Origin of the sequence: Hymenobacter ginkgonis, from assembly GCF_009755225.1 — a bacterium.
Classification (GTDB): domain Bacteria; phylum Bacteroidota; class Bacteroidia; order Cytophagales; family Hymenobacteraceae; genus Hymenobacter; species Hymenobacter ginkgonis.
The window spans coordinates 1,204,790-1,320,132 of the sequence record NZ_WQKZ01000002.1 but is presented as its reverse complement, the minus strand read 5'-3'; the positions used below and the strand labels follow the sequence as shown (position 1 = coordinate 1,320,132).

The 115,343-nt window shown below is 60.2% G+C and carries 99 protein-coding genes and 1 riboswitch (2 of these 100 running past the window's edge); of the genes, 38 read left to right on the top strand and 61 right to left on the bottom strand.

From position 1 onward, the window contains the following. The 23 genes from GO988_RS11415 to GO988_RS11300 form a co-directional block, all read right to left on the bottom strand. Positions 1–882 carry the 5' portion of a hypothetical protein gene (locus GO988_RS11415; protein WP_157565322.1) on the bottom strand. Its footprint begins 105 nt before the window's first position, so only the first 882 of its 987 coding nucleotides appear in the window; it begins with the start codon at positions 880–882; the stop codon falls past the left edge of the window. Further along, on the bottom strand, positions 882–1,418 hold the full coding sequence (locus GO988_RS11410; RefSeq protein WP_157565319.1) for a hypothetical protein: 537 nt from the start codon (positions 1,416–1,418) through the stop codon (positions 882–884). Before GO988_RS11410 ends, GO988_RS11415 begins: the two co-directional genes overlap by 1 nt. Positions 1,419–1,425: 7 nt before the next feature. Continuing rightward, a complete protein-coding gene (locus GO988_RS11405) occupies positions 1,426–1,827 on the bottom strand; it encodes a DUF5675 family protein (protein WP_157565317.1) in 402 nt (133 codons plus the stop codon). A 258-nt stretch (positions 1,828–2,085) separates the two neighbouring features. Then, entirely contained in the window at positions 2,086–3,921 is a 1,836-nt protein-coding gene (locus tag GO988_RS11400) for a hypothetical protein (protein WP_157565314.1), read from the bottom strand. Beyond that, the gene (locus GO988_RS11395; protein ID WP_157565311.1) at positions 3,914–5,647 is read right to left on the bottom strand and encodes a hypothetical protein; all 1,734 of its coding nucleotides are present in this window, start codon (positions 5,645–5,647) and stop codon (positions 3,914–3,916) included. Before GO988_RS11395 ends, GO988_RS11400 begins: the two co-directional genes overlap by 8 nt. Beyond that, positions 5,644–6,123 (bottom strand): hypothetical protein, encoded by a 480-nt coding sequence (locus tag GO988_RS11390; RefSeq protein WP_157565308.1) that lies wholly within the window; start codon positions 6,121–6,123, stop codon positions 5,644–5,646. Before GO988_RS11390 ends, GO988_RS11395 begins: the two co-directional genes overlap by 4 nt. A 32-nt stretch (positions 6,124–6,155) precedes the next feature. Then, on the bottom strand, positions 6,156–6,674 hold the full coding sequence (locus GO988_RS11385) for a hypothetical protein (protein WP_157565306.1): 519 nt from the start codon (positions 6,672–6,674) through the stop codon (positions 6,156–6,158). Between the two features lie 52 nt (positions 6,675–6,726). After that, positions 6,727–7,392, bottom strand: a complete 666-nt coding sequence (locus GO988_RS11380) for a recombinase family protein (protein ID WP_157565303.1) — start codon at positions 7,390–7,392, stop codon at positions 6,727–6,729. An 86-nt stretch (positions 7,393–7,478) separates the two neighbouring features. Then, entirely contained in the window at positions 7,479–7,775 is a 297-nt protein-coding gene (locus GO988_RS11375) for a hypothetical protein (protein ID WP_157565301.1), read from the bottom strand. Positions 7,776–7,782: 7 nt separating this feature from the next. Further along, positions 7,783–8,157: a hypothetical protein gene (locus GO988_RS11370; protein ID WP_157565298.1), complete on the bottom strand. Its 375-nt coding sequence runs from the start codon at positions 8,155–8,157 to the stop codon at positions 7,783–7,785. 9 nt (positions 8,158–8,166) lie between these two features. After that, positions 8,167–8,577, bottom strand: a complete 411-nt coding sequence (locus tag GO988_RS11365) for a hypothetical protein (RefSeq protein ID WP_157565296.1) — start codon at positions 8,575–8,577, stop codon at positions 8,167–8,169. Between the two features lie 553 nt (positions 8,578–9,130). Further along, positions 9,131–9,400: a hypothetical protein gene (locus GO988_RS11355; protein WP_157565291.1), complete on the bottom strand. Its 270-nt coding sequence runs from the start codon at positions 9,398–9,400 to the stop codon at positions 9,131–9,133. A gap of 547 nt (positions 9,401–9,947) precedes the next feature. Further along, positions 9,948–11,231: a toprim domain-containing protein gene (locus GO988_RS11350; protein ID WP_157565289.1), complete on the bottom strand. Its 1,284-nt coding sequence runs from the start codon at positions 11,229–11,231 to the stop codon at positions 9,948–9,950. 237 nt (positions 11,232–11,468) lie between these two features. Further along, positions 11,469–12,029, bottom strand: a complete 561-nt coding sequence (locus GO988_RS11345) for a hypothetical protein (RefSeq protein WP_157565287.1) — start codon at positions 12,027–12,029, stop codon at positions 11,469–11,471. A gap of 549 nt (positions 12,030–12,578) precedes the next feature. Then, positions 12,579–12,845, bottom strand: a complete 267-nt coding sequence (locus GO988_RS11340) for a hypothetical protein (RefSeq protein ID WP_157565285.1) — start codon at positions 12,843–12,845, stop codon at positions 12,579–12,581. 187 nt (positions 12,846–13,032) lie between these two features. Continuing rightward, on the bottom strand, positions 13,033–13,269 hold the full coding sequence (locus GO988_RS11335) for a hypothetical protein (protein WP_157565283.1): 237 nt from the start codon (positions 13,267–13,269) through the stop codon (positions 13,033–13,035). Continuing rightward, positions 13,262–13,657 carry a hypothetical protein gene (locus GO988_RS11330; RefSeq protein WP_157565281.1) on the bottom strand — a complete coding sequence of 132 codons (396 nt, stop codon included), beginning with the start codon at positions 13,655–13,657 and terminating at the stop codon, positions 13,262–13,264. Before GO988_RS11330 ends, GO988_RS11335 begins: the two co-directional genes overlap by 8 nt. Continuing rightward, the gene (locus GO988_RS11325; protein WP_157565279.1) at positions 13,650–13,997 is read right to left on the bottom strand and encodes a hypothetical protein; all 348 of its coding nucleotides are present in this window, start codon (positions 13,995–13,997) and stop codon (positions 13,650–13,652) included. The genes GO988_RS11330 and GO988_RS11325 overlap by 8 nt, the downstream gene beginning before the upstream one ends. Further along, positions 13,998–14,270: a hypothetical protein gene (locus tag GO988_RS11320; protein ID WP_157565276.1), complete on the bottom strand. Its 273-nt coding sequence runs from the start codon at positions 14,268–14,270 to the stop codon at positions 13,998–14,000. Positions 14,271–14,296: 26 nt separating this feature from the next. Then, a complete protein-coding gene (locus GO988_RS11315; protein WP_157565274.1) occupies positions 14,297–14,704 on the bottom strand; it encodes a helix-turn-helix domain-containing protein in 408 nt (135 codons plus the stop codon). Between the two features lie 37 nt (positions 14,705–14,741). Beyond that, positions 14,742–15,056, bottom strand: a complete 315-nt coding sequence (locus GO988_RS11310; RefSeq protein ID WP_157565272.1) for a hypothetical protein — start codon at positions 15,054–15,056, stop codon at positions 14,742–14,744. A gap of 4 nt (positions 15,057–15,060) precedes the next feature. Continuing rightward, positions 15,061–15,321: a hypothetical protein gene (locus GO988_RS11305; protein ID WP_157565270.1), complete on the bottom strand. Its 261-nt coding sequence runs from the start codon at positions 15,319–15,321 to the stop codon at positions 15,061–15,063. Positions 15,322–15,365: 44 nt separating this feature from the next. Further along, complete coding sequence (locus GO988_RS11300; RefSeq protein ID WP_157565267.1) at positions 15,366–15,656, bottom strand: hypothetical protein; 291 nt, start codon at positions 15,654–15,656, stop codon at positions 15,366–15,368. Between the two features lie 78 nt (positions 15,657–15,734). On the opposite strand from GO988_RS11300, the gene GO988_RS11295 reads away from it, so the two are divergent. The 6 genes from GO988_RS11295 to GO988_RS11270 all read left to right on the top strand — a co-directional run bounded on the left by GO988_RS11295 (position 15,735) and on the right by GO988_RS11270 (position 20,480). Then, positions 15,735–16,271, top strand: a complete 537-nt coding sequence (locus tag GO988_RS11295; RefSeq protein WP_157565265.1) for a helix-turn-helix domain-containing protein — start codon at positions 15,735–15,737, stop codon at positions 16,269–16,271. A gap of 30 nt (positions 16,272–16,301) precedes the next feature. After that, positions 16,302–16,628, top strand: a complete 327-nt coding sequence (locus GO988_RS11290; RefSeq protein ID WP_157565262.1) for a hypothetical protein — start codon at positions 16,302–16,304, stop codon at positions 16,626–16,628. A 34-nt stretch (positions 16,629–16,662) separates the two neighbouring features. Continuing rightward, a complete protein-coding gene (locus tag GO988_RS11285; RefSeq protein WP_157565260.1) occupies positions 16,663–17,205 on the top strand; it encodes a hypothetical protein in 543 nt (180 codons plus the stop codon). Positions 17,206–17,236: 31 nt separating this feature from the next. Then, positions 17,237–17,788, top strand: a complete 552-nt coding sequence (locus GO988_RS11280) for a DUF4468 domain-containing protein (protein WP_157565258.1) — start codon at positions 17,237–17,239, stop codon at positions 17,786–17,788. 105 nt (positions 17,789–17,893) lie between these two features. After that, the gene (locus tag GO988_RS11275; protein ID WP_157565256.1) at positions 17,894–19,120 is read left to right on the top strand and encodes a tetratricopeptide repeat protein; all 1,227 of its coding nucleotides are present in this window, start codon (positions 17,894–17,896) and stop codon (positions 19,118–19,120) included. 25 nt (positions 19,121–19,145) lie between these two features. After that, positions 19,146–20,480, top strand: a complete 1,335-nt coding sequence (locus tag GO988_RS11270; protein WP_157565254.1) for a phage integrase SAM-like domain-containing protein — start codon at positions 19,146–19,148, stop codon at positions 20,478–20,480. 287 nt (positions 20,481–20,767) lie between these two features. Here GO988_RS11270 and GO988_RS11265 read toward each other — a convergent pair whose 3' ends face one another. Then, positions 20,768–22,111: a voltage-gated chloride channel family protein gene (locus GO988_RS11265; protein ID WP_394351221.1), complete on the bottom strand. Its 1,344-nt coding sequence runs from the start codon at positions 22,109–22,111 to the stop codon at positions 20,768–20,770. Between the two features lie 60 nt (positions 22,112–22,171). Beyond that, positions 22,172–22,244: riboswitch (Fluoride riboswitch) on the bottom strand. A 462-nt stretch (positions 22,245–22,706) separates the two neighbouring features. Here GO988_RS11265 and GO988_RS11260 point away from each other — a divergent pair. The 3 genes from GO988_RS11260 to GO988_RS11250 all read left to right on the top strand — a co-directional run bounded on the left by GO988_RS11260 (position 22,707) and on the right by GO988_RS11250 (position 24,894). Then, positions 22,707–23,216, top strand: a complete 510-nt coding sequence (locus GO988_RS11260; protein ID WP_157565252.1) for a hypothetical protein — start codon at positions 22,707–22,709, stop codon at positions 23,214–23,216. 262 nt (positions 23,217–23,478) lie between these two features. Next, a complete protein-coding gene (locus GO988_RS11255) occupies positions 23,479–24,495 on the top strand; it encodes an NAD(P)/FAD-dependent oxidoreductase (protein WP_157565250.1) in 1,017 nt (338 codons plus the stop codon). Between the two features lie 81 nt (positions 24,496–24,576). Next, positions 24,577–24,894, top strand: a complete 318-nt coding sequence (locus tag GO988_RS11250; RefSeq protein ID WP_157565248.1) for a 2Fe-2S iron-sulfur cluster-binding protein — start codon at positions 24,577–24,579, stop codon at positions 24,892–24,894. Between the two features lie 260 nt (positions 24,895–25,154). Here the strand turns inward: GO988_RS11250 and GO988_RS11245 are convergent, their stop codons facing one another. The 6 genes from GO988_RS11245 to purH all read right to left on the bottom strand — a co-directional run bounded on the left by GO988_RS11245 (position 25,155) and on the right by purH (position 36,787). Continuing rightward, on the bottom strand, positions 25,155–25,793 hold the full coding sequence (locus GO988_RS11245; protein ID WP_157565246.1) for a hypothetical protein: 639 nt from the start codon (positions 25,791–25,793) through the stop codon (positions 25,155–25,157). Between the two features lie 176 nt (positions 25,794–25,969). After that, positions 25,970–32,122: an alpha-2-macroglobulin family protein gene (locus GO988_RS11240; RefSeq protein ID WP_157565244.1), complete on the bottom strand. Its 6,153-nt coding sequence runs from the start codon at positions 32,120–32,122 to the stop codon at positions 25,970–25,972. 137 nt (positions 32,123–32,259) lie between these two features. Further along, positions 32,260–32,787 carry a hypothetical protein gene (locus GO988_RS11235; RefSeq protein WP_157565242.1) on the bottom strand — a complete coding sequence of 176 codons (528 nt, stop codon included), beginning with the start codon at positions 32,785–32,787 and terminating at the stop codon, positions 32,260–32,262. Next, a complete protein-coding gene (mreC, locus tag GO988_RS11230; RefSeq protein ID WP_157565240.1) occupies positions 32,784–33,800 on the bottom strand; it encodes a rod shape-determining protein MreC in 1,017 nt (338 codons plus the stop codon). Before mreC ends, GO988_RS11235 begins: the two co-directional genes overlap by 4 nt. Positions 33,801–33,966: 166 nt before the next feature. Continuing rightward, positions 33,967–34,992: a rod shape-determining protein gene (locus GO988_RS11225; RefSeq protein WP_157565238.1), complete on the bottom strand. Its 1,026-nt coding sequence runs from the start codon at positions 34,990–34,992 to the stop codon at positions 33,967–33,969. A 256-nt stretch (positions 34,993–35,248) separates the two neighbouring features. Next, complete coding sequence (gene purH / locus GO988_RS11220; RefSeq protein ID WP_157565236.1) at positions 35,249–36,787, bottom strand: bifunctional phosphoribosylaminoimidazolecarboxamide formyltransferase/IMP cyclohydrolase; 1,539 nt, start codon at positions 36,785–36,787, stop codon at positions 35,249–35,251. A 203-nt stretch (positions 36,788–36,990) separates the two neighbouring features. Here purH and GO988_RS11215 point away from each other — a divergent pair, with 203 nt between their 5' ends. From GO988_RS11215 to GO988_RS11195, 4 genes are all read left to right on the top strand, one after another. Then, positions 36,991–37,608 (top strand): thioredoxin family protein, encoded by a 618-nt coding sequence (locus tag GO988_RS11215; protein WP_157565234.1) that lies wholly within the window; start codon positions 36,991–36,993, stop codon positions 37,606–37,608. 91 nt (positions 37,609–37,699) lie between these two features. Beyond that, complete coding sequence (locus GO988_RS24165; RefSeq protein WP_232341461.1) at positions 37,700–39,127, top strand: acyl-CoA dehydrogenase family protein; 1,428 nt, start codon at positions 37,700–37,702, stop codon at positions 39,125–39,127. A 97-nt stretch (positions 39,128–39,224) separates the two neighbouring features. Continuing rightward, positions 39,225–39,962, top strand: coding sequence for a PIG-L deacetylase family protein (locus GO988_RS11200; protein WP_157565232.1), 738 nt, complete (start codon positions 39,225–39,227; stop codon positions 39,960–39,962). A gap of 39 nt (positions 39,963–40,001) precedes the next feature. Next, entirely contained in the window at positions 40,002–40,598 is a 597-nt protein-coding gene (locus GO988_RS11195; RefSeq protein ID WP_157565230.1) for a class I SAM-dependent DNA methyltransferase, read from the top strand. Positions 40,599–40,685: 87 nt separating this feature from the next. Here the strand turns inward: GO988_RS11195 and GO988_RS11190 are convergent, their stop codons facing one another. The 7 genes from GO988_RS11190 to GO988_RS11160 form a co-directional block, all read right to left on the bottom strand. After that, positions 40,686–41,921: a glycosyltransferase gene (locus GO988_RS11190; RefSeq protein ID WP_157565228.1), complete on the bottom strand. Its 1,236-nt coding sequence runs from the start codon at positions 41,919–41,921 to the stop codon at positions 40,686–40,688. A 243-nt stretch (positions 41,922–42,164) separates the two neighbouring features. Further along, the gene (locus GO988_RS11185; protein ID WP_157565226.1) at positions 42,165–43,415 is read right to left on the bottom strand and encodes a BamA/TamA family outer membrane protein; all 1,251 of its coding nucleotides are present in this window, start codon (positions 43,413–43,415) and stop codon (positions 42,165–42,167) included. 184 nt (positions 43,416–43,599) lie between these two features. Next, positions 43,600–44,547, bottom strand: coding sequence for a geranylgeranylglycerol-phosphate geranylgeranyltransferase (locus GO988_RS11180; RefSeq protein ID WP_198172641.1), 948 nt, complete (start codon positions 44,545–44,547; stop codon positions 43,600–43,602). Positions 44,548–44,667: 120 nt separating this feature from the next. Then, a complete protein-coding gene (locus tag GO988_RS11175; protein ID WP_157565221.1) occupies positions 44,668–44,862 on the bottom strand; it encodes a cold-shock protein in 195 nt (64 codons plus the stop codon). 128 nt (positions 44,863–44,990) lie between these two features. Next, a complete protein-coding gene (iscX, locus tag GO988_RS11170; RefSeq protein ID WP_157565219.1) occupies positions 44,991–45,227 on the bottom strand; it encodes a Fe-S cluster assembly protein IscX in 237 nt (78 codons plus the stop codon). 134 nt (positions 45,228–45,361) lie between these two features. Beyond that, a complete protein-coding gene (locus tag GO988_RS11165) occupies positions 45,362–45,694 on the bottom strand; it encodes a 2Fe-2S iron-sulfur cluster-binding protein (protein WP_157565217.1) in 333 nt (110 codons plus the stop codon). 40 nt (positions 45,695–45,734) lie between these two features. Then, the gene (locus GO988_RS11160) at positions 45,735–46,550 is read right to left on the bottom strand and encodes a Rossmann-like and DUF2520 domain-containing protein (protein WP_157565215.1); all 816 of its coding nucleotides are present in this window, start codon (positions 46,548–46,550) and stop codon (positions 45,735–45,737) included. 213 nt (positions 46,551–46,763) lie between these two features. Between GO988_RS11160 and GO988_RS11155 the strand changes: the two genes are divergently transcribed. Next, entirely contained in the window at positions 46,764–49,496 is a 2,733-nt protein-coding gene (locus tag GO988_RS11155; protein ID WP_157565214.1) for a T9SS type A sorting domain-containing protein, read from the top strand. Positions 49,497–49,856: 360 nt separating this feature from the next. Here the strand turns inward: GO988_RS11155 and ccsA (GO988_RS11150) are convergent, their stop codons facing one another. The 8 genes from ccsA (GO988_RS11150) to GO988_RS11115 form a co-directional block, all read right to left on the bottom strand. Beyond that, positions 49,857–52,454: a cytochrome c biogenesis protein CcsA gene (gene ccsA, locus GO988_RS11150; RefSeq protein WP_317164842.1), complete on the bottom strand. Its 2,598-nt coding sequence runs from the start codon at positions 52,452–52,454 to the stop codon at positions 49,857–49,859. A 186-nt stretch (positions 52,455–52,640) separates the two neighbouring features. Continuing rightward, the gene (locus GO988_RS11145; RefSeq protein WP_157565212.1) at positions 52,641–53,096 is read right to left on the bottom strand and encodes a cytochrome c maturation protein CcmE domain-containing protein; all 456 of its coding nucleotides are present in this window, start codon (positions 53,094–53,096) and stop codon (positions 52,641–52,643) included. A gap of 42 nt (positions 53,097–53,138) precedes the next feature. Then, positions 53,139–53,384, bottom strand: a complete 246-nt coding sequence (locus GO988_RS11140; protein WP_157565210.1) for a CcmD family protein — start codon at positions 53,382–53,384, stop codon at positions 53,139–53,141. Next, on the bottom strand, positions 53,365–54,045 hold the full coding sequence (ccsA, locus tag GO988_RS11135) for a cytochrome c biogenesis protein CcsA (protein ID WP_157565208.1): 681 nt from the start codon (positions 54,043–54,045) through the stop codon (positions 53,365–53,367). Before ccsA (GO988_RS11135) ends, GO988_RS11140 begins: the two co-directional genes overlap by 20 nt. A 12-nt stretch (positions 54,046–54,057) precedes the next feature. Further along, complete coding sequence (locus tag GO988_RS11130; RefSeq protein ID WP_157565207.1) at positions 54,058–54,714, bottom strand: class I SAM-dependent methyltransferase; 657 nt, start codon at positions 54,712–54,714, stop codon at positions 54,058–54,060. A gap of 22 nt (positions 54,715–54,736) precedes the next feature. Beyond that, a complete protein-coding gene (locus GO988_RS11125) occupies positions 54,737–55,414 on the bottom strand; it encodes a heme exporter protein CcmB (protein WP_317164841.1) in 678 nt (225 codons plus the stop codon). 141 nt (positions 55,415–55,555) lie between these two features. Continuing rightward, positions 55,556–58,885: a TolB-like translocation protein gene (locus GO988_RS11120; RefSeq protein WP_157565205.1), complete on the bottom strand. Its 3,330-nt coding sequence runs from the start codon at positions 58,883–58,885 to the stop codon at positions 55,556–55,558. Positions 58,886–59,023: 138 nt separating this feature from the next. Further along, complete coding sequence (locus GO988_RS11115; protein ID WP_198172639.1) at positions 59,024–60,121, bottom strand: NAD(P)/FAD-dependent oxidoreductase; 1,098 nt, start codon at positions 60,119–60,121, stop codon at positions 59,024–59,026. A gap of 139 nt (positions 60,122–60,260) precedes the next feature. On the opposite strand from GO988_RS11115, the gene GO988_RS11110 reads away from it, so the two are divergent. The 6 genes from GO988_RS11110 to GO988_RS11085 all read left to right on the top strand — a co-directional run bounded on the left by GO988_RS11110 (position 60,261) and on the right by GO988_RS11085 (position 70,613). Beyond that, on the top strand, positions 60,261–60,905 hold the full coding sequence (locus tag GO988_RS11110; protein WP_157565202.1) for an MBL fold metallo-hydrolase: 645 nt from the start codon (positions 60,261–60,263) through the stop codon (positions 60,903–60,905). A 218-nt stretch (positions 60,906–61,123) separates the two neighbouring features. Further along, on the top strand, positions 61,124–61,855 hold the full coding sequence (locus GO988_RS11105) for a CDP-alcohol phosphatidyltransferase family protein (protein ID WP_157565201.1): 732 nt from the start codon (positions 61,124–61,126) through the stop codon (positions 61,853–61,855). Between the two features lie 120 nt (positions 61,856–61,975). Continuing rightward, positions 61,976–66,100, top strand: a complete 4,125-nt coding sequence (gene porU / locus GO988_RS11100; RefSeq protein ID WP_157565199.1) for a type IX secretion system sortase PorU — start codon at positions 61,976–61,978, stop codon at positions 66,098–66,100. Between the two features lie 134 nt (positions 66,101–66,234). After that, entirely contained in the window at positions 66,235–67,452 is a 1,218-nt protein-coding gene (gene porV, locus GO988_RS11095; protein ID WP_157565197.1) for a type IX secretion system outer membrane channel protein PorV, read from the top strand. A gap of 193 nt (positions 67,453–67,645) precedes the next feature. After that, positions 67,646–68,944, top strand: a complete 1,299-nt coding sequence (locus GO988_RS11090) for a M16 family metallopeptidase (RefSeq protein WP_157565195.1) — start codon at positions 67,646–67,648, stop codon at positions 68,942–68,944. Positions 68,945–69,227: 283 nt separating this feature from the next. Then, positions 69,228–70,613, top strand: a complete 1,386-nt coding sequence (locus GO988_RS11085; RefSeq protein ID WP_157565193.1) for a DUF3500 domain-containing protein — start codon at positions 69,228–69,230, stop codon at positions 70,611–70,613. 107 nt (positions 70,614–70,720) lie between these two features. On the opposite strand, the gene GO988_RS11080 is transcribed toward GO988_RS11085, so the two are convergent. Further along, entirely contained in the window at positions 70,721–71,677 is a 957-nt protein-coding gene (locus GO988_RS11080) for a hypothetical protein (RefSeq protein WP_157565191.1), read from the bottom strand. Between the two features lie 194 nt (positions 71,678–71,871). Between GO988_RS11080 and GO988_RS11075 the strand changes: the two genes are divergently transcribed. The 4 genes from GO988_RS11075 (at position 71,872) to GO988_RS11060 (ending at position 75,421) form a co-directional block, all read left to right on the top strand. Beyond that, complete coding sequence (locus tag GO988_RS11075; protein ID WP_157565189.1) at positions 71,872–72,933, top strand: glycosyltransferase family protein; 1,062 nt, start codon at positions 71,872–71,874, stop codon at positions 72,931–72,933. A gap of 104 nt (positions 72,934–73,037) precedes the next feature. Then, entirely contained in the window at positions 73,038–74,309 is a 1,272-nt protein-coding gene (gene eno / locus GO988_RS11070; protein WP_157565187.1) for a phosphopyruvate hydratase, read from the top strand. Between the two features lie 153 nt (positions 74,310–74,462). Continuing rightward, complete coding sequence (locus GO988_RS11065) at positions 74,463–74,780, top strand: FtsB family cell division protein (RefSeq protein ID WP_157565185.1); 318 nt, start codon at positions 74,463–74,465, stop codon at positions 74,778–74,780. Between the two features lie 251 nt (positions 74,781–75,031). After that, on the top strand, positions 75,032–75,421 hold the full coding sequence (locus GO988_RS11060; protein ID WP_198172637.1) for a hypothetical protein: 390 nt from the start codon (positions 75,032–75,034) through the stop codon (positions 75,419–75,421). 13 nt (positions 75,422–75,434) lie between these two features. On the opposite strand, the gene GO988_RS11055 is transcribed toward GO988_RS11060, so the two are convergent. The 7 genes from GO988_RS11055 to GO988_RS11025 form a co-directional block, all read right to left on the bottom strand. Then, the gene (locus tag GO988_RS11055; RefSeq protein ID WP_157565181.1) at positions 75,435–76,241 is read right to left on the bottom strand and encodes a DUF2490 domain-containing protein; all 807 of its coding nucleotides are present in this window, start codon (positions 76,239–76,241) and stop codon (positions 75,435–75,437) included. 30 nt (positions 76,242–76,271) lie between these two features. Next, positions 76,272–77,435 carry an anhydro-N-acetylmuramic acid kinase gene (locus tag GO988_RS11050; RefSeq protein WP_157565179.1) on the bottom strand — a complete coding sequence of 388 codons (1,164 nt, stop codon included), beginning with the start codon at positions 77,433–77,435 and terminating at the stop codon, positions 76,272–76,274. Continuing rightward, on the bottom strand, positions 77,432–77,788 hold the full coding sequence (locus GO988_RS11045) for a nucleotide pyrophosphohydrolase (protein ID WP_157565177.1): 357 nt from the start codon (positions 77,786–77,788) through the stop codon (positions 77,432–77,434). The genes GO988_RS11050 and GO988_RS11045 overlap by 4 nt, the downstream gene beginning before the upstream one ends. A 17-nt stretch (positions 77,789–77,805) precedes the next feature. After that, positions 77,806–78,252: a D-aminoacyl-tRNA deacylase gene (dtd, locus tag GO988_RS11040; RefSeq protein ID WP_157565175.1), complete on the bottom strand. Its 447-nt coding sequence runs from the start codon at positions 78,250–78,252 to the stop codon at positions 77,806–77,808. Positions 78,253–78,299: 47 nt separating this feature from the next. Further along, complete coding sequence (mltG, locus tag GO988_RS11035) at positions 78,300–79,415, bottom strand: endolytic transglycosylase MltG (protein WP_157565172.1); 1,116 nt, start codon at positions 79,413–79,415, stop codon at positions 78,300–78,302. 61 nt (positions 79,416–79,476) lie between these two features. Next, positions 79,477–81,414: a carboxypeptidase-like regulatory domain-containing protein gene (locus GO988_RS11030; RefSeq protein ID WP_198172636.1), complete on the bottom strand. Its 1,938-nt coding sequence runs from the start codon at positions 81,412–81,414 to the stop codon at positions 79,477–79,479. A gap of 165 nt (positions 81,415–81,579) precedes the next feature. Continuing rightward, on the bottom strand, positions 81,580–82,758 hold the full coding sequence (locus GO988_RS11025; RefSeq protein WP_157565168.1) for a ribonuclease D: 1,179 nt from the start codon (positions 82,756–82,758) through the stop codon (positions 81,580–81,582). A 289-nt stretch (positions 82,759–83,047) separates the two neighbouring features. Here GO988_RS11025 and GO988_RS11020 point away from each other — a divergent pair, with 289 nt between their 5' ends. From GO988_RS11020 to GO988_RS24590, 3 genes are all read left to right on the top strand, one after another. Beyond that, positions 83,048–86,119: a SusC/RagA family TonB-linked outer membrane protein gene (locus GO988_RS11020; protein WP_157565167.1), complete on the top strand. Its 3,072-nt coding sequence runs from the start codon at positions 83,048–83,050 to the stop codon at positions 86,117–86,119. A gap of 41 nt (positions 86,120–86,160) precedes the next feature. Further along, positions 86,161–87,573, top strand: coding sequence for a RagB/SusD family nutrient uptake outer membrane protein (locus tag GO988_RS11015; RefSeq protein WP_157565164.1), 1,413 nt, complete (start codon positions 86,161–86,163; stop codon positions 87,571–87,573). Between the two features lie 770 nt (positions 87,574–88,343). Beyond that, on the top strand, positions 88,344–90,686 hold the full coding sequence (locus tag GO988_RS24590) for a T9SS type A sorting domain-containing protein (RefSeq protein ID WP_198172634.1): 2,343 nt from the start codon (positions 88,344–88,346) through the stop codon (positions 90,684–90,686). A gap of 254 nt (positions 90,687–90,940) precedes the next feature. Here the strand turns inward: GO988_RS24590 and GO988_RS11005 are convergent, their stop codons facing one another. The 3 genes from GO988_RS11005 to GO988_RS10995 all read right to left on the bottom strand — a co-directional run bounded on the left by GO988_RS11005 (position 90,941) and on the right by GO988_RS10995 (position 94,015). Next, positions 90,941–91,417 carry a hypothetical protein gene (locus GO988_RS11005; RefSeq protein ID WP_157565160.1) on the bottom strand — a complete coding sequence of 159 codons (477 nt, stop codon included), beginning with the start codon at positions 91,415–91,417 and terminating at the stop codon, positions 90,941–90,943. Between the two features lie 130 nt (positions 91,418–91,547). Beyond that, a complete protein-coding gene (gene feoB, locus GO988_RS11000) occupies positions 91,548–93,722 on the bottom strand; it encodes a ferrous iron transport protein B (RefSeq protein WP_157565158.1) in 2,175 nt (724 codons plus the stop codon). An 8-nt stretch (positions 93,723–93,730) separates the two neighbouring features. Continuing rightward, positions 93,731–94,015 (bottom strand): FeoA family protein, encoded by a 285-nt coding sequence (locus tag GO988_RS10995; protein ID WP_232341460.1) that lies wholly within the window; start codon positions 94,013–94,015, stop codon positions 93,731–93,733. A gap of 239 nt (positions 94,016–94,254) precedes the next feature. Between GO988_RS10995 and GO988_RS10990 the strand changes: the two genes are divergently transcribed. Then, a complete protein-coding gene (locus GO988_RS10990) occupies positions 94,255–95,175 on the top strand; it encodes a carboxypeptidase-like regulatory domain-containing protein (RefSeq protein ID WP_157565156.1) in 921 nt (306 codons plus the stop codon). A gap of 79 nt (positions 95,176–95,254) precedes the next feature. On the opposite strand, the gene GO988_RS10985 is transcribed toward GO988_RS10990, so the two are convergent. Next, entirely contained in the window at positions 95,255–96,709 is a 1,455-nt protein-coding gene (locus tag GO988_RS10985) for a serine aminopeptidase domain-containing protein (protein WP_157565154.1), read from the bottom strand. A gap of 311 nt (positions 96,710–97,020) precedes the next feature. On the opposite strand from GO988_RS10985, the gene GO988_RS10980 reads away from it, so the two are divergent. Next, a complete protein-coding gene (locus GO988_RS10980; RefSeq protein WP_157565152.1) occupies positions 97,021–97,917 on the top strand; it encodes a carboxypeptidase-like regulatory domain-containing protein in 897 nt (298 codons plus the stop codon). Positions 97,918–98,101: 184 nt separating this feature from the next. Here the strand turns inward: GO988_RS10980 and GO988_RS10975 are convergent, their stop codons facing one another. From GO988_RS10975 to GO988_RS10965, 3 genes are all read right to left on the bottom strand, one after another. Continuing rightward, positions 98,102–98,761, bottom strand: a complete 660-nt coding sequence (locus GO988_RS10975) for an OmpA family protein (protein WP_198172632.1) — start codon at positions 98,759–98,761, stop codon at positions 98,102–98,104. 124 nt (positions 98,762–98,885) lie between these two features. Further along, positions 98,886–101,528, bottom strand: a complete 2,643-nt coding sequence (locus tag GO988_RS10970; RefSeq protein ID WP_157565148.1) for a bifunctional UDP-N-acetylmuramoyl-tripeptide:D-alanyl-D-alanine ligase/alanine racemase — start codon at positions 101,526–101,528, stop codon at positions 98,886–98,888. Between the two features lie 90 nt (positions 101,529–101,618). Then, on the bottom strand, positions 101,619–102,455 hold the full coding sequence (locus GO988_RS10965) for an oxidoreductase (protein WP_157565145.1): 837 nt from the start codon (positions 102,453–102,455) through the stop codon (positions 101,619–101,621). 292 nt (positions 102,456–102,747) lie between these two features. On the opposite strand from GO988_RS10965, the gene GO988_RS10960 reads away from it, so the two are divergent. From GO988_RS10960 to GO988_RS10935, 6 genes are all read left to right on the top strand, one after another. Beyond that, the gene (locus GO988_RS10960) at positions 102,748–103,590 is read left to right on the top strand and encodes an endonuclease/exonuclease/phosphatase family protein (RefSeq protein ID WP_157565143.1); all 843 of its coding nucleotides are present in this window, start codon (positions 102,748–102,750) and stop codon (positions 103,588–103,590) included. Positions 103,591–103,692: 102 nt separating this feature from the next. Continuing rightward, positions 103,693–106,275, top strand: a complete 2,583-nt coding sequence (locus GO988_RS10955) for a glycosyltransferase family protein (RefSeq protein WP_157565141.1) — start codon at positions 103,693–103,695, stop codon at positions 106,273–106,275. Between the two features lie 22 nt (positions 106,276–106,297). Next, complete coding sequence (locus tag GO988_RS10950) at positions 106,298–107,221, top strand: 1-aminocyclopropane-1-carboxylate deaminase/D-cysteine desulfhydrase (protein ID WP_157565139.1); 924 nt, start codon at positions 106,298–106,300, stop codon at positions 107,219–107,221. Between the two features lie 186 nt (positions 107,222–107,407). Beyond that, positions 107,408–108,589, top strand: coding sequence for a hypothetical protein (locus GO988_RS10945; RefSeq protein WP_157565130.1), 1,182 nt, complete (start codon positions 107,408–107,410; stop codon positions 108,587–108,589). Between the two features lie 86 nt (positions 108,590–108,675). After that, entirely contained in the window at positions 108,676–109,311 is a 636-nt protein-coding gene (locus GO988_RS10940; RefSeq protein ID WP_232341459.1) for a DUF4230 domain-containing protein, read from the top strand. Positions 109,312–109,552: 241 nt separating this feature from the next. Beyond that, complete coding sequence (locus GO988_RS10935) at positions 109,553–110,656, top strand: acyltransferase family protein (RefSeq protein ID WP_157565128.1); 1,104 nt, start codon at positions 109,553–109,555, stop codon at positions 110,654–110,656. Between the two features lie 237 nt (positions 110,657–110,893). On the opposite strand, the gene GO988_RS10930 is transcribed toward GO988_RS10935, so the two are convergent. Beyond that, entirely contained in the window at positions 110,894–111,391 is a 498-nt protein-coding gene (locus GO988_RS10930; protein WP_157565126.1) for a regulatory protein RecX, read from the bottom strand. Positions 111,392–111,535: 144 nt separating this feature from the next. On the opposite strand from GO988_RS10930, the gene GO988_RS10925 reads away from it, so the two are divergent. From GO988_RS10925 to GO988_RS10915, 3 genes are all read left to right on the top strand, one after another. Further along, positions 111,536–112,390: a DMT family transporter gene (locus tag GO988_RS10925; RefSeq protein ID WP_157565124.1), complete on the top strand. Its 855-nt coding sequence runs from the start codon at positions 111,536–111,538 to the stop codon at positions 112,388–112,390. A gap of 114 nt (positions 112,391–112,504) precedes the next feature. Then, positions 112,505–115,171 carry a DUF5686 and carboxypeptidase regulatory-like domain-containing protein gene (locus tag GO988_RS10920; RefSeq protein WP_157565122.1) on the top strand — a complete coding sequence of 889 codons (2,667 nt, stop codon included), beginning with the start codon at positions 112,505–112,507 and terminating at the stop codon, positions 115,169–115,171. Between the two features lie 112 nt (positions 115,172–115,283). Continuing rightward, positions 115,284–115,343, top strand: partial view of a hypothetical protein gene (locus GO988_RS10915; protein ID WP_157565120.1) — the beginning only. The gene runs 423 nt beyond the window's last position; the window shows 60 of its 483 coding nt (coding positions 1–60); its start codon is at positions 115,284–115,286; the stop codon falls past the right edge of the window.

Sequence of the window (115,343 nt, the reverse complement as noted above, 5' to 3'; positions counted from 1 at the left end):
AGGCACATTGCCCGAGCCGGCCACGTAGACAGCCAGGCCGCCTTTATTGACAGGGCCTACCACCTTGATATATATGCGATTGCCGCTCACGTAGCTATTCGTGGCATCCAGCACTACTGCGCCGGTTACGCCCGGCAAGCCGGCCACCTTGTACTGGGCGAAGCTGGGGTAGTCGGGATTTGGCAGGTAGCTGAAGGTGTCGGCCGTGTCATCGACCTGGCCGGCCGTGGGGGCAGCCGGGGCCTTCACACCCTGCACGGCCAGAATCGATTTAATTACCCACTGCCATAGCCCCTGCGGCCCATCCTCACTCGTCCAGCCGGGGTGAACCCCGTATTGGTTCGGGGCGATGTGCGGGTTGTTGAGCAAGGCCCGCTGCGCGTCCGCGCTGGCGGCCGTGAGCATACGCCGGCCGGCATCGCTGGCGTCGGTAATGGCGGCGGCGGTAATCGTCGAGGCTTGGCCCGCGAAGCCAGCTTTTAGCAGCCAGTTCGCCCCATTAACTGGGTCAGCCGACGCGCTGAAGTTGCGGCGCGCTTCCCAGATGCCGCTGGCAGTTAAGTACCAGTGGCCGGCCAGCACGCTTTGCGGCAGCACCAGCGCGCTTAGGCCCTGGCCATTGCTGGCCAGGGTAGCCAGCACGAACGCCGTGCTGGCCACCTGGTCGGTATTCGTGCCCGGGGCGGCGGTGGGTACGGTAGGCGCGCCGGTGAACACGGGGCTGGCCAGCTGGGCGAATGCGCTCAGCTGGTCTTGGTTGACCTTGGCCTGCACCAGGGCCACGAGCACGTCACGCAGCATGGCCGGCGTAATATCCTCGCTCGTATTGTCGGGCAGGTACTGCGCAATCAAGCTCAGCAGTTGCGAATCGGGAGTAGGCATTAGTGGAAACCGAAGCTGAAGCCGGGCGAGAAGGCCCTGCGAGTGGGAATGGTGGGCACGAGCTGCGCCTGGTAGAAGGGGGCCCGCTGGGGCGTTTCGCCGGCGAAGGAGAAGGTGTAGCCGTTGCGGTCGGGGCCGCGCTTGCCCGTTTCCAGCAGGGCCGAGAAGCGCAGCGGGTTCTCCGGGGTGCCCACGAGCTTGCTCAGCCCGTTGGCGTCGGTGTAGCCAGCCACCACGTAGCGCACGGCGGTGAGCCGGGCCACCGCCTCCGACACGTCGGGGGCGTCCTTGGGCACTACTAGCTGAATAAGGGGCTTGTAGAGGTCGCCCTGCACGTTGTCGTCCTGGGGCTCGCTGAAGCCGGCCGAGTCGGGCAGGTACCAGATGTCGGCGTAGTTGCCGGCATCGAGCAGCTGCAAGGGCTGGGTCAGCTGCTGCCCCTGGTAGGCAGGAATGCGCACGTTGCTAGCCGGCCACACGCGCAGGCCGCGCACGCCCCCGGTGTTGGGGCAGTCATTCGGGGGAAGGGGCAGCAAGACCATCCTAGCGAATCGTCAAGTCGATGGTTGTCGCGTCGAGCAGCTGGCCCATCAGGGCCTGGAAGGCTTCCTGCGACTGGTAAATCTTGATGTTGCTCGGCAGCTTGGCGAAGCCCACCAGGATGCAGCCGCGCGTATCCTTGGGGCCGTTGCCCGGGTGAATCAAGATGCCGCGGCTGGCCACGGCCCCACCCAGGCGGGGGGTAAGCAGGCGGAAGCTGGGGCTGCGCTCGATGGTGACGGGGTAGCGGCCAGCCGGGATGGCCGTTTCGCCGGCAACCACCTGGCCGGCCGGCCGCACGACGTCTTCCAGCGTGTAGCAAAAGAATTTCCCGTTCAGCGACAACTCGCCCAGGGTGCAGCCATTCGCGGACGGGTGCCGCGCTAGGAGTAGGTGTAGGTTCATGCCGGCCAAGAAGCACCTTTCGCCGACGGGGTAGTAGGCCGCTTACCGGCCGGGCCAAACCTGGCAATTGCCAGCTGACCGGCCGGGCCAGCCAGGGGGGTAGGCAGGCAACCGCTTGACCCCTCCCCTACCCCTACCGCTAGGGGTTGGGCCGGAACTGGCAAAAGCTGGGCCGGAACTGGCAACTTTATTTTTTTCAGAACCGGCCCGTTTTTCGGCCCTAAACTGGCAATTTCCCGTACCCGGTAGCCCCCTTTTTTAGAGGCGCACTAGCTCCAGCGTGGCCGGCTTTTGGAGCGGCACCGTGGCCTGCACTTTGCGCACCAGGTAGGGTACCCCGTCGAGGCGCAGCGGCTGGGTCAAATCGAGCCGGGCCAGGTCGAGGGGCGTGAGCAGCAGGGGCACCTTGTAGCTGACCGGGCGCAGCTTCACGGCCAGCCAGGCGCTCAGCAGCTGGGCGTAGGTGCCGGCCGTGCCGCCCACATACAACGTCCTGGCCCCACTGGCGCTGACCGCCGAGAGCTGCGGGTAAGGACTCACCCCGTCGGGAGCCAGCTGGAGCCCGTTGTAAAAGAGCAGCCGCAGGTTGTTGTTACGCTCAACCTCCTTTTGGCTGGCCAGGTAGGGCGGCTGCGAGATGGCCGGCAGCGGCACCCCGTAATCGGCGTTGGGGCCCTGGTAGAGCAGTGTGTTGCGCGTGGCCGTGTAGCAGAGCACTCGTTCCTGCTCGTCGCCGCCCCCATTGACCAGCAGTGGGGCCAGGCTCAGCACCAGGGGCGTCCAGGTGAGCGTCACGCGCACGCCATCCAAATACGAGAGCGCGCAGACGTAGTACGTATCGAGGGCCTGCACCAGGCGCACCTGCCCGTTCTGCGGGTTGTCGGCCGCTATATCGGCTAAGCCGGGCAGGTCGGCCAGCGTGGCCACCGCCGGCAGCAGCAGGGTCAGGTCGGGCTGCTTATCCACCAGGTCTTTGGTCAGCTCATCCTCGCTGTCCACCTTATAGGTGAGCGTCAGGCCCGCCGCCTCGTCAATCGTGGCCTCCGGATCGCCGGCCAGCCGCGTGGTCAGGTCTACGTAGGCGGCACTGGCGGCCACGCGCTCCACCAGGTACGCCGTGCGCACGTAGCGGGTCGCGGGGTCTACGTACACGACGACGCCCAAATCCTGCCGAATAGCGGCCAGCAATTCCGCCACGCTCATCGCCGGCAGCACGTCAGCCAGGCTGAAGCGCAGCGTGGTCAAATCGCCTCGATCCACTAGCTGCGCGTTGCCTACTATTACCAGGTCGCCCAGCTCGCCGGGCAGCAGTTGGGCCACGTCCACCCGCAGCCCGCTTTCCTCGAAGATGGCCTGGAGCACGTAGCGCAGCTTGGGAAAGGGGCAGTAGGCCGGCAGCAGACTGTACGTGCCCAGCTGCACGCCGCCCGGCACCGCAAAGCTGATGCTATAGGTAAAGCTGCCCCCGGCCGGCATTCCGAAGATGGGCCCGGGGTACACCACCCACTTATTAACCGTCGCGGGTGGGTAGTCCGTGGGGTTGAGCACGGTGCCACTGCTACTCAGTAGCTTCTTTTCGTCGTCGGTCAGGTACTCGTTGCGCAGGGGCGCGAACACGTAGCCGTAGGCATCGGGATTGGCTACCACCTGGTTGGCGTGCTGCACCAGGCCAGGTATAAATACGGGATTGCCGCCCCCGTCCAACCCGCCCGGTACCTGGCGCGGCACGTCGCGCAGCCCGCCGTATTCGAACGAGCTCAGGGCGCGCTCGCTCAGGTTGGCCCCCGAAAGGCCCGCCTGCACGCTCACGCTGTACTTGCTGGTGCTGGCCGTTTTGATGCGCTGCTGGCCCACGAGCAGCGGCAGCCCGTCGTCACTTAGCTCCGCCGGCAGCAGCGCGCCCGGGGCCCCGTCCCCATCGGGGCGCTCGGGAAAGCCGTAGAGCGGCCCGTTGGGGCCGGCCGGTACGGGAAACGAGTACGAGAATTGCCCTTTTATTACGTCCTCGTCGAACAGGGGCGAGTTTAGCTCCAGCTGGGTGCTGGTACCAGGGCTCAGGTGCACCGGCCGGCCGGCGCTGGTTAGCTCAAGCATAACGAGTGGGGGCGTAAGCGGTGGGGGCAAAAGCGTAGTCGAATTCGAGCAGCAGCCCGCGCAGGCCCTTCTCGTCGGAATAGGGCGCCAGGCTGCGCTTGGCCACGTCGAGCGGCAGCAGCTGCGGGCCCCGTTGTTGCCAGGCCTCGCGGGTTAGCAGCAGTTCCTGCACCCAGGCTAGCTCAGCCGGGCTGAGCCAGCCAGAAGCCAGCTTAAGCTTGCGCAGGCCCGTCACGTCGCTCACCTGCCGGTCGGGCGCCGCGCCGGCATCGCCGTAGGCGGCGGGGCGCTCCACCTTCTCGGCCGTGACTTCCAGGGTGCCTTCCAGGCGGCCCTCACAGCGCAAGGTATCTACGCCACTGAGCGAGTTGGTAAACAGCACGTAACGGGTCTGGGGCGTTGCCTCCACCAACGTATACCACGCGGGCGGGCTCAGCACCTGGCCATCGGCCGACTCCACCCGCACGGCCATTCGTTGGTAGCCGGCCTGGGCCCGCAGCGGAATGGCCAGCAGCTGGTGCTGCCAGCCGCGGGCGGGGACGGGGGCCAGGGGCTCGACCTCCACCACTGGCACCACGGCCGAGTGCGGCCCTTGGTCGTAGCTGCGGCTGATGCGCAGGCCGGCCACGTCCACCGGGCAGAGCCAGAACAGCCATTCGGGCTGGTCGAGCGTGACGCGCTTCAGGGCGTCGCCAGCGTAGGCGCCGGGGCCGGCCGGCTGCCAGCTCAGGAAGGGGGGTAGGGCAAAGGCTTGGGTGCGGAAACGGAAATAATCCGTATCGCGCCACTCGGCCGGCAGGCTCCCGCGCACGGCCGTGCGCAGCGGGCCAGTGGCGTAGACCGGGGGCCGGCCCGGGGCCAGCACGCTGGTACGCACGTAATAGTTGACTAGGTTGGTGCGGCAGCGCGTGGTGGCGGTGGCCACTGTCGGCACGAAGGGGCTGAGCAGCGGCCAGAGCAGCGTATCGAGGCGAAACTGAATGGCCCCTAATTTATCGGCCCGCTTGCGTAGGGTGAACACCAGGCTAAAATCTTCGGCCCCATGGGCGCTCTCGGCCCACAGCTCCAGCGCCACATCGGCGTTAGCCGCCACGGGCGCGGTGCGGTACCAGACGGGCTGGCCCACGAAGTCGAGGCCCACCGGCGCACCCAGGGGAACGGGGGGCGGGGGCGGCGGGGCCACGACAAAGCGCACGGTGCGCTCGCAGCCGGCCAGCCCATCGTCGCGCAGGCTCAGCACGTGGGCGCCGGGCAGTACGTTATAATAGAAGCGGCTGGCCTGCTCGGTGCCGGCGTCGAGGCGGTAGCGCAGGCGGCCGTTGACGGTGCCGGTGATTTTAGCCTCCAGCGTGGCCCCGCCCGGGGTGGGCGTTTGGCTTACGCTGGCCGAGGCTAGGTCGCAGGTAAGCGCGGCCGGGGGCACAAAGCCGCAGCTGAGGCTATTCTCTTCCTCCTCCACCGTGAAGCTGCCGTACCCGTCGTGCACGTAGCCCCGGCGCGTGGTGCCGGCGCAGTAGGCATAGAACTCCCCGTCGAACTTGAACTCGTCCAGGTCGCTGGCATCCTGAAAGTTGTCGTAGATGCCCGCCACCTGCGTCAGGACCGCGAGCGAGTCCGTATCGAAATACCAGCTCGTCGTATCGTAGGTAGTACCGTAGAACTGGCTCGTGCGGTCGCCGTAGGGCGTGCCGTTCTCGTAGCTGGTGCGCAGTAGAATCAGGCTCATGCGTGCTTGCCCTCCCAGCGCGTGGCGTCATATTTTAGGCCCACGTAATCGCCCAGGCTGAACTCGTAGCGCCAGCCGATTTCATTATCCACCGTCATCGTGGCCACCGCCTCGAGCTGCCCCCCGTTCAAGTCGAAGGTGTGCCGGCGCGCTTTCTTATCGTGGCGCAGCCGGCTGAGCACTTCCAGAGCCAAGGCTTCGGTGCTGGCCCACTTCGCATCCTGGTCAACGTAGCTGTCGCCCTCGGTGCTGTGCAGCACCACAAAGGCGCTGGCACGCTGGCCGAAGGGGGCCGTGCCATCCTTATCGGTCAGCCCCATCGAGGGCGTTTCGAGCCAGAGCACGGGATAGGTAAACCCGCTGCGCGTGCCGGCAATAATGCGGCCGGCCGCCCCGTGCACGAAGGTTTGCAAGTCGGCATGCTCAACCACCAGCTGCCGGAAGTAGTCGATGAAGTCGGGAAGGGTATTATCCATGTTCCAAAGGAACAGGCCCCTGCTACCCCCTTTTAGGACGCAACCGCAAAATCAGAAAACAGCTCCTCGCGGCCCCCCGTGCCGTAGAGCAGCTGGTAGTGCCCGTTTTCGCGCAGCACCTTATCCTTATAGTCGCGGTAGATTTTACGCAGCATTTCGAGGTCGGCCTCTGAGGGGTCGATGTCGTAGAGCTTGCAGAAGCTGCGCAGGGCGGCCCGCTCGTTGCCAGTAGCCGCGACCTGGGCTTTGACCCACATCACCAGCTGCTGCTGGAAGAGCTTGTCGAGCATCTCCCCTATCTGCTTGGCCGAGTCGGGCGTGAGCGTGTAGTGGCGCAGGGCCGTGGGCAGGGTCAGGTGCACACTCGGCCCCTCGCAGGGCTCCGAGCGGCGCAGCTGCCGAAACGGGTGCTTCTCCAACTTCATCCGCACCACCCGCCCCATAAACGTATTTTGGTGAATCGCCCACGGCTGCTCGGCCCCAAACTCATGCAGGAGGAACTGGCGCACGTGCGAGCGCACGGGAATAGCGAAAATGGGGGTATTCTTCACAAAAGGGGGTAGATATTTCCGCAACAAAGATTCCGCTACCCGAGGCAGCTTTTTAGGACGAAAGTGTGATGGCCGGGGACGTGACCAAGGCGGCCTTGACTTTAAGCACTGTATTGGTGGAACAGGCGCACAGCCCAGCAATTTCGCGCACAGTTAGGCCATTATGCAAATATTTGACCACTTTCGGATACTTTAGTACCAGCTTACTTTCGGCCTGGGTAGTGCCCACCGGCCGGCCCTTCTGCCGGCCCGCCGCATAGGCTTTTTCCTGACCCGAGCGAATCCGCTGCCCCAGGCGCTCGGTCTCCATTTCGTCCACTTCCATGAGCACCGTCATAATCAGTCGGGCAATGGGGTTGGGCTGGCCACTGGGCAGCAGCGAGCCGAGCTGAATGTTGAGGGCGTAAACCGACACTTTGAGGTCGGCCAGCTCCTCGACCACCTGGCGCGTCTCGCGGGCGCGCCGGCCGAGGCGACTGAGTTCGGTGACAAGCACCTGGCGCACCTTGCCCGACTTGGCCAGGCTTAGCAGCTGGTCGAGGTCGGGGCGCTTGGCCCGGCTGCGGCGGGAGCCCGAGAGCTTTTCGGCAATCGTGGCCACCACCTGGCAGCCGGCGCGCTCGGCGTGGCGCTGCAAGTCGCGCAGCTGCCGGCCGAAGTCCTGGGCCTCGCTGCTGACACGGGCGAAGAGCACGACGGGAATGGGTTCTTGTGTCATGTTAACCAGGTGGTTTTCGTGCGACAGTTTTTGGGCGTGAAAAACGGCACCAGGAGTGCCGTTTTCGGGGTGTTTTTTCGCAACACTTATTTTGAGACAAAATCGGCCGCATCGAGCGGTAGCAGGTCGGCTTTCCAGAAGCTCTCTGCATTTTCTGGCCTGAGGTAAACCGGCCCTCGCTTTCGAAGCCACTGCTCCCGATGCACGACCCGCAGCAGCTCGTAGATGTCTTCGTAGACCCAGCCCCTATCAGCAGCCTGACTCGTGACCAGGTAAACGCGGCCATTTCCCTGAACTAGTAGCACCGCATCAGGTGGCGGCGGCCCCGCAGCTAAGTCGAGCCGCACCGGCAGCACGTCGAGCAGTACGCAAGTGACACCCATCTATTTATTAGAGGCCGGCCAACCCGTATTTTTTGAGCACCTCGCCGTTGAGGATTCCCTCCAGCAGCTGGGCCCCCGCCACTAACTCCTCATCACTCGCCGTTTTCTGCATTTGCTCATCGAATAGAATCCAGACGTGGCGAGCATGCTGCTCATCAAAGCATTCCAGGGCATTAAGTAGGCGGCGTTGGTTTTCCATCTCTAACGCCAGGCGTAGATTAAGCCACCCTTCCCCTTCCGGAGTGGTCGTATCGATGACTAGTTTATACTCTACCTGGTATCTGGGTTGGGTGGGATAGGCGAGCGCCGCCACATTAGCGGCCCGCACTAGAAATTGCCGACCATCTACCTCGATGGTTTTGCAAAAGCGAAAGTTTGACATTGGATTAGATTAGGGTTTAGGGCGTTTTCCGTGAGCAGCAAATAGGCCGGCCAGGGTGGCGATGGCATCCTGGGCGGTAGAGCAGGTTAGCACCAGCTCCTCAGGTCCGGCACCGTGATCGCGGAGGAAGAAGTTCATCACGTCCACCATCTCAGCCTCGGTGGTACTGTCTTCCTTGGCCACGCTGAAGAGGTCGGGCAGGAGCCAGTCATCCCCGACCGGCAGGATGGGGTGGCGCAGCTGCGCGGTGAAGTCGTTGAACTGTGGCCCGGTCAGGTAATACACGTGCTCGCTCACGCGCACGCATTGACTAATCACCCGCTTCGGGCTTTTCGGGTCGTACATCACGATGTCCTTGCCTGGCTTAAGCTCCACGAGCAACTGACGGGCTGTTTTGGTATTGGGGTTGGGAGGAAGCATAATTCAGGAAATCGGGGTAAAATCAATGAATCGTTCGAGGTTGAGGCTCACGCGCTGGATTTCGCCCCAGGCCAGGCCCGCAGCTGGCGCAATAGGCTGAACGAGCATGAGCGAGGCCACTTCATCGTAGCGAAGGGTCAGCTTGCGGGACCTGCGCAGTAGTGGCCCCATGTGCTCATGCTCCTGGCGAGCCCGGGCGAGTAGTCGGCTGCGAACCCGAGTTAGCGGCACGAAGCAGAGCACCATGAGCACTGTGGGTCGAGCGGGGGGCTCAAGATGGCTGCATATCACCCACTCAATGGCAGAAGCCAACTGTTCAGCCTCGCCCCAGTGCACATTGATGCGCTGGTCAAGGTGCGGCAGTCTCATTTTGCTAAGTGCCTTAACTCATTGCTCATACGGTCGCAGGCTTCACGAATAATCTTGATCCGCTGCCTGTTTTGGTAGTTTATATACATGGCGTACCCTGAGATGGCAACAGCTAAGATGTTGCAAACGAGAGTAAATACCCGCAAGCGAGCTTGCACTTTGGAGGTCAGGAATTTGGGCGGTTTCATGCTACTTTTTCGCCGCAATGCGGGCAGAATGAATGAATAAATGGAATCCGGCGCTTCTTGGAATTGCCCACTGAGCCATCCTTTTTAATAGGCATCACCCACACCTCGTATTCATCGAAGCCTACCGCCACCAGCACATTATCAACTTTCAGTGCTGCTTCATTTACTAGAGAGGCGGCCAGACTCGATACTCTGAGTGTACCGCCGAAATTCTCTTCGATGTATTTGACAGCCGCTATTTGGTTCTTCTTTTTACACTCGCACATAGTTAGTTAGCTTAGAGGTTAGAGGTAATGGAAGCCCAGCCCGTTTCAGAATTTTGCATTCGCGGCCGAGGGTGCGTTGGCGCAGCTGCTCAAACTCCTCCGGCGTGGTGCGCCTATGCATTAATCGCTTGAACTCGCCACCGATACAGCTCTTTTTCAGTCGGTTAAGCCAGGTGCGCACTTGAATCTGCACTGCGAGGGGCCGCAACTCGCTGAGCCGGGCGCGTTGTGCCTTGCCCCGGTTCTTTAGAATAGTGCGTCCGATTTGCTCGACTGATTTTCCTGGAAATACCAGATGTGGGGTGAAGCCATGCTCCCAGTTCCGGCCAGCTGCACGATAGTGTTGCCGCTTACTCATGTATTATTTGGCTTGACTACTTGGCTGTGTTTACAAACGGGACACACTATAGTGAAATAGATAAAGCGGCCTCGTTCGCTGTCTCCTTTTCTTTCGTTTACATCGCCCTCCTCTATTTCCAAATCCGAGTTGCATTCGAGACAAGCAAAGGGAAATGGGAACTTGAATTGGGCAATAGGGCGATTATCCTTAATGACTTTCATTTACAGTAGCTTGAGAGGTAATAGGTTGAGTTTGATAGAGGCCAGCCCATTCCAGAATCTTGTACTGGCGGCCGTGGGTGCGCTCACAGAGGCGGAAGTAGGCCAGCTGGTTGCCGAGCCGGTTGCGCAGCACGCGCAGGTATTCCAGCCCGGCCGCGTCGTTGGTGTAGGTGTAGAAAGTGCACTTGCGCTTTTTACCGGCTGCCTCAGGCGTACCAGGGGCGCGCTCGTTGAATACCACCCACAGCCAGTAGGCGGCGGTTTGGCTGAGCTTGCTGGGCTCGGCCCGCTTGGGAGGTAGCGGCTTACTGGGCGGGGTTTTGGTTAGGAAGTCGTTGAGATCCTTGTAGCCGCGGTATTCTTCATTGTGGGCCTGCACTTTGCCCTGCATTACCTGCCGCAACAGGTGCAGGGCGCGCTCGCCGGCGACGTCGTTGTCTCCGTACCAGTGCACCATTTTGGCTTCCTTCAGCTGGGGCAAGGCCTCCACGAGCATGCTCACCGAGTTTAGGATGAGCACGGTTTGGGCGAAATAGCTCTGCCCGTAGCACGTCAGGGCCGAGAGGTAATCTATAAAGCCCTCAAACACGAGCACTTCGTCGCGCTGGCGGCCCAGCAACCAGGTAAGACCTTTGCCGCCGATGGTGCCCTGGAACCCCTTGCTGCGCACTTCCCAGCCGGCATCCGTTTTCCAGCCCAGCCCGAAGTAGGGCTTTTCGCGCACGCTGGTCGAGGTGCGGTAGAAGATCTGCTGCAAGTGGGCCAGGGTCCGCTGACTCTGCTGCACCAGGCTCCAGTTGATGCCCCGGCTCTCCAGATACTGCACCAAGGGCTTCCAGCTGAGCGGCTCCACGCGTACGTCGCTGAAGGTGACTTTGCCCGTGACGTAGGTTTCGCCGGCCGGCGCGGGGGGCAAGGCCAGCTCAGCTGGGGTAGCCAGGTCGCTGGCCCAGGCCCGCAGTACCAGGCGCGCCTTGGGTAGGTCGAAATCCGTGAGCTTCATGATGAGTTTGAGCACGTCGCCCCCGGCTGCTTTCTGGCCCGGCTCGGGAGCTTCGCCAAAGTCTACCCACACGTTTTTGGGGGCGCACACGACGAAGGAGGGAGTTTTCTCCTCCCGAAAGGGCGAGAGGTAGTAGTAGTTCTCGCCGGCCGCGATGCCGACGGGCGTGCGGCCGAGCTTGGCCATGATGCTGACCAGTGGAATCTGCTTATCGGCAGCTCGGGCTGCCTTCGCGCTCAGCGAGTGGGTGGGTGAGGTAGTGGCCATGAGGCGGTTTTTTCAAAATTTTGGCAAAAGCGGCCCCTACCCACGCGCCGGGGACGGTGGTGTGGTGGCCTGCGGCCCGCTCGGCGCGGCCCGCCCCTCCTTTTTTTTTCAGCTAGCCCCGGCTTATTGACACCTGGGCCGTGGATAAGTCGTCCGAAAACCGACGTTCCTATGCTTCATAGCATTTATGAAAGCTCCAATCCTATAGAGAGGGGATAAATGCCCGCATTGAGTTTTTTAAGAAGGTTTTCCTCGTTTTTGCGTCGATTTTGAGGCAAAAGCCAGCAGGCTCGCCAGGCCCTCAGCGGGGCTCACAGTGGGCATGGCGGGGGCTTGTGGATAACTTGGAGCCAGCGCTGCTGCGGCTTCGGCAGGGGAGGCGTCAAACACCAAGCAGGCAGGATTGATGAGCAGCTGGAGGCCACCTTTGATCTGCACCTTGCCGCGCAGAAACCCGTATTCGATGAGGGCCAGAATGTGGCGGTAGGCGGTCTTAGGGTCGTGGTTACTACCACGTTTCATAAGCCCCCGCCGCGTGGTCTTAATAGCCAGGTTGATGGTGCCCGAGGCCTTTTTGTAGTTTGCGATGAAAATATTTACTATTTCCTTCATCGTGTGTACAACATTCCCCTTTATCTTTGGGAGCTTAAACTTCTGAGAGGCAAGGGCCTCCTCTAAATGTTCCGGTCGTTGGGCCGGCTTAATGAGGCCGGGCTGCTTGAACAGGCGCGTCAACGTCTGCCAGGTCTTTTCGTAGTTGAGGCGCAGTTTGGAGGGCGCAAATGCTGGACGGTACATAAGTAGTTAAGAGGTAGTTAACGAAGGAAATTGCTCAGGTTGCAGCTGAGCAATAGTTCCCCGGCCAGCAACGAAGCCAGCTGTGCGCGCAAGAGGTCCCACCCGGGCGCGCACATCTCCGAGAGACGGGGTATGTTTTTATCTAGGTGCAGCCGTAGCTTGAGGCCAATCGTGAGGCATTCCAGCTGGCCCAGGTATCGAGCAGGCTTGCGAGCCAGCTTGCAGCTTGCTAGTGAAGGGGGGCTGGTATTCCTCGACTAGCCGAATGAAATCTGCGACTTCTGTCATTAGCCTACCATTGGATGGGCTTCGCATTAAGGTGACCAGCTGGTTCGCCGCATCGCCAGCCTGGCTAAGCAGGACGTCCATGCGGCCTCGCAATTCAACCGCAGCACTCGTGTTGATCTGACGCTCATCTATCGTGCGCCCAAATACTGCTTCGTAAGTGCAGTGATTGAGTTTGTGCTGGAGCGTTTTTAGCTCGGCAGCCAGGGGGGCTAAAGGATGGTCCATTTTGGAAAAGGATAGAGATAACAATCAGAATTATAATTACTTGCCGAATATGCCCACGGCGTCACGCGTCGCCTTGGCCAATGCTTCGAACTCCTTGGCGGAGCACTCTGTGTAAATAGTTTGGCCGCTTAAGCTGGTGAGCACCAGTATCACGGAAGTGTTCCCACTCACGGCGCCGCTTTCCAGGATAGCGAAGTCGAGTGTGGTAGCTCTTTGGGCCTTGGTCACGTCGAAGTCAGTAATAGCTGGCTTCTTATTATCCAGGTCAGCCAGACTCTGGACGTGCACTTTGATGGTACTCATGGATGGGAAGGGGAAGAATGAAGGTTAGGGTTTAGGCGATCGCTTAGCCAGCTGGCTTCGTATTGAGGCGGCGAGCGCATTCTGGGTGTCGGTGACACCATCGTTGTAGCCGTGCCGATAACCGGAGCGCAGCAGCAAGTAGCCACCGACTACCATCAGGAGAAAATAGGCGATATGAGGCAGGTAGCTAGCCACTTGAACGCCCTCCTTTCTGCTTCTCCAAGATGCTGGCCCATGCCCCACCCAGGTAGAAGTAATTGATGCTGTTGCCTAAGCCAGCATCCAGGGTGAAATGGTACACCGGCGCACCACGCGTAGTAATCGGCCCTTCCTCTCTCACCACATCCACTAAGTCGTGGGTTTCGAGCAGTTCTTTGAACGCCGGCACATCCTGCTTTTCGATGGCTACTACTATGCTACCCATGCTGCGGCCCTCCTTCCTGCTGCGCAGCTGCTTCCATAGCCACCTTGACTACTTCCGCGATGTTGCGCACAAACAGCATGGCAATGGCGGGGGTAGTAGCCAAAAAATTGATTGTCACCAAACGCGACTCCTTATCCTGCACCGCATGGAAGAGGTTCGTTTCTGACTGCTCCAGCTGCTCAGCCGTGAAGCCGGCTCTAGTGGCGCGCATCAACTCGGTCTGGGCTTCCAGCGCAGCTGCGATGCGCACCATCGCGCTGGCCTGCACCTGGTCAGTGTTGAAGATATCCTTGCCGCTGAGGTCGGTGAAATACCTAGTACCTAAGTCTATACTGCTTAGGATCAGCGGCTGGCGCGATAGCTCCTCGATAGTCAGACGCTTATCCATTGGCCAGCCCCCCTTTCTGAACTGCGGCCAAGGTGGCTACCACGGCACGGAGGCGGCCTTGCTTGGCCTCGCGGTCGGCCAGCAACCCGTTTTCGTGGCAGGCGTCGGGTAGGCTGAGGCCGCTGGCGTATTGCTCCAGGTGCCAGCCGATGACAGCTAGCTCTTGGCACAGCTCGTCGCGCTCGAGGCGCAGCGGAGCCAGGCGCTCTGGCAGTGGCTTCGGCATTTCAGACAGTGGCAGTACCAGCACCGGATGCTCCAGCGTCGCGGCCAGGTACTCCGCAAAAACGCGCGAGTTGTAGCTGGCCGGCTGAGAGGTGTAGATAGTGAGAACCGACATCTAGGCAGCAGCTAAGGCAGACTGAGAAACTCCCATCGCCGGCTGTTCAGCCTGCTCAGCCTCCAACTCCTCGATGCGCAGCTTAAAGACTTTGCGCAACGTGAGCAGGTGGTCGAGGTCGGTCAGCACCTGCTCGTCTTTACGGGCCTCCGGCGTCTCCGCCAAGAAGGCCAGCGTACCGTCGAGTTCTTTCTGAAACATGCCCAGGGCATATTTCAGGGTTTTGGGATCCAGCTGCATGAGTTGGTCAATGGTGATGAGGTGAAGGGACATGGTGTGAGAATTTGGAAATGAATTGATTAAGCTACTTTCAGCGCCTGCCGAGAATCGACAGGCGCACTTTTTTTGCGGGTTGATTTGGCCGCTGGGGCCTTAGTTGGTTGAGGTGCTTCGCCGGCGACGGAAGGCGTCAGCACACCCACGCCGAGCCCGAATTGCTCCACGTCGGCGCGCTTGAAGCGCAGCCGGCCGCTATACCGAGCAGCGTGTAGGTAGATTTTCTTACCCCCTAGCCCGTATTCGCCATCTGCTACCCACTTTTCGACGGTGCGCCGCTCAAACCGGGTGTACTCGGCCACCTCTTCGATGCTCATAAGCGGCTCGTTAGTGACGGGTGCCTTGCGCAGGTCGCGCAGTTCGGCACGCATCTCCAGCATCAGCTGCTTGAGGTCGTTGACTTGTTCGGAGGTAGATAGGTCGAGCAGCATAGCTAGATGGGCGGCTGGGCAGGAAGCAGAGTGAGGGTTAGGCGGCTTTCAGGAGGCTGAATTCGCGCCGGCAGTCGGTAAGGTCGATTTCCTTAATACCCGCAGGCAGTTCGTCCACCAGCCAGGCTTCCTGGTCGGTGCAGCCCTGCTCTTGAGCCGAGCGCATATCGAGCGGCATGGTGCCGCTCACATACACCGTCAGGTGTCCGGCCTGGTAGCAGTAGCCCAGGATGGGTTCGGGCTGCGGAACGGGCACTAAGGCCGCACCAGGTGCGAAACCCGACACACGCAATCGCTTGCCGGTCGTGGCGTCAGTGAGTGACACGCGGGGGAAAGTCAGTTGCTTGGGCATAGGACTAGGCGACCTGCATCTGGTTAGCGGATACTTCCAGAAAGCGACTGTAGCGGCTGCGGCGCTTGATTTCGCCGGCCAGCACCAAGGGCGTTTCTTCCCGAAAGCGCGGATGCTGGGCCGCGATTTCGTGCAGGCGGCGCTCCAGCTCCTGCAAGGGGGTAAGCATCACGAGTTGCGGGGGCAAGTGGTCGCGCAGCAGTTCGTGCATATCGCGGATGCAGGGTTTGCCAGCCGGCGGTGCGGGGGTCGTGTTCAGGTGCATGGGCGTGAGAAGTGAGAGAAGTGAGAGAGGTAAAAGGATAGATTTTATAAGCTGGCTTCTTGGAATAAGCTCGCGTCAACGACAGCCGGCGCCGTAGGCGCTGGCAGCAGATTATCAGGAATGGAGTAGGTGGGCAGGATGACGCGCACTAGGTCAATGAGCCAGGTTAAGTGCACATTTCGCCCAAAGCGCACGGCCATCAATTGCGACGACGTGGCCTCATGACCACCGCGCACCATCGCGTCGATGGCCTTAGTATTGGCGGTAAGGTCTTCGCACACCAGCGCCATTAGCTGGTAGTACTTCATCCTATCGGTACTGAGCGGTGTGGTCATGGTGTGATTGACACTGTTCGCCCTGCCTGGCCTTTCTTGCAGGTGCGTTGACTTGTCTTGTCACAAACATACGCCGCCATGTTCAATCTGGATACTCCATTGAACATATTAATCAGCTTTGAGAAACCAGAAATGGAGCAAGTGCCTATTGGTCAGCGCCTAAAAATTTTGATATCCGCTCTAGACTTGAAGGTCAGGACGTTCGCTCAAACCCTTGGTGTGAGTGAAACCACTGTGCGCAATTATCTAGAACGTGGATCTAAGCCTAGTTCTGACTTTCTGGAGAATATTCTAACCCACTTTGAACATACCAATCCTGTTTTTCTACTCACCGGCAAGGGTGAGCCTCTTTTCCCACCCACGAACGAAAACAAACTTGAATCTGCCCCAAACCAAAAATTTTTTCGCAGTCCAGTAATTGGCAATAACCAAGGAACTGCGAATCAGCAGCAACATATTTATAGTGCTGAGCTTGACAGCTTGAAAAACCAGTTATTACTAGCTGAGAAAGATGTGGAAAGTCTGCGTGCTCAGCTCCAGATGAAGGATGCGCTTCTTGCTTCCAAAGACGAAACAATCACTCTATTAAGAGTGGCATTTAATCGCCCTACCTAACCCCACGAATAGACATCTCCTATGTATTTCATGACTCGCGTTGTGCTGCACCGAATTGATGACAGCGAAGATTATACTGACCTGCATTCTCAAATGGAAAGCCGCGGGTTCAGCAGAATAATAGTTGGTTCTGATGGTAGACGTTATCGATTGCCACCAGCCGAGTATGTACTGGTTAGCGATACGCTTAATCGTGAAAATGTTAAAAAGCTTGCAGAAGCTGCGGTAGCAGAAGTGATGAAGGATGAGACTACTTACATCAAAAAAGCCAATAAGGAACCTAGCATAATGGTGACCAGCGGCGATGGCGTTTCATGGAGTGGATTAGTTCAGGTTTTCGCCTCTTCGAAGAGGTGAAAATCACGCGCCAGCCACAATTGCCCTAACTGTTATGCCAGCTGCACAAATACGTGTTTCAATGGAAGAGAAGTATGCTTGGGCACGTCAGGCTAATGACGTTGTACAGGAGCAAACTCGTCTTTATCATTCGGTCAATGCCAAAGAGGATGATCCCAACGACCTATCTGAGGCTAAGCAGGCCTTTTGGTCTTTTCTACAAGCATACCAGCAGATTAGATTCTACCACGGAGTTTGGATGAAGCAAATAAATAAGCCAGGCAAAGCCACTGCTGAGCTTGACAAATGGAAAGCCTTATTTCTGACTCCTGAACAGATTCAAGCTTGGGATTTACTAAACCAACTACGTAATCAAGATACCCACGACAGCCCAGTTCTACCTGATATAAAGGCCATTCCGCAAGTACTAAGTGTAAATGGAAGCGCAATTCTCATAAACGGTCACTTGGTAGGCATGGGGCATAGCAAAAACCTAGTAATAAGCATTGCTAATGACGACCATAGGCTAGCTCACCTTACTGCTACAAATCTGCTCCTTTTGCGGCAGTTCATAGACACATTCGATCAAGTTCCTTAAGCTCAGCTGAAAAGCCATCCCACCCAAACTAATGTTCAAACCTTTACTAATAAGCAGTCTACTGGCCCTATCCTTTAGCGCCAGCGCCCAAACTGCCCCCGCAGGCCCCCTTCCACTCAGCGCCGAAACCCATCGCATTACCTATACCGACGTAGTAGATGTGCCTGGTGCTACCAAAGATGAGCTATACACCCGCGCCAGCGAGTGGTTTGCCAAAACTTACAACAGTGCCAACAATGTGCTGCAAATGCAAGACCGCACGGCTGGCCAGCTAGTGGGCAAGCCAGTACTCGCAACCACCGTGCGCAGCCTCGGGGCAAACTATCCTGCCGGCATCGTGAAATACACTATCTCGGTTTACCTAAAAGACGGTAAATACAAGTATGAAATCACTGACTTGGTTCACGATGCAGTTGGTAGCAAACTGTGCAGCGTAGGACCGCTGGAAAATGAAAAAACTGGCTGTATGTCAATGACTAAAGGACAGTGGAATGAGATTAAGGCTCAGACCGACCGCTCTATGCAATCGTTGGTAGCTAGCCTCACTACCGCTCTTTCCAAAAAAGCAGCTAGCGATTTTTAATATGTTGCCGTCGACTCACATTCATCTTTGAAGTCAATAGCATTGCATAATGTATAGTGGCAGATAGAACCTTATAAGATTTATTACTAAAATGCACTAAGCATTATGGAACATCTAAAAACTACTAAAGAATTACAGAACTCCCTTTTTGAGCAACTTGAATTTCTTAGAAGCTCATGCCAGCTTTACGATGCGGGCAATTCTTCCGAAGCAATCCGTATGGCTGTAATTCTACGAGTGTTATTATCTGACCCTGAATCAGGTAGCAGAAGCAGAAGTCAGAGCTTACTTACTCAACTAGGATTAAAAGATAATATTAATTACTATTCTATTTCACCCATTCCAGATAAAAGAAGTATAATATTTAGTTCTTTAATAATGGCTTTTACAAATGGAGCATCTTCATTTATGCCTAATTTATCAATTCCAACCATAGAGTTAAACTTCAAAGATTGGTGGAATTCATTTGTATCAATTACTGATGCAGCAAAGTTAACAAGGTCTTTATTGATAAAATCACTAGCTGACAAAGATGGCGGTGCTCACGTAGACCCTTCTATAAAAGACGATTATGCAGAGGCCACACAAAATAAAGGTTTCGCATTTCAAATAAAAACTGCTAAATCAGGTGAACCAATCGATGTATCTGGCGATGAATTTGTAGATTTTGATGAAATAAGGCATTTCATTTATCTGAGACAATTCGCGCATGAAGTACTTTGCACATTTGACTTGAAAATCGGATTAGTAAAAGTATTCGATTACGTCTCTACAATTACTAAAATTAGCATTCAAGATAGAGCACAGGAAATCATAAAAATACAAGACGAAGACGAGCGAGAAATAGCAATACAAGAACTTAATTCTACATATCCCAATCACACTAGTTTATCAATTATAAAGTCTAATATTTATTACGCCACAAAAAAATATAATAAAGCGAAAATCATTTTAGAGGCGTTAATAAAAGCAGAACCGAATAATTTATATGCGCACAATAATTATGCTATACTACATAATTTTCACTTTAATGACCCTCAAAAAGCAATTCATCATTATGAAATCGCATTGAGGGACGACAAGCATAATATAGATAGTCACCGAAATTATGCCATATTACTTGCCCAGTCAGGGCAATATTATAAATCAAAAACACAATTTGAGTACACACTAAAACTTCATCCAAATTATGCACCGACTCACTACGGCTACGCTATATTATTAAAGGATTATTTGAATAACCCAGAAAAAGGCAAGCACCATTACTTAAGAGCATGCGAATTGGATGCTCAGCACAAAACCCCACAAAACGATATGGCCTTTGGAGTATAAGTGGCTTACTAAGAAATAATTATCCATGAAAATCACCCGTCAGTTGCGCACTGACCGCATAGCGGCCGACGGAACCGCGCAGATTCAACTTATTATCTGGTGGGAGGGCAATCGGGTTAAATTAGGCACTGGCACGGTAGTGCGCCCAGAACACTGGGACGCTGACAACCACCAGGTGCGGGCCGTGCGCGGCACTCCGCATGCCAGCATCAATCCACGCCTCAACCGGGCCCACGAGGCAGCGGAGAGCGCGTTGGAAACTGCTCGTAAAGAGGGCCGCAAACTGCCTGTGCTGGAACTGAAGGCCGCCGTGCAGGCATCCCTCAGCCTCACGCCCGTAGTCGAGCCAGTGCCGGCAGCGCAGGCGCAGGCCACCGACTTCGAAAGCTTGCAGCACGAGTGGATGAAGGAGCACATCAACCGGCCCCGCGGTCGCAGTGGCAAACCACTGAGTAAAACGGCTCAAGCCGGGTTCAAGGCTACATTGGAGCGGTTTCTAGCGTACCAGAAAGCGCGCCAAATTGCCCTACGCATCGAGGAGCTGGACCTGGCTTTTTACCAGGACTTTCGCACCTACATGCTCGATGAGCTAGGCCAGGGCGTCAACACCTTTGGCAAGCACATCAGCAGGCTCAAAACCTTCCTCAGCTGGGTCGAGCTGGAGAAAGACCTGCCGGTGCACCGGCACTACCGGAAGTTTGTAGCCTCGACCCAGAAAGGCCAAGTAGATGCGCTTAGCGAAAAGGAGCTGCATCAAATTGCCGACCTCGACTTCAGCGACGCGGCCACTCGAGAGCAGCTAGGCCTGCTGCGCGTAGAGCTAGGCCGCAGCACGGGTCACCATCAGGACGCCGACTCCTGGGAAGCCTGGATTGGCCACGTGGAGCTAGCCCGTGATAAATTCCTTCAGTGTTGCTACACCGGCCTGCGCATTAGCGACGCGAACCGGGCCGCCTGGCAGCACGTGCGCGGCAACCTCATCGTGCTCGACAACATCGCCAAGAGCGACGTGACGGTGTACATCCCGTTTTATGACGACTCGCTGTTTAGGCCCGTCGAGCTGGCCGAGCGGTATGAGCACCGCACCCTATTCGACCTGCTCGTGCCGGAATGCTACAGAGCGAATGAGTTTTTAAAAGTGGTGCAGCGCTTGGTGAATTTGACCAGGCTAAACCTTACGACCAAGATTGGCCGCAAAACATTCGTGACCCTCAAGCTCTACCAGGGCGTGCCAGCGCGCTCAATTATGCAGGCTACCGGCCACCAAACTGAGGAAGCCTTTAACGCCTATGTGGGCGTGGACGAGTTGGAATTGGTGCAGCAGTTTATGCGCAAGTCGCCCCGCAAGCGAGCGGCCTAGTGGGGGCGATTTTGGGGTCGGTTTTTATGCCACCTCACGCTATGCCATGCTAAGCCACGCAGCAGGAATTTACTCTCTCGCCAAAAACGGCTGCGTGGCTTAGCATGGCTTAGCATGGCTTAGCATAAACATGGACCTTATACGACCACAGAAAAGGCCCTCACAGCAATGTGAGGGCCTTTTTTTGCTTTAGGAGGCTAGCTTACCGAACAGGCCTTGCCTTTGGCGCGGCAGTGCCTACCCCCTTCTAAAACGTCGAGGCCCACCAAGTATAAGGGCCCGGCGCCTCAGGTCTGGGCTTTGCGGCCCGTGGCGGCCGGCCGCCGCTGGCGATGGGCTGCAATATTGCTCAGCAACTGGCCCTGCTCGCGGCCGAAGCGCAGGTGCTTAGCCTGGCCCACTACCTGCGCCGAGTAGATGCCCGCGTGCCCCGAAAACAAGTAGGCCACCACGCAGGCCAGCCCTAGGTAGGCCCCCGCCTGCGCGCCAAACAGTTCTAGCCCCATCAGCGTGCAGGCCAAGGGCGTATTGGCCGCGCCCGCAAACACGGCCACGAAGCCCATGGCCGCCAGTAGCGCCACCGGCAGCGGCAGAACCAGCGCCAGCGCCGAGCCCAGCGTGGCCCCGATAAAAAACAACGGCGTGACTTCGCCCCCCTTGAAGCCGCAGCCCAGCGTGAGGGCCGTGAGCACTAGCTTGATAAGAAAATCCTGCGGGGGTAGCGGTGCTTGAAATGCCGCCACGATGGTAGGCACACCTAGCCCAATGTACTTGGTGGTGCCCAGCGCCCACACGGCCAGCGCTACCAGCGTGCCTCCCACTACCGGCCGCCATGGGGGGTAGGCAATGCGCCGAAACAGGTGCGCCAGCAGGTGCGTGAGCGAGGCAAAACCGCGCGCCACCAGGCCAAACGCCAGCCCGGCCCCCACCGTGAGTAGCAGGCCCACCACCGTGATACCGGGCACTGCCAATTGCGGGTAATGCGTGTGCCCAACGCCCCAGGCCTTAGTCACGAGGTCGGCGCCGATGGCAGCCAAAAAGCTGGGTACCAACGCGTCGTAGCGAATGCGGCCAATCAAAAATACTTCGAGCCCAAACACGGCCCCGGCCAGCGGGGTGCCAAACACCGACGCAAACCCCGCGCTAATGCCCGCGATGAGCAGCAGCTTGCGGTCGCGTGGGCGCACCCCTAGCCAGCGCGTGAGTTGGTCGGCTAGCGTGCCGCCGAGTTGCACGGCCGTGCCCTCGCGCCCCGCCGAGCCGCCAAACAGGTGCGTAGCCAGCGTACCAAAAAGCACGAGCGGCGCCATGCGCAGCGGAATGGTAGCCCGCGGCTGGTGAATTTCGTCTAGCAGCAGGTTGTTGCCCCGCACCACGCTTTCGCCCCAGTAATGGTAGCTGGCCCCCACCAGAAAGCCGCCCACTGGTAGCAGCCAGATAACCCAGGCATGGGCCTCGCGCCAGGCCGTAACCCAGTCGAGCGCCCGCAGAAACCCGGCCGACGCCGAACCTACCAGCACGGCCACAGCCGCACAAATCAGCAGCCAGCGGCCCAAAAACAGCACGTAGGGGGTTTGCTCGAAGCCGAGTAGCGGCCGAAGAAACCGGAAGCGGGTAGCACGAAAAGCCACGGGCAAGGAGCGTTAAAAGCCAACAAAAAAACCTACGCGCCGCAGGCTAGGTAGCCCGTAGGTGGCGTAGGAATCATTAGCTCAAAGCCGGGGCCTTGGCGGTTCACGGTGGAAATCCATCACCGAAGGTAAGGGAGTTTTAACGCGGCACGCAGTAAATTGTTTAGCTCAGCTTTCTGACTGAATGGGGGTAGGGCTGCCGCCCAGCGGTGCGTACTGGTTGGTTGCTACTAATGGGCCGGCCTAGGAAATAGGTGGCGCAGTTCTTTAACGGAAGCAGACGGAAAGCTCCTTACCCCCAAAACCCGCGTTGAGCGGGGCCGAAAAGCAGGAACGCGCGCTATTTGGCTCGCCACCATCCGGCAGCTACTCGCACGGTTCTTGCTTTCCAAGTAGAAAGCTCAACCTCTGCTTCACCGGTCAAAGCTGCGGTAGCCAGGGCAACAAAGATTTCTTACTCCTGCTTGCTGCTTTGCTGGGCTACTGCCTTAGCCCCTACCCCCTTGCTTGGCCAGTGGCTTGGCCTTGGCGGCATCCGAGCGAGCAGGTTCTCCGTTTAATCTCCACTGTATTATCTGTTCTTTTACTTACTGTCATGAAAAAACCCTTACTCCTTGTGATAGCTCTGGCGGCTTTGGCCTCGTGTCGCGAATCGAATATGGCCACTCAGAGCTCGCCTACTACGGGCGCGGCGGCCCGCATTATGCGCTACGATACCACTTTTATTAAAATTGCCCAGCGCACCCGCGCCTTCCGCTACGTGGCCGACCTGCGGGTGGGCAACAAGTCGCAGGTGACGATTCCGGTTGAAATCGACTGGACGTCTACTGTGGGTGGGGGCTGCCCACAGGTGGCGTCCATCCAAGTGTATCAACTGAACGGGGGCGACCGCCGTACTGGCCTCAGGGCCAGTGTAGTGCGCGATGCTACTTGCCGGCCCGGCCTGCAGCCCGATGGCACTATGGGTACTGCCACGGGCGCGGCCATGCTCAGCATCACGGGCGAGTCGAAGGAAACCAAGTTTTTCACTACCACCAAGTGCCTGCTCACCGGCCTCGGCTACCACGATTCGCTGAGCTACGACAACGTATCGGCCCGCCGCTAGCACCTAGCCCTACCCCCCTTACTCGCCCCGGCCTATTGCAGGCCGGGGCTTTTTGGTGCAGCCTAGTGGCCCCGATTGGTTGGCAATCAGCACCGGAAAGGTTGGGAAAACCCGAATCATCCTAGGTTATCGGGTGTTGTAAATAAGCTGGTTGAGTAGCTTTTGCGCGCCAGCAGGGGTAGTACTTGCGAGTGGGCGTGCCGGGCGCGGGCGGGTCTACCGTATCTTTGTAATCATTCTAAAGAATCAAGCTTTTTCCTGAATGTCTGCTGTCATTTCCACCGATATCTGTATTGTCGGCGCCGGCCCGGTGGGCCTTTTCGCCGTGTTTGAAGCTGGTTTGCTAAAGTTGCGCTGCCACGTGGTGGATGCCCTGCCCCAGCCCGGCGGCCAGCTCACCGAAATTTACCCGAAGAAGCCGATTTACGACATTCCTGGTTTTCCGGAAGTGCTGGCCGGCGACTTGGTGGATAATCTGATGAAGCAGATTGAGCCCTTCCACCCCACCTTCACGCTGGGCGAGCGCGTCGAGCGCTTTGCGAAGCTCGACGACGGCTCGTTTCAGCTCTATACTACCGATGGCACCGAAATTCAGTGCAAGGCGGTGGCTATTGCGGGCGGCCTGGGCTCGTTTGAGCCGCGCAAGCCGGCTGTAGAAAACCTCGAGCGCTTTGAGGGGGGTAAGGGCGTGCACTACATGGTACGCGACCCCGAGCACTTCCGCGATAAGAAAATCGTGATTGCCGGCGGCGGCGATTCGGCCCTCGACTGGACGAATTTCCTGGCCAACGTAGCGTCGGATGTGACGCTCGTGCACCGCGGCACCACGTTCCGCGGCGCCGCCGACTCGGCCGAGAAAGTGCAGAAGCTGCACGAAGCCGGCAAAATCAAGCTCGTGCTCAGCAGCAACGTTACGCACCTGCACGGCAACGGCCACTTGGAGCAAGTAACCATCACGGCCAACTCTGGCGACGCCGAAACCGTGCCGCTCGACCACTTCATCCCGCTGTTTGGCCTCACGCCCAAGCTTGGGCCCATCGGCGATTGGGGCCTGGAACTGGACAACGACGCGGTAGTGGTAAACACGTTGGACTACAGCACGTCGCTGCCCGGCGTGTACGCCATCGGCGACATCAACACCTACCCGGGCAAGCTGAAGCTTATTTTGTGCGGCTTCCACGAAGCGGCGCTGATGTGCCAGGGCGCGTTTAAGTACATCTACCCCGACAAAAAATACACGCTCAAGTACACAACGGTGAACGGGGTGCCAACCTTATAGCCCAAGTACAGTAGACAGTGCGCGGAAGGCAGAATTATCGAGCCGATAATTCTGCCTTCTTTTTTAACCCTTATTTACCCTATGTCCGACGATATCCGCATCTACGTGGAGGAAGCCCCCGGCCAGCGGCGCGAGCTGGAAGCGCCTACCGACATGGGCCTGAGCCTGATGGAGCTGCTCAAGGCCAACGACTACCCCATTCAGGCTACCTGCGGCGGTATGGCGCTGTGCGCCACTTGCCACGTGGAAGTACTGGCCGGCCCGGCCATTCCTGAGCCCAGCGACGACGAGTGGGCGATGCTCGATACGCTGCCCGTGCTGCACGAAACCAGTCGCCTCAGCTGCCAGATTCGCCTCGCTCCCCGCCTCGATGGGCTGGTGGTGCGCGTGGCTGGCTAGCTAGCTTCCTACCCCCCTGTTTTACTTGAGCACTCAACTGAATGTGTAGGTCAACTCAGCTGAAACCCGCTAAAACGTCCTGCTGAGCCTGCCGAAGCATCTCTACCGCACCACGCCCCCCCCAATAGCGCGGTAGAGATGCTTCGGCAAGCTCAGCAGGACGTTTAGGTTCATTTCTTCGTTTTCTCCTACCCCGCTTTCACCAAAAAGGCCCGGCATTGCTGCCGGGCCTTTTTGGTGACTTATAATTTTAATAATACTTAGCGGCGGTGCTTGTGTTTGGTAGTAGCTGTTTTGGTTTTAGTCTTGGTTTTGGCCTTAGCGGCCGCCGTGTGGTGCACGGTTTTCTTGGTGGTTTCCTTCTTGGTTTTGTGGGTAGTGGCTTTTTTGCTGCTGTGGTGCGCGCTGGCTTTTTCGGCGGTGTGGCGCTTGGCCTTGCTGCTGTGAGCGGCTTCTTTGGTGCGGCTGGCTTTGCTCGACTTGCTGCTGCGGCGGGCTTCGGCACGGCGCTCAGCGCGGGCTTCTTCGGCGCGCTCTTCGCGCAGCTTGGCGCGGCGGGCGGCTACCCAGGCGGCGTGGCGTGAGGCCTTCGAGCGGCCAGCTTCGTGGGCGACGGCTACCGTCTCTTCGGTGCGCGGGTCGGGAGCGGCCTCGTTGTAATGCGCTTCGGCGTCGGTTTCGGGCGCCGAGGTATTCAACTGCTCGGCCGAGGCGGTGGGCTTGGGCATTTCGGCGGCCTTCTTGCGGCGCACCGGCATTAGGAAGTCACGCTCGGCCCGCTCGCGAATGCTCAGGCTTTCTTCGCCCGGCAGCTTGGTAACGGAAGGGTTTTTATCAGCTTGGGCCCAGGCGGCGGAAGTGGTCAGCGACAGGGCAAATAATACTACTAGCTTCCTCATTTATAACTTACTGAATAATTTAGAAAAACAAAAATAGGGGCCAGCCCCCACCCGCACAAGCTGAGCCAGTGCCCCGCTTAAGGCGCTACCCCCCTCGGCCACAGCCAGCTGGCGCTCACCAAACAGTGCCAGTGATTGTTGCGGCCAAGGGGGCCAACGTGCCTGTTGCCACCGGGTTATTGTGGCGCGACCGTGAGTCGCTGCCCCGCCGAATTGGCCCCAAACTCGGGAGCATACAGGCACTGCACCTGGCTGAGACCACCCGAAAAATTACCCGCTTGGCTGGCGCGCAAGCGGTACTCGAATACGTGGGTGCCGCGCGGCACGGTGCTCAGAAAGAAGTTGGTAGCCGCATCGCGGGGGCTCTCGTAATAGCCCAGGCCGTTTTGGTAGCGGTAGCCGCTCGTCTGGCTTAGGGGTTCGAGGCCGGCGGCGCGCTGGTCTTTAAGGTGCACGTATTCGAGCTCGCGGTCGGTGCGCAGCACCAGGCGTACTACCAGCGCCTCGCCTACATGGAGGGGGGTAGCAGCCGTGATGCGCGTAAGCTGCGGGCCCGCCGCCGAGGGCGTTTCGCGGTACAGTTCACGCTCAAGGCTGAGGGGGGTAGCGGCGGGCGTCACCTTATCCAGGTCCTCAAAATACTGCCAGTAGAGGGTGCCCCAGGCCACGCCCGCATCAGCTTTCGTAACAGTTACCCGGCCCTGAGCAGGCTTGATATCGGCTGCCAGCCAGCTGGTTTTGAAGTAGCCGGTGCCGGCTTGGCTAGTCTCGGGCTTAACTTTTTCGCCGCCCACGCTACTTTGTATCGGCTGCGGGGTGGCCAGCCAGTCGGTGCCGCGCAGCAGCAGGGCGTAGCAGGCATCGGCGGTGGCGCGGGTGCTTTCCCAGTTGTGGGTTTGCTTATGGGCCAGCAGCCAGAGCTTCATCTCGTCCACCGACTTTTGGTCGTTTTTGACCTCGTCGAAGGCTTCGATGAGCGTGGCCTGCGTTTCGGTGGGCGCCTCGCGCCAATAGTAGCCGCCGCGCACGTCCTTCCAATACATGCCCAGCTCGGGCGAGTGGAGGGCGTTTTCAGCCAGCGCACGCAGGATTGCCTGAGGTGCAGCGGCCGTCTTATTTTCCCGGAATAAGGCCAGCGCTACTTGCGCTTGTAGGTAGCGCGTTTGGGCAAGCCAGTAGGTGGCCGCCTGGCCGCGGTAGTAGGCGTAGGCGGCTTTGGCGCTGGCCAGCATGGCCGGCTGCGGCCAGAAGCTGCGCGCATATAGCGCCTGAATTTGCAAGTCGCCGAGGTGGTTGTCGGCCAGCTTCACGTTGTTTTGCTGGCGCAGCAAGGTGTAGTCGCGGGCCGTGGTGGCGTCGAGGTAGCCGAGCGCATTTTGCAGAATAGTGCGGGCGGTAGCGTCCTGGCTGGCGTCGAAGGCATTGAGCTTCTTCAGCTTGCCAAAACCCGCCACAATAAGCTGCGTGATGTAGCGGTCATCGGGCATTTTCTCGAACCACGGGAAGGCCCCGCTCCCCCCCTGCATCTGCTGGAGCTTGGCCAGAGCGCGGGCCGTTTCGCCTTGCAGGCGCGTTTCGTCAAACAGCGTGCTGAGGCGGGCCAGGCGCTCGGTTTCGCCCTGGGCATCGCGCACCCACGGCGTTTCCTGCAAGAGCAGGTTTTTGAGTTCCTGGTTTTGCGCTAGCTTGCTGGCGAGGGCATTTTTCTGGGTGGCGGTACCGCTCTGGGCTTGGCGCGTCCACTCGGCCAGTACGGCTTTAAAGCGCGGATTGGACTTCAAAATCTGCGCTGCCAACAAGTTGGCATACAAGCGGCTGAATACCTGTTCGGCGCCCTCATACGGGTATTCCATCAGGTAGGGCAGGCTCTGCACGGCGTACCAGGCGGGGTTGGCCGTCATTTCTAGCGTCAGCGAGTAGTTGCGGCGGGTCGGGCTGCTGGTGCTGGTCAGTTTTTTCAACTCAAACTCCTTGGTGCCGGGGCCAACGATGGGCAGCGGTAGGCTTTCGGTGATGAGTAGGCGGTTGAGCAGCACAGGGAGCGTGTTTTCCTCGCCGTCGGAATAGGTAGCCCCTACCCCTGCTTTTTGAATTGAGGTGCCCTGACGCTTGCTTCTGCGGCCCTTATCAGTTGGCTGCCCGCTGCCCACGGCGGCTTGGCTTTGCGCCACAACCCGGTAGGTAACGGCGGTCGGTGCAAAATCGGGGGGTAGGCTCAAGCTCCAGCCCAAAGCAACGCTCCGGTGCGGCGCGGCGGCCACCGCTTGCTGAGCATCGCCTTTAAGCAGCTGGCTGGTAATATCTTGACCCGTAGCCGCGTCGAGCAAAAACAGTTGGGCCGTACCGCTGACGGGCTTATCGGTGAGGTTTGAGAATTTGGCCGGGAACGTGAACGTGTCGCCGGGCCGGAGGAAGCGCGGCGCGTTGGGCGAAATCTGGATTTCTTTCTGCGTCACAAGCTGGCGGGCGAGCTGGCCAGCGTGCAGGTTTTTGTCGTGGGCCAGGGCCAGCAGCTGCCAGCGCGTCACGGCCTCGGGCAGTTGAAATTCGAGCACGAGGTCGCCGTTTTTATCCGTGCGTAGGGCCGGCTGCCAGAAGGCCGTTTCGCGGAAATCGGACCGGGTAGGCACGGTGCTGAGGTCGGGCGCGGGCGCTTTGGGCGTGCCGTAGCCAACGGCTACGACTTCGTTCAGTTGCTTGGCGTCAGCACCGATGGCGCGGGCGCCCCGAATCATTACGCGCGGGCTAGCGCTGGGCGCGGCCATTGACACAGCACCCGTCACGTCCGTTCTGACTTTGTACTCTACCACTTCCTGCACTACCTGCTCCTTATCCGACAGGCTAAGCTTGAGCGATGGATACCGCACCGCCGCTTGCTCCGCAACCGCCAAGCCAGCAGCCATTTCCTGCGAATACAGCGACCCAAAACTCCCTTGCCAGCCAAAACGCGCCGGGTAATAATCACCACCAAAGTTGAGCTCACTAAAGCTGTGCCGCCGGAAAATATCCAGGCTCTGGTCGTAGAGCGTGGCCACCAGCTCGGCGTCGGCCGCGCGGCCATTGGCCTGGCGGATGGTAACGCGCCAAGTCTCCTTTTGGCCGGGTTGCAGCCGGTCGCGGAAAGTGCTGATGGCGAGCTGCAATGACTGCGGCTTTTCGGCTACTTGCACCGTGGCATCGTGGCGGTAGAGGTGGTTGTCGCGCACCTGCGTAGTGTGGATGTAGAGCGGGCCTGAGGATGCAGCCGGGCCACTTTCGATAGTGAGGCGGCGCTGCTCGTTGGCGCTCAGCGTCAGCCACTCGTGGCGCAGGAGTTGGCCACCGCGCTCCACTTCGAGCAGAATGCGGGCACCGGCATCGCTGCTCCCCAGCAGCACCGTGGCGGGCTGGCTGGGCGCCACACTGTCGGCGGGTGCCACAAACCAGTCGGGCGTGGCGAAGGGGATAGCCGTGGCCCGCGAATCATAGAAGGTGAAGTCGAGGTGCGCCCGCGCCGAGTCGGCGCCAGTGGCCTGGGCTTCGAGGCGGTAGCGGCCGGTGGGGGCGTCGGCCAGCAGGCCGGTTAGGTCGAGCGCGGGGCCGTTTTTGGTATCAAATAATTGCGTTTTGACCAGAGTCGGCGCCAATTCATTGTCTTCCGCTTCGGATACGGGGCCGGGCACCCCAGCCGGATTGGGACGAAAATGGCGAGCCAGCAGGCGCAGCACCCCCGCGGCAGGCAGTGGCTCGCCGGTGGCATTGGTGCCTAGCAACGTGAAGGGGGGTAGGGCCTGGCGGTCGGCCGTGGCGGGGCCCGTAATAGCCAGGCTCAGCGGGTTGCGGCCAATGGGGAAGCTCCGGCTGGCGCTGCGCGTTTCGCCGGCCGCGTCGGTTATATCGGCCGTTATTTCAAACAGGTAGCCCGGCTCCCAGCCCCGGCGCGCACCCGGCACGCGGGGCACCACGGGCGGCGTAAAGGTGAGGCTGAAGCGGCCCTCAGCATCGGTGGTGGCGGTGCCGTGAGCGATTTCCTGGCTGCCGCGGCCTGGCCCCGGCCGCGAGATACCGCGCCCGCCGAAGCCGTAGTCGAGCAGCCACAGCTCGCGCCGCGTGACGCGGTACTGCACCGTGGCGCCGTCGGTGGGCTGGCCGGCGTAGGCGCGGGCCCTACCCCCCACCGTAAGCGGCTGGCCCAGTTGTGGCCGGCCAGGCACCGAGTCGAGCGTTACCAAAAAAGTCGGCCGCTTGTAGTCCTCCACCGCAAAGCTGAGGCTACCGTCGTCGGTTTGCAGGCTCATTTCGCCGTTGAGCAAGCCCGCTGGCAGCACCACTGAACCGTGAAAAGAACCAAAATCAGAAGTGGTGAAGGGCAGCGTTTGCACGGTCTGGCCATTCACATCGACCAGTCGCACGCTCACCGGCTGGCCGGTAAGCAAGCTGTTTTTGCCGCTCAGCGTTTGGGTTACGATTCCCTTGAAATACAGCGTTTGCCCCGGCCGGTAAATGGCGCGGTCGCTGAATAAAAACGCGTGGCGCTGGGCGGGAGCATCGGCACTAGGCCGGGGCTGGTAGTAGCCGTTCACATTGCGGAGCAGCAGCGTATCGGGGCCGCGCCACACGCGCACGCTGCTCAGAATTTCAGTAATCGAGATGCTCCCGGCAGTTCTTATTTCCGTGGGCGTTAGCAGGGGCGCTTCGCCTGCGGCATTCGTTTGCACCACCGACCCCAGGCGGTCTACCTGCTTGTTCAGCTGGCGGTCGTAGTGGGTATAAATAGCTTGGGCGCGCACATCGGCTAGCAGCGCGCCGGTTTGGCGCTGCAACACCAGCAGCTGCGTGGCACCGGTATCGACGTCGCGCCGGTTGAGGGCGCTCAGCTCGCTGGCGCCCACCACGGCATAAGCGGCCACGTCGCCGGGCTGCTGCCGGGTAGGGCTGGCCGCTTGGTTGCTGAGCACCACCAGGTAGTAGCCGATGGGCAGCGGCGCGCCGGCAGCGGCCAGCTTTTGCTCCTTATAATCCAAGGGCGACGCTGGCACGGGCACTCCCCAAGTAGCAGCGGGCGCGGCTTTGAGGGCGCGGGCAAAGCGCTGGGGTAAGGTCCGATTGCGCTCGTCGTACTGGCTAAAGTTGCGCCACTCTTGCAGCGTAATACGGTAAGCCCAAGCCTGTAGGGCGGTCACGTTGCGCGCTGTGATATCGAAGCGCCAGGGCTGGCCGGGTACAACTACATCGGCGGCCACAAAGGCTAGCTCGGGGCGCTCTACCTGCTGGCGCAGCGTGCGGGCTTGTGCCGCGCCGCGCGATTTGGGAAACCGCGCTTCGGCTTCGCGAGCGAGCTGCACGGCGGCCACGTTGTGGCCGGCTTCGCGCTGGGCCTCGGCGTGGCGAGCGATAAATTCCGTGCTGAGGGGTAGGGCTTTATACGTTTCGGCCAGGCGTACCAGCATCGGCTCATACAGGCTGGCCAGGTCGGTGCCCACTGTGAGGCCGCGCAGGTAGTCGAGGCGCTGCAAGTCCACATCGGCCAGAGCGGCGGGGTTGGTGGCGGCCAGCGGCAAGCGCGCGGCCGTGAGGCGCTGCAACAGGCGCAGCACGTGCAGCTGGCCACTCAGCGAGTCGGCGGCTGGGCCCGTCAGCTTCAGCGCCGCAAATTCTTGGGCACTGCCAAACAGCTTGGGGTCAGTCGCTTGAAACTGCTGCTCAGGCTTCGTGATGTACAGTTCTTGGTTTTGCAAGCCCGCGATGGCGCGCTGAGCCAGCAAATCGTAGAGCGTGGGCCGCAGCTGGCGGCCTTCGGCGTCGCCGCCAGCCGCCAGGTCGCCGAGGTCGGCCAGAGTAGTTTTCAATTGCCGCTGGGGTTCATCTTCCACCGACAACTCGTAGTGCTGCACAATGGCCGCCCCCAGCCGGCGGGCGTCCCAGGCGGCGAGGGTAGTGCCGCCGTCGGCGCCGCTGGGCTGGGCGCTGGCGGTGGGGGTAGCGCCCGCCGTGCGCTGGTAAAGCTGGTAGCGGTGCTGGTTGTAGTAGTTGGCGTATAGCTCGGCCAGCAGCGAGTGTATAATAGGCCGGGCCGGAAACTGCGCCGTTTTTACATCGCTTTCGAGTAGGGCAATGGCTTTCTCGTCGGCGTCGTCCTGCTTGGCTTGCAGCAGCCGTATTTTGTAGAGCAATGCCCGCACATAAGCCGGAGAGTTGTGGGTCTTTTTGGCTTGCTGGTAAATTTTTTCGACCAGCGGCGCGGCACTGGCCGTGAGGCCTTTTTTCAGCAAGCCGTCAATCTTTGTCCACTGCGCCGCGAAGGGGGTAGGCGGCCCCGGCGCGGCCGAATCGGCGAGCAAGACAGTCATCAGCAACAAGCAACAAAGCAGGACGATACGCATATCTAGTGGGCCAACCGGCCTTATTTTCCTGTTAAAGATGCCAGAACCGGGCCAACTGCACACGCTTTTGCATAGTGCAGGCCCGCAAAGCCCGCGCTGTATCCCTACCCCCTGCCCCGCCGCACGGGGAAAAATAGTAGCTGCACTATCAGCATGGCCACGCTGGTGAAGGCGATGCTAGCCAGAATGCGCGTGAGCGTGAGCCCAAAGTGGCGGAACGAGCCCAGTTCAAGCAGGAAATACGCCAGGTGGTGCAGGCCTACGAGCAGCAGCAGGTACACCATAAACCACTGCCAACCCATCTGGTGCACATTCACGCTGTCCTGGGCGTCGTAGCCGTCGCGCGGCGTGAGCAGGCGCAGCACCCAGGGGCGCAAGTAGGCCAGCAGCACGGCCGCTGCGGCGTGCAGCCCGCCGGTATCATAGGTAATGTCCATGGTCAGGCCCATGGCGAAGCCCAGCAGTAGCTGCACCGCTACCGGCGTGCCGAGCGGCAGAAAGAGCAAAAAGCCCAGGTAGAAAAAGCACCAGCCCCGGTCGAACAACGACAACTGGCTGATGAGCAAGATATAAGCCCCGGCATAGAGGCCATAGCGCAGCAGCTGCCGCACCAGCATTCCAACTACACTCATCGCGGGGGGTGTTTAGGGACAACTAATTTGGGCGTAGGCGGCTCGGGCGCTACCACGCTGGCTTCGAGCGAATCGCGCTCGGCGCGGGGGCGGTTGTGCACCACGTACACGTAGGTAAGGCGGCTGAAATCGGTCCCCAACCGCAAGGTTACAGTCCAGAAGTTCTTGTCCGGCTCCTTCACAAACGACTCGACGGTGCCAATAAACACGCCTTCTGGAAACACCGCGTTGTAGCCCGACGTCACCACCGTATCGCCGCGCACCAGCCGGTTTTGGCGCGGAATGTAGTCGAGCAGCATGTGGCTGAAATCATCGCCCGGCCACTTCACGCTCCCAAAGGTGCCGTCGCGCTTAATCTTGGCGGCCACCGCCGACTTCGAGTGCAGCACCGACGTGACGGTGGCGTAGTGCGCGCTCACGGCCTTCACGCGGCCCACAATGCCGGCGGCGCTTAGCACCCCCAGGCCCGGCTCTATGCCATCGGCGGCGCCTACATTCAGTGTCAAGTAGTTATCCACACTGCGCAGTGAATTGTTGATAACTCGCGCCGGCACGAGGGGGTAGGCAACATCCTGAGCGGCCAGGCGGGCGCCGCCCAGCAGCAGCGTATCAGGGCGGGGCGCCGCTGGTTTTGGCTTAGCGTTTTGGGCCAGTAGCCCTACCCCCGGCACTGCCCCCAACGGCCGCAAGTGCCGGTAGATGACGTGCCCTAGCGTGTCGCGGCCCACGGGCAGCGAGTCGGCTTCGCGGTGCGCAAAGTCGGGCGGAAACAATTGCTGGCGCAGGCGGGCATTCTCGGTCAGCAGCTGCTTGTTAAGGTCAGTGAGCCGGAAGTAGTCCGATATTTCCTTGCGGCGGGCCAGTACCACGCCCAGGTAAGCATTGGAGGAGTTGAAAAACGCCGCTCGCTGGTAGGTGCTGTTCGTAACAAACAAAAACAAACTCACAACTTCCAGCAGCACAAAGAGCATAACTCCCTGGTAGCGCAGTAAGAAAGCAATGAGGTTACGCATGAAAACTAGGCGAGCTACTTAAACTCGTTTGTCATTGCGAGGAGGAACGACGAAGCAATCTTTCCTTTCGCCCGCGCCGTTTAGCTAGTGCGAGCGTTAAGGAAGGATTGCTTCGTCGTTCCTCCTCGCAATGACAAACGAATTGGTTGGTAAGCGAATAGGTTGATTACGTTAGCAGTACGCCGCGGTAGGCTTGGATGTCTTTGATGGCCTTGCCGGTGCCGCGCACCACGGCGCGCAGCGGGTCTTCGGCAATGTGGATGGCCAGCTTGGTTTTGGCGGCCAGGCGCTTGTCGAGGCCGCGCAGCAGGGCGCCGCCGCCAGTGAGATGAATGCCGTTTTCGTAGATGTCGGCCGACAACTCGGGCGGGCTGATTTCCAACGCCTTGAGCACAGCTTCCTCGATTTTGGCCACCGACTTGTCGAGCGCAATCGCAATTTCCGACGACGTCACCTTAATCACCTTCGGAATGCCCGTCATCAAATCGCGGCCGCGCACCTCGTAGTCGGGCGGCGTAATGTCGAGCTCAGTAAGGGCCGCGCCCACTTCGATTTTGATGCGCTCGGCCGAGCGCTCGCCAATCAGCAGGTTGTGCTGGCGGCGCATGTAGTCGAGAATATCCTGGTTGAACACGTCGCCGGCCGTCTTGATAGACTGGTCGCAGACGATGCCCGAGAGGGCAATAACGGCGATTTCGGTCGTGCCGCCCCCGATGTCGATTATCATCGAGCCGATGGGCTGCTCCACGTCGATGCCGATGCCGATGGCGGCGGCCATCGGCTCCTGAATCATCCACACTTCTTTGGCGCCGGCGTGCTCGGCCGAGTCACGCACGGCGCGCTTTTCTACTTCCGTAATGCCGCTCGGAATGCAAATAACCATGCGGTGCGAGGGCTGAAACAGCCGCTTGCGGGTGTCGATGAGCCGGATAAGGCCCTTTATCATCTCCTCGGCGGCGTGGAAGTCGGCAATAACCCCGTCCTTGAGCGGCCGGATGGTCTTGATGTTATCGTGCGTCTTCTCGTGCATCTGCTGGGCTTTGCTGCCCACCGCAATTACCTTATTAGTAGTACGGTCTTTGGCGATGATGCTCGGCTCATCCACCACAATCTTGTCATTATGAATGATTAGCGTATTGGCAGTGCCCAGGTCAATGGCAATGTCGCTGGTCAAAAAATTGAAGAACCCCATTTAGATAGCGCAGCGCGAAATAGTAGGCTGGTAGTAATAAGCAAAGGTACGATAGAACGCAGCCGTAATAAGTACAGTACTCGGCCCTACCCCCACTTTGCAGCCGAGCCGCCCACGGCAGCACGCGTCAGGCACGAAAAAGAACGGCCTGCTGAGCTTGTGGAAGCATCTCTATCGCTTCGTTGAGTGAAGCGAAGCGTAGAGATGCTTCCACAAGCTCAGCAGGCCGTTCTGGCAAATCTGAAACGGCTTTAGCTTAGTGTTTGAAGTGGCGCACGCCGGTCAGCACCATCGCTAGGCCTAGGCGGTTGCAGGCATCAATGCTATCCTGGTCTTTGATGGAGCCGCCGGGCTGCACCACGGCGCGCACGCCGGCCGCCGCCGCAATCTCGACGCAGTCGGGGAAGGGAAAAAACGCGTCCGACGCCATCACGGCGCCGTGCAAGTCGAAACCGAAGCTGGCCGCCTTCTCGATGGCCTGGCGCAGGGCATCGACGCGCGAGGTTTGCCCTACCCCCGACGCCAGCAGCTGGCCCGGCCGAGCCAGCACAATGGTGTTGCTCTTGGTGTGCTTGCAGATTTTGTTGGCAAACTCCAGGGCCGCTACCTCGTCGGGGGTAGGGGCCGACTCCGTGACGGTGCGGAAGTCGGGGGCCGTCTCGATTTGCAGGTCGGCATCCTGCTCGATGAGGCCGTTGAGCAAGGTCTTCACCAGCTTAGCAGGGAACTCGACGGGCTTCTGGCGTAGCAAGATGCGGTTCTTCTTGCTTTGCAGCAGGGGTAGGGAATCGGCGGCGAAGCTGGGCGCAATAAGTACTTCAAAAAAGAGCTTGTTTAGCTCCTGCGCGGTGGCCGCGTCCACTTCCTGGTTCACGATGATGACACCACCGAATGCCGAAACCGGGTCGCAAGCCAAGGCATTTACGTACGCATCGTGCAGATTTTCAGCTTGAGCCACGCCGCAAGCGTTGGTGTGCTTGAGAATGGCCACGGCGGGCGGACCGCCCGCAAACTCGCGCATGAGCTGCACGGCGGCGTCCACGTCCACGAGGTTGTTGTAGCTCAGCTGCTTGCCGTGCAGCTGGTCAAACAGCGCCGTGAGGTCGCCGTAGAACGTGCCGGCCTGGTGGGGGTTCTCGCCGTAGCGAAGGGGGGTAGCCAGACCCGCAGTGCTGGCCGGCTGGCCAGCCGCAGCCAAGCTAGTGCCCTGGCTCACGTACTTGAAAATCTCGGTGTCGTAGTGGCTGGTAGTGGCAAAAGCGGCGGCGGCGTAGTGGCGGCGGTCTTCCAGGCTGGGGCTGCCGTTGTTGTCTTCCAGCAACTTAGCAATGGCTTCGTACTGGTCGCGCGAGCTGACCACGAGCACGTCGCGGTAGTTTTTAGCGGCGGCGCGCAGCAGCGCAATGCCGCCGATGTCGATTTTCTCGATTACGTCGGCCTCAGGGGCACCGCTAGCCACGGTTTCCTCAAAGGGATACAAATCGACCACTACCAAGTCGATCGGTGGAATGCCGTGCTGCTCGGCCTGGGCCAGGTCGCCGGCTTCGTGGCGGCGGTGCAGAATGCCGCCGAATACCTTAGGATGCAGCGTTTTGACGCGGCCGCCAAATACTTCGGGAAAGCCAGTGAGGTCTTCTACGGCGGTTACTTCAGCGCCTTGCTCTTCCAAAAACTGCTGGGTGCCGCCAGTCGAGTAGAGCGTGACGCCCAGGCGGCGCAACACGGCAACAAGGGGGGCCAGCCGGTCTTTGTGATACACGGAAAGCAGGGCGGCGCGAATGGGGCGAGCGGGCATAGCAACGGGGGTTTGGGGGGTAGAAAACTGGGCAGCAAGCACCGCTTGCCACCACCCCGCCCGGCCAACCGCCGGCGAGGGTTTGGCCCGGCAAAGGTAGCCCGCCCAGCGGGGGGTAGGGCGGCTTCTAAAAAAATAGCCTGGCATTTGGGCTTACTGTGGCAGTTGGCTGTTAGTAGCCAACTGCTTTCCTTTTCCTGCTTATGCGGCCCGCCCCTACCCCCGTACTTTCGCCCGAGCGCCTGGCCTCGGCCTATACCTATCCTGCTTACCGGCAGCTCATTGACGATTTATTGCTGCTTGATAAAACCACCGGCCTCACGCAGTCGGCCGAGCTGCTGCACTTTGCCCGCCTCAATGTGCAGCGCATGAGCCGCCTCGACAAAACGGTGTACGTGCTGCCCGAGCTGGCCGACGCGGTGCGGCAGTTGCCGGAGCACTTTATTTGGCTGGTTATCACGGAAGGTTGGTGCGGCGACGCCGCGCAAATTGTGCCCGTGCTCGAAGCAGTGGCCCAGGCCAGCCAGGGCCAGGTGCAAACCCGCTACTTGCTGCGCGATGAAAACCCCGACCTTATGGCCCGCTACCTTACCAACGGTGCCCAGGCCATTCCGCAGGTAATCGTGCTGCACGCCGCTACCCTCGCCGAGGCGGCGCATTGGGGGCCCCGCCCGGCGCCGGCCCAGGCCCTGGTGCAGCAGCTAAAAGCGGAAGGCATGGCGCACGACGACTTTATTACGGCGCTGCATACGTGGTACGCCCACGACAAAACTCAAACTACCCAGCACGAACTATTAGCCTTGGTGCAGCACCTGCGTTAAAATTGGCCGGCACTAGTTATGGCCGAGGCAACTACTAGTGTCGATTTGGAGTTAGAATAATTCACATTATCCTCACTCCTCAAAGCCTGCGATGACAGACTTCACCCCAACCGCCGACTTTGCTGCTGCCCCCATTTCGCTTACTACTCCTGCCGAAGCGGTGGTTGCTACGCCGGCTGGGGCTGTAGCTGCCGCCGCCCGGCTGGCCCCGCGCCTGCTGGCCCAAGCCCCTCTCACCGATGAAATAGGCGGTTTTCCGACTCAAGAAATACAGTGGCTGCGCGAGGCGGGCCTGCTCACGGCGGTGCTGCCCGTGGCGCTGGGCGGCGCCGGCCTGGGCGAGCCGACCGCGGCCCTGGCACTTTTGCAGGTGCTTTACCACATTGGGCGCGGCAACCTGGCCGTTGGGCGCCTCTTCGAAGGCCACGTAAATGCGCTGCTGCTGCTGCGCTGTTTTGGCAGCCCGGCGCAACTAGCCCGCTACGCGGCCGATGCCCGCGCCGGCCACTTATTCGGGGTTTGGAACACAGAAAACCCCGCTGAAGGCGTGCACCTGGTTCCCAACGAAGGAGGCGAAGGCTTCCGTTTGCGCGGGGCCAAGACGTTTGCCTCGGGAGCAGGCCACGTCACGCGCCCGCTGCTCACGGGCGCCTTACTAGGTAAGCTGACTACGCCCAGCGTAGCCTTGCCGCTGGCGGGCGTAGCTGCCACTGCTGTACCTACCAAGCTGGCGCCGGTTGTGCTTAGCGCGGCGGCATTAGCTACCTCGGCTGCTACCATAGCAGCAACTCCTTTGGCCAAGTCAGCCGCACCGGCGCTGCCCGTGCCGGCCCCTACCCCCTCCGCAGTGGCAGCGCCGGCTAAGCTGGGCTGGCAGATGCTGGTGCTCTCGGCCGATGTGCAGCCGCCGGTGCTTGACCGCAGCTTTTGGCGGCCGCTGGGTATGCGCGCCACCGCCAGCTTCCGGGCCGATTTTACGGGGCTGTCTGTGTCGGCGAGCGACCTAATAGGCCGGCCCGATGACTACTACCGCCAGCCCTGGTTTGGGGGCGGCGCCGTGCGCTTCGCGGCGGTGCAGCTGGGCGGCGCGGCAGCGGTGCTCGACGAAACCCGCCGCTTTTTGCGGCGCCTGGGCCGCACCGATGACCCCTACCAGCGCCAGCGCCTAGGCGAAATGCTGGCCTTGCACGAAACTGGCCAGCGCTGGCTGCGCGGCGCGGCCGTTCAGGCAGCCCTACCCTCCTCAACTACCGAGCCGCTGCCCGCAGCCAAGCTGGCTGCCATCGGGGCGTATGCCAACTTGGTACGCGCCACCACCGAAGATATTTGCCTGGAAACGCTGCGTTTGGCCGAGCGCAGTGTGGGCGCCCGTGGCCTGCTTCAGCCCGAACCCTTCGAGCGTCTACACCGCGACTTGACGCACTACCTGCGCCAGCCCGCTCCCGATGCTACCCTGGCCGACGCCGGCCGCTTTGCACTCGCCTCCGACCGCCCCGCCTACGAGCTGTGGGGCGATTAATAGCCGCGAATCAGCAACCAAAAAGCAGCGAATAAGTAGTGCATACTTATTCGCTGCTTTTTTGCTAGTACGCGCTGCTCACTGTTTAGTGGTTTAAATGTCTGATTCTCCTTTCGCTGCCTACCCCCTACGCCCGGCCAGCTACGCTGCTACGCTGGGGCCAACCGTAATTGTAGTGCCGCACCCCGACGATGAAGCCCTGGGTTGTGGGGGGTTGCTGGCACTGCTGCGCCAAGCCAATGTGCCCGTAGCGGCCGTGCTCGTGAGCGACGGCAGCATGTCGCACCCACACTCGCGGGACTTTTCGGCCGTGGCGCGGCGCGAGCTGCGCTACGCCGAGTTTCGCCACGCGCTGGCCGTGCTGGGTATCGAGGAAGACGACGACAACGTTCTCTACCTCAACCTACCCGATAGCCAAGTGCCTACCCCCGGCCAGCCCGGCTTCGCCGAAGCTACCACGCACCTAGCCGATTTTATTGCGGCTAAGCAGGCGGCGACCGTACTGGTGCCTTGGCGGCGCGACCCGCACCCCGACCACCGTGCCACTAGCCAGCTCACGGCCGCGGCGCTAAGCAGCCTGCCGCAGCCCCCGCGCCGGCTCGAATACGTGGTGTGGGCTTGGGAGCGTGCTACCCCCGCCGATTTGCCGCAGCCCGGCGAAGGCACTGGCTTTCGGCTGGATATAGCGGCAGTGCTGCCACGCAAGCAGCGGGCTCTGGCGGCGCACCGCTCGCAGCTAGCGCCTGGCACCATCGCAGATGACCCCAGCGGGTTCTTACTTTCGGAGGAAATGTTGGCGCATTTTGCCCAGCCTTTTGAGTCTTTTATTGAGTAGCGGCCCTGCTCGTATTTGCTTTTACCTGACTTGCCCGTTATGAACCAACAGCAACCCAACACCCTACCTCCCAATTACTTCGACGACGTATACCGCGCCAGTGAGGACCCTTGGGCTTTTACAAGCAGCCCCTACGAGCGTGAAAAATACGCCGCCACCCTGGCCGCCCTGCCCCGCCCGCACTACGCCAGGGCGTTTGAGATTGGGTGCTCTATTGGCGTACTTACGGCACAATTGGCAAATCGCTGCGGCCACCTGCTGAGCGTGGATGTGAGCGAAGCGGCGCTGGCCCAAGCGCGGCAGCGCTGCGCGGCCTTGCCGCAGGTAGAGTTGCGCAAGCTGCAAGTACCCAGCGAATTTCCAACAGGACAGTTTGACCTGATTATGGTTTCGGAGGTGGGCTACTATTGGTCGCCGGCCGACTTGGCTCGCGCCGCCGACCAAATGCTGGCCGCCCTACCCCCCACCGGCCAGTTACTGCTGGTGCACTGGACGCCCGTGGTGCCAGATTATCCCCAAACCGGCGACGAGGTGCACGATTTTTTCCTGCAAAAAACCCAGCCCGGCGGTGCCTTGCGCCACTTGCATGGGCACCGGGCCGACAAATACCGCCTCGATTTATTCGAGAAAGCATAGTCTGCTAAGGTTTACAAACGGAAAGCCCGCCCGGCGCTCGACTCGCATAAGTTGAGCGCCGGGCGGGCCTTTTTGCGATAGCTTCACTTAGTGAATATCCTGCCGCAGGTAGGCACGCAAATCGCGTAGCGCCCCACTCAGTGGCACGGGTAGCACGGCTCCGCGGGTTTTCTCAACCCAACTCCAGAGACGGCCGAAAGTGGTGGCCTCATGCGCTTGTTTCAACAAGTCTTTGACGGGCACTTCCACGGCTTTGGCTAGGCGCGCTAGCTCGGCGCCTACGGGGCGGGTAGGGCCCAGCTGCCACCAGGCCCGCAGGCGGCGGCGGGCACGCCACACGCGGGCTAGCTCGTGGGGGCAAGGCACTTGCGGCTCTTGGCGGTGCTCGTCGAGATTGGCCCACTCGCGCAACTGCCACGACAGGCCCACTTCTACGCGCCCGCAGCGCCGAGCCGAAGTATATACCTGCACGTGCGGGCTATGGCGCACCGGCAGGTCGTGTTGCAGCAGGAGCTGCCACAGCGATTCATCCTCTAAGTAAGGCACGGCGGGCAGCCCACCCACTTGGCGGTAAGCCTGCACCGTGAGGGCCAGGCTGGCGCCGTAGTGCTGGTGGTGGCAGGGCCAACGGTCGGTGGGGGTAGGGTCGAGGTGGTCTTCGAGGTGGCGCAACAGCACCCGGTAGGCCGCATCGCGCAATTGAATGCGCCGCACCGAGCAGGGCTCGGTAGTGGCAGCGGCTTGGGTTAAGATGCGGCCCCCCACGGCAGCGGCGCCCGCTTCTATCTCTTGAAGCGTGGCGGCCAGCCAGGTAGAAGCCACCAGTGTATCGGCATCGGTACTTAGCAGCACCCCGGTGGCACCGGCTGTGCGCTCTAGGCGCAGGGCAGCCTCGTCGAGCAGCAGGCGGCGGGCGCGCCCCACATGGGCCTGCGATGGCGGCAAGAAAACCTCAGCCACGTACACTACCAGGTTGGGGTGGCGGCAGGCGGCTTGGCGCACCACGGCTGCGGTGCGGTCGAGGCAATTGTTGGCCAGCACAATTACCTCCATCATCCCCCTAGAAAGGGCTTCGCCGCTGAGCGTAGTCTGGGCCGCCAAAGCGGCCAAGGTAGCTGGCAGCGAAGCGGCCTCATCCTTGGCTGGGATGATGACGCAAGCTTGCAGCACATCGGCCGGGGGCGGCAACTGGCGATGCAGCGCTCGCTCGGCCTGGTGCAGCAGCTGCTCATCGCTGGGGGGGTAGGAAAGCAGGGCCGATGGGGCGGTATCCGTGGCTTCGCGCGTAGCGTGGAAGCGGGCCGGCGTGGCTAGTTGGTCCATAAGAAAGCGTATGTACGCCCCCTTGCGTCGAAGGATGGGGATATTTACCTTAAAGAAGCTATTTTTTTATTGCTTTACTAACAATTCGCTTGCTAATTTTCACTATTTACCTTTTAATCAGTATTTTCCTAAATAAATACTGCAGCTAATTAGTTTGGCCTAAAGCAACAAGCCGCACCACCTTTGTCGGGTTGCGCGGCTTGTGCAAGGTGCCCAACCAGTGGGCGAAGGCTCGAAAAGGCCTTAAAAAGCTTCGCCAATAGCGAAGTATAAGCCCGTGGAGCCATCAGGACCCCAAGCGTAGTCGAGGCGCAGGTTTACGCGGTCACGGCGAATGAAATTGAAGCGGGCGCCTAAGCCACCAGCCGCCTTAATGCCGTTGAAAGAGTAATCGCTAAAGTTGTTGCCAACCTGGCCCACGCTGCCAAAAGCGGCCCCGTCGATGCGCCAAAACAGCTTCTGGCGCAACTCGGCCTGGAACACGGCCATTTGGCGGTCGCGATAGCGCTGCTCGTACACGCCGCGCATCAGGTTGGCGTTGTTGTAAAGCGTGCCGCCTAAGTTGGCGCCCAAGCCAGCCAACTCGCGCCAAGGCACATTGCCCGAGTGGAATTGCCCCAAAAACTGGAGCGCCAAGATGGTTTTGGTAGAAAAAATGGGCTGAAAGTGGCGCGCATCTATCTGGTAGCGCACAAAGTTGTAATCCGAACCCAAATACTTGCCATTAAAAGTGGCGCTGATATCGAGCAGGTCGCCGTGGAAGGCGGCCAGGGCCACGTCGCGGGTATCGAGCGTAAACACGGGGCCGACGCCCGAGATGCTGGTGGCTTCGCGCTGCCGCTGGTCGAGGCGGCCGTTGTCCGAGTCGAAGAAGTAGTTGGGCTTCGAGCCATCGGTGGTATTGTTATCGGGCTGAATCTGGCTGGTGCGCGTGAAGCGGTACAGCACGCCAGCAAACATCTTGGGCGCAATGCGTTTTTCAATGCGCTGGTTCACAATAAAGAGCTTGTTGGCCACCGCCGACTCGTTGGCTTTCAGCGTGTTGTTGCCGATGCCGTAGTAGTAGAGCAGGTTGTCGTAGTAGCTGATTTCGCCGTTGAGGTAAAATTTCTCATCCGGCGAGTAAATGGTGTGCACAAACTGTAGCAGCGACTGGCTTTTCTGGGTCGTCCAGTACTGCACGCGGGCATTGGAGGCACGCGTGGCAGTGTCTTGGCCCAAGCGGCCGCTTAGCAAGCCGCCCAGCCCGTAGCCCAGGCCGGTTTCATCCTGGTAAAAGAGCACTGGGATGGGCAGAATCGTTATTTTGTTGGGGCCCGACGCTTGGCTTTTAGCCAACATCGTGCGCGATAGCCCAATGGGCGGGGGGCCGGCTACTGGCTGGCGGGCACTGCTTACCCCCACCGAATCGGACGGGGCCAGGGCTAACGTTTGGGCCTGAGCTGCCTGAGCCAAACCTAGTGATGCAACTAAGGCTAGCGGAAAAAAGCGCATATAAACTGAAAATAAAGGAGGGATTACCGGCCTCAACGGATTTTACCCTAGCACGGTTGGATAAATAAGTGAAGCAGCGGTGAAGGCAAAAGGTTATTCTTACCCCGCAGCTACGGCAGCGCTTATTCGATACCCTCGGCAGCGGCTTAAGCCCTGCTACCCCGAAACAGATTTTTAATGGCTTCTAGGCCAAGAGCATACTCAAAACCCCGGCTAGCATAATGCCCTTGCACCAGGTGCTTAGCTGCCGAAAGTGGCGACGGCGGTCGGCGCCCACCAGCAGGTGAGCTAGCCAGCCCAGCGGCCCTAGCACCAGCACCAGCAGCCACACTACCAGCGCCCCGCGCCCGGTAGCTAGCAGCGGCTCTACTACCCCCAGCACTAGCGCCGCTAGGCTGACTAAGAATACACCGGCTACCCACTTACTGCGCACCATGCCCCACACGAGCGGCAGTGTGTGGCAGCCGTGCTGGGCATCGCCGCGCATGTCCTCAATATCTTTCACGATTTCGCGCACCACCGTGAGCAGAAAGGCAGCCAGCGCATACGCCCACACGGCTCGGCGGCCCGTGAGCAATTGCAACTCGGGCAGCAGCACTAGCGCCGCCGTGAGCACGCCAATGCTCATATTGCCCACCAGCGGCAGCCGCTTGAAGCGCGCCGAATAGCCCCACAGCAGCAGCGCCGCGCCCAGCGTAACCAGCCCCAGCAGCGGCGACAGCACTGCCGCCAGCCCCACCCCTACCCCACTCAGCACGAGGTGGGCTAGCATGGCGTGGCGGCGGCGCACTAGGCGCCCCACTACCAGTCGGTCGGGCCGGTTGATGGCGTCTATTTTAACGTCGTAATAGTCGTTGATAATGTAGCCGGCCGCGGCCACCAGCAGCGCGGCCAGTACCAACAGGCCAAACCGTAGCGACAGCAACGACTGGCTCAGGGGCAGCAAGGGCTGCAACAGCGGCCCCCGCACCAGCACCAAGCTCAGGAGCATAATGGCTAGGTTGGGCCAGCGCACCAGCTTCGGAATGGCCCGCGCCAACTGCTGGCCCCGGCCCGGCCCGGCCAGCACCGAGTGCTCACCATCCTCGTCGGGGGTAAGGGGGGTAGGCATGGGCGGCACGGTAGTAGGCATGGCAAAAGCAGTCGCTTCGCCGAAGGTACGGGCTGCCGCGCCCATACCGCTCCAACGCAAACGTCCCTCCCGGTGGCCGGAAGGGACGCTAGATACTAATCAGGTCGATTGAAAGCGTACTTATACGCGCTTCACATTCACGGCATTAACGCCTTTGCGGCCTTCTTCGGTGTCAAACTCTACCCGGTCGTTCTGCTGAATCTGCCCACCATTAAGGCCGGTGATGTGCACAAAGAAGTCCTGCTGCGTAGCGTCGTCGGTAATAAAGCCGAAGCCCTTGGCTTCGTTAAAGAATTTTACGGTCCCCGTTTTCATGTCTTGGCAAAAAAAAATTAGCAACGATTGGTGCAGCCACTTCCTATAAAGTTTAAAAAGCAACTCCGCCGGCTTTGTTCATACGGAGCAGGTCGCCCCGAGGTTGAGCCGGCCCGCAAAGTAAGCACTTATTGGTGGTCGCGCCACTCATACACCCACTTAGCTTGGATTTGCTCTAAGTGGCCTTCGGTAGATTGCTCGCGGGTGCCCGCAAAGTTGGGCAGCGTCAGCACCCATTCCAGCAGTTCCGTAAAGCGAATGCGGTAGATTTTGGCTTCCGTGAAGTCATCGCCAAATTTTTCGTAGAGCGCAATGGCAACGTCCTCGTGGTCGGCCCACTCAATAGGCGGCTCGTAGTGGTTCATCTTTTTTAAATTATGAAGTATGCAGTAGAAATCATGAATCGAAACCTGTCATGCTGAGTGGCAGCTCTAACAACAGCCTAGCTGCTCTTTGCTACCGACCTCCTAAGGCATGATTTCTAATTCACAATTCTGTATTAGTGGCCCAAGAAGTGTTGGGGGGGTAGGGTCACGACTACTTCGAGGGAGGCATTGGGCAGCACGCACTGACAAGCCAAGCGCGAGTTGATGCGCGGGTTGATGGCCCGGTCGATGAAGTCTTCTTCCTTATCCGAAATCTCGGGTAGCTCGTTGCCACCGCGGTCGATGTAGACGTGGCACGTGCTGCAGCCGCACACCCCGCCGCAGTTGTGCTGCAGCTGAATGCCATTGTTGAGGGCCACGTCGAGTACGGATTCGCCGCTGGCCCCGACGTGCGTCTGGGCGGGCTGGCCATCCTGAAACTGAAAAATGATAGTAGAGGGCAACAAAATAAAGGGGGCCGCTGGGGCCGAATTGAAGAGCACAAAGTTAGGCAGCGCGCGGCAGCCCGGCTTGGGCCTGGATGCTGGCCGTTAGCTGCGCATACAACGCCTGCCAGGCCGGGTGCGCCGCCAAGGCCGCCGCGTGGGCTGCCAGGGTAGGCGCATCGTGGCGCACGGCTGGGCCAGTTTGCACAGCAAAAGCTGAGGGCTGCGCCGCCAGGGCCTTATCTATTGTTTCGCGCACGAGGGGGTGTAGCAACTCAAACGATAAGCCGGCTTCGGCCACTATTGTTTGGGCCAGGCCCAGCAGGTGGTTGGTAAAGTTGCTGGCTAGCACCGCCGCCAAGTGCAGGTGCAGCCGCTGCACCGAGTCTAGCATCGCCGCCTTGGGGCTGAGGCTGCGGGCCAGGCCCAGTAGCAGCGCCTCGGTGCCAAGGTCGGCGGCTTCTATAAAAAGCGGCACCGTGGCCCAGTCGATAACCCGGCCGGGGCTAAAAGTTTGGAGGGGGTAGAGCACACCGCCGCGCACGCTGGGCTGGGTGGCAAATACTGCCAGCGGCAAGGCCCCAGCCAAGTGCACTACCACGGCCCCCACTGGCCAGGGCGTGGCAGCTAGCAGGCTGGGCACGGCCGCATCGGGCACGGCCAGCAGGTACACAGCGGCGGGAAGCGGGGCAGCAGCAGGGGGTAGGGCCACGCAGCCTGGCAAGCGCGCAGCCAGCGCGGCCGCGGGGCCGGGCGTGCGGCTGGCTACAAAGACCACCTGGTGCCCGGCCGCCGCCAGCGCGGGCCCTACTGCCGAGGCTACCCGGCCGGCCCCAAACAGGCCAATGCGCAAGGCCGAAAAGTTGGACTGAGACATAAGTTGACTGCCAGCAGCAGGGCAAAGACGGGCCAAAGCTCCCACTAAATCCCGTAGCTCGACTTTACTAACACAAAAGTTTATCGAAAATGTAGCATCTTGTAAGCCGAAATGAATTTATCCTTTCCTCATTAATCCCGAGGGAAGCCTTAAACAACTGGTTATCTTCCTTTCATTTTCAACCATTTTTCCTCCTCTCTTTACCTCTTCTACATGATGCAATCTTACACTCGGGGTAGTACACTAAGCCGGCAGTTGCGCCAACTCGGCCTGACGGCTTTGCTGGTCGGTGGGGCTACGGTAGCAGCTCAGGCGCAAACCCTGAACTATACAGCTTTCGCGGCGCAGAATGTGGCCGGCACCTTTACCGACCTGGCTGCTACGGGCACCGTTATCACGACTACTAGCACGGACGATGCTAACTCGGCGGCCCAGCCAATTGGCTTTAATTTTTCGTACAACGGCGCTACATTTTCGCAATTTGTTCTGAACACGAATGGCCTTATTCGCCTGGGAGCTGATGCGCCTTCGGCAGCTAATTTGTTTGCGCAGTACGAAAACGGGCAGGCTACGGGGGTTGACCCAGTATCGAGCACCGCAGCGGCCGATGTGAATTTGCTGATGCCGTTCAACTTCGACCTAGAGTCGGGTACGGGTACGGGCGGCGCCGAATACCGCGTTACAACCACCGGTACCGCCCCTAACCAGGTGTGCACTATTCAGTGGAAAAACGTGCGCGACAAAACGGGCGGCAGCTCGGCGCAGTACGACAACTTTACGTTTCAAGTAAAGCTGTACCAGACGACCAACTATATTGAGTTTGTGTACGGTACGGCTACTCCGGCCACTACGGGCACCGATATTGCCCGTTACCCGACGGTTGGTATCAAAGGTTCGGGTAGCGCAAGCGGCCAGGATGTGCTGGCGAATAAAACGTCGTCGGCGGCGGCTTGGTCTACTACCACGTTCATCACGGGCCAGTACGGCACCAGCACGCACAACTACCGCCGCACCGCTGGCCCCGACCCTGGGCGCACGTACCGTTTCCGCACGGCTCTGCCGAACGATGCTTCGGTGGCTGCGATTTATACCTACGGTGAAATTGCTACCCCTGCCGCACTGCCCCATGCCGTGCGCACGGTTATCACCAACGTGGGCACCACGGCGCGCACCAACCTGGTGGCAACCCTGAACGTGACAGGCGCTAACACCTTTACCGACACTAAAACGATTGCTACCCTGGCTGCCGGGGCTTCGACCACCGTCACGTTTGCCAGCTACCCCGCTACGCTAGCGGTAGGCACCAACACGGTGACGGTGAGCCTGCCCGCCGATGACAACACGGCTAACAACACGGCCAGCTACGGCCAGGTAGTAACTACCAACCGCATTTCGTATACAGACCCGAACGGCACCTTTGACGGTTCGGTGGGGGTAGGCCAGCCTGGCGGTGCCCTGGCAGCTAAGTACACGCTGTCGGCCGCCACGACTATTTCGGATGTAGTGCTCAATTTCTCGGCTAGCACGTTTGCTAGCACCAACTACCAAGTAGTGCTGTACGATGCTACCGGCACCGGCGGCATCCCCGGCAACATCCTGTACACCTCGCCCACGCAGAACCGGACAGCAGCGGCCAGCACGCCCACTATTGCTATTCCAAACGTGCAAGTGCCCGCGGCATTCTACATCGGTGTGAAAGAGTTGGACAACAACCCTAGCCTGAATTATCAGACGGAAGACCCGCTGCGTACCGCTACCTACTACTATTCGCTGGACGGCGCCACGGCTTGGACTTCGGTAAACAATACCTCGCTGCGTACGCGCTTAGCCATTGAGTTTGGCACCATTACGCCGGGCTGCACCGCGCCTACTGCCGTGGCAGTTAGCAACCTCACCACTACTACTGCTACCATCACCTTCACGCCCGCTGCCAGCGGCAGCACGAGCTACCAGATTGTGTACGGCCCTATTGGCTTTAACCCCGCCACGAGCGGCACGACGGTAACGGCCACTACGTCGCCGGTCACGCTGACTGGCCTCGCCTCCTCGAGCGCTTACCAGGTGTATGTGCGCAGCACCTGCACCACCAGCGGCTTTAGCTTGTTTACGGCGGCCGTTGGCTTCACCACGGCCTGCGACCCCACGGTGGCAGTTACAGGCTTCCCCTACAGCCTGAACTTCGACACGCTGCCCACGGGCCAGCTCCTACCCTGCGGCGTAACGGTGCTTGATGCGAATGCCGACGGCGCTACCTGGGCCATTTCGAAAGCGGCGCCCAACTCGGGCGTGAACAGCATGCGCTACACCAGCTCGTTCCCCACTAGCCCGGTGGCCAACGATTGGTTTTTCACCCCGCCGCTGGCTACCACGGCTGGCACGCGCTACCAGCTGGCTTTCCGCTACCGCGGCGAGGGTATCGCCAACAGCCCTTCGACCTACATCGAAAAGCTGGAGGTGAAGTCGGGTACTGCTGCTACGGCGGCAGGCATGACTAACACGCTCTACACCAACAACAACATCACCAACACGTCGTACCAGTTGGCCAATGGTGCTTCTACCCCAGCCGTAGCAGTATTGCAGCCTGCCGCTGGCAACCAGTTCATTGGTTTCCACGCCATCAGCGATGCTAACCAGGGCAACCTCTACGTAGATGACTTGAGCATCAGCACCGTGCTGGCTACTTCGGAAGTTCTGATGCGTGCCATCACCGTGTTCCCGAACCCTTCGACCACGGGCGTATTCGACCTCGAAATCCACGGCGCTAACGCCAAAGGTGCCCTCGACGTAACGGTGACTAACACCCTCGGCCAGCGCGTGTACACGGGCTCGGCCCGCGACAACTACACCAATACCCTAGACTTGAGCACCCTGGCAGCCGGCATCTACCACCTCCAGGTGCGTACGGGCGACCAGTACCTCACCCGCCAGGTAAGCATCGTGAAATAAGCTTTTCGGCTTGTCTTTCTGCTCAAAAGGCCACCCCGCTGGGGTGGCCTTTTTTGTTGGGGGTAAATAAGCTGCTGGGCGCTCATAGGCGAGTCCCTACCCCCTCACTCAAGGTACGGGACCCTTAATAGAAGTTATTTAGGTCACCAAAAAAGCGTGCTGCGGAGTTGGTCAAAGCATCTCTATCACGTCGTTAGGGTTAAGTACCCAGCGGCGTGGTAGAGGTGCTTCGACCAACTCCGCAGCACGCTTTTTTTCAGCAAGTGTGGTTAATTATCCAGCCCCTACCCCTCACAAAAAGGCCGACTGGCTGCCCGCAGCAAGCGGGCAACCAGTCGGCCGTTAGCTTAAAAACGAACCCTACGCTACCTGCGGGCGAGCAGCCCCGGCGCGCCCGGCGTTCGAAGCAGGGGTAGGCGCGGTTGCGGTGCGCCCAGCGGCCCGCCGCTGGCGCATACTCAGCAAGAGGCCGAAGCCCATGAGCAGCGTGCCGCCCCACAGTAGGTTGATGAAAGGCTTTTCAGTGGCTTTCAAGATGATGTAGTCCTTGGCCGTGGTGCTAATGGCAAAAGTGAATTTGCCTTTCACGGGGTCAATCTGGTCGAGGGTGATGCGCAGGCCCAGGTCTTCCACTTCTTCGGGCACGTGGCCCACCTGGCGGTCACGCAGCAAGAAAACCGGATGGGCATGGTATTCGCGGCCCTTCTCGCCGGTGATAATCATGTCGGCTTGCAGGGCAATGTCACCTTCTTGCAACTTCACGCCGGGCACGTCGTGCGCTTGCTCGATGGCGCGGAACACGGCGAAGTAGTCATTCAAAAACAGCGTATCGCCCACTGCCAGCTCGTGCGGGATGGCCGGGCTCCAGGGCGTTTCCTTACGCGGGTCGGGCACCGACGAAATGTGCGAATAGATGTCGTGGTCCCAGAAGCGCTGCAAAGCGGGCGAGGCCAGCAGGCCACCCATCTCCTCATTCACCTGGGCGCGGGGGTAGAGCGTGAACTTCTGCCCTGATTTCTTATCCTCGTAATTAACGCGGTAATAGGTGTTCTCAGGGCGAATTTCAAGGGTGTCACCGGTGTGGAAATACACTTTATCGCCGCCTTTAATATCAGCTCGTGCCACGGCGCGGTACTCGTCGTCGGTGCGGTAGAGTAGCTGGGTATTTACGTAGTCGGGCACGCCGGGCACATCGAGGTACTGGCCGGTATAAGTAACATCGTAGCCGTTCATGGCACCGGTTTCATTGCGCCACAGCAGTACGTTGTTTTCATTATCAGTGTCCGACATCTCGCGCGAAATGAGTTTGCCGCTCACATTGCGCGAAATGGTATTGGAATAGCCCGCCGACGCCAAGATGCCGAGCAACATGAGCGCAATGCCCAAGTGCGATACCGCCCCGCCCGAAAGCGTGACGCCTCGCCGCCATAAGCCAAGCAGCGTCGTCACGTTGGCCAAGATGCCAAACAACCCAGCTAGCAGCAGCACCACAAACGGCGGCGTAATGCTGTGCCCAAAATAGCGCACCAGCAGTACCGTGAGGGCCGTACCCAGCAGGGCCAGCATGGTGGGCACGGCCAGCGCATTCAGCACCGAATCTTTGTCTTTCTTGCCCTGCCACCACAGCACTTGCGCTACCCCCGACAAAATGCCGATGAGCACGCCCGCCCACAGCTGAATGCGCGTGTAGTGCTGAATCTGGTCGGCGGGCAGCGCCATGTTCGACTTCACGCCGACAAAGCCCAGGAAGGCATTATACACCGGAATACTGGTAGTAGCTACTACTTGAAAAGCCGCCAGGCACAGCACCGTAGCGCCCATAAATACCCATAGCTCGGGGCTGTAAGCCGTCAATTCTTTTTCCGAAATCGGAATGGATTTCCAGCGGTAAGCGAGCAGCGCAATGGCGCCCACTGAGAAGAAAGCCAGGTAAATAATCAGCTGGCCCGAGAGGCCTAAGTCCGTAAACGAGTGTACCGAAGCGTTGCCTAGCACGCCGCTGCGGGTGAGGAAGGTAGCGTATAGAATGAGCACAAACGTGGCCACTACCAGCGTAAACGCGGTGCGCAAGCCCGTGCGCCGCCGCTGCCACAGCACCATGCCATGCAGCGCCGCAATGAGTACCAACCACGGAATGTACACGGCGTTTTCCACCGGGTCCCAGTTCCAGAAGCCGCCAAAGTTGAGGGTTTCGTAGGCCCAGTAAGCGCCCATCATGATGCCCACGCCCAGCACCGCGCCGCCAAAGGCGGTCCAGGGTAGAGCGGGTTTCACCCAGCTCGTCAGCTCTTTTTTCCAAAGGCCGGCGATGGCAAAAGCAAACGGTACCAGCGTGAGCGCAAAGCCCAAGAATAACGTGGGTGGGTGAATCACCATCCAGTAGTTCTGGAGCAGCGGGTTGAGGCCGGTGCCATCTTTAGGCACGAAGTTGGGGTTGGTTTTCCACACTGGCAGGTCGGTGAGGAAGTCGCGCACCAGGATGAAAGGCGACGAGCCAATCTTCGTACCGGCCACTACCACGCCCAATATCATGCTCACCAAGAAGGCCTGCACGGTGGCAAACACAGCCAGCACGGGCGCTTCCCACTGCTTATTAAACTTCATAATGCCCAGGCCCAGCACCACGTGCCAGAATATCCAGAGCAGAAAGCTCCCCTCCTGCCCTTCCCAGAAGCAGGAAATCATGAAGTGGATGGGCAGGTGGTTTGACGAGTGCGACCAAGCGTAGTAGTACTCGTAGCGGTGCATGTAGATGATGTTGAACAAACACCCTACCACCGCCAGCACCGCCGCGCCGTGCACGAAAAACGCGCCGCGCGCCAGCCGCAGCCAGCTCGCATCGGCCTCGCCCAGCGCCCGGCCTCGTGCGGCCTGAAAATAGCCGTAGGCAGCTACCGCCGCCGCCACGAATGCCAGGATTACGCTGGCCTGACCCAGATTTCCGATAAGTAAATTCACAGGCTACTAATTATTTTTTGGCAAAGGTACCGCCTGGCGGGCGGGGGGTAGGCGGGCAAGGGAAAGCAGAACGTCATGCTGAGCCTGCCGAAGCATCTGGCTCGAATCGTTTGGTTAGTAATCCCAACGGCGCGAGCGAGATGCTTCGGCAGGCTCAGCATGACGTTCTGCTTTCGTTGTATTACCTTATTTGCGAGTAGAACGGCTGGTCATGGCCGTGGCGGGCGGGCCGGTGTTGCCCAGGTCTTTCTCCACGTATTTGCTGGGGCACTTGGTCAGAATCTGGTCGGCTTCGAACACGCCATCCTTCATCGCGCCCACTATCACCACTTGCTCCGACTTGTCGAGGTCCTGGGGTTTGGGGTTGCGATACACCACGCGCTGGGCTACGTGCAGCGTATCTACTAGCGTGAAGGCAAAGTAATTGGGGTTCGTCATGGGGTCGTACTCCAGGCCAACCGGATGCTTTTCGGCGTCGCGGGGCAGGGTGCCTACCACGTGCACTTTAGCGGAGTTGCCAGCTGCCGCCTGCTGACGCGCAATGCTGAACGTAGAGTAGGTGCTGGCATCCGACATCGTACTGATGATGATGCCCACCGCCGCTGCGATGACAACCAAAACGAAAATATGTGACTTCTTCATAGGGACTATACTAACAGTTTTTCGCGGGAAGTGGTGCCAAAATTACCGGCCTTCTATCTCACGTTCAAGGCGGCTCACCTTGCGGTCGAGGCGCACCAAATACAGCAATAAACCACTCAGAATGATGACAATAACTAACACCACCACGTAAATTTTGCCGCTCTGGCGCAGGGCGTCAGCCATTTCGGGCTGGTCGGCGGCGGCAGTCGCTTGCGCAAAGGCAGTGCTCACCAATAAAAGCAGGGGTAGCAGCAAGGCCACGGCCCGGCTAAGCAAGTTGTTTTTCATCGAGTTTAGTATAAATCTTTTCCTTCACAAAAGCCAGGCGGCAAGCCACTTCCGTAATCCAAACGCCCAGCAACGTCCACCCGATAACAGCGGGGTAAAACACGAGGCGCATGGCGCTATCAAGGTCGTATTTGCTGAAGCCAGGGTTGCCACCCATGCCGGGGTGCAGCGAGGCTGACGCAATGCGCGGCATGATAAACAATAGCGGAATGGCCGCCGAAAAGGCGAAAATGTTATAAATCGCTGATAGGCGCGCACGTTGTTGCTCATCGGCCACGGCGCCGCGCAACACCAAGTAAGCCAAGTAGATGAGCATGGTAACGGCCGCGCCGTTGAGCTTTACGTCAGTGGTCCACCAAGTGCCCCAAGTGTAGCGTGCCCAGAGGCTACCCGTCATCAAACCCAAGACGCCCAGCAGGATACCGGTTTTGGCCGACTCGTGGGCCAAGATGTCTAGGCGCGGGCTAGGGTTGCGCAGGTAGCGCACCGAGTTCACGACCGATGCGCCCAGGATAATCGTCATCCCAAACCACATTGGCACGTGGAAGTACAGGTTGCGCTCCGTTTCGTTGAGGATAGCGAGGCGCGGCACGTGGCCAAGCAGGCCCGCGATAGCCGTGTAGAGGAGCAGCACAATGGCCAGGTATTTCCACCACTTCATAGTCAGTATGAATTAGGAGTTGGGAATGAAGAGTTGAGGGCGCTTGCCTACAACCCCCAAAAGCGGGTCGCCACCCTTGGGGCGATGGGCGTACACCTCGGTGGGCGCGAAGCCAGCAGCGGCGAAATAGTGCTGCACCAGCCCCACGTGGCCGCCATCGTCGAGGGCTTGCCAGGCATACACCGCCTTATCGGGAAAGCAGCGGTTGGAAAACGTAACGACCAGCGGCGCGCCCGGCCGCAGCACCCGCGCCAGCTCCGTGAACACGGCCACCGGCTGCGTGAGGTACTGCACCGACACGCAGATACCCGCCGCGTCGAACTCCGCATCGCCGTACGGGAGGTAGGGCTGCTTGTTGAGGTCGCGCACCAGGGTTTCGGTGAGGCGAGGATTGTGCGCCAGCTCGTTGGCATTCATCCCCAGGCCCGCCACGCGGGAGTAGGCTACTTCGGCCGGCAAGTGGCTAACCCAGCTGCTCATAAGGTCGAGGATGGTGCCGCCAGCAGGAAAGTGCTGGCGATACAGCTGCGTAACGGCGGCCACAGCGCCGGCGTCGATGTGCGTCACGAGGCGCTCGAAGCGGTAGAATTCGCTGTCGGGCGTTTCGTCGTGGCGGGCAAAAGCCTGCGGGGGCAATACTAAAGAGTTATCGGGCAAGGGCGTAGTCATCCTAAAATCACCGGGCGGCAGGCTAGCTGCGCCACAAAAACGGGAATAATAAATAGGACACCGCCGCCACAATAAAGTTCAGTGCCACCAGTGTAATTACCGAGCTTTGGCTGGCCTCCCAGGGCAGGCCGTCGAGGGCATTTTTGCTCACCTTCACCAGCAGCAGCAGCACCGGCACTAGCACCGGTAGGCCCAGCACCGCCAGCAGCGTGCCACCGCCCGCCTGCCCCGCCCGCGCCGCAATGCCGGCCACCAGCGTTAAGGACGATGCCAGGCTGATGGCCCCGAGCCCCACGCTAGCCGCATACAAAGGCCAGTCCTGCACGGGGTTGCCGAGCAGCAGCGTGTAGAGCAGCAGCCCCGGCAGCGCCAGCGCCAGCAGCAGCAGCGCGTTGTAGATAATCTTGGCCAGGATAACCGCCTCGGGCCGGGCCACCGTGTAGTAGTACAGCCGCAGGCCCGCCGACTCTTGGGCCAACCCGCGCCCGGCCGCGCCCAGCGCCGCAAATAGCAGAATTACCCAAAACAACGCGTTCCAGGCCGGGGCGGGCGGGGCCCCACCTCGTAGGCTAAAGCTGAGGTAGCACACGTACACGGTGCCCGCCACGTACAGCAGCAGCCCGCCCAGGGCGGTGCGCTGCCGCCATTCGAGGCGCAGGTCTTTCAGCAACAACAACCAAATTTCGGCGGGTAGCGACACGCCCGCAAAGATACGGCCGCGGGCGGGGGGTAAGGCGCCTCTACCCCACCCTGCCCAAAAAAGCCCCGGCCAGGGTGGCTGGGGCTTTAGGTTTAGCAGCTACGCAGCTCGCTAGCGGGGGGTAGGCCGAAGTGGGAGAACTTAAAAATCGTGGCCCAGGGTGAAGTAGTGTTTCGGCCCATTGGTCACGTAGTTTTCCTGGCTCCAGGCAATGTCGTATTTCAGGTAAAAGCCCAGCACCGTGCTGCGGATGCCCGCGCCGTAGCCCACTAAAATGGGGTTGCTGAAATTAGTGACCGTGCCCGAAAAGATGTTGCCGTTGCCGCCAAAGCGCACCGTGTTGTTCGAGTTATCCTCGCCAAAAGGGTTGGAGCCTGAGTAAGCAGTGCCTGCATCCACGAAGCCAATCAGTTGCAGGTTGCGGAAGAAGCCCGAGTAAATGGGCCGATGCGCCAGGTACTGCACGATGGGCAGGCGCAATTCGCTGTTGAGCAGCACGTAGCTCGAACCTGTGCGCTTGCTTAGGTCGAAGCCCCGCAGGTTGGTCACAAACTGCTGGTAGAACACCGAGGTAGGGTCGGCCGAAGCCTGGCCGGTGGGCACCAGCAGGCGCTGGTCGGTGTAGTTTTGGCCAATCCAGTTGTCCATGCCGCCGATGCGGAACGTCTGCTGGCTATTGCCAAAGAAATGCCCGTAGCTCACGCGGTTAGCCCACACCAGTTGGCGATGGATTTTTTGGTAGTGGCGCAAGTCCACGTACAGCTTGCCGAAATTGCCAGCGCTGTTATTGAGCTGGTTCATTTGCAAGATGCCCGCCTTCATGCGCGTACCCAGTAGCATGTTAATGCCCGTGGCGCGCGAGTTATCAAACACCAGCTCGGCGTTGTAGCCCAAGTAGTTGAGGTTCGTGTCTTGCTCGGTTGATGGGCTGCCAGTGAGCGTACGCGAGATATTATCATAGCGAGGGCCACCGCGCAGGCTAATATTATGGGTGAGGGGGTAGGCGATGGTAGGAGCCACGGCATGGCGGCCATAGCGCGTCAGCTGCCCCGAGCCATCAATGTCGAAGAAGTACGCTTGCTTTTGGTAAGCAATACTCCAGTCGAAACGCTGGGTGAGGTTGGTGTACGAAATGTTGATGTTGCTAGTGCGCAAGTCGAGCTGCCCAAAAATACCCGCCTGAATGCGGTGATTTTCAAAGGCATCCGATAAGTTAGCTTGCAACGACACCCCAAAGCCCAGCAGCGGGTCCACGGCAATACCCGTCACCAAGTTGTCGGCCATAAAGCGCGTGTCGTAGCGGTATGGGCCGGCCACATTCGTTATGCCTGGGCGGGCGGGGGTAGTAGCGGCCGTAGTGGGGCGGGCATTGCGCCGGGGCCGCACCGGAGCCACGTCCTCATCCTCATCAAATTGGTAGTTGCCCGTATTAACCGGCGCATTGGCGGCGCGGCGCGTAGGGCCCACCGGCGCAGCAGTAGCCGCCGGGGTAGCGGCGGGGGTAGTAGTGGCCGGAACTGTGGCCGCAGGCGCTGTGCCATCGGGCGCAGTGGTGCCGGCAGTTGAGGCAGTTGGGGCAGGAGCGGGCCGCACGGGCGCCGGAGCCGGTTGCGAGCGCGACTCCAAGATGCGCTGACGGGCCGTTTTACCTACCGTCAGGTTAGTGGGCAGCTCGAACTTGGGGTAGAGGTAGAGCAGGTCGCGGGCTTGCACCTGTGGCACGAAGGCCAGGGAGCCCGAAGCCGGGTAAAAGTCAAAGTCCTGAATGTTCGTATTGAAATTGCTCACCGCCTGGTGCTGGCCGGTTTGGCGCGAGTAGCGGTAGAGGCTACGTACGCCGCTCTCCTCGCCCAGGTACAGAATCTCGTCGTCGGAAATCGGCCGGGGCCGGGTTTCATTCGAGATGGTGCTCACCAGCATCTGCACTGGCTGCGCCCGACCATCGAGATGGTAGAGGAATAAGTCGTAGTTATTGACCACGTTGGGGAACGTAGCCGGCCGCGTTTGCCCCAGCGAGTCGAGGTAGCGGTTCGAGCTAAATACGATGCCCTGGCCACCGGGCAAAAACACCGCCTGCTGGTCGTCGAACAAGTCGTTGGTCAGCTTTTCGGGCTGGCGGCTACCAGCTCGCAATAGGTACAAATCGTTCTGGCCATTTTGCACCGCCGTGAACACCAACGATTTGCCATCGGCCGAGTAGTTCATGTCGAGCACCTGGTCGTAGGGGGCGAAGATGGTGGGTGGCTGGCGCAGGTGCAGCGTGCGGCGCAGGCGGCCCGCCAAGTCGAGGCTGGTGGCGTCGCGTAGGCGCAGCGCCATTTTACCCTGCACCTGCTCGGCCACGGCCAGCTGTGAGTTGCCGCGCCACGCCAGCACGGGCAGGCGGGTTTCGAGCTGCTGGTCGGGGCTGCGGTAGCCGCCGTGCAAAATGGTGCGGCGGTGCCCACCGGCGCGGTCGGTCACCACCACGCGGTAGCGGCCTTGGTCATTTACGGCGTAGGCCAGGTGCTGGCCGTCGGGGCTGAATACGGGCTGCGAAAACAGGTCGAGCCCGCGCCGGTTGCGGCTGCTCAGGCGGGCGTTGTCGGCGGGGGTAGTGAGCGCAGCCAGCGACGAGCCCGTATTGATGGTGCGGTAATAATTAACCCAGTCGCGCAGAAAAACCTTGAACGGCACGTTCAGCGACGACGATATGCCCACCTCCACATCGCGGGTGATGCGCGTGAGGTTCAACACGTTCTGTACCGTGCCGTAGCCGTAGCGCTCGGCAATGTAGTTCCAGATGCTGTGGCCCGCCAGCCGCGAGTTGCGCACAAAGAATTGCGACGTTTTATTGCCAGTTGGGTACTGCCGCGTCATGTCGCGCATGTAGGCATCCATGTCCACGCTCCAGCCCTCGGCCGCATACGCCGACGCGCCACTGATAAACCAGTCGGGCAGTTGCAGCAGGTAGTTGCTTTGCAGCACCTCGCGCAGCGAGCCGCCGTACATCATATCATTGAGCAGCACCTGGGTTATCTGGTAGCTCAGCTCGCGCTTAAAGTCGGTTTGGCGGCCCGTATACGCCACCTCCACTTTGGTTTGGCGCGAAAGCTGGGCCTCGCCGCCCGTCATAGCATTGGCCGAGGGTAGGCCAATGTTGCTCTGCCGCAAGTCGCCCACCGAATTGTAGAGCATGAGCGTGGTTTTGGAGTAGGGGAAGTACCCCACCAGCGCCGTGATGCGCTGCAACTCCTGCTCGGCGTATTCGGCCGTGCGGCGGGCACTGGCCTGGCCCCCAGCGTAGAAGTACACGTTGAAATTCTGGGTCGAATATTCTTCCCAGTTAAATTTCTTGTACTGCGTGCGGACCCGCCCGAAGGGCTCCTGTGCGGTTTGGGCGTGCGCACCAGCTGCCAAACCAAGCAGCACCAGTAGTAGCAGCATCCGAGGGCCCGCAGCAGCCCGGCAGTTCATGGGAAGAAAATTCACGGCAAATAGCTCAGGGTAAAATCAGGAAGGATAAAGTTAGAAGCAGGGCCGTGAATATGTGAGGAATAATCGAGCAAAAAGTTGAAATATCGCTAGGCTAACCAGCCCATCAGCGGCATTTTTGATGGATTATTTTCTTCAGACACTTACTTTTTCACTTTCAACATACAGCTTGTAATAGCGGGCTACGTCGGCCTCGGGCCACAGCGAGGTGCCGTGGTCGAGGTAGTCGGCCAGCAGCGCCGCTAGGCGCGGGGCCAGGCTCACGCCCTTCGAGCCGTAGCCACCGCAGATGCTCAGCCACGGCAGCGCCGGGTGGCGGCCCAGCAGCGGGCGGCGGTCGCGCACGGCAGGCCGCACCCCACGCTGCTCACCCAGCACCTCGAAGGGCAAACTGGTGAGCGCCGCCAAGCGCTCGGCCAGCTCGCGCCGGTCGGTGTCGCCGGGGTTGGGCGCGAAGGGCGGCCACCGGTAGGTAGCCCCCACTCGAAACTGCCCTACCCCCCCCGGCACCACGTAGGCTCCCCGATTGAGAACCTGTGCCGCGCTGAGGCCGGGCACCGCCACATCGAGCACCGCGCCCTGATTAGGGGTGAGCGGCAACCATGCAAAATAGGGGCAATCAAGCGCTTGCGCACCTTGGCAGCACACCACCTGCCGGGCCTGCACGTGCCCCGGCGCATAGCTAACGCCGGTAGCGTCGCTAACGAGGTGCTCCCAGCTAAAAGTTTCTTCGCGCAGCCAGCCTTCGGCCCTACCCTGCTGGGCCAGGGCGGCCAGCAACGGGGCCACGCGCAGGTGCCCGCCGCCGCGCAGCCAGGCGCCGCCGTGCGGGGCCAGCAGCCCCGGCCGCTCGACGGGGGTAGGGTCAATGCGTTCGACGAAGCCTTCCCAGGGCTGGGCTTCGGCGCGCGCCAGCATTTGCTGCTGCTCCTGCTCCGAGCCAAAAACCTTGAGAATGGGTGCCTCCTGCAAAAAAATTTCGCCCAGCTCCTGGCCCAGCGCGCGGTAGTAGGCCACGGCGGGGTGTAGGGTTTCGTGGGCCCGCCAGGTGAGGGCGAAACGCTTGCCGGCCACGGGGTTCATGAGGCCGGCCGCCACGCGCGAGGCGCTATCGGGCCGCGGCTCGTCGTAGACCAGCACGCGGTGGCCGCGCTGGCGCAGCTCGCGGGCCAAGGTGGCCCCGGCTATGCCGTGGCCGAGGAGCAGGTAGTCGTAATCGGAGTAAGTGCTCATTGCAGGCTGGCAAAGTACGGACCGCGGGCGAAGTATGGGGGTAGGGCCGCCGTGGTGGCACGTTATAAAGTGCGCGTACCCGAGTATGGCCGAGCTAGCAGGCCGGCTCATTACCTGTTCATCCTAATACCTTTGTCCTATGCTTCGCATTGTCAGCTTCACTTTCAACGGCTTCGCCGAAAATACCTACCTGCTCATCGACGAGGCAACTCGCGCCACGGCCATTGTAGACCCCGGCGCCTACTCGCGGGCCGAGCAGCAGACGCTGCGCGACTATATTGAACTTGAGCAGTTGTCCGTCAAGTATTTACTTAATACCCATGCCCACATCGACCACGTGCTGGGCAATGCCTTCGTACTGAAAACTTACCCGGGCATTCCGTTCTTGCTGCACGCCCTCGACCTACCCACGCTGCGGGCCGTGCCCACCTACGCGGGCCCTTACGGCTTTGCGGCCTACGAGCCAGCTGAGCCCACGGGCGAGCTAGCCGCGGGCCAGGTTATCGCCTTGGGTGAAAGCAAGTTGGAAGTGCGCTTTGCGCCGGGCCACGCGCCGGGCCACGTGGTGCTCTACGACGCTGCTGGCGGCCAACTCATTGGCGGCGACGTCCTGTTTAAGGGCAGCGTGGGGCGCACCGATTTGCCGGGCGGCGACCACCCTACCCTCCTCAAAAGCATCGAAACCGAATTATTGACCTTGCCCGATGCTACGGTGGTGCATCCTGGCCACGGCCCTGCCACCACCATTGGCGCCGAGCGGCGCTCGAACCCGTTTTTGCACTAGAGCCCGCCACTTTCTGACCAACCTAGCCGGTGCCGCTTAGATTATACCCAAGTTGCAACGTGGCGGCCCGCGGGCAAAAAGCCGACTACCCCATTTTCTGGCGCGATAATTTCGGTGGTGAAGCGCCCGCCTTTCCGGAAGCAGTTTTTCGGTCGCCTAAAAACCAGAAAGCTTTTGGCCGGCTGCGCGCGACGTGATAAATTCCTTTTTTTAAGCCCTTGAAACGACACCTTCCCAACGCCCTTACCTGCCTCAACCTGCTGTGCGGCTGCCTGGCCCTGACGTTTATTTTTCAGGGCCAACTAGTTACGGCGGCCTACTTGGTGGGCGTGGCGGCCGTGGCCGATTTTTTTGACGGGCTGCTGGCGCGGGCCCTGCGTGTGTCCTCGCCCATCGGCAAAGACCTGGATTCGCTGGCCGATATGGTGTCGTTTGGGGTAGTGCCGGGGGCCATCATCAGCAAGCTGCTGACGGAGGCCTTGACTACCCACAGCTGGCCGCCGCAGCTCGCGTACGCCGCGTTTGTGATAAGTATTTTTTCGGCGCTGCGGTTGGCCAAGTTCAACAACGACACGCGCCAAACGACTTCTTTCATTGGCTTGCCTACGCCGGCCTGTACACTGGTAGTGGCCTCCCTACCCCTCATTTTGGCAGATGACCGCCTGGGGCTGAGTTCGCTCATTTTGCAGCCGTGGCTGCTGCTGGGGCTGGCGCTCCTGCTCTCGGGGCTGCTGGTGGCCGAGCTGCCGCTTTTTGCCTTAAAATTCAAGAACCTGCGGTGGCCGGGCAACCGGCGGCGGTTTGTTTTTGTGGCATTGGCGCTGGCACTGGTAGGCTGGCTGCACGCGGCCGGCATTCCGCTGGCGGTGCTGCTCTACGTGCTGCTGTCGGTGCCGGGCCGGGTGCGCAGCCGCGATGCGCTGGAAGCTAACCCTACTAGCCCGCAATAAGTAGGCCGCCCGCACAGTTAGGAAAACAGCTGCGCTGGTGAACCCGCAGCGGCCGGCCGGGTGTTGGGGCGGCGAAGCGGAGGTAGGCCACAGGCTTAGACGTTTATTTACGGATATTCTATGCGAAACTTCTTCCCGACGCTGTTTTTACTGGCTACTTTGGTGGCGGGCTGGCGCCACTCGGCCCAGGCTCAAACCAGCCCCGGCGAAACGGTGGTGCCCGTAACCCTTAGCTGGACCACTTACGCGGCCCTGCGCGGCCCCAACCCCGACGAGCCGCGCCGCGTGCCTACCTTCCGCGGAGCCACCCACGGGCCCGATGAGGTGCTGGGCACCTACACGCTACGCGTCTTGGGCACCATCGCTACCGGCGCCTTGCGCGATGGTGTGTACGAGCCCTTCCCGGCCGCCGACGCCAAGCTGTTGGGGGCCGCTACATTGCCTGCTACCCCCCCCGTGCGGCTGCGCTTTGGCACCGAGGCCCGCCGCGCCTATAGCTACGTGCTGGTGCAGCCCGTGCGCCGCAACCCGCAAACTGGCCAAGCCGAGCGGCTGGTGTCGTTCAGCTATGCGTACCAAACGGGGGGGGTAGCCCCTACCGCCCGCGGCGCTAATCTATCCAGCACCAACAGCTTACTAAGTACCAACGCCGGCCGCCCACACTTGCAAAACTCGATACTGCGCAGTGGTGACTGGTACAAAATTGGCGTGCCCGCCAGTGGCGTGTATAAGCTCGACCGGGCCACGCTCCAGAGCTTGGGCTTGCCGGTGAGCACCCTCGACCCGCGTAAAATTCAGCTTTACGGCAACGCTACTGGCCTGCTGCCGCAGGCCAACGCTACCCCCCGCCCCGATGACTTAGCCGAGAATAATATCTACTTCAGTGGCAACAACGACGCGGTGTTTGACGCGGGCGAGTACTTCCTATTTTATGCGAAAGGACCGCATACTTGGCGGGCCAGCCAGCCGGCTTCGGCGCCGTTGTTTGGGCAGGGTGGGCTGAGCGGCTTTCTAGGAGAAGGTGGTCGCTTTAAGCATATTAATAATATTTATTCTGACACCGCTTACTATTTCGTGACGGTGAGTGGTGGCAACGGGCGGCGCATTCCGGCGGCCGCGGCGCCGACGGTGGCGCCCAGTGGGCCCGCCATTACCACGTTTCTGGACCGCCGCTTCTACGAGCACGACCTCGTGAACGTGCTGCACTCGGGCCGCCGCTGGCTGGGCGAATCCTTCTCGGGCAGCACGGCCAAAAACTTTAAATTCAGCGGCGATGGCAACCAGCCGTTGGCCGACCTCGTGACCGGCGACACCCTACGCCTGACGTCGGCCGTGGCCACTACGGCGCTGCAAGCCAGCTCCTTTAGCGTGGCACTGAATGGCACGACGCTCGGTACCCAGTTGCTATCGGGCATTCCGAATGGTTCGTTTACGACGGTAGCTACCAACGACTTTCGCACCTTCACCAGCCTTATTCCGGCCAATTTTGGAACCGACCCGGAGGTGACGTTCACTTTCGCTTCCGGCGACCCTATTGGCACCGGCTACCTCGACTACCTGGAACTGGTAGTGAAGCGCCAACTGCGCCTGAGCGGGGCTTTTCTAGAATTTAACTCGCTCAACTACAAGCGCGGCGCCGGCACGGCGGGCACCTTCACGCTGGCCAACGCCAGCGGTGCGCAGGTGTGGGAAGTGACCAACCCGCGCCGCCCGCAGGCCCAAACGCTCGATGCCAGCGGCAACTTCGTGGCTTACACCGACTCGCTGCGCGAGTTTGTGGCCGTGCAGCCTACCGGCAATTTTGTGGCGCCCCGGCTATTTGGCAAAATCGCGAATCAAAACCTACACGCCATTAACAGCGATGGCAAGACAGATTTGGTTATCGTGACCTACCCCCCCTTCCGGGAGCAAGCCGAGAAACTGGCCCAGCACCGCCGCGACTACAACGGCCTGAACGTGGCGGTGGTCACTACCAAGCAGATATATAACGAGTACAGCTCGGGCGGGCAGGACGTGACGGCCATCCGCGATTTGATGAAGCAGGTGTACGACCGCAACCCCGACCCCGTAAACCACCGCAACTACTTGCTGCTGTTCGGCGACGCGTCGTACGACTACAAGTCGTCAGCCTTCAACGATGCCAGCCAGGAGCCGGCCTGGTGGGCCAACCGGGCGCCGTTTAAAACGACGAGCCGCTTTGACGAGGCCAACCAAAACTTCGTACCGACCTACGAGTCGCGCGAATCGTTTTTGCCCGTGAGCGGCTCGCGTGCCAACGTGGAGGGCGAAAACAGCTACTCATCGGAAGACTACTATGGCCTGCTCGACGACAACGAAGGCGAGTGGCTGGAGTCGTCGGGCGTGGTATTTGAGTCGGTTGATATTGGCATTGGACGCTTGCCAGTACGCACCGCTTTGGGCCAGCGCGCCGATGCCAGCCAGGCCGCGCAAGTGGTGGCCAAAATCATTGCCTACGACGAGCCGGCCAGCTTTGGCAAGTGGCGCAACCGCATTGCCCTTACCGCCGACGACGGCGATGGCAGCGCCTACGCCACCGAGTCGGAGACGATTTTCGCGGCCAACATCAAAGCCGCTGAGCCAGCTTACAACCTGCGCAAAGACTACCTCGACCTGTTTCCGCAGGTAAGCCTGGCAGCTGGGCAACGCTCGCCGGCAGCTATGGCGGCCATCGACGAGTCGCTGGAGCAGGGCTCGCTGCTGATTGGCTACACCGGCCACGGCGGCCCCAGCGCCCTGGCCGACGAACAAATTATTACGACCGCCTCGCTGCTGAATCTGCAAAACAAGAACCGGCTGACGTTCCTCGTTACGGGCACTTGCGATTTGAGCACCTATGATAACCCCGACTTCACCTCGGCGGGCGAGCAAGTGCTGACCAACAATGCGGAGGGCGGCGCGGTAGGCCTGTTCACGACTACGCGCGTGGTGCTGTCGTTTTTCAACACCGAAGTAGTTAACTCCTTTTACTCGCAGGTACTGAGCCGTAATTCGACCGGCACCCTACCCTTCCTAGGTTTGGCCGCTAGCACGGCTAAAAACAACTCGCTGGGCGGCGACCTCAACAACCGCAACTACACGCTGCTCGCCGACCCTACCACTCGCCTGGCTTACCCCCGCCAACGCGTGGTACTCGATTCCATCAACGGGCGCCACGTGCAAAGCATCGCCACCAGCCTCGATACCTTGCAGGCCCTAGGCCAGGTGCGGCTGAGCGGCCACGTCGAAAACGGCGGCGTACTGAACACTGCCTTTGGCGGCACGGCCGACATCACCATTTTTGACAAGCCCGTGACCGTGATGACGCTTGGCGACCAAGGTTCGCCGCCGGTGCCGGTCGAAACGCAGGAGAACGTTATTTATGGCGGCCAGGCTTCGGTGCGCGCCGGGCGCTTCAGTGTGAAATTCATCGTGCCGAAGGATATTGCCTACAACGCCGGGCTGGGCAAAATCAGCCTCTACGCCGCCGACCTCGCCAACCGTGTCGATGCCCAGGGCTACCAGCAGGTTGTGGTAGGCGGCGCTTCGCGCACAGCCAGCACCGACACCACGCCGCCAACGGTGCAGCTCTTCATGACCGACGAGACGTTCATATCGGGGGGTAGCACCGACTTGAGCCCACTTTTTATTGCTCATTTGAGCGATAAATCGGGCATCAATACGTCGAGCGCGGGCATTGGGCACGACATTACGGCCACGCTCGATAACGACCCCACCAAGCTGGTGATAGTCAACGACTCCTACACCTCGGACGTGGATAATTTTATGTCGGGCCGGGTGCGCTACCCCTACAAAAGCCTTACCCCCGGCCCGCACACCATCAAGCTCAAAGCCTGGGATACGTACAATAATTCGGCAGAAGGCACAGTTGACTTTATTGCCGCGCAGTCGGAGCAGTTGGCCCTCGACCACGTGCTCAACTACCCGAACCCGTTTAGCAACATCACCACCTTTCATTTTGACCAAAACCACGCGGGCGAAGACCTCGACGTGCAGGTGCAGATATTTACGGTAGCTGGGCGCCTCGTGAAAACCCTGCGCACCACCGTACCCGCCAGCACTGCCCACGTGCCCCGCACCACCCAAGACCCTACCCTCACCTGGAATGGCCGCGACGACTACGACGACCAGTTGGCGCGCGGCGTGTATGTGTACCGCGTGAGCATTCGGCTGGCCAGCGGCGGCCAAACGGCCACCAAGTTTGAAAAATTAGTTTTGTTGAATTAGCACAATCCGCCCGTTAGTTGTTGCGTTGGCGACTCGTAAGCCCACCGGCTTCAAACCTCTCCATTTATCCTTGTTTTTATTTGCGGATTACTCATCCGGCATTTCCTCGAAAAGTTAGACTTTTACCCACTTTTATGACCCTTCTTCGTACGCTAGCCTTTGCGCCGGTTGTGCTTTTGCTGGCTGCTCCGGCCGCGCTAGCGCAGGTTGCTAATGCCGACTTGCACACTATTACTACGGCGGTACCCGTCCTTACCCTCAGCCCCGATGCCCGGGGTGCGGCGCTGGGCGATGCCGGCGTAGCTACCTCGCCCGATGCCAACGCGGCGTACTATAACCCTGGCAAGCTGGGGTTTGAGAACTACAAGTACGCATTTTCGCCCTCGTACTCGCCCTGGCTGCGCAACATTACCGACGACATGAGCCTCAGCAATCTGGGGGGCTACGCCAAAATCAACGACCGCTCGACCATCGCGGCGTCGCTGTTGTACTTCGACTTGGGTCAGATTGACTACCGCACCAACAACAACCTGCCCAACGGCTCCTTCAACCCCAAAGAATACGCGGTTACCATCTCGTACGGCCAAAAGCTGAGCGAGAACTTCGGCGTGGGCATCACGGCGCGCTACGTGCGCTCCAACTTGGTGGGCAACTACTCGGGCAACGATGCCAAGCCGGGCAGCGCTTTCGCCGCCGACCTGGGTGCTTACTACACCAAGGACGCCACCATTGGCACGGGCGTGTACAACCTGTCTTTCGGGGCCACACTCTCGAACCTGGGCAACAAGCTGACCTACGCCGACGCGACTAACCCAAGCTTCCTACCCACCCAGCTGCGCCTGGGCACGGCCATCACCCGCGAGCTTGATGCGTACAATAAAATCACGTTGGTGTTCGACGCTACCAAGCTGCTGGTGCCCTCCCCCTACTACGAAGACCCCTACGTGGCGGCCAACTCGGCGGCGGTAAATCAAATCAACGTCGAGCGGCAGCAACAGGGCATTGTGGGCGCCATTTTTAGCTCGTTTCACGATGCGCCGGGCGGTTTTAAGGGCGAAATGCAGGAAATTAACCTGCACGGCGGCTTGGAGTACTGGTACGACAACAAGATTGCGGCCCGCGTGGGCTATTTCTACGAGAACCCGCATACCGGCAACCGCCAGTACCTCAGCTTCGGCCTGGGCGCGCGCCTGTCGGTGTTCGGCGTCGATGGCACCTACATCGTGCCCAACGACCGCTCGAACCCACTGGCCCAAACCATTCGGGTATCGCTGCACTTCAACCTCAACAAGCTCGCCGATGCGTTTGATGAGAAAGGCGCCGGTGGCACCCAAGGCACGCTGCCGAACTAAGGCTTTACCTGAATAGTTACACAGCACACGACGGGTACCAGAACGTCATGCTGAGCTTGTCGAAACATCTTTACCGCTACCTCCAACGGGTGCGGTAAAGATGCTTCAACAAGCTCAGCATGACGTTCTGCTTTAACCAAGTAGTCTGGTCCCCTGCCCCCTCATTTTTCGAGTAATTTGTAATTTCTCTCCTGTGCTCAACCGCCTCCAGCCACCGCCTACCCACCCCCTCACTGCCATTACCCTGCCTACCCCCGAGGTAAGCCACTTGCCCAACGGCGCCCGCTTGCACCTGCTGGCCAACACGGCCCAGCCCGTGCTGCGCCTGCAAGTAGTGCTGCCCGCCGGCAAGCGCCAGGAAGCGGCCCCCGGCCTGGCCCAGCTTACGGCCCGCATGCTCAGTGAGGGAACTGCCACGCTCACGGCCCGCGAAATCGCCGATAAGGTGGCTTTTTATGGCGCTTCGCTCGACTGTGAGGCGGGCCCCGACCGCGCTACGCTTACGCTCTACTGCCTGGCCCGGCACCTGCCGGCCCTGCTGCCACTGGTGCACGAGCTGCTGGCGGCGCCCACTTTCCCGGAGGCCGAGCTGGCCCAGCTAAAAACCCGCATCGCCCAGAATATGCAGGTTGAGCGGCGCAAAACCAGCTTCCGCGCCAGCGAGGAATTTAACCGCCTATTGTTTGGCAACGATTCGCCCTACGGCCGGCCCTTCGACGAAGCCGCGTTCAGCGCCCGCACCACGGCCGAGCTGCGCGCGTTTCACGCCGCCGCCTATGCCCCAGCCGGCGCCGAGATTTTTCTGAGTGGCGATGTGGCGGCCGCCGCTGGGCCGGTGGCCGAGTTGCTGGGCCAATGGCAGCCTGCTACCGGCGCCACCCCTACCCCCCTGCCAGCCGCCGAGGTAACCGACGACTACCCCACTGGCCTGGTGCCCGTGGCCGTGGAGGGCAGCATTCAGGCCTCCGTGCGCATGGGGCGGCGCTGGCCGTCCCTCACCGAAACCCAAACGCCTGAGCTGCTGCTGCTGGCCAAAGTGCTGGGCGGCTACTTTGGCTCGCGGCTGATGAAGAATATTCGGGAGGACAAGGGCTTCACCTACGGCATTCATGCCAGCGTGGTGCCCCGCGAGCTGGCCACGGCGCTCATCATCGGCACCGATGTAAACGGCGAAAGCGCCGACGCTACCCGCCACGAAATTGCCTATGAGTTGGAGCGCCTCCAGAACGAGCTGCTGGGCGACGACGAGCTCGAAACCGTCAAGAACTACACCCTGGGCAAGCTGCTAGGCGAAACCGCCACCGTGTTTGAGCAGGCCGACAAGTACCGCCACGTGGTGCTGCAAGGCCTGCGCCCCGACTACTACCCCGAGCTAGTGCGCCGTACCCAAGCGGCTACCGCCACCGAATTGCAGGCGCTGGCCCGCACCTACCTCAGCCCGGCCGATATGCTGGCCGTAGTGGCCGGCGGCGAAACGGTGCCCGTGGCATAGTGGCCCCGATTGCCGGCCCATTGCTGGCTGGCCAGAAGCTATACTTTAGAAAACCTCTTCTTTAACCGGGAGAGGTTTTTTTATGCCCGAGGCTTTGCAGGGGGGTAGCGCGCTGCCCAAACCGTCGCCACTGGGCAAGCTGTCGATTTTAACTAACAACTAGTCGATTATCCGTTATCGCAAGGGTAGTTTATTTGCTAATTTTCAATTAGTTAAGCAACAACCTCCGCTATAACCAGTTCAGAAGGTTACCCGTCTTCTCTTCTCACCCTCTCCCCAACTCATGAAAAAATCCACCTACCTAACCGGCTTACTGCTAGCGGCCTCGGTGTGCCGCGTGGGCAGCGACCAGTTGCTGGCGGCGCCTACGGCCCGGCCAGCCGCCGCCAAGGCTACGAAAGTGACGCAGGCTACCACTGCGGTGGCAGATGTGGTAACGGCCGCCAATGCCTTCATTGCCACGCTGAGCACAACCCAGCAAAGCACCTTACAACAGAGCTTTACGGCGACCAACGTGGCTAAATGGTCGAACCTGCCCTGCGGCTCTAGCTGCCGGATAGGCTTGCAACTCAGCAGCCTGACTACGGCCCAGCAAACGGCGGCGCTGGCCGTGGTGCAGGCCGCCACGGGCACCACCGCCAACGAGGGCTACAACGAAATTCAGCAGATTCGGGCCGCCGATGATTACTTGGCGGCCAATGGTGGCGGCTCGGGCTACAGCAGCGGGACGTACTTTATCGCCTTCCTGGGCACGCCCTCTACCACCGGCACCTGGATGCTCCAGTTTGGCGGCCACCACTTGGCTACCAACATCACCTTCGGCAACGGCGTTGTAACCGGCGCTACCCCCAAGTTTGAGGGCGTCGAGCCGCTGAGCTTTACTACGGCTAACGCCACTATTTTTCCTGCCGGCACCACCGTCGCGCCGCTGAGCAGCGAGGCTTCGGCCATGCTGGCGATGCTGAACGGGCTGACCACGACCCAAAAAACCGCGGCCAAGCTAACCCAGACTTTCAACGACGTGCTGCTCGGGCCGAACACGACGGAAGGTGGCAGCACTACGTTCCCGGCTACTAAAGTGGGCATTGCGGGCAGCACCCTCACCACCGCCCAGCAAGATTTGGTAGTGGCCGCCATGACGCCGTGGGTGCAGGACGCCGACGACGTGACGGCGGCGGCTCTGCTGAACTACTACAAAACCCAACTGGCCACTACCTACATTTCTTACGCGGGCACGGGCAATTTCACCACCAACGGCGACTACGTGCGCATCGACGGCCCCAACGTTTGGATTGAGTTTGTGTGCCAGACTGGCGTTGTATTCCGCAGCAACATTCACTACCACAGCATCTGGCGCGACCGGGCCCGCGACTACGGCGGCAACTTCTACACCACCGTGCTTGGCACCCGCGACGTAACGGCGGCTTCGGTATTCGGCGTTTACCCTACCCCCATCACGGCCGGCAACAGCCTGCAAGTGCAACTGCTGGCGCCCGCCGCCAGCGCCAGCTACACGCTGCACAACCTGCTGGGTCAAACGCTTACCTCGGGCACTTTTCAGGGTAGTTCGGTGGCCGTGCCCACCACTGGCTTGGCCCCCGGCATTTATTTGCTGAGCGTGGAAACGCCTACGCAGCAAACCGTTACGAGTCGCGTGCAGGTGTACTAAGCCTAATTTTTGAAGCTGCTGCATATTTCCGATGGCCACACCAAAAAGCCCCTGGCCGCCGCGCGGTCAGGGGCTTTTTGGTGTGGTATTATTCCCTACCCCCCTGCTTACCGCGAGAGGTTGGGGATGCGGAATTGCAAGCCCAGCGAGGGCACAAACGTGACGCCGCTCAGCGAAGTCGAGCTGCCATCGAGCAGGGTATAGTCGCCGTAGTTCTGGTAATACACGCTGAGGGCGGGCACCACATACACGTATTTATAGCCGATTTTGAGGTTGGCAAATAGGCCGTAGGACGAGAAATTGCGTGACTGCTTAGGCAAGTCGGGCAGCCGGTCGGTGCCGGCGCGGTTGTACAAGTTGCTGGGTGTGAAGCCATAATTGACCCACGAGTGGGCATACACCGCGCCATAGCTAATGGCTCCTACCGACTCTTCAGGCCCAAACGACTGGCTGACCGTCAGCGGAATAATAATGTCGTGGCGGTTGGCCGACAAGCCCAGCAGCCTATTCGCATCGCTCAGGAAAGGCAGGCTGGGTAGGGAGGCCCGCTGAATAGCATATTGCAGCCCCACGCTGGCATAGGTGGTGCCGCTGGCCGCCCCACGTTCTGGGTTTTCAACCGAGCCGGTGGGGCCCAGCAGTTGGTACTGGGCATCAAAAACGTGCGAGCCAAATGCGTACTTATAGCCCGCATCGAGGCGCGGCACGATGCCGTAGCGAATGCTGAGGTCGGCGGTGGTTTGCACGGGCTCAATCAGGTAGGCCAGGGCGGCGGCCTGCACATCGCTCACGGCGTCAGAATAGTTTACCTTTTCGCCATTGGCAGCCTGGCTGCCGAGCTGGCTCGCGGCGCTTTTCACGGCTGTGCCGGCTTTGCTCAGGGGGGCAGTGCCCACGTTAAAGCCCTGGTTGTAAGCTACCCGAAACTCCCCCTGGGGCGTTACTTTGCCCGAGGTGGTAATGTTGCGCGGCGCGGTACAGGCCGACGCCGCCAGCAGTAGCAATGCCGCAGCGCGGCTCAGCGCGGTGCGTACCTGAACGGCTTGAACTGAAAAAATGCTCATAAGAAAAAACAGTAAAAAGCGGTTGCTTGTCGGCAAAACGAAAACCGGGCCAACCCGCCCAACGCCACAAAAAACGGCGGCCAGCGCCACTATTTCATCGGCCGCCGCCCAAGGGCCGTATTTATTCGGCTAAGCTGGCGCTTCTGTCAGCTGGGGCTTTACTTGCTACTTCTTCCCTACCCCTGCTTTTCTCCATGACTATCCTCTACGGCGTGCCAGGCGAAGGCCTCGGCCACGCTACCCGCAGCAAAGTCATCATTGCCTGGCTCTTAGCCCAAGGCCACGATGTGCGTGTGGTCAGCAGCTCGCGGGCCTTTACGCTGCTCGACAAGACGTTTCCCGGCCGGGTGCTCGAAATCAAGGGCTTCCACCTGGCGTATAAAAAATTGACCGTTTCAAAATCGCGCACGGTGGGCCTCACGCTGCGCACCGCGCCCGAGGCGCTGCAAACCAACTTCCGGCAGTACCGGCAGCTGCTGCACGGCTTCCGGCCCGAGGTGGTGATTTCGGATTTTGAGTCGTTCAGCTACTTTTTTGCCAAGCTGTTGCGGCTACCGGTTATCAGTATCGATAATATGCAGATTATCAACCGCACGCACCTCAACGTCACCATTCCGCCCACCGAGCGCGAGTCGTACGACGTAGCCCGCTACATCGTGCGTGCCAAGCTGCCGCGGGCCCGGCACTACCTCATCACCACGTTTTTTGAGCTGCCCGTGCGCCTGCGCTACGCCGACCGCACTACGCTGGTGCCCAGCATCATCCGGCCCGAAATTCAGGCCGCTACCCCCACCAAGGGCAGCTACGTGCTGGTGTACCAGTCGGCCACTACCCAGGGCGATTTAATTGACATTTTGCAGCAGCTGCCCGAGCAGGAATTCCGGGTCTACGGCTTTAACAAGGACGAAAACCACGGCAACGTGCTGCTACGGCCCTTCTCCGAGGCCGGCTTTATTGCCGAGCTGGCGGGCAGCCGTGCGGTGCTCACCAACGGCGGCTTTTCGCTGATTTCGGAGGCGGTGTACTTGCACAAGCCGGTGTGCGCGGTGCCCATTCCGGCGCAGTTTGAGCAATGGCTGAATGGCGCCGAGATTGAAAAGCGCGGCTACGGCCGCCGCTTCGACGCCATCACGCCAGCCAACGTGCAAGCCTTTTTGGCTGATTTGCCGCAGTTTGAGGCTGCGCTGGCCGATTATCAGCAGGCCGGCAACGAGGTACTTTTCGCGCGCCTAGCCGAAGTGCTGGCCGAGGTATAGCCTAGCTACAGCTTCCGAGAACGTTTGCGGAGCCCCAGGAAATTGTACGCCGTTCTCCAAACCAGCAGGCTACATTTGCATCTCTCATCTTCCTTTACACAAACATGAGCTACATCGCAGCCATTCATGCCCGCCAGATTTTCGACTCGCGCGGCAATCCCACCATCGAAGTTGATGTAACGACCGACTCCGGCACCGTAGGCCGCGCCGCCGTACCCAGCGGCGCCAGCACTGGCGTGCACGAAGCCGTGGAGCTGCGCGATGGCGACAAAGCCATGTACCAGGGCAAAGGCGTGCTCAAAGCCGTCGAAAACGTAAATACCACGATTGCCGAAGAGCTCGTAGGCTTCTCGGTGTACGAGCAGGGCCTGATTGACAAAATCATGCGCGAGCTCGACGGCACCCCCAACAAAGGCAACCTCGGCGCCAACGCCATCCTGGGTGTGAGCCTGGCCGCCGCCCGTGCTGCTGCGCAGGAAGCCGGCCAGCCGCTCTACCGCTACGTAGGGGGGGTAGGCGCTACCACGCTGCCCGTGCCGATGATGAATATCCTGAACGGGGGTTCGCACGCCGACAACAAGATTGACTTCCAGGAATTTATGGTAATGCCCGTGGGCGCCAGCTCGTTCTCGGAGGCGCTGCGCTGGGGCACCGATATCTTCCACACCCTCAAAACGGTGCTGAAGAAAAAGGGCTATAGCACCAACGTAGGCGATGAAGGCGGTTTTGCCCCCGACATTCAGAGCAACGAAGAGGCCATCCAGATTGTGCTGCAAGCCATCGAGCAGGCCGGCTACCAGCCCGGCGAGCAGGTGATGATTGCCCTCGACCCCGCCGCTTCGGAGTTTTTCGTAGATGGCCAGTACCACTTCAAAAAGAGCACCGGCGACAAGCTGACGCCCGAGCAAATGGTGAGCTACTGGGTAGATTGGACCAAGAAATACCCTATCATCAGCATCGAAGACGGCCTGGCCGAAGACGACTGGGCGGGCTGGAAGAGCATCACCGAGCAGGTGGGCAATAAAATCCAGCTCGTGGGCGACGACTTGTTCGTGACCAACGTGGAGCGCCTGCAACGTGGTATTGATGAGCACATTGCCAATGCCATCCTCATTAAGGTAAACCAAATCGGCACGCTCACCGAAACCATCGACGCCGTGAACTTGGGCCGCCGCAACGGCTACAAGTCCATCATGAGCCACCGCTCGGGCGAAACCGAAGACTCGACCATCGCCGACCTGGCCGTGGCCTTGAACACCGGCCAAATCAAAACCGGCTCGGCTTCGCGCTCCGACCGCATGGCCAAGTACAACCAACTGCTGCGCATCGAGGAAGAGCTGGGCGAAATCGCCTACTTCCCCGGCCGCAAAATGTAGTGGCCAGCTACTTGTAGCTAACTAAACAGAACGTCATGCTGAGCAACGCGAAGCATCTCTACCGGCTCGTTGGGTTTTTACCCTGGCGAAACGGCTAAGATGCTTCACTTCGCTCAGCATGACGTTCTTTTGTATTCTGTCAATTCACTTTCGATGCCGCTGCCCGCTTTCCTCTCCCCTACCCTGCGCGTACTGCGCAACTTCTATTTCCTCACGGCCACCGGCTTTGTGGTTTGGATGGTAGTGTTCGACGCCAACGACGTGAGCAAGCAGTACGACATGTACCGCAAGTGGCGCGAGCTGCGCGCCGAAAAAGCCTATTACGAAGCCAACATCGAGACCGTGAAAAGCGACCGCGCCGAGCTGCTTAGCTCGCCCGCGCTGCTGGAAAAGTTTGCCCGCGAAAAGTACCTCATGAAGCGCCCCGGCGAGGACGTGTTCGTGCTCGTACCGCCGCCTGCCGAGCAATAGAGGGGGTAGGCAAACCTGCGCCGCCACAGACTAAAACGCCCGCTATTCTTAGGAGTAGCGGGCGTTTGTATTCGCGGCGAGTAGCCAAGACTTTTAATCCATGCTACTTGGCCGGCCAACCACCGACCCTAAACAGCAGTGTTAGCCAGTAACTCCCTCTCCCTAATGTTCCGAGGTGCAGGCTGCACCACCGCTTACTTTAGGCAATGGTTAATTGGAAAATCTGCGGTTTGCCTCTAGCTGGATTGGCCTTGGCGGCAGGGTGGCCTACCGATGCGCAGCGCACGTTGGCGGCCCCTACCCAGGCACAAGTGGCCAACCGGTTTTTGCGCGAAATACTGCGGGCGGATTACCCCGCCGCCTACCGCCGGCTGGCCCCAGAGGTGCAGGCGACCGTGCGGCTGCCCACTTTCGCGGCCGCGGCTCGGCCGCTGTGGCAGCAAGGGCAGGCGCGCGGCCCCGCCATCACGCTCTACCAAATAGGGGCGCGACTGGGTGGGGAACACAGCCGCAACCAGTGGTTTTGTCGCTTCGCTTTTGCCCGCGATTCGGTGCACCGCCCGCCGCCGGTGCTGCTCGAAGTCACGTTTCGCGACACCACGGCGCGGGCGGTGCTGGGCTTCGGCCTGCGGCGGCGCTGAGGGGGTAGGGCCGCTAATCGGCCGCGGCGCGCTTGGTAAAGTCGAGGTCGTACACCACGTTGAGCCGGAAGCCGTTGTTGTTTTCAAACACCTGGCGGCCAGTAGCACTGTCGAGGCTGCCTTGCAGCGTCCACTGATTGAGGTAGTTCAGCTCCAGCTGAAAACTTTTGGTAAACTGGTAGCCCAGCCCGCCCGAAATCCGGTTCTGGTTGAAAATATTTTGGTTGACATTCGGCCCAAAGCCGATAAAAAGCTCATCAAAAAAAGTGAGGTACCACTCGTGGTCGTCAAGGGTAGGGCCTTGCAAGGCCACCGTGCCGGCCAGCTGGTAGCGGGCGCGGTTTTGGTATTGCCAGCTGGCTACGTCGGTGGGGTGGGCACGGTCGAGCTGACCCAGCCAGCGCTGCTCAAGGCGCAGGCGGTGCGCTAGGTGCAGGCGGCCGTAGGCAGCACCGAAGGTAATGTCTTCGTAGGCACGGTGCTCGGGCGTGGGCTCGCCCAGCTTAGCGCTGGGGTGCAAGCCGTAGGTATAGGTAGTGAAATGGGTGTAGCCGCCGCCCAGCTTCACATCTTTGGCCAAGGTATATACGCCGCCCAGGCGCAGCAATAATTGCTGCGGGCGGCGCCCAAAATCTACGCGCCGCACCTGGACTTCGGTGTGCACGGCCCACTTGGCCGCCACTTTGTGGTCGCCAGTATAGGTAAACCAGCCTATCGAATTTTGGTCAACCAAGCGGGTGTTTTGGGCGAAGGCGGGGGTAGCGAGCAAAGCCAGGCTGCCGACCGCGGGGCCGCACCACTGGCGAAAGAAAGAAGTCATGTGGTTCGCCCTTACGAAATAATGAGCCCCCTAGCCGGGCAGCGAAATTTTGCCCAGGCTAAGCGCGGGGTGGCCGGCCAGCGTTTCGTTGGCCAGCACGGCAAAGAGCAACGCCTCCTTGGCATCGGGCGGCACGCTGGCTTTGGCGGTGCTGAGCAGGCGGGCGGTGGGCAGGTGCCGCGCCAGCGCGGCCAGCAGCGTGGCATTGTGGGCGCCGCCGCCGCTCATCAGCACTTCGGCCGTGGGTTGCGGGCCGAGGTAGTGGCGGGCAGCCTGGGCCACCGACGTGGCGGCAAGCTCGACGAGCGTAGCCAGCAAGTCGGGCGCGGGCAGGCTGGTAGTGGAAGTCTTAGCCTGGCTCGCCTTCAAATACGCGGGCGAAAACAACTCAGGCCCAGTAGTTTTTGGAAAGGGCTGGGCAAAAAACGGGTGGGCCAGCAGCGCCGCCAGCAGGCCCGCGTGCACGTGGCCCTGGGCAGCGAGGTAGCCGCCCGCATCGTAGCTTTTGTTGGGGTAGTGCTGGCGCACCACGTGGTCGAGTAGGGTATTGGCGGGGCCGGTGTCGGTGGCCAGGGCGGGGCCACCGTCGGCGGGCAGCAGCGTGAAGTTGGCAATGCCACCTAGGTTGAGCAGCAGGCGGTTAACACCCGGCTGGCGAAACAGCAGCTCGTCGGCAAACGGCGCCAGCGGTGCGCCTTCGTAGCCGGCCGCCACGTGCTTCTGCCGAAAATCGGAGAGCGTGAGGATGCCCGTGAGCTGCGCCAGGTGGTCGCCGTCGCCGATTTGCAGCGTGGCGTGGTGCGCAAACTCGGGGCGGCCGTGCTGGTGGCGCGGCGCGTGCCAGATGGTTTGGCCGTGGCTGGCCAGCACATCGACTTCGGCCGGCCCTACCCCCCACTTTTGCAGGCAGGCCAGCACCATGTCGGCCTGGCGGCGCGCCACTTCGGCGTGCAGCACCACCACATCTTGCAGCTGCACCGTAGGCTGGCTGATGGCCCGCAGGCGCTGCTGCAAATCGAGGGGGTAGGGCACGGTGGCGAAGTGCTCGAGGGCCACGTGCAGCGTGGCGCCAGCGCCGGTGCAGCGGCACAGCACCACGTCGAGACCATCGAGCGACGTGCCCGACATCAGGCCAATGATGCGGCGGCTGGGCTGCGCGGCCACGGCGGCCAGGCGGGCTATCTGAGCGTTCATAGGGGGGTAGGGGCGGGGGCTAGGCCGCCGGTTAGCTTGGGGTTGTCGCGGTGGCGGGTGGCATCGCGCTGGGTTTTCTTGGCGAGGTTGCGGGCGAGCGCGTCGGTGAGGTCGATGCCGGTTTGGTTGGCTAAACAAATAACTACGAACAGCACGTCGGCCAGCTCATCGCCCAGTTCGCGGCCCTTGTCCGACTCTTTAAACGACTGCTCGCCGTACTGCCGGGCAATGAGGCGGGCCACCTCCCCCACTTCCTCGGTGAGGATGGCCAGGTTGGTCAGCTCGCTGAAATAACGCACGCCGGTAGTTGTAATCCACTCATCAACGGTCGTTTGGGCTTGTTCGATAGTCATAAGAAAGCAGCTAAAAGTTACAACGGTGAGTCGAGCACGATGGTCACCGGGCCATCATTGAGCAGGCGCACCTGCATGTCGGCCCCGAAAATACCGGTGGGCACGGGCTGACCTAGCTCCTGCGCCACCAGCGCCACAAAGCGTTCGTAAAGAGGCTCGGCCACGGCGGGCGGCGCAGCGCCGATGTAGCTAGGGCGGTTGCCCTTGCGCGCATCGGCCAGCAGCGTAAACTGACTGACCACCAGCACTTGGCCATTTATGTCGCGCACGCTGAGGTTCATCTGCCCGTTCTCGTCCGAAAAAATCCGCAGGTTTACCAGCTTGCGTACCATCCAGGCCAGGGCGGCCTCATCGTCGGTGGGGGCGCAGCCGGCCAGCACCAGTAAGCCGGGCCCAATTTGGCCCGTAATGCGATTATCGACGGTGACGGAGGCTTCGCGAACGCGCTGAATTACGAGACGCATTAGTAAGGGGTAGTTCGGTTGAGTGAATAGAGCGTCCTGCCGCGCTTTTACCGCTTGATTTTCAGGCTATCCAAGTGGTGTTGGAAGCGCCGGGCATTGAGTTTATGTTCGGCAAAGGTTTCGGCAAAATCGGAAAAGCCGCTGCCATCGGGGCGTGCGCAAAAAAATATAAACTTGTGGTGCGCCGGGCGCAGCACCGCGTCTAGGGCTTGGGGGTAGGGCGTGGTGATGGGGCCGGGGGGTAGGCCCTTGTGCCGGTACGTATTGTAGGGCGAATCGACTTTTTTATCCACGTTGAGCACGCGCTTGCGGGTGCCTAGGCCGTGCAGCGGCCACAGCAACGTGGGGTCGGCTTGCAGCGGCTGGCCCCGGCGCAGGCGGTTGAGGTACACGCCCGCGATAAGCGGCTTGTCGGTGGGCTGGGCCGTTTCGCGCTGCACGATGCTGGCTAGCACCGCCACTTGCACCTTGCTCATCTTCAACGAATCAGCCTCGTGCAAGCGGGTAGCAGTCCAGAAGCGTCGGTGCCGGGCCGCCACCGAGTCGAGGAACGCTGCTGCCGTTGTGGGCCACACTAACCGCAGCTGCCCCGGAATGAACAGCGTGCGCACCGTGGCCGTATCGAGGCCGAAGTGGCTGACCAGGTACGCGTTATCAATCAGCAACTGATGCAGCTGGGTGGTGTCGGTATTGAGCTGGCGGCCGGCTTGGCGGGGCAGTTGCGGCAGGTAGTTGAAGGGCTTGAGGGTGAAAGCCAGTGTATCCTGGCGGCCGCTGGCCAGCAGCTGCACCAGGGCCAGGTTGCCCGCGCCGGCCGGCAGCGTGTAGCGGCCGGGCTGCACGGGGTGGGCCGGCGTGCCGTAGCCACGCCAGCGCGCGACCCAGGCAAACGTCTGGTAGCGTTCGAGTTGGCCGGGCCGCCGCAGCGAGTCGAGCACGGCGTTCAGCCCTACCCCCCGCCGAATGTAGAGGTAGGCGGGGCCTTCTACAGCCGTTGGCACGTTGGGCCGCAGCAATACGTGGTAAAGTGCAGCCGCGGCGCCCAGCACCAGGCTCAGCACCACGCCCGCCACCAGCAGGGCCAGCCGCCCGCGCGCCGGCCGGGGCGCCGGGGGCGGAGCTGGGGGCAGCACTGGCGGTAGGGAGGGGGTAGGGTCAGTCATGCGGGAAAGCGGCGGGCCGCGGCCCGGCTTCAAAAGTAACCCCAGCCGGGCGGCCCGGGCCCTAGCGCCGCTGCAAGCGGTAGCAAAGACCCACCGTGAGTAGCCACCGGTCGGGCCGCCACGGTACCTCTGCAGTGGGCTGGCCGGCGAGGTACACCTGCGCTTCGGCGGCGGGCAGGGGTAAAATGGCGGTATTGGCTACGCTAAAAAACCCTTCGTCCGTTTCCTGCAAGCGGAGCTGCGAGCGGGTGCGCAGCGGCAGCAGGTAGCCCAGGTCAGCAGCCAAGTCGAGTTGGTGGCCCAGTTCCAGGGCCAGGCCCAGCTTGGGCTGCAGGGCGGTGGTTTGGGTTTGCAGGGCCAGTGTCAAGCTGCTGGCAGCCAAGTGCGTACCAGCCAGTTGCAAATCTGCGTCGGGGTTGTCGAAGGTGCCGAGCGAGCGGCCCACTGCCTGCCGCACATAGCCCAGTCCTACCCTGCCCCACAGTGGCCGGCCGCGCGGGTTCAGGTTGCGGGCGTAAGTTAGGCCCGCTTCCCACCCCTCCCCTTGCAGCTGCCCCCCTAGCAGGCTGCGCTGAAACCCATACGCCGCCAGCGACTTCGTGACGGCTACCTGCGCCCCAAAGCCGAAGTAGCAGGCTACTGCTGGCTTGTTCGTAGTTGCCTGGCCATCGGCCCGAAAGGCCGAGCCTACCGGTGCTACCACGGCCCGTGCCACCGCGCCCGGCCCCGTTAGCGGCAGCAAACCAGCCGCGTACGTATAGCTAAGCCGGCGAGCCACTTGGCCCAGCCACGGGCGGCGGGGGGCGGGCGGCGCAGGGGCCGGCAGCGTATCAGCCGCGGGCCGCGCTGCCTGGGCTAGCAGGTCGAGCCGCAACTGGGTAGGCGGCAGGCTGATGGTATAGTGGTTCCAGAAGGCCGAATCGTAGGGGGTAGGGCTGGCCAGAAAAATGTCGGCGTACTGAGTGCGCTCGCGGTAAGTAGGCGGCGGGGTCTGTGCCGTGTCGATGGCCGTGGTCAGGTACTCGGCTAGGTGGCGCCGCACGTGGCCCGCCAGTGGCTCGCCTAACGTATTATACCACACGCTTTTGAGGTGGTAGCGCCCGGCGTAACGCTGGTAGTCAACCCGATAGGCGCGCTCCGTGGCCCTAAACAACAGCACCCGCTCGCGCCGAATGCCCGTTGGCGTGCGGTGCCATTCGGCCCCCAAAAAAGCGTAGCTCTGCTCGTCGATGTAGAGTTGGCCCGCAAAATTAGCCCGGTTGGTACCCGGCCGGGGCTCGAAAGTGATAACATATACCGCCCGCCCCTGAAACGTAGTTTGGGGACTAAAACGGTACTGATAATCCTTGAAATGCGCGGCGCTGATAAACTCGGCCCGGCTGTGCACAAAGTCGAAGCGATGCGGAATAAACGGCCCCGCTATCCAGTTGATGGGGGGTAGGGCCGCCCCGGGCTGGCGCGGGCGCAAGTCTACTTTGCGCGCTTGCAGCACTTGCACGTCGCCTTGGTCGCGCGGGCGGGGGTAGGGGGGCTTGCGCACCAGCAGCACGCCTTCGGCCAGGTACTCGTAGGTGTGGGCCGTGGCATCTTCGTCCGACTCGCGTAGGAAACCCGTGAGCCGCGTTGGCCGCACCGGGTAGTTTTGCGCAATGCGCGCCACGGCCTCCCGAATAATACTTGTAGCCGACGACGTGATGGCCACTGTACCCAGCCCGGCGGGGTTACTACTCAGCTCGATGCGCAGTTCGGGGCCGGGCAAGGGGGGTAGGGCCCGCATGTAGCGGCGGTAGCCCAGCAGTGCCACTTCGAGCTCGCTGGCTTGGTAGGCGGCCGGCACGCGCAGCGCAAACCGGCCATCGCTATTAGTACTCGTACCTAGCTTGTTGCCCCCAATACCTACCTGCGCATTCGGGATGGGCTGGTGCGTACCGGCATCGAGCACGAGGCCACGCAGCACGGCATCTTGCGCGGCGGCGGGCAGGCTCACACTGAGCAGCATCAGCCACAAAGCGGTATAAAAAAGAACGTCCTGCTGAGCTGGTCGAAGCACCGCTACTGCCTGTACTAGGGTTGAAACCCTGACGGTGGGGTAGAGATGCTTCGACCAGCTCAGCATGACGTTCCTATCATTAACAGCTTACCGTTAACTATTTATCAGCAACTCCTACCCTACCAAAGGCTCGGCTAGCTCGGCAGTCGAGAGGCCATGTTGGGAGGCGGTTTCCGCTAGCAACTGGCGCTGCCAGGGGCGCAGCGCTACCAAGCTACCCTGCTCCACTACGTCGCCAATGAGCCGGTTGCTGAGCACAGTATTAGCCAGTACGGGGCTAAAATCGGTGCTTAAGTGGTTTTTGAGAGCGGTGAGCAGCGCTTCGCGGGCTTCGGCGCGGGCGGCAGCGGGGCCCCCGAAACGCCGCCGAAACGGCTGTGGGCGACGCTGGTCGGCGGGCAGCGGGCCATCGGGCGCCAAGTCGGCAGTGGCCAGCGCCACCAACTCGTCGGCAAAGGGCGCACGCTTGAGGTCGGGGTGCAGGCCACCGGCTCCGCGCAAAGCGCCGTGTGAGGCAATGGGCTGGCGCGTGAGCTCTACCAAACGGTCGTTGCTGAGCACCATGTAGCTGGGCCGGTCGAGCTGGCGCGCCACGCGGTCGCGCAGGGCAAATAGCTCCCGAAACAACGGCAGCTCGTCGGGCGCAATGCGGTACTTGCCAGCTAGGCGCAAGTGCGGGCGCAGCTCGCCGCGGCCGTAGCGCACGGCCTCCAGCGCGTGGTTTTCTTCGGCGGCCCACTGGGCCCTACCCTGCTCTTGGAGGCGCACGGCCAGGCGGTCGGTCAACTCAAATAGGTAGAGCACGTCGTTGGCAGCGTACTCCTTTTGGGCTTCGGTGAGGGGGCGCTTCAGCCAGTTCGATTTCTGCTCGCCCTTGTCAACCTCAAAGCCTAACTCGCTCTGAATGAGCCGACCCAACGAGATATTATTATCCTCCAAAGCCAGGAGTGTGAACTGCACACTGGTATCGACGATGTTGCGGCAATGCACGTCGAACAGCTCGTCGAGCAGCAAAATATCCGACTTGCAGGAGTGAAACACCTTGGCCACGGCTGGGTCGCGGCACACGGCAAACAATGGCTCTAGCCCGGCGGCCATTTCGGGCTCTAGTGGCAGCGGGTCAATTAAATAAACCTGCTCGCCATCAAATACCTGAATAAGCGCCAGGTGGCGGCCGTAGCGGTAGCGGTTGTCGTCAAATTCCAGGTCGATGCCGATGCGCGGCAGCGTGGCGAGGTGGGCGGCCACATCGGCCACCTGGGCCGCCGTGGTGAGGTAGTGAATGGTGCTCATGCGTGCGGCAAAGGTACGGGGCCTAGCCTATGCCGCCGTACCGCTTTGGGGCTAATGTAACAGGCTGAAAGAGCCTTTTCTCTGTTTACACTATTTTTTTATAAATACCCTAAAATGCAGGGGTAAGCTTATTCTTAAATCCTATTTATTACGGATTAACCCCTATTTATTTTAGGCTATTTTACCAAGATTTAGTAAAATCTTGATTTACCCTCCCTTTATTTGCACCTACCCGCTCAGTTTATTTAAGGTTTAATTATCACTTCACCATCTTCTTGACTACTACCCTATGCGAAACCTTTTTACTCCCTTACTAGTGATGGCGGCTTTGCCAGCGTTTGCCCAGACGCAGGCGGTAACTGGCCACGTCATCGGCTCCGATGGGGTGCCGGTGCCGGGCGCTACCATTGTCGAGCGCGGCACTACCAACGGCGTAACTAGCAATGCCGATGGCGCCTTCTCGCTCTCGGTGCAGCCTCAGGCTACGCTGGTTATCAGCTCGGTAGGCTACACCAGCCAGACGGTGGCCGTGGGCAGCCGCCGCACCATTGATGTAACGCTGGCCGCCAGCGCTACCGACCTGGCCGAAGCCGTGGTGGTTGGCTACGGCACCCAAACCAAGGCCGACCTCACGGGCTCGGTAGCGCAGCTGTCGAGCAAAGAGGTAGGCAACCAGCCGGTGCAATCGTTCGAGCAGTCCATTCAGGGCAAGGCAGCGGGGGTATTTATCGAAAGCAGCAGCGGCAAGCTAGGCCAGGGCATCCGGGTGCGGGTGCGGGGGGTATCGAGCATCAGCGGGGGCACGCAGCCGCTGTACGTGGTGGATGGGGTGCCCGTAGTGGCCGATAACCTGTCATCCACTACGGCCACAACCAACCCCATTGCCGATATCAACCCCAATGACATCGAGAGCATTTCGGTGCTGAAAGACGGGTCGGCCTCGGCCATCTACGGCTCGCGAGCCACCAATGGGGTAGTGCTCATCACTACCAAGCGTGGTAAGGCCGGGGCTACGCGCTTCAACTTCAACGTGCAGGGCGGCTACAGCGAGCCTACGCACAAGCGCGAATTCTTGAACAGCCAAGAATACGTGACCTTGCTCACGGAGTCGCTCGTGAACCGCGGCACCACGTTTGCCGTGCCGGCCAATATTGCCAGCCGCCTCAGCGGCTACGCGGGCGGCGTAAGCGACCCGCTTACCTACAATACTGACTGGCAAGACCAGGTGCTGCAAAAGGCTGGCTTTCAGCAGTACGACTTCAATACCAGCGGCGGCACCGATAAAACCCGGTTTTACCTGTCGGGCCAGTACAGCAAGCAGAAGGGCATCATCGTCAGCAACCAATACGAGCGGATTGCCTCGCGCTTCAACATCGACCACCAGGCTACTAAGTGGCTGTCTTTTGGCCTCAATTTAACGGCCACGCGCTCGGTCAACAACCGGGTGCCCAACGACAACGCGTTCAGCACGCCGATGCAGATTGTGGCCCTAGCCCCCATTACGCCGCTCATCGACCCACGCTCGGGCCAGGTGAGCGGCGCGCTAGACCCCACTACGGGCCTGCCCAACACGGGCTTTCCTTTCTATTACAACCCCCTACTGAGTATTCAGGGGGGCTCATACATCACCACGGTGTACCGGCTGCTGGGCAACGTGTATGCCCAGGCCAAGCTGACCGAGGGCCTGCTATTTCGCTCGGAACTGGGCACCGATGTGTTGACCCAAAACGAGGAGCAGTACCTGAGCCGCGTCACGTCGCGCAATACGGGCAATACTAATGGCTACGCCTACAATGCCGCTACCAACGACGTAAAGCTGGTTTTAAACAACTACTTCTCGTATAAGAAGACGTTTGCCGAAGACCACGCGCTCGATGTTACCGTCGGCACCAGCTACGAATCCTCGACTATTAAAGGCAATAGCGTGACGGGCACCCAGTTTGCTTCGGATGCCTACCGCACCATCGACAACGCTTCGCAAATCACGGCGGGTACGTCTTACACTACGGGTTATACGCTGGTATCGTACTTTGCCCGGGCGTCCTACGCCTTCGCCGGCAAATACCTGGTAGGGGCCAGCAGCCGCATCGACGGCTCGTCACGCTTCGGCATCGAGCGGCGCTACGGTATTTTTCCGGCCGGCTCTATCGGGTGGCTCATATCGGAAGAGAGTTTCATGAAAAATAACCCTACCCTGAGCTTGCTCAAGGTGCGGGGGAGCATTGGCAAAACCGGCAACGCGGGCTTTCCCAACTTTGCTTCGCGCAGCCTGTGGACGGGCGCCAACGCGGGCTACGTCGGCACGCCGGGGCAGCGCCCCTATCAAATAGGCAACGATTTCCTGACCTGGGAATCGACGGTGCAATACGACGCGGGCCTAGAATACGGCTTATTTAATAACCGCATCAGCGGGGAGGTGGATATCTATCGCAAGAATACAACGGGCCTTTTGCTGGCGCAGCCCCTACCCGGCACTTCAGGCTTCTCGACCTATAATGCCAACGTGGGCAGCCTACGTAACCAAGGCATCGAGTTCACGCTGACTACACGCAACCTGGTAGGCGATTTCAACTGGACAACCAGCGTGAACGCTTCCATCAACCGCAACAAAGTGCTGGACCTGGCGGGCCCCGACATCCTGGGTAGCTTTCTCAACCGGGCGCAGGCGGGGCAGCCGCTGGGCGTGTTTGTTGGCCCCGAGTACGCCGGTGTAGACCCTGCCAACGGCAACGCGCTCTATTACCTGAACTCGGCCAACGCCGACGGTACTATCAACCGCAACACGACTACTAATATCAATCTGGCGGCCAACGTGCCCATCGGCAACCCCAACCCTACTTGGACGGGCGGTATCACCAACACCTTTAGCTTTAAAGGATTCGACTTGACGGCCACGCTGGTAGGCGTATTTGGCAACCAGATTTACGACGGTGGCGCGCCGTTCTTCTCGTCAAGCTTCAACAACGGCTTCGACAACCAGACGCGCGACCAGCTGAACCGCTGGCAGAAGCCAGGCGACATTACCAACGTGCCCAAGGCTATCTATGGCGGCGGCAACGGCACCGGCCAGTCGTCGCGCTTTGTGCAAAACGGCGACTATGGCCGCCTGCGTTCGGTGCTGCTCGGCTACAACCTACCCAGCACCCTGGCCAAGCGGGCCTACCTGCAGTCGGCCCGCATATTTGTGCAAGGCTACAACCTGCTGACTTTCACTAAATACACCGGCTGGGACCCCGAAGTGAGCGCCGACTACGTGACGGGTGGCACTAACGGCTCGAGCAACAACATCAGCCAGGGTATCAGCTTCTACACCGCGCCGCAGGCTCGCACCTACACCATTGGCCTCAACCTGGGATTCTAGGCCGTGCCGCGCGCTTTTCTCCCTCTTTAGCCTCTATTATTATGAAGAAGATAGTACCCGGCCTGTTGGCCATGGCCCTGCTGGCCGCGGCCCTGCCCAGCTGCAACAACAAGCTCAACGTTCAACCCGTTACGTACATAGATACGTCCACAGCCTTCAACAACGCCAGCGATGTGCAGGCGGCGCTGGTAGGCTGCTACACGGGTCTGCAAAGCGTCAACCTCTACGGCGGCTACCTCCAGCTGATGACGGACCTGCTGGCCGATAACGGCGACGAGAGCTTCGTGGGCACGTTTACGCAGCCCCAAGAGGCCCAGCGCAAAACGCTGCTCATCACCAACTCGCAGGTGAGCGCAACCTGGCTGAGTGCCTACGACGTTATCAACCGCACCAACAACGTGCTGGCCAACCTCAGCAAGCTTAGCACACCAGCCCAGCAAGCCAGCGTAGAAGGCGAAGCCAAATTCATCCGTAGCCTGGTTTATTTTGACTTGGTGCGCATGTTTGGCCGGGCCTGGAACGATGGCACGCCCGCCAGCAACCCGGGCGTCCCGCTGGTACTGGCGCCAACCCTCACGGCGGCCGACGCGCTGCCTGTGGCGCGCAACACCGTGGCTGACGTGTATACCCAAATTATTACCGACTTGACCACCGCCGAAGCCCGCCTAATTACCGGTGGCGGCCTCAACTCGTTTTCGGCCTCGCGCTATGCTTGCGCGGCGCTGCTGGCGCGGGTGTACCTGCAGCAAGGCGACTTCGCCAACGCCGCCGCCGCCGCCAACCGGGCGCTGGCCACTACTTCGCTCGGACTCAATCCTTTTTACGGCGCAAATTTTGGGTTTACGACGGCCAACGTTTCGGCCGCAACTATTTCCATCACCACGAACACCAACACGATTGAAGATATTTTTGCTATTCAAGTTACGGCCCAAAGCGGTACTAACCAGCTAAATACCTTCTACGCCCGCAACCGCCGGGCCGATGTGACGGTGCTACCGCAGTTCACCAGCTTGTTTGAAACCGGTGATAGCCGCGCGCTGCTCTACACCCCCGCCACAGCCTCCGTTGCCTCCTACACCCGCAAGTACGACGCGCTGTATGGCAACGTTAAACTCATTCGCGTGGACGAGATGCTGCTGACCCGGGCCGAAGCCAACTTCCGGGCCGGGGGCACCCCGGTGGGAGCTACCCCCCTCGCCGACGTCAACGCGGTGCGCACCCGCGCGGGCCTGCCAGCCCTGGCTACCGTCACGCTGGCGGCTATTCTTAAAGAACGCCGCCTTGAATTAGCTTTCGAAGGCTTCCGCCTCGGCGACCTCAAGCGCAACCAAGAAACGACGGTTGACCCTCTTACCAACGCCAGCATTCCGTGGAATGCCAGCCGCTTGGTATTCCCCATCCCCTTCCGCGAAATCAACGTCAACCCCAATTTGGTGCAGAACGCCGGGTACTAGCCCAGCCCCTTTCCCCTCCTACCTCCCGCAAGTGGCCCCAAGGACTCGGAGCCGCTTGCGGGAGGTAGGAGGGGAAAGGGTGCTTAGCGTCTGGCAGCAAAGTAGCCGCGGCAGCGTTTGGGCGATGCCAGAAAAGCCTACCTCGCCATGTCTTGCGCATCGCGGAGTTGCTATAACCCAAGTCCTAATATAACGCAAGTCCTATCGGCCTGCGCTGCGCCGACCCAGCCGCCAGCTAGGTCTGTTTGCAGCTATTAACCAAGCTACTAGGTGAAAGCGAAATCGTGGCGGAATAAGCCACCAACTATTTTTCAAGGCTGAAAATACCGCAATCGTTTGCATAAACGATTGCGGTATTTTCATTCCTGGCCTTCCGGAAAACGGGTGTTTTTTTCTTGTTTATCGCTACTACCTTCCAAGTAAAATTATTTTCAGGCCTGGCCAAGTAGGCGCCAGGGCAGCGGTTTTGCCTGTCCGCCCCCTGGGTACAGTTCTATTTTACTCATAAGGTGATTACTTATTACCTAGCTGCATAAAGCATGTTTATATAAAACACTTAGTATTTAACTCCATTTTCCGTCCGCCACTACTGCTTTGCCTATGAGAAATACGCGCAATTCTTAGTACACCTACCCACCCAATTTGCACTTATTATGAATTCATTTTTTTTCTCTTTTTGTGGTAAAACCTCTACCTGGAAGGCCCAAACGGCGCTCGCAACCGCAGCCCTAAGTTTGCTGAGCCTGCGTTCCTTTGCGCAAACCCCGCTTGTGTACTCTGCCGAAAATACGGGGGGTAGCTGCGCCGCGCCGCCGCTGCCCACTTTTGCTCAACTGCCTGCCATTCAGCCGTTGCCAGACCCTTTTTTGTGGGCCGATGGCCGGGGGCGCACCACCAATTTCAGCGATTGGGAATGCCGGCGCAACGAAATCAAAGCCCAAATCGAAAATTACGAGATAGGCACCAAGCCCGTTAAGCCCCAGACCATTACGGCCATCTATACCGCCGGCACGGGCACGGCGGGCACGCTCACCGTGAACGTAACGGTGAACGGCAAGACGGCCACCCTGACTTCGCAGGTTGTGCTGCCCACGGGCGCGGGCCCATTTCCGGCCGTGATTGGCATGAACAGCCCCACTGGCAGCGTTCCGGCGGCGGTTTTCACTGGCCGCAACGTGGCCACCATCCAGTACAACCACAACAACGTCACGACTTATGGCAACCCGCAGCTGACGGACCCTTTCTACCAGCTCTACCCCGACCACGACTTGTCTAACTCGGGGCAGTACGCGGCTTGGTCGTGGGGCGTGAGCCGCCTCATCGACGGCTTGGAGCTAGTGCAGGCTAGCCTACCCATCGACCTGAAGCATATTGGCGTTACGGGTTGCTCCTACGCCGGCAAGATGGCCCTTTTTGCCGGTGCCCTCGACGAGCGCATCGCCCTAACCATTGCCCAAGAATCGGGGGGTGGGGGCGCGCCCGCCTGGCGCGTATCCGAAACCCTGGGCGGAGTAGAAAAGCTGGATGCCACAGACTATAACTGGTTTAAGGACGACATGAAGCAGTTTGCTACCACCAACGTGCCAAAGCTGCCCCATGACCACCACGAGCTGATGGCCATGGTGGCGCCTCGCGCGCTACTAGTAACGGGCAACACCGATTTTGAGTGGCTGGCCAACCCTTCCGCCTACGTTTCGGCCCGGGCCACGCACGAGGTGTACAAAACGTTTGGCTTGGGCGACCGGTTTGGCTTTTACATCGACGGCGGCCACAACCACTGCGCCGTGCCCACCGCCCAAGTGCCCGTGATGCAGGCTTTTGTAGACAAGTTTTTGCTGGGCAATACCACCGTCAGCACCGACTATACCACCAACCCCTACCCCGCAGTAGATTACCAACGCTGGTACAAGTGGTGGGGTACGGGCAACCCCGTTTTGGCGCCGTTGCCGCCCGAGCCGCTCGGCAAAAGAATCTGGCTAGAAGCCGAGTGCGCCACGGTGGGGGCAGGTTGGGAAACCTTGAAGGACGCCGACGCCTCCAACGGCACCTATGTGAAAGTAAAAAGCGGCCTCAGCAGCCCCACTACGGCCCCGGCCGATGCCGCAGCCGCCCTGGTTATGCCCTTTACCACGGACAGTGCCGGCACGTATAATTTTCTGGCCCGGCTCAGCGTACCCACGGCTGATGATTTTAGCTACTGGCTGAAGATTGACAACAATGCTTATCAAGCCGTTGGCAGCCAACTTCTAAACAATACCGGCTTTGAAAACGGGCTCACGGGCTGGACCACCCTGAATTCGACTGGCGCTACCATTTCGGCCAATACCGTGGCGGCGGATGCCCATACCGGCAGCGGCTCGCTGAAAGTAGTTAACCCTACCCCCCAGCCCGGCAGCCAGTGGAAAGTACAAGTGTCGAGCGCCGCATTTGCGACCACCGTCGGCAAGCAGTACGTGATATCATACTGGGTGAAAGCGGCGGCAGCAGGCGGCTCCATCCGAATTTCTACCGGGCCCTCCGGCGCGCAGTACCAAGCCGACCAACCTATCGGCACGGCGTGGCAGCAGGTTTCCTGGACTATCACCGCGACCCTGGCTTCCACTACTTTTCTGTTTGATATGGGGCAGGTGGCCAACACCTACTACATTGATGACGCCAGCGTAAAAGAAGTGGGCGCCGATGGCTGGCGCTGGGTAAAGCTGAGAGATGCCGTGCTGCCCATCGGGGCGCACACTCTCACCATTGGCTACAATGCCGGGGGCAGCGCCAAGTTGGATAAGATGCTGGTTACCACCTCCAATGCTGTAATTACTGGCGTAGGCTCTACGGCCAACAATTGCGGTGTCGTCACGGCTACTGTTAGTGCGGCGACCAGCAATGGCATCGAAGTTTATCCAAACCCTGCCACCGACAAAATCAACATTAAGTTAGAAGCTAACCTGCTGAATGTAAAAAGCATAGAAATGATTGACGTGGTAGGCCGGGTGCTGTCGCGGGTGAGCGTAGGCAAGCAAACTACACTCACCATCCCCAGCGACAAGTTTAAGCCCGGCGTTTACGTGGTTCGCTTCAACGGCGACGTGGTAACCACCCAACGCGTAGCTATTCAATAACTTGCCAATAAAAATTTCCCATCCTAGTGGGAAGTTTTACAACCAGTTGGTGGTTTTTAACGCCAAAAGCATCATTCCTGGCAGCTGCCTAGCTGCCGGGAATGATGCTTTTTATTTGCTGCTTAGGGGCCACTGCACGGGCGGCCATGCTTTGGCAAAGCCGCTATGAGCGCACCCCGGCTGACCATAGCGCAGAGCTACGGTGGCTGATTTTCGTTATTACGTTGGCCTACCCCCTGTACCCAGGCACGGGCTCAGTCCTCGTCTTCATCCCCGTAGCGGGCGTCAAAGTCTACTTCTCGGGCTAGGTCCACGGCCTCAAACTCTACCTGGGCTAGAAAATCGGGCGAGTCAGCGTCGAGGGTGCGGGCAAAGAGGTCGAGCAACGCCTCCCCTTCATCGTTGACGTAGAGGTTGGTATAAATCTGCTCGAAAAGCTTGTTTTCTTTGCCAATCTGCTTGTCAATTTCCTGCGGCGACGCGGCGGTATTAAGGGCGCGGTGCAACACATCGGCGGCGGCGCGGGCTTCGGCATGGTCGCCGAGGTCGCCGAGCATCCGCAGCAAACTCAGGGCCACGCCCAAGCGCCATTGCTCGAAGCGGAAAGGCTGCTCGCGCGCACCTGCGGCCTCGAAGGCGGGGTAGGCGCCCAGCGTGGCGGGCGTCAGGTAGTGGGCCACGTCGGCGGGGGTGCGGAAGGCGAGGCGGAGGAGCGTTTCGTAGGTCGTCATTAATCGCAGATTAAGCAGATTATACCGATTGCGCAGATTCGATTGGCGCGGGTTGGTAGTTTAGAAGGGGGTAGGGCTGAGGAGCGCGCTTATGCGAAAATTTGACGCTTACCTTTTAATTGCCAATCATTTAGGCAAAAACCTGCCACACCAGCAGCGAGGCTGCGTAAGCCAGGCCCGTCATGTACACGAGTTGGCCCAGGGGCCAGCGCCAGCTTTTGGTTTCGCGGTACGTAACGGCCAGCGTGCTCATGCACTGCATAGCAAAAACGTAGAATACCAACAGCGACAGCGCCCGCACCGGCGTAAAAAACGGCTGGCCCTGCAAGTCCTTCTCGGCCGCTAGCTTTTGCTGCACGGTGCCCAAGTCGGCGTCCTGGCCCACGCTGTAGATGGTGCTCATGGTACCCACAAACACCTCGCGCGCCGCAAAGGAAGTGAGCAGGGCAATGCCGATTTTCCAGTCGAAGCCGAGCGGGCGGATGGCAGGCTCTATCACGTGCCCAAACGTGCCGGCATAGGAGGTTTCGAGGCGGGCAGACGCTACCCGGCGCTCCAGTTCGGAGCCCGGCCAGCGCTGGGTAATGGCGGCTTGTTTTACCTGCGCCTCGGCTTGGTCTTGGCGGTTGCCGGGGCCATAGCTGGCCAGCACCCACAGCAGCACCGAGATGGCAATAATCACCTTACCAGCCTGGAATATAAAGGCTTTCACCTTTTCCACGATGGTCAGGCCCACGTTTTTCCAGCGCGGCCAGCGGTACACCGGAAACTCCATAATGAAGTAGCTGCGCTCGCGGGCTTTCAACACTTTTTTCAGGATGAAGGCCGAAATAAGCGCCGAGCTCAAGCCTAGTAGGTACAGGCCCATCAGCACGAGCCCGCGCATGTTGAACACGCCGAGCCAGGCCTCATCGGGCACTACCAGCGCTACCAGCACCGTGTACACCGGAATGCGCGCTGAGCACGACATCAACGGCGTCACAAAAATGGTCAGCATTCGGTCTTTCCAGCTCTCAATGGTGCGCGCCCCCATGATGGCCGGCACGGCGCAGGCCAGCCCCGAAATGAGCGGCACCACACTTTTGCCGCTCAGCCCAAAGGGCCGCATCAGCTTGTCCATGAGGAAGGTAACGCGGGCCATGTAGCCGGTTTCTTCCAGCACCGCCAAGAAGGCAAAGAGCAGGGCAATCTGCGGAATAAAAATCAGCACGCCACCCAGCCCGGCAATCACGCCCTCGGTGAGCAAGCGCACCAACGGCCCGTGAAAATTGGCCTGAATCACCGCGCTTAGCGCCGAAATGCCCCGGTCAATCAAGTCCATCGGGTACTGCGCCCAGGCGAAAATGGCCTGAAAAAGCAAGAACAGCACACTCAGAAAAATGAGGTAGCCGAATACGCGGTGCGTCAGTACCTTATCAATGCGGTTGGAAGCGGGCTCGCGGCGCTCGGTGCGCGTCACGGTCACGGTGTCGAGCAGCAGCTCGTTGATGCGGGCGTAGCGGCCCACCGTTTCCTCGGCCTGCCGGGCGGTGGCATCGAAGGCAAATTTTTCGGTGAGGCGGGCCAGAAACTCGCGGTCGGTTTCCGTGAGGAAGTGCAGGTGCTGAAACTGGTGCGCGTAGTGCAGCGCCAAGTAATCGTTGTGCAGCCCAAAGTGCGCCCGCACCTCATTCACCAGCGCCTGCACGGTAGCATCGGGCTGCCAAAAGCGCAACGCCGGCGGCGCGGCCAAGCGCTCGGCCATCACAATACGCAGCGCAGCCATCCCTACCCCCTTGCGGGCGTTCATGGGCACCACGGGTACACCGAGCTCGCGCTCCAGCGTGGGCAGGTCGATGGTGATGCCGCGCTCGGCGGCCACGTCCGTCATGTTCAGGGCTAGAATGGCCGGCAGGCCCAGGTCGGCGAGCTGCGAAAAAAGCAGCAGGCTGCGGCGCAGGTTGCTAGCATCCACCGTCACCACCACAAAGTCGGGGTAGTCGGGCGAGCTAGGGTTGTAGAGCAGGTCGGCAATGACCTGCTCGTCCAGGCTTTTGGGGTAGAGCGAGTACGTGCCGGGTAGGTCGATAACCTCGGCCCGGCGCTCGCCACCGAGCTGTGCCACGCCGGTTTTGCGGTCTACCGTGACGCCCGGAAAGTTGCCGACCTTCTGGTTGAGTCCCGTAAGCTGGTTAAAAAGCGACGTTTTGCCCGAGTTGGGGTTGCCGATGAGCGCGAGGCGGGGTAGGCGCTCCTGTGCCGGCGCCGCGCCCGTAGTGCCGGGTTGCGGCGGAGCTTGCCGTAATTCCTGGGTTGCTCCCGCCATGGGGTCGGTTAGTCTTTAAGCTGAATGGTAAGGGCTTCGCTCACGCGCAGCGACAAGGTGTATTCCTCATCGCCTAGCATCAGCATTAGGGGGTCGCCGAGGGGCGCGCGGCCAGTCAGGCGCACCTGCGTACCCGGAATGCAGCCCATTTCGAGGAGCTTCAGGGCCATTTGGGGGTCTTTGAGGCAGCACACGGTAGCCGTTTCACCCATTTTTAGGTCGTTGGCAGTGCGCCGGCCGGCGCTTAGTGGCTGCTGGGCAGCCGAGGCAGATTTGCGACGGAAGATAGCCAAAATGAGCCGGGGATACTATTTAGATTTAATTCAAACAAAGATACAACCCGCGGGCAGCACTTGCAGCAAAAGCCCGCGCCTGGCAGCTTTTGCCTGTTGCATGGGGGTAGCAAACGGGCTCGCTAGCCGTTGTTAACCGCTGCCGTAGTCTACTTATCAAGCGTTCAAACGAACGGGATAGTTAGCTATTGACAGCTAGCACATATTTTTGCATTAGCAAGCTCTAAATCTACTTACAAATGTTAAAACGCCTACTTTATTTTGTATTATTTACATGCGCCACTCTACAAGTAGCGCAGGCTCAGACGACCCCAGCCGCGGCCGTCCCCATGATTTCGGGCCGTATTATCGACAAAACGACGAAGGAGCCATTGCCTTTCACTTCGTTCAGCCTGAAAGATGAACAAACCGGCGCGCTCAGCAATGAGTTCGGGGTGTTTCAACTACCGGCACCCACCAAGAATGAGACGGACTCGCTCATTGTGATGGCGCTGGGCTACGAGCACTTGGCCATTTTGGTGCGCAAAGGCCAAACCATGGATAAAATGGTGCTGGAAGTGGCCCGCCGAGCTGTAGCGCTGCAAAACGTGGTAGTAAAAGGCGGCAAAGTAAAAAACCTGGGCCTGGGGGCTACCGCCAACAAGCCCGGCGAGGGCCTGCTGCAAGGCCAGCCGGGTAGCCAGTGCGCATTTTTTGTTAAGAATGATAAAAACAAACGCCTCGGCAACATCCGCTCGGTGTCGTTTTACATCGGCGAAAACGGTTTTCCGCGCGAGCCGTTTCGGGTGCGCCTTTACAAGGCCGATGGCAACTACAATGCGCCTAATACTGATATCCTGACCGACAACGTGGTGGTATCGGCAGCCAAAGGCGGCCAGTGGTACACCGTGGACCTGACGCCCTACAACGTGGTGGCGCCCGAGGAGGGCTTCTTCGTGGCGATGGAATGGATTGTGAGCGGCGATAAGTTCTTCAATACCAACTTTATGGATGATAACTACACGCCCTACGGCCAAATTATGCGCCCTACCTTCGAGTTTAAAGAAAGCCGCACCTGGAACTTCTCCATTGGCAAAGGCTGGAACTTGCTCACGCTATCCAACGGCGAAGGCCAGCACTATAATGCCATGATTAAGGCCGAAGTAGACATGATAAAGTAAGCCCAACCGGGCCCTGAGTAGCTTCTCAAAAAGGCGCGCTGGCAACTAGCCAGGGCGCCTTTTTGCTGTGGCCCTACCCCTACATTTTGAGCTGAGCAACCAGCCACTGGCGCAGCAGGTTTTCGACGGGTAGGGCAATGATGGGCTTCATCTCGCCGCTGAGCATCGTCCACTCTATCTGGGGTGGCTGCAGTAGGTGGTTGATGCCGCGCGGCCGCAGCACGGTTACGGCGTGGTTGCCGGCGCTGCGCAGCTCGCGCTCGAGCACCGCCAGGTGCTGGGCGGGCGGCGCCTGCTCATCGAGTTGCCCCGTAATGAGCAACACCGGGCAGTGCACCATATTCAGGGTTTCGAGGGGGTCGAAGGACAAAAAAGCGCGGTGCCACGGTGTGAGCAACGCCGCGGCCTGGGTTTGCGCCACCCCCGGCGCTAGGCCAGGGTCGGTTTGCTGCAGCAGGTTGGCGGCCATGGTTTGGGTTTGCTTTAGGTCGGTGGGGTAGCGGATAATATCGTAGAGCAGGCGCTGGCGGCTCAGGCGCTGGTCGAGCTGGGGCTGGGGCACCTTGCGGGCCCGCAGCAAGGCGGCTTGCTGCAGCAGCAGGGTTTCGTAGCCGGGTTGACCATAAGCCCCCAGGCCCACTACAAAGGCTGGCGCCACTGGCTGCTCGGCTACCAGCAGCGCTACGTTGGCGCCCTCGCCGTGGCCCAGCAGCCCCAGGCGCAGCAAGTCTACCTCGGGGCGGGTGCGCATAAAGTTGAGGGCCGCCTGCACATCGCCGGCCCGGTGGGTGGGGGTAGCCGCCGCATTGCTGCCCTCCGAATGCCCTACCCCCCGGTCGTCGAAGCGCAACACGGCCACGCCGTGGCGCGTGAGGTAGTCGGCCAGTGAGCCCAAGAGGCGGTAGCTCAGCAGGCTGGTCATGGGGTCGAGTTCGCCCTTGGTGGGGGGTAGGCCGTCGCGGTCCTGCTCGCCCAGGTCCGACACCAGTACCACCGCCGGAAAAGGCCCCGGCCCCGCCGGCACCGTGAGGGTCCCCGCCAGCCGCAGCCGCGCCGTAAAATTCGGAAACGCCACGTCTTCCTCGCGGTAGGGCGGCGGCAGGCGGCCCATGGGGGCCGTGGCAGAAGGCAACGCCGAATGCCGCAATACCAGCGGCGTGCGCTGCCCCGGCCGGCACCACAGGCCACTCAACTGCTCGCCATCGGCCGAGCGGCGGGCCAGCAGCCGCCCGCCCAACTGAGGCACCAGCAGCAGCACCGAATCGGTGCCCGCGGGTTCTTTCACTTCGGTGGCCACGCGGGCCAGCTTTTGCGCAGGCACATCGAGCGCTGCGAAGTAGTGCCCCCCGGTCAGCGTTACTAGGCTGAAGCTAATGGCTGCCTCGCCGTCCGAGGCAGGTAGCAGGCCCTGCCACAAGCCTTCGAGCCGCCCGGGTTGGTTGCGCGGCGGGGCGGCAGGCTGTTGGGCAGCGGCATTTTTAATAACCAGAAAAAATACAATACCAACCCGCCGCGCAACGTACAAAAACTTCATGCTATGATTATACTATTTATCGCCTAGCAAAGCGCACTTGCTACCCCGATAAACAGCGCAGAAGGTGAAACCCAGATTGTAACAGTTTTGCTGCAAGGTAAAACAAAGTTATCGAGCTAAAAAACTGACAGTCCAGCTTACTAGGGTTTACCTAGCCAGAAATTGGCCTGGCACCGGTGCGAAGCCAGTTGCCAGCTCACGTTGAAACTAGGGGGTAGGAAGCGCCCGTAGAAATTTCCGATTTCTTGCGTTAATTTCGTGAGCTAGTTTGTTAAATTTGTGGGCCCAGCGTCATTTTTTACTTTTTAATTATGCTAAACCGATTACTCTTATTCCTGCTAACGCTATTCCTATTGCCCGCCGTCAGCTGGGCGCAAGAAGACCGTATTACGGGTCGTATTGTGGATGAAAAAACCCAGGACCCTATTCCGTTTGCTTCCATCAATTTGCGTGATGAGCAAACCGGCGCTCTCACCAATGAATATGGCTATTTCCAGCTAGCCATGCCCACCAAGGTTACCGAAGACTCGGTGATTGTGATGGCTCTGGGTTACAAAAGGACGGCGCTTTTTGTGAAGCGCGGCACCAATATGGAGGAGATAATTATCCAATTACCTAAGCAGGCGATTGCCCTGAGCAACGTGGATGTTTCGGCCAAAGGCTTGAAGCCAATGACGCTTGGCGCCCGCAGCAACTCGCCCGGCGCGGGCATGATTCAGGGTATGCCGGGCAGCCAGTACGCTTTCATGTGCAAGAATGAGAAGGCCAAGAAGCTGGGCGTTATTCGGTCGGTGTCGTTCTACATTGGCGAAAACGGCTTCCCTCGCGAGCCTTTCCGGGTGCGGCTATATAAGGCCAATGGCAACTACAATGCCCCCAACGAGGACATGCTCACGGAAAGCGTAATTGTGTCGGCGGCCCGCGGCGGCGAGTGGTTTACCGTCGACTTGTCGCCCTACAACCTGGTGGCGCCCGAGGAAGGCTTCTACGTGGCGATGGAATGGATTGTGAGCGGTGACAAGTTCTACACCACTAACTTTATGGATAACTACACGCCCTACGGCCAGATTTTGCGCCCCACGTTCGAGTTCAAAGACAGCCGGACCTGGAGCTACGCCATCGGCCGCGGCTGGAACTTGGTGACGCTCGCCAACAACGGCTCGCGCTTCAACGCCATGATGCGCGCTGAAGTTGACGCATATAAATAAGCAGCGCCGCTAAAGCTGCATTGTGCTGGTTTTGGTATTCGCTGACGCAACTCTTAAAGTTCTGTAAAACAAGAAAGCCACTCCTTTTGGAGTGGCTTTCTTGTTTACCTAGCTTAGCAGACTCTTTGCGTTAGCAAACGTCTGCGGACGCCGAAGCAGCGCCACTCGCCTATAGTTGGACTACTTAGCGGATTTGAACAGCAATTTCTACGCGGCGGTTTTCTTTGCGGCCGGCGGCCGTAGCATTGCTGGCCACGGGCTGCTCCTCGCCAAAGGCTTCGGTGCTGAGGTGGTCGGCGGGCATTTTATCGGTCGTTACGAGGTAGTTTTTCACGGCCTCGGCGCGCTGCTTGCTCAGGTCGCGGTTGTAGCTTTTATCGCCGCGCGAATCGGCAAAGCCCAGCACGCGCACATCTTTGCCAGGGTAGCGTTTAGCGATGGAGGCGCTGATTTGCTTCAGCGCTTCGGCCGCAGTGGGCTTGATGGTAGCCTTGTCGGTATCGAAGAGCACTTGCTCATCCACGCCGTACACCTGGTAGTCCTCGTTGCCGCGCACCGAGAGGCCGCTCAGGCTCACTTCGGGCAGCTTCACATCGGCCAGCTTAGCCTTGGTGAGGTCGAAAGCGTTGCTGATGGCGGCGCCAGTTTTGCTAGCGGCGCTATCGATGGCATTGGCGGCACCAGCGGCTACCTGGCCGGGCGTAGTGCCAGTGCGGGCCACCACAGCAGTATCGGCCGTGGCATCGCCGAGCGTATTTTTATCGTCTGACTTTTTGAGGTCGCTGCATCCGGTGGCCGAGGTGAGGGCAGCAGCAGCGAGCAGGGTGAGAAAGGACTTGTTCATGGGAATAGGGAAGGCACGGTGTGAAAGCCTCCGGCCGGGCATACGGCAAGCAGCGCGCTAGTGTTGGAAAAGCATTAGAAAGCAATCACTAAGCCCAAAACCACACCTTAACGGTTACAGAAGCTTACTCACTTACGAATACCCGCTTAACCCGCTCGCTCACGTTGGTCAGCAATTCATAGGGGATGGTGCCGATGCGCGCAGCCAGCTCGCTGATGTCGAGGCCGGCGCCAAATACCACGGCCACATCGCCAGGCTGTGCTTCGGGGATATCGGTCACGTCCACCATCAGCATATCCATGCACACCGAACCCACCACCGGCGCGCGGTGGCCGTGCAGCAGCACCAGCCCCGCGCCGTTGCCAAAGCGCCGGTCGTAGCCGTCGGCGTAGCCAATGGCCAGCGTGGCCACGCGCCGCTCGTGGGCGGTGGCGGCACCGCGGCGGCCGTAGCCCACGGTGGCGCCGGGGGGTAGGGTTTTGACCTGCGACACGGTAGTGCGCAACGTGCTCACGGGCAGCAAGTCGCTGGGCTGGGCATCGTCGCGGCCGGCCTCCACGCCGTAGAGGCCCACGCCCAGGCGCACCATATCGAACTGCGCCTCCGGGAAGCGCCGAATGCCCGCCGAGTTGAGCGCGTGCTTGAGCACGGAGTGGCCCAGCGCCTCCTCAATGGCGGCGGCCATGCGCCGGAAAGTGCTGAGCTGCTCGCGGGTAAACTCGTCGTGGGCGGGGTCGTCGGCGGCGGCCAGATGCGTCATGATGCCCGCTACGGGCAGGCGGTTGCGGTGGGCGCGCAGCAGCGCCAGCAGGCCGGGCAGGTCGTCTTCGGCAAAGCCCAGGCGGCGCATACCCGTGTCGAGCTTAAGGTGCAGGGGGGGTAGGGGGCCCTCGCCATCGGCGGTGGCCTCCTGGGTGGCGGCTAGGTAGTCGCGCAGGCGCTCCAGCGAGTAGATTTCGGGCTCCAGGCGGTAGCGGCGCAGCTGGCCAAAGCTGTCGGGTCCGGGGTTCAACACCATGATGGGCAGGCTGATACCGTTGTCGCGCAGTTGCTGGCCCTCGTCGGGGTAGGCCACGGCCAGGTAATCGGCCTTCTGAAATTCGAGCAGGCTAGCTACCTCATACGAGCCGCTGCCGTAGGCAAAGGCCTTCACCATCACCATGAGCTTGGTGCCCGGCCGTAGCTGGCGGCGGTAGTGCTGGAGGTTGTGCGTGAGCGCATCGAGGTTGACTTCGAGCACCGTGCCGTGCTGCAACTGCTGCAAAGCCGCCACCACCCGCTCAAACCCAAAGCGCCGCGCCCCTTTTATCAGAATGGTTTCGTTCTGGAAATCAGTCGAGCGCAAGTCGGCTAGCAGCGCCTCGGTGGTGGGGTAGGTTTGAATAGCCATCCTGCTATCAGGCTGAGCTAGCCGAAGCAGCGCGCGCGCACCGTTTGCTTGATGCGCGCGCGCTGCTTCGGCTAGCTCAGCCTGATAGTAGTGTGATAACTCCTGCCCTACCCCTATCAGCCGCGTCACGCCGTGGGCTTGCATCAAGGCGGCCACGCGGGCATACAGCTCGGGGCCGTTGAGGCCCGATTCGAGTACATCGCTGAGGATGAGCGTGCGCCCACCCGGCCGGGCTTGCCGGCTCAAGGCATCGAGGGCTAATGCGAGGCCAGCGAGGTCGTTATTATAGGTATCGTCGAGGAGGTAGCAGCCGTGGCGACCAGCTTTCATTTCGAGGCGCATGGCCACCGGATGCAGGCGCAACAGCCGGCGCTGAATCTCGGCCGGGTCGAGGGCCGTGGCGGGGTCAAGCTGCCGCCACAGCAGCACGGCCAGGCAGTGCAGGGCATTTTCGACCGATGGCTCGTCGGCAAAAGGCAGCGTAAAGCGCGCCGCCGCCCGCAGCGCCGCCTGGTCGAGGGCCAGGCCCAGGGCCGTCGCGCCATCGCCCAGCCGCACGCGCACCGTGGTGCTGCCCGCGCCCGCTGGTTTTAGCCGGAAACGCAGGGTCGCGCCGGGCGCGGCGAGCTTCGTCCAAGCCAGGGGGGGTAGGCCTTGCGCCTGCACGGCGGCGTGCACGGCAGGCTGGTCGGCACAATACACCAATCGCTCGAAACCAGGCCGCTCAAACAACCGCAGCTTTTCATCCAGTTTTTCGGTTTCCGAGCTAAAGCCGGCGTCGTGGGCCGTGCCAAGGGTGGTGAAAATGCCGTGCGTAGGCCGGATAATAGCGGCCAACTTGTCCATCTCGCCGCGCTCCGAAATACCGGCCTCGAAGATGCCCAGCGTGTGCCGGCCGGGCGCCAACTCCCACACGCTCAGCGGCACGCCCACTTGCGAGTTGTAGCTCTTGGGCGAGCGGCAAATGTCCTCATCAGGCGCCAGCAGTTGGGCCAACCACTCCTTCACAATGGTCTTGCCATTAGAACCCGTGATGGCCCACACCGGCCCGGTGAACGCGGCCCGGTGCGCGGCCGCCAGCGTTTGCAAGGCCACCAAGGTATCGGCCACTTGTATAAAACCCGCCCCGGCGAAGGGCACGAGGCTGGCCGGGGGGTAGGCCACCACAAACAGGCGCACCCCCTTGGCATACAGCGCCGCTAGGTGGTGGTGCCCGTCGTGGTTGGGCCCGCGCAGGGCAAAAAACACGGCCCCCTCGGGCAGGCCCACACGGCGGCTGTCGAGCAACAAGCTGGCTACTTGGGTCGTTGGCTCGGCGGGCGCTTGCAGCAAGGTGCCGCCGAGCAGGGGGGGTAGGGCAGAAAACAGGATGGGCATGGCTCAACAAAGGTCGGGACCGCGCCACGCTTCCACCCAGCAGCGGCCGCCGGTATGCCGATGGCTGCTGCTGGGTGGGGTTGGTTGTGGCTAGAAATCAGTGGGCTCGCCGAGGTAGGCGAAGTCCTCAATTTCTTGGCTAATGGCCTTGAATTTGTCGCGTACCATCTTATAGGCGAAGCCGCCCAGCAGCAGGTGCACCGGTGGCTGCGGCAGGCGCACAAGTTGGTACATGGCTTCGGCGGCTTTTACGGGGTCGCCGGCCTGGTTGCCGTCGCGGCCCAGCGAGGCTTTGAGGCCCGCGCCCACGGTAGCGTCGTAATCAGCGATTTTCGTTTCCAGATAGGTGGCCGAAGGCCCGGCCCACTTGGTGCGAAACGGGCCCGGCTCCACATTGGTCACGTGGATGCCAAGCGGCGTGAGCTGCGCGGCCAGCGACTCGCCCAGCCCTTCGAGCGCGAACTTGGAGCCGTTGTAGATGCCCGCGTGGGCGATGCCCAGCAGCCCGCCCACCGAGGTGATATTGAGAATATTACCTGACTTGCGCGCCCGCATATGGGGTAGGGCAGCCCGAATCACGCGCAGCGGCCCAAATACGTTTACGTCGAACTGGCGCTGGGTTTCTTCCTCCGTAATTTCTTCGATGCTGCCCAGCGAGCCGTAGCCCGCATTATTTACCACCACATCGAGGTAGCCGAAGGCGTTGATGGCCTGCTGCACGGCCGTTTTCACCTGCTCGGCGTTGGTCATGTCGGCTAGCACGCCCAGGCTGTGGCCGGCTTTTTTGTTCGTAAATTCTTCGGCTTGCGCCGGCTGGCGGAAGGTGGCCGCCACGCGCTCGCCCTTGTCGAGGAGCAGCGTAGCCAGCGCTTCGCCCAAGCCAGTGGAGGCGCCGGTGATGAACCAGGTTTTTTGAGTATCAGGCATAATAGAGCAAGAAGATGGAGCTATAAGACGCTTGGCCTGGGCAGATTGTTTGTCGCTTTCCGGCAGCCTGCCTGCCCAGCTTGGTATGCGCGTAGTAGCACTGGGTAGCGATAAGGCGCTTACGCAGTTGGCGTTGCGCAGGCCTAGGCAGCTTCTACTTTAGCCAGTCTTTCAATAACTTGCCGCCCACTGCTTGCCAGCGAAGTCTCGCATTTCTAACCGGCCTCCGTTTAGCCAGCCGCGCTTCTCACCGAACTACCCCTAGGCTTATCCCGCTCTAATTTCCCACCCCATGCGCCTCCTTATTTACTTGTTGTTCAGCAGTTTTTGCTTCACCCAGGTGGCGCTGGCCAAGCGCGCCGTGCCACTACGTGTGGCTACCTACAACCTGCGCTTCAACACCGCTAGCGATGGCCCCGACGCCTGGCCTAACCGCAAGGAATTGGTCAAAAACCTCGTTCGCTACCACGATTTTGATGTTTTCGGAACGCAGGAGGGCTTGCGCGGGCAGCTCGATGGCATTGCCGAGCTGCCGGAGTACGCATTTGTGGGCCACGGCCGCGACGATGGCCAGGCAGCGGGGGAGCATTCGGCTATTTTCTATAAGAAAGCCCGCCTGCACCTGCTGCAATCGGGCGACTTTTGGCTGAGCCAGACCCCCGACCGGCCCTCCCTGGGCTGGGACGCTACTTGCTGCAACCGCATTTGCTCCTGGGCAAAGTTCCGGGACGTGCAAACGAAGCGGGAGTTCTTCTTTTTCAGCGTGCATTTCGACCACCAGGGGGTAGAAGCCCGCCGCCAGTCGGGCCGGCTCATGGTGCAGAAAATTCAGGAAATTGCTTCCAACGCGCCCGTCATCTGCGTGGGCGACTTCAATTCGACGCCCGACACCGAGCAGATACAAACCATGCAGACGCTGCTACAAGATGCCTTTCGCAGTACCAAGCAGCCCGCCTATGGCCCAGTGGGCACCTTCACGGGTTTCAAGCTCGACGCACCGCTGCTCGACCGCATCGACTACATTTTTGTGAGCAAGGGCAGCGAAGTGCTCGACTATGCCGTGCTCACCGACTCGGTGCGGGGCCACTACCCCTCCGACCACTTTCCGGTGCTGGCTACCATTGTGCTGCCTTAGGCCAGAAGCGCGGAGGGGCTTGGGGCCAGTGCCGCGTAGGGCCATCCCCCGCCCCGGCGCTACCTTCGGGCTTCAATTGCCTACTCGTATTTAAGCCGCCCGATGGCCGTTTCCGCTTCCCTTTCCCCTACCCCCCTGCCGCTGTGGCAGCGGGCTTGGCCGCACGTGCTGGCCGTGTTATTTTTTGTGGTGCTGGCCGTGGCCTACTTCGCGCCCATCGTGTTCAACCACCAAACGCTGGCCCAGCACGACATTACCCAGTTTCAGGGGGGCGCGCGCGAAACGCAGCAGTGGGCCGCCGAGCACGGCCACGAGCCGCTGTGGACCAACTCGATGTTTAGCGGGATGCCGACTTACTTGATTTCGGTGCACTTCCCCGGCGACTTGTTCGTGTACGTGCAGAAGTTTATCGCCCTGGGTTTGCCGGGCGTGGTGAGCAACTTGTTTGTGGCGCTGCTCTGCGGCTACGTGTTGCTGGTGGCGCTGGGCGTGCGGCCCCTGGTGGCGGTGGCCGGCGCGGTGGCGCTGGGTTTTTCGAGCTACAACCTCGCCATTTTGGCGGCTGGGCACAACACCAAGTCGTGGGCCCTGGCCTACGCGCCGCTGGTGCTGGGCGGGCTGCTGCTAGCTTTTAGGCAGAATAAATGGCTGGGCGCGGCGCTGTTTACACTGGGCCTCACCATGAATGTGCGCGCCAACCACCCGCAAATCACCTATTACCTGGGCTTGCTGGTGGTCATTTATGGCCTAATTGAGTTAGTGGCCGCCGTGCGCGCCGGCCGGCTGGGCGACTTTGCCGGCCGCGTGGCGCTGCTGGGCATCGGCGCGGCGCTGGCGATTGGCGTCAGCTTCGGCCGCCTCTACACTACCTACGAGTATAGTAAATTCAGCAACCGCTCGTCTTCCGAGCTAAAGGCCCTACCCCCTGCTCCGGGCCAGCCCGCCGCGCCCAGCGCCCGGCAGCAAGACCGCGACTACGCCTTCGCCTACAGCTACGGCGTGGGCGAAACCATGACTTTGCTGGTGCCCAACTTCTACGGGGGTAGCAGTGCCATGCCACTGGGCGCCGGCTCCAACATGGCCCGCGAACTCAACACGTTAGGGGCCAGCCCCGATATGCTGGCCAGCATGCCTACTTATTGGGGCGACCAGGCCTACGTGGCCGGCCCCGTGTATGTGGGCGTGGTAGTATGCTTTCTGTTTGTGCTAGGCTTGTTTGTGGTGGATAAGCGCACGCGCTATTGGCTGCTAGCGGGCACGCTTGTTTCGTTTGTGCTGGCTTGGGGCAAAAACTTTGAGACGGTCAACAACCTGATTTTCGACTACTTGCCCGGCTACCGCAGCTTCCGCGCCGTGAGCATGGGCTTGGTGATGGCCCAGTTGGCTATGCCGCTGCTGGCAGCGCTGGCGCTGGCCCGCATTTTGCGGCCCCGCGCCGCGGTGCTAGCTACTGGCCCTACCCCCCCCGCGGCGCCCGAGCCCCTGCACCCAGCGTTGGCTAAGGCCGCTCGCGCCGCGGCCGGCGCGCCAATCGTGGTAGTCGATTCGCCTGACAACCTTCTTCGCACCAAGCAGTTGCTTTACGCAGGGGCACTTACGGCGGGCTTCCTAGTGCTGACGTGGCTGGTGAGCTTTAGCTTCGATTTTGCCTCGCCGCAAGATGCCAACCTCACGCAGAGCGGCTTCACGCCGCAGCTGCTGAGCGCCCTGCGCGCCGACCGCGCCGACTTGCTGCGCAGCGATGTGTGGCGCGGATTGCTCTTTGTGGGCCTCACATTGGCGGCACTGTACTTCTATTTGAAAGGAAAAATCCAGGCCGCACCTGCTGGGCTGGTGGTGATAGCGCTGGTGCTACTCGATTTGTGGTCGGTGGATAAGCGGTATTTGGGCGAGAAGAATTTCCAGACCGAAACCATTGCCGAGAGCTTCCAGCCTTCGCCCGCCGACCAGCAAATCCTGCAGGATAAAGACTTGAGTTACCGCGTGCTCAATGTAGCCAACCCGTTTAACGAGGCCCGCACGTCGTACTTCCACAAAAGCATTGGTGGCTACCACGGCGCCAAGCTGCGCCGCTACCAAGACTTAATTGAGCGCCAGATTTCGACCAATAATACGGCCGTGCTCAACATGTTGAACACGCGCTACGTCATTATTCCGGGGCAAAAGCAGGGCGAAGCCGAGCAGGTGCAGCGCAACCCCGGCGCCCTCGGCAATGCTTGGTTTGTGCGCGAGCTGCGCGCCGTGCCCAACCCCGACGCCGAAATGGCTGCCCTCACGGGCCTCGACACGCGCAAGGTGGCGGTAGTGGACGCGTCAAAATTCCCGGCGGTGAAGCCGGCTACCTATGCTGACTCGTCGGCCACCATCGCTCTCACTGACTACGCGCCCGATGCGCTTACCTACCGCTACTCGGCAGCCCAGCCAGCCACGGTGGTATTCTCCGAAATCTATTATGCCGATGGCTGGCAGGCCTTCTTGGATGGCAAGCCGGTGCCGCATTTCCGGGTCGATTTTGTGCTGCGTGCCCTGCAGGTGCCCGCCGGCCCACACGAAATCAAATTCGTGTTCGAGCCCAAAGAATACGCCATTGGCAATACGGTATCGCTCATTTCGAGCATTGGTGTGCTGCTGGCGGTAGTGGCCGCGGGCGTGTTTGGCTCGCGCCGCCGCCAAGAAGCCGCTTAGCTTTTCTGTCCTAGCGCTGACCATGGCGGACACTTCGCACCTGCTGCTGCCTATTCCGCACGCCGTGGCTTTGCGCCACGGCGTGCGCCTGCTGCTCTGGCGCGACGACCTACTGTACCCCGACCTGCCCGGCAACAAGGCCCGTAAGCTGAAATACAACCTCTTGCATGCCCGGGCCGAAGGGCACACGCGCCTGCTCACTTTTGGTGGCGCTTACTCCAACCACTTGGCGGCCGTGGCGGCGGCGGGCCGCCTCTACCAGTTTGCTACTGTGGGCCTGGTGCGCGGCGAACCGCACTACCCCCTCAACCCTACCCTAGCCCGCTGCACCGCCGATGGCATGCAGCTGCATTACCTCGACCGCAACACGTATCGGCGCCGCGCCGAGCCCGCGTTTTTGGCTGAGTTGCTGCGGCAGCACGGCCCCGCCTACCCCCTACCCGAAGGCGGCACCAATGTGCTGGCCCTGCGTGGCGTGGCCGAGCTTATCGGCGAGCTGCGCCAGCACACCGACTTCGATGCCGTGGCCGTAGCGGCGGGCACGGGCGGCACCCTGGCCGGCTTGGCACTAGGCTTGGCCGAAGCTGCCTACCCCGCCCGCGCCCTGGGCGTGGCGGCCCTGAAAGGCGGCGGCTTTTTACAGGCCGAGGTGGCGGCGTTGCTGACGGCGGCCAGTGCGCCCCCTACCCCCTGCGAGGTGCACACGGATTACCACTTTGGCGGGTACGCCAAGTACTCGGCCGAATTGGTTGCTTTTATTCAAGGTTTTGAGGCGCAGTTTGGCGTGTTGCTCGACCCTATTTACACAGGCAAACTCCTGTTTGGCGTGCTCGATTTGATTGGCAAGGGCCACTTTGCCTCCGGCAGCACGGTGGTAGCTGTGCACACGGGCGGCCTGCAAGCCTGGGCGGGCTGGCACTTAGCCCACACGCAAGGCCACGCATAGCCAGCCTAGCTAAGTCCAGAATCAGCCCTATGGGTTGGGGGGGCGACTTCTATGCGTATGAGGCAGGCCGCATACCAGGCAAATAGCCTACCCCTTTAAACTTGGCATAGCCTGTACCTTTCGCCCCGCAAGCTGCCCGCAAACGCAAGAAACGCGGGCCGCCTGGCTCTATTTTTTATGAGATTTATGCCGCCGACCACCCAAAAGCCGCTCGCGGCCGGGAAATGGCTGCCGCTAGCGCTGGGCCTACTTTGGGGCGGGGTGCAGTTGGCATTGTATCTGCATTTTGGCCCGCGCACGTCCGTCGATTCGGACTTATACCTCGAAAATGCCCGCAACCTATTGCACGGGCAGTTGCCCACCGACTACAGCATCTGGTACCTAGGCTACTCGGCGTTTTTGGCGGTGGTGCTGGCGCTGGGCGGGGGCTTAGCGCAGGCCGTGGGCGCCCAAATAGCCCTATCGGGCGTGGCGGCGCTGGGGCTGGGGCGGGCCGTGCGGCACCTAAGCGGCTCGCGGGGCACGGCGTATTTAGCCGTTTTCCTGTACCTGCTGTGGTTTAAAATTCACCAGTGGAACGTCTTCATTTACACCGAGTCGCTATTTACAAGTTGCTGCGTGCTCTCGTTTGCCCTGCTGGTGCTGGCGCGGCGGCCCTGGCAGTTGGGGGTAGCCTTGCTATTGGTGGGCTATACCTATTTGGTGCGGCCCACCGGGTTTTGTTTTTTGATTGGGGTAGCCGGCTATGGCTGGGCGCGGCTGCGCACGCTGGCCGTGCGGCCCGCTGCGCTTGGGCTGCTGGTGGCGGGGCTGGCAGCAGGTTTTTTGGGGTTGCTGAGCAAAATATTAGCGAGCTATGACCAAGCTATGGCTGGCAACGTGTTGATTGAAAGCTACACCCGCGCCGAAATCATCTACCCCGGCATCAGCCTGGGCGTGCAGCCTCCAGCGCACCTCGCGCTACCCGCGGCGCACCTCGCGCCGCTGGCGCGCCTAGTAGCTTTCGGGACGCTGAACCCCGTTTATTTTGCGAAGCTAGCGGCTATCAAATTTCTGCTTTTTAGCAGCAATGTCAAACCCTATTACTCCTGGGCGCACAATGGGGCGGTAGCAGTACTACTCTGGCCGCTGTATTATTATGCCTTCCGGGGGTGGCGGCGGCGGCCCCGGCGCAGCCCGGCAGCGTACTTTATGGGAGGCTTTATCGCTGCGCAGGCCCTCACGGTGGCGCTGACAACGGAGAACTGGGATGGCCGCTTCTTGGTACCGGTACTGCCGTTTGTGTTTGTGCTGGCCGCGCTGGGCCTGCGGGCTGCGCCAAGTGCTGGCTGGCAGCGTGCTACCGTAGCGCCGGCGCGCAGCAATTAGCTGAGTACGCGCCCGCGCCACGAACCTACACTGGCGCTTTGGGGTATTAGCTGAGCGGCTAGCTTACGCCGCTTTTGCTCGTGCTTATGCTGCCTCGCCTGTTGCGCCGTTTGTTTCTGTTGCTTTTGCTGCTCGCGCTGGGCGTGTTTTTGTGGCGCAAAATCGGGCCTACCCTCGCCAGCCTCAACCCATTGGCCGCGCGCGCGTCGCAGGTGACGGTAACGCACAACACGGTACTCACCCAAGTAGAAGCACTGGGCCGGCTAGAACTGGTGCGCTACCGTTTCAAAGACGTGGTGGAGTACAAGCGCACCGCCAAATATCCGTTTCTGCCCGATGCTAAAGCAGCGCTCATCGTGGGCGGCGAAGCCGTGGGCTGCCTCGATTTGCGCAAAATCAAACCGCAGGATGTGACCCTGGAAGGCGACTCGGTGGTGAAAATTATTCTGCCGGCACCCGAGCTATGCTCTTTCCAAGTCGACCACAGCCAAAGCCGCGTATTCAGCACCCAAAACGGCTTTTTTGACGATGCCAGTCTCGTTGACGATGCCTACCGCTACGCCGAGGCGCAGGTGCGCCGCTCGGCACTGCAAACTGGTATCCTGGCCGAAACGCAGCGCAATGCCGAGCAGATTTTGGTGCCCATGCTGCACACGCTCACCGGGCGGCGCGTTATTATTGGGCAGCGGCTGGTAGTGCCTACCCCCGCTCGCAAGCTGTAGGGCAGGGTTTGCCTAGATGCGGCGTCTTAGAGCAACTACCGAGGAATGGCAAGCCCGCATTTGAGGCTTGTTTAACCTAGCTCGAGTTTAGCGCAACTCGGCCTACCGCCTGCTTCTATCGGCATCGCCTTGCTACCGGCATGGCGGCGCAACTTCCCACGTACACATGGTGCATAACTCGCGTCAGCAGGAAGGCAAAACTAGAAACCCGTAACTTGCTATTTATTCTTTTACGCACCTTATGGATACACCTTCTATCACTACGCTCAGTCAGCCTGATAGCCATCAGAACAACCTAAATTTCATGAGGTTGTTTTTTGCGCTGTCCGTCATGGTGACACATTCTTACCCACTTAGCGGGGTGCGCGAGTATGATATACTGATGCAACTCACGAATGGACAAGCCTCGCTTTCTCACACAGCGGTGCAGGGCTTTTTAATCATCAGTGGCTACCTGATTACCAAAAGCCTCATTCGTAGTAATGGGCTAGCAGATTACTACACCAAACGGATCCTACGCATTTTTCCTGGGTTAATTGCAGTGGTCATTCTCACGGCAATTATCTGCTTTTTCTTTAGCGGCAAAAGCGTGGCGGCATATTTTACTCACTATTCTGTTCGAGATTACGTTGTATTCAACTCCTTGCTAAAAACGCAGTTATACATCGATAGAGTATTTACGCAAGTTCCTTATGGGAATGTAGTCAATGGGTCTTTATGGACGATACCCTATGAATTTTTATTTTACGTGCTATTGTCACTTTGTTATTTCATTCGCACTAAAACTAGGCTACTACTCTATCTATTTTCTATCGCGTTTATAGCTTCTGCGGGCTTGTGGCTAACAGTTGAACCAACCCTACAGAAATATATTCTCCCATTCTGGCAGTTGAAAGGGCAGCATATCGCCGAGCTAGGCGCTTTCTTCCTAAGCGGAGCGATTTGGGCCGTACTGCCAATCCCGATGCCCCCCGTTGCAACGCGAAAAAAGCTGGCCCTTGCGGCTGTGCTGGCCATAGCGCTCAGCTTTTACTTCGGCGTATACAATTGCCTGCAATTTTTGGCTTTACCAATACTTGTTATTTGCTTCGGCACTATCAATACCCCCGCCTTGGCTTGGGCGCGCTTGGGTGGCGATTATTCTTACGGTATTTACCTCTGGGGATTTTTTGTGCAACAAACATTGGTTTATTTGTTTCACTTTGCGCTAATGCCTTTAATGTTTATCTCTATCCCAATAACTTACGTGTGTGGCGCATTGTCCTGGAACCTCGTTGAGGAGCGTGCGCTGCGCTACAAAGCGCGTCGCAAGGCACAGCCAGCTACAGTAGCAGTTGCTAGTTAAGGGTGCTGCCGCTATCTGAACTGGCGCGAGTTTAGTACAGCGAAACTCGCGCCGATGCAAAATACTGGTCGTGTATCTGTCATTGTGCCTGTGGCAAGAAAACACTACACGCCCATAGTAGCGTTGCCAAAAATCATTTTAGGAAAGGCACTGCTTCCCCAAACTATCAGCACTATTTACACTGCCTTATGTTCAGCGACAATTAGTGCTGAGGTTATTGAGAAGCCAATTACAGCGTCAATCTTCGGGCGAAAGCAACTCACCGAGCGCGTCCTGAATCAAATCAGACTCGTAGCCTTTTTGGTTTAAATAAGCCATGAGCTTCATCTTGCGCTTCAGGGGGTGCGACTCTTTTTCGCGGGCGTTGCGCTGCTCCAATAGCTGCTTGAGTTTGGCGTAGTACTCCTCCCCCTCCAGCTCCTTCAGGCCGCTTTTAATGCAGTAGTCGCTTAGGCCTTTCGCCTTCATTTCCAGCTTGATGCGCCGCCTACCCCAGCCATTGGTGCGGTGCTTGCCGCGGGCGTAGGCCTGGGCGTAGCGCTCCTCATCAAGTAGCTTTTCGCGGCCCAAGCGGATGATAATTTCGCCCGCCTCGTCTTCGTCTAGGCCGTATGACTTTAGCTTGTCGGCCACTTCGCGGTGGGTGCGTTCTTGGTAGGCACAGAAGGCCGCAATTTTTTGCAGGGCCTCGCCGGGCGTGTAGTTTTTAGGAGCTTGGTTGGGGTTCTTAAACATGGCGGGGGTAGGGAGCAGCCGCAAAGTACGCGAACGAAGTAGGGAGCGGGCCGTTGAAGAAGGCGCCCGCGCCCTACTGCCCAAGTAGCAAACGGCTGCCAGGGGCCAAACGTGCCGCCGGGCCGGGGCTCCCGTCGTTGTATTATGCGTTTTTCGCCCGGAATCCTCTACATGTTGGCTTCAACGGCTTTGTTGGCCGTGGTCAACGTGGCCGTCAAGAAGCTACCCGACCTGCCCACGGCCGAAATTATTTTTGCCCGCTGCCTGATTTCGCTCACCCTCACGGTGTGGCAGTTGCGCCGCACCAGCACGCCCGTATGGGGTCCGCCCGCGGCCCGGTTCAACCTGCTGGGGCGCGGCGTATTTGGGGCTGGCTCGCTGATACTGGGTTTTTTGGCCTTGCGCGTGTTGCCGCTGGGTAGCGCCGTCACGCTCAGCTACCTGGCGCCGGTAGTAACGGCGGTAGCTGCTATTTGGCTAGTTGGCGAACCCTTAAAGCCGTGGCAAGGGCTATTCTATGCGTTGGCGGTAGGCGGCGTGGTGCTGGCCAAAGGCGCGGCGGGGCTGCTGTCGGCGGGCGTACTATTGGGGGTAGGGTCGGCAGTATCGTCGGGGCTGAGCAGCGTGTTTTTGCGGCGGGTAGGCGATAAAATTGCGCCGCTCGTGCCCGTTTTTTACTTCAATGTGGTGCCACTGGCCATCGCCGCCGTCTGGATGCTCTTCGACTGGAAGCTGCCCCACGGCACCGAATGGGCCTGGCTGCTGCTGGCGGGTTTATTCACCCACGTGGCGCTGTGGTGCGTCACGCACGCGTTCCAGAAGCAGCAAGCCAACTTGGTGGCGGCCCTCGATTACCTGGGCCTTATTTACGCTACTGCTTTGGGGTATTTTGTATTCAATGATAAGGTAGCAGCCACTGTATATCCGGGCATTGCGCTGCTACTGCTGGGGGTAGGGCTCAACGCCTGGTATACCAGCCGGCGCCCCAAAACCCAGTAGCCCAAGGCCCTGCCTCTATAAAAAAAGCGTGGCTGCCAACGCTGGGCGCACCAGTGGTATCTTATACCAAGGCGGCACCTAACTTGCCAGTTGATTGTGAGCCAGCTTAGTTCTATGGGTGTTTCAAGTCGATTTTGGTCGTTTATAGTAGGGATAGTAGTGCTGGCGGCTAGCGCCGCGCAGGCCGGCATCATCAAGGGCCGCATCAGTGGCACCAACAACGCGGGCCTACCTTTTGCCAATGTAGCGGTGCGCGGCACGGCCACCAGCACCGGCTCTAACGAGCAAGGCCAGTACCAGCTACGGCTGGCTGGCGGCAGCTACCAGCTTGTTTTTCAATACGTAGGCTACCGCCCCCACACCGAAACTGTGCGCGTGCCTGCCGGCGACTCCACGCTGGTGCTCAACGTGGCGTTGGTGCCCGAGTCGTACAACCTGACCGAGGTAACGGTGCGCGGCTCCGACCGCGACCCCGCCTACGCCATCATTCAGCAGGCGCAGCAGTGGCGCGCCTACCACCAGCGCGAGGTGGCGGCCTTCCGGGCGCGCATTTACCTCAAAAGCCTAGGCCGCCTCAGCGAAACGCCTAGCAAGATTTTTGGCCTCATCAAGATGGGGCCCGACCTCAAGCCAGGCATTTTTTATTTATCTGAAAGCCTGTCGGATATCTCCTTCACGCAGCCTGACGTGGTGAAGGAACGGATGCTGTCTAGCCGCGTCAGCGGCGACTCGCACGGCATCAGCTTCAACCGGGCTAGCGCCGGACGCGGCCTCAGTTTCTACAACAACTTGGTGAAATCGGGCTTCTCGGAGCGCGGCTTCGTGTCGCCGATTGCTTCCAATGCTTTGTTGTTTTACCAATACGAGCTGGTGGGCAGCTCCCAGCAAAACGGCCAACTGGTGCACAAAATTCGCGTGACGCCCCGCCGCCGCAGCGACCCCGTTTTTTCGGGTTTTATCTACATCGTCGATGGCTCGTGGCGCATTCATTCCATCGACTTACGGCTGACCAAAGATGCCCAGCTCGACTACGTCGATGACTTACACCTCGAGCAGCTGTTTGCACCCGCGCCGGGCGCGCCGCACGCTTGGGTGATTCAATCGCAACAGCTAACGGTGGGTTTTTCGGCCTTTGGCTTCAAAGGCTCGGGTTACGTAACGGCCGTATTCTCAAACTATAACCACGTAGTGCCTACCTACCCAGCGCCGCCCGAGGCCAAGCCTACCCCCCCTGTGGCCGGTGGGGCACCGGCTGGGCCGCCCGTCATTGCGCCCGTTACTACCAAGGAGCTGACGCGCCAGATTAAGCGCCAGAAGCCCGATTTAGCGGGCCTCAGCAAGCAGGTGCGCCGCCAGGTGAAGCAGGCCCAGCGCGATTCGCTGCGCAACGACCCGCTGTCGCAGATGAAAAAAGGCGAAGTGCAGTTGGTCGAAAAAGGCGTGAATGAGCGCGACTCCAGCTATTGGAGCCAGGTACGCCCGGTACCGCTCACGGAAGAAGAAAAACTGGATTATCACAAGAAAGATAGCAGTGAAGTAGTGCGCAATTCGCGTCCTTACCAAGACTCGCTCGACCGCAAGCGCAACGAGCTGACGCCTACCAAGCTGCTCCTCACGGGCTATACTTACAGCAACACGTTCCGCAAGCGCACTTTTAATGTGTCGCCCGCCTTTAATGAGCTGCTATACAACACGGTAGAGGGCTACGTACTGAACGCGCAAGCTACCTACACGCAGCGCACCGACAACCGTCGCTTCGTGACCCTCACGCCCACGCTGCGCTACGGCTTTAGCAACCACCAGCTGCAACCTAGCTTGGCCCTTACCTGGCAACTCGACCCAGTGAAGCTGCGCCAAATTGGCCTGGTGGCGGGCCGCACCATCGAGAATTTTGACCGTAACTCGCAGCTCACGCCGTTCATCAACTCGGTGTATTCGCTGCTGGCCAACCGCAACTATGCTAAGCTTTACCGCCGCGATGGCGCCGAAATCAGCTACTTCTGGGAACCGCTAAACGGCCTCACGGTGCGCGGCGCGGCGAGCTACTTCGACCGCCGTGAATTGCAAAATACCAGCACTTACCTCTGGCACGATGTGGGGGGTAGGGCCTTTACGCCCAACCAGCCGGTGGCCGAGGAGGCACCCGATGGCACCGGTTTTGGCCGCAGCAAGGCGGCCGCAGTGGGGCTCAGTGTGAGCTTTCGACCGGGCCAGCGCTACATCACGCGGCCCGACGGCAAATTTAACTTGGGCTCGAAGTGGCCGACATTTAATGTGCAGGGCCGGCTGGCCGTGCCGCACGTGCTAGGGGCCGATGTGCGGTACCTGCTGCTGCAAGGCTCGGTGCGCCACACGCTGAGTTTGGGGCTGGCGGGCACGTCGTCGTTCCAGGCTATCGTGGGGGGCTTCGTGGGCAAGCAAGAGGGGCTAACGTTTGCCGATTACCACCATTTTTCGGGCAACCGCACGCTGCTGGCTGCCGATTTCAACCAGTTTCAACTGCTCGATTATTACCAGTATAGCACCCGCGCCACATACTTCGAAGGCCATTTCAACCACCATTTTAACGGCTTTATTTTCAATAAGATACCGCTCTTAAAAGCCCTGAAATGGCAAGAAGTTGTGTCGCTCAATTATTTGCACACCGACCAGGTGGGGCATTATTTAGAATTGGGTGCGGGCATCGAGCACATCTTCAAAGTGATGCGGGTTGACTTCTACACCGGGCTGCAAAGCGGGGAGCGTGTAGGCACGGGCTTGCGCGTAGGGCTAGGCTTCTAGCACCACGGATTGACGCGGATTTTACGGATTTTGCAGGCGGCGCGAGTTGGGTTGGCGACGGGATTATGGCATTGGTTTTGAAAAGACAAGGGAAATTCCTACTCCCATCTTTATGAAAAACCTCCTTCTCACCCTGGTAATGGCCGCACTTTCGCTCACTTCTTTTGGGCAA

Excerpts from the sequence above, each read along its gene's own strand:
- GO988_RS11405 (WP_157565317.1), bottom strand. The coding sequence starts at position 1,827 with ATGAACCTACACCTACTCCTAGCGCGGCACCCGTCCGCGAATGGCTGC.
- GO988_RS11400 (WP_157565314.1), bottom strand. The coding sequence starts at position 3,921 with ATGCTTGAGCTAACCAGCGCCGGCCGGCCGGTGCACCTGAGCCCTGGT.
- GO988_RS11395 (WP_157565311.1), bottom strand. The coding sequence starts at position 5,647 with ATGAGCCTGATTCTACTGCGCACCAGCTACGAGAACGGCACGCCCTAC.
- GO988_RS11390 (WP_157565308.1), bottom strand. The coding sequence starts at position 6,123 with ATGGATAATACCCTTCCCGACTTCATCGACTACTTCCGGCAGCTGGTG.
- GO988_RS11380 (WP_157565303.1), bottom strand. The coding sequence starts at position 7,392 with ATGACACAAGAACCCATTCCCGTCGTGCTCTTCGCCCGTGTCAGCAGC.
- GO988_RS11375 (WP_157565301.1), bottom strand. The coding sequence starts at position 7,775 with ATGGGTGTCACTTGCGTACTGCTCGACGTGCTGCCGGTGCGGCTCGAC.
- GO988_RS11370 (WP_157565298.1), bottom strand. The coding sequence starts at position 8,157 with ATGTCAAACTTTCGCTTTTGCAAAACCATCGAGGTAGATGGTCGGCAA.
- GO988_RS11365 (WP_157565296.1), bottom strand. The coding sequence starts at position 8,577 with ATGCTTCCTCCCAACCCCAATACCAAAACAGCCCGTCAGTTGCTCGTG.
- GO988_RS11355 (WP_157565291.1), bottom strand. The coding sequence starts at position 9,400 with ATGTGCGAGTGTAAAAAGAAGAACCAAATAGCGGCTGTCAAATACATC.
- GO988_RS11350 (WP_157565289.1), bottom strand. The coding sequence starts at position 11,231 with ATGGCCACTACCTCACCCACCCACTCGCTGAGCGCGAAGGCAGCCCGA.
- GO988_RS11345 (WP_157565287.1), bottom strand. The coding sequence starts at position 12,029 with ATGTACCGTCCAGCATTTGCGCCCTCCAAACTGCGCCTCAACTACGAA.
- GO988_RS11340 (WP_157565285.1), bottom strand. The coding sequence starts at position 12,845 with ATGAGTACCATCAAAGTGCACGTCCAGAGTCTGGCTGACCTGGATAAT.
- GO988_RS11335 (WP_157565283.1), bottom strand. The coding sequence starts at position 13,269 with ATGGGTAGCATAGTAGTAGCCATCGAAAAGCAGGATGTGCCGGCGTTC.
- GO988_RS11330 (WP_157565281.1), bottom strand. The coding sequence starts at position 13,657 with ATGGATAAGCGTCTGACTATCGAGGAGCTATCGCGCCAGCCGCTGATC.
- GO988_RS11325 (WP_157565279.1), bottom strand. The coding sequence starts at position 13,997 with ATGTCGGTTCTCACTATCTACACCTCTCAGCCGGCCAGCTACAACTCG.
- GO988_RS11320 (WP_157565276.1), bottom strand. The coding sequence starts at position 14,270 with ATGTCCCTTCACCTCATCACCATTGACCAACTCATGCAGCTGGATCCC.
- GO988_RS11315 (WP_157565274.1), bottom strand. The coding sequence starts at position 14,704 with ATGCTGCTCGACCTATCTACCTCCGAACAAGTCAACGACCTCAAGCAG.
- GO988_RS11310 (WP_157565272.1), bottom strand. The coding sequence starts at position 15,056 with ATGCCCAAGCAACTGACTTTCCCCCGCGTGTCACTCACTGACGCCACG.
- GO988_RS11305 (WP_157565270.1), bottom strand. The coding sequence starts at position 15,321 with ATGCACCTGAACACGACCCCCGCACCGCCGGCTGGCAAACCCTGCATC.
- GO988_RS11300 (WP_157565267.1), bottom strand. The coding sequence starts at position 15,656 with ATGACCACACCGCTCAGTACCGATAGGATGAAGTACTACCAGCTAATG.
- GO988_RS11295 (WP_157565265.1), top strand. The coding sequence starts at position 15,735 with ATGTTCAATCTGGATACTCCATTGAACATATTAATCAGCTTTGAGAAA.
- GO988_RS11290 (WP_157565262.1), top strand. The coding sequence starts at position 16,302 with ATGACTCGCGTTGTGCTGCACCGAATTGATGACAGCGAAGATTATACT.
- GO988_RS11285 (WP_157565260.1), top strand. The coding sequence starts at position 16,663 with ATGCCAGCTGCACAAATACGTGTTTCAATGGAAGAGAAGTATGCTTGG.
- GO988_RS11280 (WP_157565258.1), top strand. The coding sequence starts at position 17,237 with ATGTTCAAACCTTTACTAATAAGCAGTCTACTGGCCCTATCCTTTAGC.
- GO988_RS11275 (WP_157565256.1), top strand. The coding sequence starts at position 17,894 with ATGGAACATCTAAAAACTACTAAAGAATTACAGAACTCCCTTTTTGAG.
- GO988_RS11270 (WP_157565254.1), top strand. The coding sequence starts at position 19,146 with ATGAAAATCACCCGTCAGTTGCGCACTGACCGCATAGCGGCCGACGGA.
- GO988_RS11260 (WP_157565252.1), top strand. The coding sequence starts at position 22,707 with ATGAAAAAACCCTTACTCCTTGTGATAGCTCTGGCGGCTTTGGCCTCG.
- GO988_RS11255 (WP_157565250.1), top strand. The coding sequence starts at position 23,479 with ATGTCTGCTGTCATTTCCACCGATATCTGTATTGTCGGCGCCGGCCCG.
- GO988_RS11250 (WP_157565248.1), top strand. The coding sequence starts at position 24,577 with ATGTCCGACGATATCCGCATCTACGTGGAGGAAGCCCCCGGCCAGCGG.
- GO988_RS11245 (WP_157565246.1), bottom strand. The coding sequence starts at position 25,793 with ATGAGGAAGCTAGTAGTATTATTTGCCCTGTCGCTGACCACTTCCGCC.
- GO988_RS11240 (WP_157565244.1), bottom strand. The coding sequence starts at position 32,122 with ATGACTGTCTTGCTCGCCGATTCGGCCGCGCCGGGGCCGCCTACCCCC.
- GO988_RS11235 (WP_157565242.1), bottom strand. The coding sequence starts at position 32,787 with ATGAGTGTAGTTGGAATGCTGGTGCGGCAGCTGCTGCGCTATGGCCTC.
- mreC (WP_157565240.1), bottom strand. The coding sequence starts at position 33,800 with ATGCGTAACCTCATTGCTTTCTTACTGCGCTACCAGGGAGTTATGCTC.
- GO988_RS11225 (WP_157565238.1), bottom strand. The coding sequence starts at position 34,992 with ATGGGGTTCTTCAATTTTTTGACCAGCGACATTGCCATTGACCTGGGC.
- purH (WP_157565236.1), bottom strand. The coding sequence starts at position 36,787 with ATGCCCGCTCGCCCCATTCGCGCCGCCCTGCTTTCCGTGTATCACAAA.
- GO988_RS11215 (WP_157565234.1), top strand. The coding sequence starts at position 36,991 with ATGCGGCCCGCCCCTACCCCCGTACTTTCGCCCGAGCGCCTGGCCTCG.
- GO988_RS24165 (WP_232341461.1), top strand. The coding sequence starts at position 37,700 with ATGACAGACTTCACCCCAACCGCCGACTTTGCTGCTGCCCCCATTTCG.
- GO988_RS11200 (WP_157565232.1), top strand. The coding sequence starts at position 39,225 with ATGTCTGATTCTCCTTTCGCTGCCTACCCCCTACGCCCGGCCAGCTAC.
- GO988_RS11195 (WP_157565230.1), top strand. The coding sequence starts at position 40,002 with ATGAACCAACAGCAACCCAACACCCTACCTCCCAATTACTTCGACGAC.
- GO988_RS11190 (WP_157565228.1), bottom strand. The coding sequence starts at position 41,921 with ATGGACCAACTAGCCACGCCGGCCCGCTTCCACGCTACGCGCGAAGCC.
- GO988_RS11185 (WP_157565226.1), bottom strand. The coding sequence starts at position 43,415 with ATGCGCTTTTTTCCGCTAGCCTTAGTTGCATCACTAGGTTTGGCTCAG.
- GO988_RS11180 (WP_198172641.1), bottom strand. The coding sequence starts at position 44,547 with ATGCCTACTACCGTGCCGCCCATGCCTACCCCCCTTACCCCCGACGAG.
- GO988_RS11175 (WP_157565221.1), bottom strand. The coding sequence starts at position 44,862 with ATGAAAACGGGGACCGTAAAATTCTTTAACGAAGCCAAGGGCTTCGGC.
- iscX (WP_157565219.1), bottom strand. The coding sequence starts at position 45,227 with ATGAACCACTACGAGCCGCCTATTGAGTGGGCCGACCACGAGGACGTT.
- GO988_RS11160 (WP_157565215.1), bottom strand. The coding sequence starts at position 46,550 with ATGTCTCAGTCCAACTTTTCGGCCTTGCGCATTGGCCTGTTTGGGGCC.
- GO988_RS11155 (WP_157565214.1), top strand. The coding sequence starts at position 46,764 with ATGATGCAATCTTACACTCGGGGTAGTACACTAAGCCGGCAGTTGCGC.
- GO988_RS11145 (WP_157565212.1), bottom strand. The coding sequence starts at position 53,096 with ATGAAGAAGTCACATATTTTCGTTTTGGTTGTCATCGCAGCGGCGGTG.
- GO988_RS11140 (WP_157565210.1), bottom strand. The coding sequence starts at position 53,384 with ATGAAAAACAACTTGCTTAGCCGGGCCGTGGCCTTGCTGCTACCCCTG.
- ccsA (WP_157565208.1), bottom strand. The coding sequence starts at position 54,045 with ATGAAGTGGTGGAAATACCTGGCCATTGTGCTGCTCCTCTACACGGCT.
- GO988_RS11130 (WP_157565207.1), bottom strand. The coding sequence starts at position 54,714 with ATGACTACGCCCTTGCCCGATAACTCTTTAGTATTGCCCCCGCAGGCT.
- GO988_RS11115 (WP_198172639.1), bottom strand. The coding sequence starts at position 60,121 with ATGAGCACTTACTCCGATTACGACTACCTGCTCCTCGGCCACGGCATA.
- GO988_RS11110 (WP_157565202.1), top strand. The coding sequence starts at position 60,261 with ATGCTTCGCATTGTCAGCTTCACTTTCAACGGCTTCGCCGAAAATACC.
- porU (WP_157565199.1), top strand. The coding sequence starts at position 61,976 with ATGCGAAACTTCTTCCCGACGCTGTTTTTACTGGCTACTTTGGTGGCG.
- porV (WP_157565197.1), top strand. The coding sequence starts at position 66,235 with ATGACCCTTCTTCGTACGCTAGCCTTTGCGCCGGTTGTGCTTTTGCTG.
- GO988_RS11085 (WP_157565193.1), top strand. The coding sequence starts at position 69,228 with ATGAAAAAATCCACCTACCTAACCGGCTTACTGCTAGCGGCCTCGGTG.
- GO988_RS11080 (WP_157565191.1), bottom strand. The coding sequence starts at position 71,677 with ATGAGCATTTTTTCAGTTCAAGCCGTTCAGGTACGCACCGCGCTGAGC.
- GO988_RS11075 (WP_157565189.1), top strand. The coding sequence starts at position 71,872 with ATGACTATCCTCTACGGCGTGCCAGGCGAAGGCCTCGGCCACGCTACC.
- eno (WP_157565187.1), top strand. The coding sequence starts at position 73,038 with ATGAGCTACATCGCAGCCATTCATGCCCGCCAGATTTTCGACTCGCGC.
- GO988_RS11065 (WP_157565185.1), top strand. The coding sequence starts at position 74,463 with ATGCCGCTGCCCGCTTTCCTCTCCCCTACCCTGCGCGTACTGCGCAAC.
- GO988_RS11055 (WP_157565181.1), bottom strand. The coding sequence starts at position 76,241 with ATGACTTCTTTCTTTCGCCAGTGGTGCGGCCCCGCGGTCGGCAGCCTG.
- GO988_RS11050 (WP_157565179.1), bottom strand. The coding sequence starts at position 77,435 with ATGAACGCTCAGATAGCCCGCCTGGCCGCCGTGGCCGCGCAGCCCAGC.
- GO988_RS11045 (WP_157565177.1), bottom strand. The coding sequence starts at position 77,788 with ATGACTATCGAACAAGCCCAAACGACCGTTGATGAGTGGATTACAACT.
- dtd (WP_157565175.1), bottom strand. The coding sequence starts at position 78,252 with ATGCGTCTCGTAATTCAGCGCGTTCGCGAAGCCTCCGTCACCGTCGAT.
- mltG (WP_157565172.1), bottom strand. The coding sequence starts at position 79,415 with ATGACTGACCCTACCCCCTCCCTACCGCCAGTGCTGCCCCCAGCTCCG.
- GO988_RS11030 (WP_198172636.1), bottom strand. The coding sequence starts at position 81,414 with ATGCTGCTCAGTGTGAGCCTGCCCGCCGCCGCGCAAGATGCCGTGCTG.
- GO988_RS11025 (WP_157565168.1), bottom strand. The coding sequence starts at position 82,758 with ATGAGCACCATTCACTACCTCACCACGGCGGCCCAGGTGGCCGATGTG.
- GO988_RS11020 (WP_157565167.1), top strand. The coding sequence starts at position 83,048 with ATGCGAAACCTTTTTACTCCCTTACTAGTGATGGCGGCTTTGCCAGCG.
- GO988_RS11015 (WP_157565164.1), top strand. The coding sequence starts at position 86,161 with ATGAAGAAGATAGTACCCGGCCTGTTGGCCATGGCCCTGCTGGCCGCG.
- GO988_RS11005 (WP_157565160.1), bottom strand. The coding sequence starts at position 91,417 with ATGACGACCTACGAAACGCTCCTCCGCCTCGCCTTCCGCACCCCCGCC.
- feoB (WP_157565158.1), bottom strand. The coding sequence starts at position 93,722 with ATGGCGGGAGCAACCCAGGAATTACGGCAAGCTCCGCCGCAACCCGGC.
- GO988_RS10990 (WP_157565156.1), top strand. The coding sequence starts at position 94,255 with ATGTTAAAACGCCTACTTTATTTTGTATTATTTACATGCGCCACTCTA.
- GO988_RS10985 (WP_157565154.1), bottom strand. The coding sequence starts at position 96,709 with ATGAAGTTTTTGTACGTTGCGCGGCGGGTTGGTATTGTATTTTTTCTG.
- GO988_RS10980 (WP_157565152.1), top strand. The coding sequence starts at position 97,021 with ATGCTAAACCGATTACTCTTATTCCTGCTAACGCTATTCCTATTGCCC.
- GO988_RS10975 (WP_198172632.1), bottom strand. The coding sequence starts at position 98,761 with ATGAACAAGTCCTTTCTCACCCTGCTCGCTGCTGCTGCCCTCACCTCG.
- GO988_RS10970 (WP_157565148.1), bottom strand. The coding sequence starts at position 101,528 with ATGCCCATCCTGTTTTCTGCCCTACCCCCCCTGCTCGGCGGCACCTTG.
- GO988_RS10965 (WP_157565145.1), bottom strand. The coding sequence starts at position 102,455 with ATGCCTGATACTCAAAAAACCTGGTTCATCACCGGCGCCTCCACTGGC.
- GO988_RS10960 (WP_157565143.1), top strand. The coding sequence starts at position 102,748 with ATGCGCCTCCTTATTTACTTGTTGTTCAGCAGTTTTTGCTTCACCCAG.
- GO988_RS10955 (WP_157565141.1), top strand. The coding sequence starts at position 103,693 with ATGGCCGTTTCCGCTTCCCTTTCCCCTACCCCCCTGCCGCTGTGGCAG.
- GO988_RS10950 (WP_157565139.1), top strand. The coding sequence starts at position 106,298 with ATGGCGGACACTTCGCACCTGCTGCTGCCTATTCCGCACGCCGTGGCT.
- GO988_RS10945 (WP_157565130.1), top strand. The coding sequence starts at position 107,408 with ATGCCGCCGACCACCCAAAAGCCGCTCGCGGCCGGGAAATGGCTGCCG.
- GO988_RS10940 (WP_232341459.1), top strand. The coding sequence starts at position 108,676 with ATGCTGCCTCGCCTGTTGCGCCGTTTGTTTCTGTTGCTTTTGCTGCTC.
- GO988_RS10935 (WP_157565128.1), top strand. The coding sequence starts at position 109,553 with ATGGATACACCTTCTATCACTACGCTCAGTCAGCCTGATAGCCATCAG.
- GO988_RS10930 (WP_157565126.1), bottom strand. The coding sequence starts at position 111,391 with ATGTTTAAGAACCCCAACCAAGCTCCTAAAAACTACACGCCCGGCGAG.
- GO988_RS10925 (WP_157565124.1), top strand. The coding sequence starts at position 111,536 with ATGCGTTTTTCGCCCGGAATCCTCTACATGTTGGCTTCAACGGCTTTG.
- GO988_RS10920 (WP_157565122.1), top strand. The coding sequence starts at position 112,505 with ATGGGTGTTTCAAGTCGATTTTGGTCGTTTATAGTAGGGATAGTAGTG.